The 115,343-nt window shown below is 43.4% G+C and carries 105 protein-coding genes, 2 tRNA genes and 2 rRNA genes (1 of these 109 running past the window's edge); 59 read left to right on the forward strand and 50 right to left on the reverse strand.

Features of this window, described 5'->3' with window-relative positions; all coding sequences use genetic code 11:
• From ACHZBG_RS15405 to ACHZBG_RS15425, 5 genes are all read left to right on the forward strand, one after another.
• A partial coding sequence (locus ACHZBG_RS15405; RefSeq protein WP_320130355.1) for an ATP-binding protein occupies nucleotides 1-1,077 on the forward strand: 1,077 nt, incomplete at its 5' end.
• Nucleotides 1,078-1,147: 70 nt separating this feature from the next.
• A tRNA-Lys gene (locus tag ACHZBG_RS15410) sits at nucleotides 1,148-1,220 on the forward strand.
• Between the two features lie 31 nt (nucleotides 1,221-1,251).
• Nucleotides 1,252-1,323: transfer RNA gene (locus ACHZBG_RS15415), tRNA-Glu, on the forward strand.
• A 430-nt stretch (nucleotides 1,324-1,753) separates the two neighbouring features.
• Nucleotides 1,754-2,821, forward strand: coding sequence for a M42 family peptidase (locus tag ACHZBG_RS15420; RefSeq protein ID WP_320130356.1), 1,068 nt, complete (start codon nucleotides 1,754-1,756; stop codon nucleotides 2,819-2,821).
• A gap of 61 nt (nucleotides 2,822-2,882) precedes the next feature.
• Nucleotides 2,883-4,253: an aldehyde dehydrogenase gene (locus ACHZBG_RS15425; protein ID WP_320130357.1), complete on the forward strand. Its 1,371-nt coding sequence runs from the start codon at nucleotides 2,883-2,885 to the stop codon at nucleotides 4,251-4,253.
• A gap of 115 nt (nucleotides 4,254-4,368) precedes the next feature.
• Here the strand turns inward: ACHZBG_RS15425 and araD are convergent, their stop codons facing one another.
• The gene (gene araD / locus ACHZBG_RS15430; RefSeq protein ID WP_320130515.1) at nucleotides 4,369-5,079 is read right to left on the reverse strand and encodes an L-ribulose-5-phosphate 4-epimerase; all 711 of its coding nucleotides are present in this window, start codon (nucleotides 5,077-5,079) and stop codon (nucleotides 4,369-4,371) included.
• Nucleotides 5,080-5,208: 129 nt separating this feature from the next.
• Nucleotides 5,209-6,213: a LacI family DNA-binding transcriptional regulator gene (locus ACHZBG_RS15435; RefSeq protein WP_320130358.1), complete on the reverse strand. Its 1,005-nt coding sequence runs from the start codon at nucleotides 6,211-6,213 to the stop codon at nucleotides 5,209-5,211.
• Between the two features lie 135 nt (nucleotides 6,214-6,348).
• On the opposite strand from ACHZBG_RS15435, the gene ACHZBG_RS15440 reads away from it, so the two are divergent.
• The 5 genes from ACHZBG_RS15440 (at nucleotide 6,349) to ACHZBG_RS15460 (ending at nucleotide 11,940) form a co-directional block, all read left to right on the forward strand.
• On the forward strand, nucleotides 6,349-7,446 hold the full coding sequence (locus ACHZBG_RS15440) for a BMP family ABC transporter substrate-binding protein (protein ID WP_320130359.1): 1,098 nt from the start codon (nucleotides 6,349-6,351) through the stop codon (nucleotides 7,444-7,446).
• A 67-nt stretch (nucleotides 7,447-7,513) separates the two neighbouring features.
• Nucleotides 7,514-9,055 (forward strand): ABC transporter ATP-binding protein, encoded by a 1,542-nt coding sequence (locus ACHZBG_RS15445; RefSeq protein ID WP_320130360.1) that lies wholly within the window; start codon nucleotides 7,514-7,516, stop codon nucleotides 9,053-9,055.
• Entirely contained in the window at nucleotides 9,045-10,088 is a 1,044-nt protein-coding gene (locus tag ACHZBG_RS15450) for an ABC transporter permease (RefSeq protein WP_320130361.1), read from the forward strand. Before ACHZBG_RS15445 ends, ACHZBG_RS15450 begins: the two co-directional genes overlap by 11 nt.
• Nucleotides 10,089-10,091: 3 nt before the next feature.
• Nucleotides 10,092-10,997: an ABC transporter permease gene (locus tag ACHZBG_RS15455; protein WP_320130362.1), complete on the forward strand. Its 906-nt coding sequence runs from the start codon at nucleotides 10,092-10,094 to the stop codon at nucleotides 10,995-10,997.
• A 1-nt stretch (nucleotide 10,998) separates the two neighbouring features.
• Nucleotides 10,999-11,940 (forward strand): nucleoside hydrolase, encoded by a 942-nt coding sequence (locus ACHZBG_RS15460; RefSeq protein ID WP_320130363.1) that lies wholly within the window; start codon nucleotides 10,999-11,001, stop codon nucleotides 11,938-11,940.
• A 140-nt stretch (nucleotides 11,941-12,080) separates the two neighbouring features.
• Here the strand turns inward: ACHZBG_RS15460 and ACHZBG_RS15465 are convergent, their stop codons facing one another.
• Nucleotides 12,081-13,856: a chloride channel protein gene (locus ACHZBG_RS15465; RefSeq protein ID WP_320130364.1), complete on the reverse strand. Its 1,776-nt coding sequence runs from the start codon at nucleotides 13,854-13,856 to the stop codon at nucleotides 12,081-12,083.
• 367 nt (nucleotides 13,857-14,223) lie between these two features.
• On the opposite strand from ACHZBG_RS15465, the gene ACHZBG_RS15470 reads away from it, so the two are divergent.
• From ACHZBG_RS15470 to ACHZBG_RS15490, 5 genes are all read left to right on the forward strand, one after another.
• Nucleotides 14,224-16,593 (forward strand): heavy metal translocating P-type ATPase, encoded by a 2,370-nt coding sequence (locus ACHZBG_RS15470; protein ID WP_320130365.1) that lies wholly within the window; start codon nucleotides 14,224-14,226, stop codon nucleotides 16,591-16,593.
• A 50-nt stretch (nucleotides 16,594-16,643) separates the two neighbouring features.
• Nucleotides 16,644-18,674 carry an elongation factor G gene (gene fusA, locus ACHZBG_RS15475; protein ID WP_320130366.1) on the forward strand — a complete coding sequence of 677 codons (2,031 nt, stop codon included), beginning with the start codon at nucleotides 16,644-16,646 and terminating at the stop codon, nucleotides 18,672-18,674.
• 180 nt (nucleotides 18,675-18,854) lie between these two features.
• Nucleotides 18,855-19,178: a helix-turn-helix transcriptional regulator gene (locus ACHZBG_RS15480; protein ID WP_320130367.1), complete on the forward strand. Its 324-nt coding sequence runs from the start codon at nucleotides 18,855-18,857 to the stop codon at nucleotides 19,176-19,178.
• A gap of 152 nt (nucleotides 19,179-19,330) precedes the next feature.
• On the forward strand, nucleotides 19,331-19,717 hold the full coding sequence (locus ACHZBG_RS15485; RefSeq protein ID WP_320130368.1) for a VOC family protein: 387 nt from the start codon (nucleotides 19,331-19,333) through the stop codon (nucleotides 19,715-19,717).
• Nucleotides 19,718-19,945: 228 nt separating this feature from the next.
• Nucleotides 19,946-22,030 (forward strand): elongation factor G, encoded by a 2,085-nt coding sequence (locus ACHZBG_RS15490; protein ID WP_320130369.1) that lies wholly within the window; start codon nucleotides 19,946-19,948, stop codon nucleotides 22,028-22,030.
• Nucleotides 22,031-22,136: 106 nt separating this feature from the next.
• On the opposite strand, the gene trmB is transcribed toward ACHZBG_RS15490, so the two are convergent.
• On the reverse strand, nucleotides 22,137-22,886 hold the full coding sequence (gene trmB, locus ACHZBG_RS15495; protein ID WP_320130370.1) for a tRNA (guanosine(46)-N7)-methyltransferase TrmB: 750 nt from the start codon (nucleotides 22,884-22,886) through the stop codon (nucleotides 22,137-22,139).
• A gap of 8 nt (nucleotides 22,887-22,894) precedes the next feature.
• Entirely contained in the window at nucleotides 22,895-26,248 is a 3,354-nt protein-coding gene (gene mfd, locus ACHZBG_RS15500; protein WP_320130371.1) for a transcription-repair coupling factor, read from the reverse strand.
• On the opposite strand from mfd, the gene ACHZBG_RS15505 reads away from it, so the two are divergent.
• On the forward strand, nucleotides 26,229-27,038 hold the full coding sequence (locus ACHZBG_RS15505; protein WP_320130372.1) for an inositol monophosphatase family protein: 810 nt from the start codon (nucleotides 26,229-26,231) through the stop codon (nucleotides 27,036-27,038). The genes mfd and ACHZBG_RS15505 overlap by 20 nt on opposite strands.
• Here the strand turns inward: ACHZBG_RS15505 and ACHZBG_RS15510 are convergent.
• From ACHZBG_RS15510 to ACHZBG_RS15520, 3 genes are read right to left on the reverse strand one after another with little or no spacing between them, the layout of a single operon-like run.
• Nucleotides 27,028-27,723 (reverse strand): queuosine precursor transporter, encoded by a 696-nt coding sequence (locus ACHZBG_RS15510; RefSeq protein ID WP_320130373.1) that lies wholly within the window; start codon nucleotides 27,721-27,723, stop codon nucleotides 27,028-27,030. The two genes, ACHZBG_RS15505 and ACHZBG_RS15510, sit on opposite strands and share 11 nt — an antisense overlap.
• Entirely contained in the window at nucleotides 27,720-28,247 is a 528-nt protein-coding gene (locus ACHZBG_RS15515; protein WP_320130374.1) for a nucleoside-triphosphatase, read from the reverse strand. Before ACHZBG_RS15515 ends, ACHZBG_RS15510 begins: the two co-directional genes overlap by 4 nt.
• Nucleotides 28,237-28,896 carry a hypothetical protein gene (locus tag ACHZBG_RS15520; RefSeq protein WP_320130375.1) on the reverse strand — a complete coding sequence of 220 codons (660 nt, stop codon included), beginning with the start codon at nucleotides 28,894-28,896 and terminating at the stop codon, nucleotides 28,237-28,239. Before ACHZBG_RS15520 ends, ACHZBG_RS15515 begins: the two co-directional genes overlap by 11 nt.
• Before the next feature lie 260 nt (nucleotides 28,897-29,156).
• Here ACHZBG_RS15520 and nrdR point away from each other — a divergent pair, with 260 nt between their 5' ends.
• A complete protein-coding gene (gene nrdR / locus ACHZBG_RS15525; RefSeq protein WP_320130376.1) occupies nucleotides 29,157-29,621 on the forward strand; it encodes a transcriptional regulator NrdR in 465 nt (154 codons plus the stop codon).
• Here the strand turns inward: nrdR and ACHZBG_RS15530 are convergent.
• The gene (locus ACHZBG_RS15530; RefSeq protein ID WP_320130377.1) at nucleotides 29,618-30,769 is read right to left on the reverse strand and encodes an HD domain-containing protein; all 1,152 of its coding nucleotides are present in this window, start codon (nucleotides 30,767-30,769) and stop codon (nucleotides 29,618-29,620) included. The two genes, nrdR and ACHZBG_RS15530, sit on opposite strands and share 4 nt — an antisense overlap.
• Nucleotides 30,770-30,834: 65 nt before the next feature.
• Here ACHZBG_RS15530 and ACHZBG_RS15535 point away from each other — a divergent pair, with 65 nt between their 5' ends.
• The 5 genes from ACHZBG_RS15535 to ACHZBG_RS15555 are packed head-to-tail and all read left to right on the forward strand — an operon-like array spanning nucleotide 30,835 to nucleotide 36,454.
• Entirely contained in the window at nucleotides 30,835-31,308 is a 474-nt protein-coding gene (locus ACHZBG_RS15535) for a hypothetical protein (protein WP_320130378.1), read from the forward strand.
• Between the two features lie 2 nt (nucleotides 31,309-31,310).
• Nucleotides 31,311-31,829, forward strand: coding sequence for a shikimate kinase (locus tag ACHZBG_RS15540; RefSeq protein ID WP_320130379.1), 519 nt, complete (start codon nucleotides 31,311-31,313; stop codon nucleotides 31,827-31,829).
• Between the two features lie 13 nt (nucleotides 31,830-31,842).
• Nucleotides 31,843-32,895, forward strand: a complete 1,053-nt coding sequence (aroC, locus tag ACHZBG_RS15545) for a chorismate synthase (protein ID WP_320130380.1) — start codon at nucleotides 31,843-31,845, stop codon at nucleotides 32,893-32,895.
• Nucleotides 32,892-34,553 (forward strand): DNA repair helicase XPB, encoded by a 1,662-nt coding sequence (locus ACHZBG_RS15550; RefSeq protein ID WP_320130381.1) that lies wholly within the window; start codon nucleotides 32,892-32,894, stop codon nucleotides 34,551-34,553. Before aroC ends, ACHZBG_RS15550 begins: the two co-directional genes overlap by 4 nt.
• Nucleotides 34,541-36,454, forward strand: a complete 1,914-nt coding sequence (locus tag ACHZBG_RS15555; RefSeq protein WP_320130382.1) for a hypothetical protein — start codon at nucleotides 34,541-34,543, stop codon at nucleotides 36,452-36,454. The genes ACHZBG_RS15550 and ACHZBG_RS15555 overlap by 13 nt, the downstream gene beginning before the upstream one ends.
• Nucleotides 36,455-36,456: 2 nt before the next feature.
• Here ACHZBG_RS15555 and aroE read toward each other — a convergent pair whose 3' ends face one another.
• Nucleotides 36,457-37,950, reverse strand: a complete 1,494-nt coding sequence (gene aroE / locus ACHZBG_RS15560) for a shikimate dehydrogenase (protein WP_320130383.1) — start codon at nucleotides 37,948-37,950, stop codon at nucleotides 36,457-36,459.
• A gap of 113 nt (nucleotides 37,951-38,063) precedes the next feature.
• On the opposite strand from aroE, the gene ACHZBG_RS15565 reads away from it, so the two are divergent.
• The 9 genes from ACHZBG_RS15565 (at nucleotide 38,064) to rseP (ending at nucleotide 47,109) form a co-directional block, all read left to right on the forward strand.
• Nucleotides 38,064-40,001 (forward strand): ABC-F family ATP-binding cassette domain-containing protein, encoded by a 1,938-nt coding sequence (locus ACHZBG_RS15565; RefSeq protein WP_320130384.1) that lies wholly within the window; start codon nucleotides 38,064-38,066, stop codon nucleotides 39,999-40,001.
• The gene (locus ACHZBG_RS15570) at nucleotides 39,994-40,584 is read left to right on the forward strand and encodes a Maf family protein (RefSeq protein ID WP_394699413.1); all 591 of its coding nucleotides are present in this window, start codon (nucleotides 39,994-39,996) and stop codon (nucleotides 40,582-40,584) included. The genes ACHZBG_RS15565 and ACHZBG_RS15570 overlap by 8 nt, the downstream gene beginning before the upstream one ends.
• 104 nt (nucleotides 40,585-40,688) lie before the next feature.
• Nucleotides 40,689-41,591 (forward strand): 30S ribosomal protein S2, encoded by a 903-nt coding sequence (gene rpsB / locus ACHZBG_RS15575; protein ID WP_320130386.1) that lies wholly within the window; start codon nucleotides 40,689-40,691, stop codon nucleotides 41,589-41,591.
• An 11-nt stretch (nucleotides 41,592-41,602) separates the two neighbouring features.
• Nucleotides 41,603-42,454, forward strand: coding sequence for a translation elongation factor Ts (gene tsf / locus ACHZBG_RS15580; RefSeq protein WP_320130387.1), 852 nt, complete (start codon nucleotides 41,603-41,605; stop codon nucleotides 42,452-42,454).
• Nucleotides 42,455-42,515: 61 nt separating this feature from the next.
• Nucleotides 42,516-43,070 (forward strand): ribosome recycling factor, encoded by a 555-nt coding sequence (gene frr / locus ACHZBG_RS15585; protein ID WP_320130388.1) that lies wholly within the window; start codon nucleotides 42,516-42,518, stop codon nucleotides 43,068-43,070.
• Between the two features lies 1 nt (nucleotide 43,071).
• Nucleotides 43,072-43,770, forward strand: a complete 699-nt coding sequence (uppS, locus tag ACHZBG_RS15590; protein WP_320130389.1) for a polyprenyl diphosphate synthase — start codon at nucleotides 43,072-43,074, stop codon at nucleotides 43,768-43,770.
• Complete coding sequence (locus ACHZBG_RS15595) at nucleotides 43,767-44,612, forward strand: phosphatidate cytidylyltransferase (protein ID WP_320130390.1); 846 nt, start codon at nucleotides 43,767-43,769, stop codon at nucleotides 44,610-44,612. Before uppS ends, ACHZBG_RS15595 begins: the two co-directional genes overlap by 4 nt.
• A complete protein-coding gene (dxr, locus tag ACHZBG_RS15600) occupies nucleotides 44,609-45,724 on the forward strand; it encodes a 1-deoxy-D-xylulose-5-phosphate reductoisomerase (protein WP_320130391.1) in 1,116 nt (371 codons plus the stop codon). Before ACHZBG_RS15595 ends, dxr begins: the two co-directional genes overlap by 4 nt.
• A complete protein-coding gene (rseP, locus tag ACHZBG_RS15605) occupies nucleotides 45,721-47,109 on the forward strand; it encodes an RIP metalloprotease RseP (protein WP_320130392.1) in 1,389 nt (462 codons plus the stop codon). Before dxr ends, rseP begins: the two co-directional genes overlap by 4 nt.
• Here the strand turns inward: rseP and dnaB are convergent.
• From dnaB to rpsF, 6 genes are all read right to left on the reverse strand, one after another.
• A complete protein-coding gene (gene dnaB / locus ACHZBG_RS15610; RefSeq protein ID WP_320130393.1) occupies nucleotides 47,099-48,484 on the reverse strand; it encodes a replicative DNA helicase in 1,386 nt (461 codons plus the stop codon). The genes rseP and dnaB overlap by 11 nt on opposite strands.
• A gap of 5 nt (nucleotides 48,485-48,489) precedes the next feature.
• On the reverse strand, nucleotides 48,490-49,092 hold the full coding sequence (gene rplI / locus ACHZBG_RS15615) for a 50S ribosomal protein L9 (RefSeq protein ID WP_320130394.1): 603 nt from the start codon (nucleotides 49,090-49,092) through the stop codon (nucleotides 48,490-48,492).
• Nucleotides 49,093-49,104: 12 nt separating this feature from the next.
• The gene (locus ACHZBG_RS15620) at nucleotides 49,105-50,085 is read right to left on the reverse strand and encodes a DUF2232 domain-containing protein (protein WP_320130395.1); all 981 of its coding nucleotides are present in this window, start codon (nucleotides 50,083-50,085) and stop codon (nucleotides 49,105-49,107) included.
• Nucleotides 50,086-50,100: 15 nt separating this feature from the next.
• Nucleotides 50,101-50,355 carry a 30S ribosomal protein S18 gene (rpsR, locus tag ACHZBG_RS15625; RefSeq protein ID WP_394699417.1) on the reverse strand — a complete coding sequence of 85 codons (255 nt, stop codon included), beginning with the start codon at nucleotides 50,353-50,355 and terminating at the stop codon, nucleotides 50,101-50,103.
• Between the two features lie 76 nt (nucleotides 50,356-50,431).
• Nucleotides 50,432-50,917 carry a single-stranded DNA-binding protein gene (locus ACHZBG_RS15630; protein WP_320130397.1) on the reverse strand — a complete coding sequence of 162 codons (486 nt, stop codon included), beginning with the start codon at nucleotides 50,915-50,917 and terminating at the stop codon, nucleotides 50,432-50,434.
• Nucleotides 50,918-50,951: 34 nt separating this feature from the next.
• Nucleotides 50,952-51,233 carry a 30S ribosomal protein S6 gene (rpsF, locus tag ACHZBG_RS15635; RefSeq protein ID WP_320130398.1) on the reverse strand — a complete coding sequence of 94 codons (282 nt, stop codon included), beginning with the start codon at nucleotides 51,231-51,233 and terminating at the stop codon, nucleotides 50,952-50,954.
• A 569-nt stretch (nucleotides 51,234-51,802) separates the two neighbouring features.
• Between rpsF and murD the strand changes: the two genes are divergently transcribed.
• On the forward strand, nucleotides 51,803-53,140 hold the full coding sequence (gene murD, locus ACHZBG_RS15640; protein WP_320130399.1) for a UDP-N-acetylmuramoyl-L-alanine--D-glutamate ligase: 1,338 nt from the start codon (nucleotides 51,803-51,805) through the stop codon (nucleotides 53,138-53,140).
• Here the strand turns inward: murD and ACHZBG_RS15645 are convergent.
• The gene (locus ACHZBG_RS15645; protein WP_320130400.1) at nucleotides 53,094-54,143 is read right to left on the reverse strand and encodes a peptidoglycan bridge formation glycyltransferase FemA/FemB family protein; all 1,050 of its coding nucleotides are present in this window, start codon (nucleotides 54,141-54,143) and stop codon (nucleotides 53,094-53,096) included. The two genes, murD and ACHZBG_RS15645, sit on opposite strands and share 47 nt — an antisense overlap.
• An 80-nt stretch (nucleotides 54,144-54,223) precedes the next feature.
• Nucleotides 54,224-56,467 (reverse strand): methionine--tRNA ligase, encoded by a 2,244-nt coding sequence (gene metG / locus ACHZBG_RS15650; RefSeq protein WP_320130401.1) that lies wholly within the window; start codon nucleotides 56,465-56,467, stop codon nucleotides 54,224-54,226.
• A gap of 146 nt (nucleotides 56,468-56,613) precedes the next feature.
• Between metG and hflK the strand changes: the two genes are divergently transcribed.
• The 3 genes from hflK (at nucleotide 56,614) to ACHZBG_RS15665 (ending at nucleotide 59,356) form a co-directional block, all read left to right on the forward strand.
• A complete protein-coding gene (gene hflK, locus ACHZBG_RS15655; protein ID WP_320130402.1) occupies nucleotides 56,614-57,600 on the forward strand; it encodes an FtsH protease activity modulator HflK in 987 nt (328 codons plus the stop codon).
• On the forward strand, nucleotides 57,597-58,604 hold the full coding sequence (gene hflC, locus ACHZBG_RS15660) for a protease modulator HflC (RefSeq protein ID WP_320130403.1): 1,008 nt from the start codon (nucleotides 57,597-57,599) through the stop codon (nucleotides 58,602-58,604). Before hflK ends, hflC begins: the two co-directional genes overlap by 4 nt.
• 77 nt (nucleotides 58,605-58,681) lie before the next feature.
• The gene (locus ACHZBG_RS15665) at nucleotides 58,682-59,356 is read left to right on the forward strand and encodes an HAD family hydrolase (protein ID WP_320130404.1); all 675 of its coding nucleotides are present in this window, start codon (nucleotides 58,682-58,684) and stop codon (nucleotides 59,354-59,356) included.
• Here ACHZBG_RS15665 and ACHZBG_RS15670 read toward each other — a convergent pair.
• Both ACHZBG_RS15670 and ACHZBG_RS15675 read right to left on the reverse strand, forming a co-directional pair.
• Nucleotides 59,343-61,001 (reverse strand): hypothetical protein, encoded by a 1,659-nt coding sequence (locus tag ACHZBG_RS15670; RefSeq protein ID WP_320130405.1) that lies wholly within the window; start codon nucleotides 60,999-61,001, stop codon nucleotides 59,343-59,345. The two genes, ACHZBG_RS15665 and ACHZBG_RS15670, sit on opposite strands and share 14 nt — an antisense overlap.
• Complete coding sequence (locus ACHZBG_RS15675) at nucleotides 60,998-61,738, reverse strand: ABC transporter ATP-binding protein (RefSeq protein WP_320130406.1); 741 nt, start codon at nucleotides 61,736-61,738, stop codon at nucleotides 60,998-61,000. Before ACHZBG_RS15675 ends, ACHZBG_RS15670 begins: the two co-directional genes overlap by 4 nt.
• A 231-nt stretch (nucleotides 61,739-61,969) precedes the next feature.
• On the opposite strand from ACHZBG_RS15675, the gene ACHZBG_RS15680 reads away from it, so the two are divergent.
• A complete protein-coding gene (locus ACHZBG_RS15680) occupies nucleotides 61,970-63,190 on the forward strand; it encodes an argininosuccinate synthase (RefSeq protein WP_320130407.1) in 1,221 nt (406 codons plus the stop codon).
• A gap of 77 nt (nucleotides 63,191-63,267) precedes the next feature.
• Here ACHZBG_RS15680 and ltrA read toward each other — a convergent pair whose 3' ends face one another.
• The gene (gene ltrA / locus ACHZBG_RS15685; protein ID WP_320128961.1) at nucleotides 63,268-64,770 is read right to left on the reverse strand and encodes a group II intron reverse transcriptase/maturase; all 1,503 of its coding nucleotides are present in this window, start codon (nucleotides 64,768-64,770) and stop codon (nucleotides 63,268-63,270) included.
• Nucleotides 64,771-65,186: 416 nt separating this feature from the next.
• On the opposite strand from ltrA, the gene ACHZBG_RS15690 reads away from it, so the two are divergent.
• The 6 genes from ACHZBG_RS15690 to ACHZBG_RS15715 all read left to right on the forward strand — a co-directional run bounded on the left by ACHZBG_RS15690 (nucleotide 65,187) and on the right by ACHZBG_RS15715 (nucleotide 71,671).
• The gene (locus tag ACHZBG_RS15690) at nucleotides 65,187-65,657 is read left to right on the forward strand and encodes a nucleoside deaminase (RefSeq protein WP_320130408.1); all 471 of its coding nucleotides are present in this window, start codon (nucleotides 65,187-65,189) and stop codon (nucleotides 65,655-65,657) included.
• 223 nt (nucleotides 65,658-65,880) lie between these two features.
• Nucleotides 65,881-67,002: a hypothetical protein gene (locus ACHZBG_RS15695; protein ID WP_320130409.1), complete on the forward strand. Its 1,122-nt coding sequence runs from the start codon at nucleotides 65,881-65,883 to the stop codon at nucleotides 67,000-67,002.
• Nucleotides 67,003-67,029: 27 nt separating this feature from the next.
• Nucleotides 67,030-68,133, forward strand: a complete 1,104-nt coding sequence (locus tag ACHZBG_RS15700; RefSeq protein ID WP_320130410.1) for an ROK family protein — start codon at nucleotides 67,030-67,032, stop codon at nucleotides 68,131-68,133.
• Between the two features lie 76 nt (nucleotides 68,134-68,209).
• On the forward strand, nucleotides 68,210-69,571 hold the full coding sequence (locus ACHZBG_RS15705) for an extracellular solute-binding protein (protein ID WP_320130411.1): 1,362 nt from the start codon (nucleotides 68,210-68,212) through the stop codon (nucleotides 69,569-69,571).
• Nucleotides 69,572-69,711: 140 nt separating this feature from the next.
• A complete protein-coding gene (locus tag ACHZBG_RS15710; protein WP_320130412.1) occupies nucleotides 69,712-70,761 on the forward strand; it encodes a sugar ABC transporter permease in 1,050 nt (349 codons plus the stop codon).
• Nucleotides 70,754-71,671, forward strand: a complete 918-nt coding sequence (locus ACHZBG_RS15715) for a carbohydrate ABC transporter permease (protein ID WP_320130413.1) — start codon at nucleotides 70,754-70,756, stop codon at nucleotides 71,669-71,671. Before ACHZBG_RS15710 ends, ACHZBG_RS15715 begins: the two co-directional genes overlap by 8 nt.
• A 157-nt stretch (nucleotides 71,672-71,828) precedes the next feature.
• Here the strand turns inward: ACHZBG_RS15715 and ACHZBG_RS15720 are convergent, their stop codons facing one another.
• Complete coding sequence (locus ACHZBG_RS15720; RefSeq protein ID WP_320130414.1) at nucleotides 71,829-72,572, reverse strand: 4Fe-4S binding protein; 744 nt, start codon at nucleotides 72,570-72,572, stop codon at nucleotides 71,829-71,831.
• Nucleotides 72,569-72,874 (reverse strand): metalloregulator ArsR/SmtB family transcription factor, encoded by a 306-nt coding sequence (locus ACHZBG_RS15725; protein WP_320130415.1) that lies wholly within the window; start codon nucleotides 72,872-72,874, stop codon nucleotides 72,569-72,571. The genes ACHZBG_RS15720 and ACHZBG_RS15725 overlap by 4 nt, the downstream gene beginning before the upstream one ends.
• 149 nt (nucleotides 72,875-73,023) lie before the next feature.
• Between ACHZBG_RS15725 and ACHZBG_RS15730 the strand changes: the two genes are divergently transcribed.
• The 4 genes from ACHZBG_RS15730 to ACHZBG_RS15745 all read left to right on the forward strand — a co-directional run bounded on the left by ACHZBG_RS15730 (nucleotide 73,024) and on the right by ACHZBG_RS15745 (nucleotide 75,578).
• The gene (locus ACHZBG_RS15730; protein WP_320130416.1) at nucleotides 73,024-73,290 is read left to right on the forward strand and encodes a hypothetical protein; all 267 of its coding nucleotides are present in this window, start codon (nucleotides 73,024-73,026) and stop codon (nucleotides 73,288-73,290) included.
• 101 nt (nucleotides 73,291-73,391) lie between these two features.
• A complete protein-coding gene (locus tag ACHZBG_RS15735) occupies nucleotides 73,392-73,637 on the forward strand; it encodes a hypothetical protein (RefSeq protein ID WP_320130417.1) in 246 nt (81 codons plus the stop codon).
• Nucleotides 73,634-74,929, forward strand: a complete 1,296-nt coding sequence (locus ACHZBG_RS15740; protein ID WP_320130418.1) for a citrate synthase — start codon at nucleotides 73,634-73,636, stop codon at nucleotides 74,927-74,929. The genes ACHZBG_RS15735 and ACHZBG_RS15740 overlap by 4 nt, the downstream gene beginning before the upstream one ends.
• The gene (locus tag ACHZBG_RS15745; RefSeq protein ID WP_320130419.1) at nucleotides 74,916-75,578 is read left to right on the forward strand and encodes an HAD family phosphatase; all 663 of its coding nucleotides are present in this window, start codon (nucleotides 74,916-74,918) and stop codon (nucleotides 75,576-75,578) included. Before ACHZBG_RS15740 ends, ACHZBG_RS15745 begins: the two co-directional genes overlap by 14 nt.
• On the opposite strand, the gene icd is transcribed toward ACHZBG_RS15745, so the two are convergent.
• From icd to ACHZBG_RS15760, 3 genes are all read right to left on the reverse strand, one after another.
• Nucleotides 75,573-76,802 (reverse strand): NADP-dependent isocitrate dehydrogenase, encoded by a 1,230-nt coding sequence (gene icd, locus ACHZBG_RS15750; RefSeq protein ID WP_320130420.1) that lies wholly within the window; start codon nucleotides 76,800-76,802, stop codon nucleotides 75,573-75,575. The two genes, ACHZBG_RS15745 and icd, sit on opposite strands and share 6 nt — an antisense overlap.
• The gene (locus tag ACHZBG_RS15755; RefSeq protein ID WP_320130421.1) at nucleotides 76,802-78,739 is read right to left on the reverse strand and encodes an aconitate hydratase; all 1,938 of its coding nucleotides are present in this window, start codon (nucleotides 78,737-78,739) and stop codon (nucleotides 76,802-76,804) included. Before ACHZBG_RS15755 ends, icd begins: the two co-directional genes overlap by 1 nt.
• A 70-nt stretch (nucleotides 78,740-78,809) precedes the next feature.
• Complete coding sequence (locus ACHZBG_RS15760) at nucleotides 78,810-80,009, reverse strand: MFS transporter (RefSeq protein WP_320130422.1); 1,200 nt, start codon at nucleotides 80,007-80,009, stop codon at nucleotides 78,810-78,812.
• Between the two features lie 95 nt (nucleotides 80,010-80,104).
• Here ACHZBG_RS15760 and ACHZBG_RS15765 point away from each other — a divergent pair, with 95 nt between their 5' ends.
• The 3 genes from ACHZBG_RS15765 to ACHZBG_RS15775 all read left to right on the forward strand — a co-directional run bounded on the left by ACHZBG_RS15765 (nucleotide 80,105) and on the right by ACHZBG_RS15775 (nucleotide 82,349).
• Nucleotides 80,105-80,584 (forward strand): divergent PAP2 family protein, encoded by a 480-nt coding sequence (locus ACHZBG_RS15765; RefSeq protein WP_320130423.1) that lies wholly within the window; start codon nucleotides 80,105-80,107, stop codon nucleotides 80,582-80,584.
• A 77-nt stretch (nucleotides 80,585-80,661) separates the two neighbouring features.
• Nucleotides 80,662-81,411: a basic amino acid ABC transporter substrate-binding protein gene (locus ACHZBG_RS15770; protein WP_320130424.1), complete on the forward strand. Its 750-nt coding sequence runs from the start codon at nucleotides 80,662-80,664 to the stop codon at nucleotides 81,409-81,411.
• Nucleotides 81,412-81,566: 155 nt separating this feature from the next.
• Entirely contained in the window at nucleotides 81,567-82,349 is a 783-nt protein-coding gene (locus ACHZBG_RS15775; RefSeq protein WP_320130425.1) for a transporter substrate-binding domain-containing protein, read from the forward strand.
• Nucleotides 82,350-82,428: 79 nt separating this feature from the next.
• Here the strand turns inward: ACHZBG_RS15775 and ACHZBG_RS15780 are convergent, their stop codons facing one another.
• On the reverse strand, nucleotides 82,429-82,803 hold the full coding sequence (locus tag ACHZBG_RS15780; RefSeq protein ID WP_320130426.1) for an HsmA family protein: 375 nt from the start codon (nucleotides 82,801-82,803) through the stop codon (nucleotides 82,429-82,431).
• A gap of 225 nt (nucleotides 82,804-83,028) precedes the next feature.
• On the opposite strand from ACHZBG_RS15780, the gene ACHZBG_RS15785 reads away from it, so the two are divergent.
• The 3 genes from ACHZBG_RS15785 to ACHZBG_RS15795 all read left to right on the forward strand — a co-directional run bounded on the left by ACHZBG_RS15785 (nucleotide 83,029) and on the right by ACHZBG_RS15795 (nucleotide 85,598).
• Nucleotides 83,029-83,889, forward strand: a complete 861-nt coding sequence (locus ACHZBG_RS15785; RefSeq protein WP_320130427.1) for an amino acid ABC transporter permease — start codon at nucleotides 83,029-83,031, stop codon at nucleotides 83,887-83,889.
• Nucleotides 83,882-84,622 (forward strand): amino acid ABC transporter ATP-binding protein, encoded by a 741-nt coding sequence (locus tag ACHZBG_RS15790; RefSeq protein ID WP_320130428.1) that lies wholly within the window; start codon nucleotides 83,882-83,884, stop codon nucleotides 84,620-84,622. The genes ACHZBG_RS15785 and ACHZBG_RS15790 overlap by 8 nt, the downstream gene beginning before the upstream one ends.
• A 304-nt stretch (nucleotides 84,623-84,926) precedes the next feature.
• Nucleotides 84,927-85,598: a hemolysin III family protein gene (locus ACHZBG_RS15795; protein WP_320130429.1), complete on the forward strand. Its 672-nt coding sequence runs from the start codon at nucleotides 84,927-84,929 to the stop codon at nucleotides 85,596-85,598.
• On the opposite strand, the gene ACHZBG_RS15800 is transcribed toward ACHZBG_RS15795, so the two are convergent.
• Together ACHZBG_RS15800 and ACHZBG_RS15805 are read right to left on the reverse strand one after the other, a co-directional pair.
• The gene (locus ACHZBG_RS15800) at nucleotides 85,595-86,341 is read right to left on the reverse strand and encodes a TlpA disulfide reductase family protein (RefSeq protein ID WP_320130430.1); all 747 of its coding nucleotides are present in this window, start codon (nucleotides 86,339-86,341) and stop codon (nucleotides 85,595-85,597) included. The two genes, ACHZBG_RS15795 and ACHZBG_RS15800, sit on opposite strands and share 4 nt — an antisense overlap.
• A 13-nt stretch (nucleotides 86,342-86,354) precedes the next feature.
• Nucleotides 86,355-87,023, reverse strand: coding sequence for a cytochrome c biogenesis protein CcdA (locus tag ACHZBG_RS15805; RefSeq protein WP_320130431.1), 669 nt, complete (start codon nucleotides 87,021-87,023; stop codon nucleotides 86,355-86,357).
• A 63-nt stretch (nucleotides 87,024-87,086) separates the two neighbouring features.
• Here ACHZBG_RS15805 and ACHZBG_RS15810 point away from each other — a divergent pair, with 63 nt between their 5' ends.
• The 5 genes from ACHZBG_RS15810 (at nucleotide 87,087) to ACHZBG_RS15830 (ending at nucleotide 92,822) form a co-directional block, all read left to right on the forward strand.
• Nucleotides 87,087-87,875: an RsmB/NOP family class I SAM-dependent RNA methyltransferase gene (locus ACHZBG_RS15810; protein ID WP_320130432.1), complete on the forward strand. Its 789-nt coding sequence runs from the start codon at nucleotides 87,087-87,089 to the stop codon at nucleotides 87,873-87,875.
• Nucleotides 87,872-89,017 (forward strand): DUF362 domain-containing protein, encoded by a 1,146-nt coding sequence (locus tag ACHZBG_RS15815; protein ID WP_320130433.1) that lies wholly within the window; start codon nucleotides 87,872-87,874, stop codon nucleotides 89,015-89,017. Before ACHZBG_RS15810 ends, ACHZBG_RS15815 begins: the two co-directional genes overlap by 4 nt.
• A complete protein-coding gene (locus ACHZBG_RS15820; protein WP_320130434.1) occupies nucleotides 89,017-89,499 on the forward strand; it encodes a small multi-drug export protein in 483 nt (160 codons plus the stop codon). Before ACHZBG_RS15815 ends, ACHZBG_RS15820 begins: the two co-directional genes overlap by 1 nt.
• A gap of 6 nt (nucleotides 89,500-89,505) precedes the next feature.
• On the forward strand, nucleotides 89,506-91,518 hold the full coding sequence (locus ACHZBG_RS15825; protein WP_320130435.1) for a UvrD-helicase domain-containing protein: 2,013 nt from the start codon (nucleotides 89,506-89,508) through the stop codon (nucleotides 91,516-91,518).
• Between the two features lie 188 nt (nucleotides 91,519-91,706).
• Nucleotides 91,707-92,822, forward strand: a complete 1,116-nt coding sequence (locus ACHZBG_RS15830) for a hypothetical protein (RefSeq protein WP_320130436.1) — start codon at nucleotides 91,707-91,709, stop codon at nucleotides 92,820-92,822.
• Between the two features lie 54 nt (nucleotides 92,823-92,876).
• Here the strand turns inward: ACHZBG_RS15830 and ACHZBG_RS15835 are convergent, their stop codons facing one another.
• The 6 genes from ACHZBG_RS15835 to ACHZBG_RS15860 all read right to left on the reverse strand — a co-directional run bounded on the left by ACHZBG_RS15835 (nucleotide 92,877) and on the right by ACHZBG_RS15860 (nucleotide 100,654).
• A complete protein-coding gene (locus ACHZBG_RS15835) occupies nucleotides 92,877-93,917 on the reverse strand; it encodes a PTS sugar transporter subunit IIC (RefSeq protein WP_320130437.1) in 1,041 nt (346 codons plus the stop codon).
• A 134-nt stretch (nucleotides 93,918-94,051) separates the two neighbouring features.
• Nucleotides 94,052-95,659 (reverse strand): alpha-amylase family glycosyl hydrolase, encoded by a 1,608-nt coding sequence (locus tag ACHZBG_RS15840; RefSeq protein WP_320130438.1) that lies wholly within the window; start codon nucleotides 95,657-95,659, stop codon nucleotides 94,052-94,054.
• A 358-nt stretch (nucleotides 95,660-96,017) separates the two neighbouring features.
• Complete coding sequence (locus tag ACHZBG_RS15845; protein WP_320130439.1) at nucleotides 96,018-96,269, reverse strand: hypothetical protein; 252 nt, start codon at nucleotides 96,267-96,269, stop codon at nucleotides 96,018-96,020.
• A 3-nt stretch (nucleotides 96,270-96,272) separates the two neighbouring features.
• On the reverse strand, nucleotides 96,273-97,034 hold the full coding sequence (locus ACHZBG_RS15850; RefSeq protein ID WP_320130440.1) for a ParA family protein: 762 nt from the start codon (nucleotides 97,032-97,034) through the stop codon (nucleotides 96,273-96,275).
• Between the two features lie 1,369 nt (nucleotides 97,035-98,403).
• The gene (locus tag ACHZBG_RS15855) at nucleotides 98,404-99,732 is read right to left on the reverse strand and encodes a GH1 family beta-glucosidase (protein WP_320130441.1); all 1,329 of its coding nucleotides are present in this window, start codon (nucleotides 99,730-99,732) and stop codon (nucleotides 98,404-98,406) included.
• 304 nt (nucleotides 99,733-100,036) lie between these two features.
• Nucleotides 100,037-100,654, reverse strand: a complete 618-nt coding sequence (locus ACHZBG_RS15860; protein WP_320130442.1) for an HAD family phosphatase — start codon at nucleotides 100,652-100,654, stop codon at nucleotides 100,037-100,039.
• 223 nt (nucleotides 100,655-100,877) lie between these two features.
• Here ACHZBG_RS15860 and ACHZBG_RS15865 point away from each other — a divergent pair, with 223 nt between their 5' ends.
• Nucleotides 100,878-101,627 carry an exodeoxyribonuclease III gene (locus ACHZBG_RS15865; protein WP_320130443.1) on the forward strand — a complete coding sequence of 250 codons (750 nt, stop codon included), beginning with the start codon at nucleotides 100,878-100,880 and terminating at the stop codon, nucleotides 101,625-101,627.
• Nucleotides 101,628-101,708: 81 nt separating this feature from the next.
• On the opposite strand, the gene typA is transcribed toward ACHZBG_RS15865, so the two are convergent.
• From typA to ACHZBG_RS15925, 12 genes are all read right to left on the reverse strand, one after another.
• Entirely contained in the window at nucleotides 101,709-103,553 is a 1,845-nt protein-coding gene (gene typA, locus ACHZBG_RS15870; protein ID WP_320130444.1) for a translational GTPase TypA, read from the reverse strand.
• Between the two features lie 44 nt (nucleotides 103,554-103,597).
• Nucleotides 103,598-104,794, reverse strand: coding sequence for an MFS transporter (locus ACHZBG_RS15875; RefSeq protein ID WP_320130445.1), 1,197 nt, complete (start codon nucleotides 104,792-104,794; stop codon nucleotides 103,598-103,600).
• A 137-nt stretch (nucleotides 104,795-104,931) separates the two neighbouring features.
• The gene (locus tag ACHZBG_RS15880) at nucleotides 104,932-105,447 is read right to left on the reverse strand and encodes an N-acetyltransferase family protein (RefSeq protein ID WP_320130446.1); all 516 of its coding nucleotides are present in this window, start codon (nucleotides 105,445-105,447) and stop codon (nucleotides 104,932-104,934) included.
• Complete coding sequence (locus ACHZBG_RS15885; protein ID WP_320130447.1) at nucleotides 105,444-105,872, reverse strand: arsenate reductase ArsC; 429 nt, start codon at nucleotides 105,870-105,872, stop codon at nucleotides 105,444-105,446. The genes ACHZBG_RS15880 and ACHZBG_RS15885 overlap by 4 nt, the downstream gene beginning before the upstream one ends.
• A 21-nt stretch (nucleotides 105,873-105,893) precedes the next feature.
• A complete protein-coding gene (locus tag ACHZBG_RS15890) occupies nucleotides 105,894-106,238 on the reverse strand; it encodes a thioredoxin family protein (RefSeq protein WP_320130448.1) in 345 nt (114 codons plus the stop codon).
• Between the two features lie 47 nt (nucleotides 106,239-106,285).
• Nucleotides 106,286-107,293, reverse strand: a complete 1,008-nt coding sequence (locus ACHZBG_RS15895) for a permease (RefSeq protein WP_320130449.1) — start codon at nucleotides 107,291-107,293, stop codon at nucleotides 106,286-106,288.
• Entirely contained in the window at nucleotides 107,284-107,583 is a 300-nt protein-coding gene (locus ACHZBG_RS15900; RefSeq protein WP_320130450.1) for a metalloregulator ArsR/SmtB family transcription factor, read from the reverse strand. Before ACHZBG_RS15900 ends, ACHZBG_RS15895 begins: the two co-directional genes overlap by 10 nt.
• Before the next feature lie 173 nt (nucleotides 107,584-107,756).
• Entirely contained in the window at nucleotides 107,757-109,334 is a 1,578-nt protein-coding gene (locus ACHZBG_RS15905) for an ATP-binding cassette domain-containing protein (protein WP_320130451.1), read from the reverse strand.
• 236 nt (nucleotides 109,335-109,570) lie between these two features.
• A complete protein-coding gene (locus ACHZBG_RS15910) occupies nucleotides 109,571-110,236 on the reverse strand; it encodes an amino acid ABC transporter permease (RefSeq protein WP_320130452.1) in 666 nt (221 codons plus the stop codon).
• 3 nt (nucleotides 110,237-110,239) lie between these two features.
• A complete protein-coding gene (locus ACHZBG_RS15915; RefSeq protein ID WP_320130453.1) occupies nucleotides 110,240-110,893 on the reverse strand; it encodes an amino acid ABC transporter permease in 654 nt (217 codons plus the stop codon).
• 71 nt (nucleotides 110,894-110,964) lie between these two features.
• Nucleotides 110,965-111,768: a transporter substrate-binding domain-containing protein gene (locus ACHZBG_RS15920; RefSeq protein WP_320130454.1), complete on the reverse strand. Its 804-nt coding sequence runs from the start codon at nucleotides 111,766-111,768 to the stop codon at nucleotides 110,965-110,967.
• A gap of 76 nt (nucleotides 111,769-111,844) precedes the next feature.
• Nucleotides 111,845-112,594: an amino acid ABC transporter ATP-binding protein gene (locus tag ACHZBG_RS15925; protein WP_320130455.1), complete on the reverse strand. Its 750-nt coding sequence runs from the start codon at nucleotides 112,592-112,594 to the stop codon at nucleotides 111,845-111,847.
• 355 nt (nucleotides 112,595-112,949) lie between these two features.
• Here ACHZBG_RS15925 and ACHZBG_RS15930 point away from each other — a divergent pair, with 355 nt between their 5' ends.
• Nucleotides 112,950-113,435: a carboxymuconolactone decarboxylase family protein gene (locus ACHZBG_RS15930; RefSeq protein WP_324292085.1), complete on the forward strand. Its 486-nt coding sequence runs from the start codon at nucleotides 112,950-112,952 to the stop codon at nucleotides 113,433-113,435.
• Nucleotides 113,436-113,457: 22 nt separating this feature from the next.
• Here ACHZBG_RS15930 and ACHZBG_RS15935 read toward each other — a convergent pair whose 3' ends face one another.
• The 3 genes from ACHZBG_RS15935 to ACHZBG_RS15945 form a co-directional block, all read right to left on the reverse strand.
• Nucleotides 113,458-114,192: a sulfite exporter TauE/SafE family protein gene (locus ACHZBG_RS15935; protein ID WP_320130457.1), complete on the reverse strand. Its 735-nt coding sequence runs from the start codon at nucleotides 114,190-114,192 to the stop codon at nucleotides 113,458-113,460.
• A gap of 126 nt (nucleotides 114,193-114,318) precedes the next feature.
• Nucleotides 114,319-114,432 (reverse strand): 5S ribosomal RNA (gene rrf, locus ACHZBG_RS15940).
• A gap of 83 nt (nucleotides 114,433-114,515) precedes the next feature.
• Nucleotides 114,516-115,343 (reverse strand): 23S ribosomal RNA (locus ACHZBG_RS15945); it runs 2,113 nt beyond the window's last position.

Consider the following 115,343-nt stretch of genomic DNA (forward strand, 5'->3'; position numbering starts at 1 on the left):
ACTCTATCCACAAGACAGGGTCCTTTGGATAGTTCCAAGGTAGCCAGGGAAGCTGATTGTCACTTATTGATCACTCCTTTCTGCATTGAAACTGAACAAGAGGCTTCCTCTCCCAAGATAGAATATGCCAATACCCTGGAAGCAGCTTTTTCCCTAGCCAGTAAATTTGCCATCTTGAACCAAGGACTAAGACCTAAACCAATTCTTGAAAAGCCACTGGCATCTTTTTTAACTGATCCTTTTTTCGGAGTAATCGGGTTACAAAACGTGCGGAGCGCATTAGCCTTGGCCGCTGCAGGGCGACTCAATATCTTGCTTTTTGGACCACCAGGAGCAGGAAAAACCATGATGCTCCAACGCCTCCACTTGCTTCTGCCCCCTCTGTCGCGCAAAGAGAGGATGGAAACCATGCAGATTCCAGGTTGCAAGGCGCAACAAATTCCACAATTCGAACTCAGATCGGAGATGAAGGAAAAGGACCTGGTAGGAGGAAAACCTCCTCAAATCTGTCAGGCCCATAACGGTATATTGGTTATAGATGAAATTCCTGGTTTCAAACCTAATACGCTCAGGACTATTCAATCCTTGCTGGACCAAAAGAAATGCAAAGGCTTCCCCTGCAATTTCTTTGTTGCAGCAGCCATGAATGCATGTCCCTGTGGAAATCTTGGAGTACCTGAAGGTATTTGCACTTGTAGCGAAATGCAAATTTCTGCCTATTGGAGAAAGGTGGGCTCTCCCCTTCTCGACCGTTTTGATTTATTGGTACCGGTAAAAAATGAAAATCTTTTGGTAAGCAATCTTATCCCTACCAAAGCAAACCTGACAGAAAAAATACAAGAAGTACGGCTTTTGTGCCTGGACAGACAAGAAGAAGACTACCGTAGATTACTGCCTCTCTTCAATCGATGCAATCCGAGAAAAGATATCAGCCTCCGTTCGGCACTTTCTGTTTGCAGGACAGCTTTTCTCATTGCTAATTTCAAGGGCAAAGACTTTGTAGCACAACAAGATATGCGAGAGGCTCTTTTATATAAAGCATATGGAAGTGCCAAACCATATTGGCAGCCTCTTTGAAGCGCCAATTTTTTTACCGCAACTAGTTGACAGTCTTTATTCCTTCCTGCTATAGTCCATTACGTTGCACGGGCCGCTAGCTCAGTTGGTAGAGCAACGCCCTTTTAAGGCGTGGGTCACAGGTCCGAATCCTGTGCGGCTCATAGCGCCTGTTAGGTTCTAGCAAGCGTTTATGTCTCCTTCGTCTAGTGGTTAGGACAACGGGTTTTCATCCCGTCAACAGGGGTTCAATTCCCCTAGGAGATGTATATATTGAGAGGTTGTCATACAAAAATGGCAACCTCTTTTTGTTTGTAGCCCTTTTTCCATATCAGTATCTTGACTTCTGGTAATTTGCATTATACAAATAAAATACAGGATGGTTTTCTGATAGCGTCATATCTCCCAAAAGCTATTGGCCATCCTCGTGATTTACCCTTCTTCCGGGCTGCAATCCTTTTGTCTTGTACCCACACCCACAAGCTTTTGGATTGCAGCTCCTATACAATTAAATAAAACTTACAAACTATCAGAAACTCCGGTAATCGACACAGGGCTTCCTTAGGCCTAGAATTTTCAGCGTGTTTATTGGCGTGAATGCTCTATTCTGAAGCCCATCTAAGCTTTCTTCCCAAAATCAAGTGATTGTATAAAAACTGCGTAGTGTGAATAATAGATGGTCGAGAAGGAGCATGATATGAATAGAATTTCCAGGATACAGGCAATTTGTGATGCCAATGGAGTCTCAGGCTTTGAGGATGAAGTAGTTTCGGTCATACGCAAGGAAGCTGCAGGTTTGGGATCGTTTACAGAAGATTCGATGAGAAATCTCTATCTTGCACGTAAGCTCAATCATCAAAACCGACCAATCATTCAACTTGATGCACACACCGATGAAGTCGGGTTCATGGTAAAGTGCATCAGGGAAGACGGCATGCTTGAATTCATCACCATCGGTGGATGGGTCAATAGCAATATCCCAGCCCATATGGTACGCATCCGTAACAATGACGGAATCTACATCCCAGGTCTGGTGGGTAGCAAACCCCCTCACTACATGACCGCCACTGAGAAAAATGCAGTTCCCGACGTCAGTTCAATGATCATTGATATCGGGGCTTCAAGTGCCGCAGAAGTCATCAATGATTTCAAAATTGGCATAGCAGCCCCCATTGTCCCAGAAGCAACTTGTCGATTCGATGAAAAAAGCGAATTGCTCTTCGGAAAAGCCTTTGACTGTCGTCTTGGTTGTGTCTCCATCATCGAAACCTTCGAGGCCTTGAAAAACGAACTTCTTGATGTCGATGTCATAGCTGGTTTTGCAAGCCAGGAAGAAGTTGGCTGCAGAGGAGCAATTGTTACTTCCGAGACGATCAATGCCGATCTGGCAATCTGTTTTGAAGGCTGTCCGGCGGATGATACCTTTGTACCTGCCTATCAAGCACAAACTGTCTTGAAAAAGGGACCGATGCTCCGGCATTTTGATTCAAAGATGATAACCAACCCCCGATTCCAACGATTTGCCCTTGACCTTGCCAAGGAATGCAATATTCCTGTACAGGAAGCGGTAAGAAGTGGTGGTGCCACCAATGGATCCCAGATTCATATTGCCCATAAAAGCATTCCCACCATCGTCATTGGAATCCCTGTTCGGTATGCACATACCCATTGGTGTATCAGCAGCCTCAAGGACGTAGACAGTTCCATACGACTTGCCACAGAGTTGCTGAAACGGCTCAACAAAGGAATTATTGCCTCATTTTAGTTTCTTTTGACAAACCTGCTCAGAGAATGCAATAATTTCAGGTATCCTTGGGGGAAAAATAATGAATGAAATCGAACTTTGCCTTAGTGAACAACGTGCTTTTTTTCAATCAGGCATCACGCATGACGTCGGTTGGAGAAAAAAACAATTGCTTGCACTTAGGCAGGCCTTGGAAAAAAACGAAGAATTGCTTCTCAATGCCCTGACACTCGATCTGGGCAAAACAGAATTTGAGGGTTTTGCTACGGAATTGGGTGTCGTGTATGGAGAGATCAAACATCTTTTGAAACATCTGGATTCCTGGTGCCGCCCCCATAGGGTACCGACCTCCTTGCTCAACTTCCCTTCCCGTTCCTTCACCCTTGCCCAACCGCTCGGAGTGGTACTGATCATGAGCCCTTGGAACTACCCGTTGCAATTGACCCTTGCTCCCTTGGTAGCTGCAATGGCGGCAGGAAATTGTGCAATCGTAAAACCTTCCCGATACAGCGAGAATACCTCTCGCGCAATAGAAAAAGTTTTATCACAATGTTTTCCTTCCAACTATATTGCCACCTTCCAGGGAGGAAGTGCCATCAATACTGAACTGTTGAAACATCACTTCGATCATATCTTCTTCACAGGTGGAACTACCGTTGGAAAAATAGTGATGCAAGCAGCTTCCAACTATCTTACCCCGATAAGTCTGGAATTAGGGGGTAAAAGTCCTGCAATAGTGGACGAGACTGCCAATATCAAGTTAGCTGCAAGACGTATAGCTTGGGGAAAATGCTTGAATTCAGGACAAACTTGCGTTGCTCCTGATTATGTCTTGGTAAAACGGGAGATACTTCCCGTTTTTGTAGATGAATTAAAGAAAGCCATCCAAGAAATGTTTGGTACGGAACCTTTGTACAATAAGGATTTTCCCAAAATCATCAACCAAAAACATTTCACCAGGCTCATTTCCCTGTTGTCATGCGGAACCTTGGCCTATGGCGGACAAATTGATCCTGAGTCGTTGAAAATCGCCCCGACCATCCTTACGAACCCGGATATGGATTCGCCTTTGATGACCGATGAAATCTTTGGCCCGATACTTCCCATAATCGGTTTCGATTCCTTTGAACAGGCAACCGACTACATCAGGGACAGGGAACACCCTCTTGCCCTGTATTTATTCAGCAATGACAAGAAACGACAAAAATGGGTAGTCAGCAACCTTATTTATGGAGGCGGATGCATCAATGATACAGTTGCCCATCTTGCCAATCCCTCAATGGCTTTCGGGGGAGTGGGAGGCAGTGGCATGGGAAGCTACCATGCCAAGGAGAGTTTCACGACCTTCAGCCATACCAAGAGTATTCTCAACAAACGAACCTGGCTGGATATAAAGATACGGTATGCCCCCTACAAAGGAAAGCTATCGCTTGTAAAACGGCTTATGCATTGATACTTATCGGTTCTTTTTCCGCTATTTTTTGTAAAAAAAAGTCTCTCCAGATGTTTTGTTGCCGGAGAGATTTTTTTACTTTTTTCAGGAAAAAATTCAGATAAGACCCGAACCATTACAAGGCATCGACACCACCTTGCCCATAATAAGCATCAGAGCCATGTTTTCGAAGGTAATGCTTGTCCAGAAGCTCTTGTTGCATGGGAAGGAGCGTCCCCCTGGTAAGAACCAAGTCATGCCAGGCCATCATGGCAATTTCTTCAAGCACAACTGCGTGATGTACTGCTTGCAAGGGATCTTTCCCCCAGCAAAAGGGACCATGGCTGTGGACCAATACTGCCGGGATTTCTTTTGCATCCAAGTATTCAAAGGTTTCAATAATGACATTTCCCGTTTCCAACTCATATTCCCCGGCAATCTCTTCTTTGGTCATTTTTCTTGTACAGGGGATTTCCCCATAGAAATAATCCCCATGAGTTGTTCCCAATGCAGGAATAGGTCTACCCGCCTGGGCAAAGATGGTAGCCCAACGGCTGTGCGTATGGACTATTCCACCCAACGTCGGAAACTTTCTGTATAAGGCGAGATGGGTGGGTGTATCGGAAGAAGGATTCAACTTCCCCTCCACTACTTTTCCCGAATGCAGATCGACCACGACCATATCCTCGGCCTGCATCTCATCATATGATACACCAGAGGGTTTGATCACCATGAGATTTGCATCACGATCGATACCGGAAACATTTCCCCACGTAAAAGTTACAAGGTTATATTTCGGAAGTTCGAGATTTGCTTCAAGTACTTTTTTCTTCAAGGCTTCCAGCATGGCAAGCAACTCCTTATCTTTTGCGTTAACGTACACATTTAGGATAGCTCATTCTTTCATTCTCATCCTAAGTTGTCAAGCAAAACCTTCTGCAGGCAACATTCCCCGGAGCGAAAATATGATAGCGTATCAACAACTTCTACGCACAACAAGAGAACCGTCGATTAGAATCGTGGAAGTAATGCCCTGATTGGTCGGGTCTGTTTTATCCAATAGCTTCCTCAAGGCAATCCGTACAATTTCCTTCTTGGATATATTGATGGTTGTCAACTCGGGTTGCAGGATACTGCTTGTAGGCAAATCATCAAATCCAACAATTCCCAGGGAAGACGGCATAACAATTCCCATATCATAGCAAGCCTGGATGCACTGATAGGCAATCATGTCATTTGTGCAGAAGATTGCCTGTGGTTTTTCTTGACTCTTCGAATATTGTTCAATGAATTGCTTCACTCCCGTGGAATCCGGTGCTATTGCATATCGGCAGGAAGGAGGACATTCAAGGGAAGACTCTTTCAAGGCTTCGAAAAAAGCATTTTCCCGATAATGAAAATTTGGGGTTCTCTCAAGTGCCTGGACAAATCCTACTCGCTGATAATTCTTTGATTCAAGATAGGAGACTATTTGATATACACAATCGGCATTATCCATATCAATGAAATCAGCATGTATGCCTGCATAATGGACATCGATGAATACAGAAGGAATGCAACAGCGATTCAATATCGTAATATCTTCAGGATACAGACCGGCACCAAGAAACACGATGCCAAAGACATCCAGAGAGTCGAGATCTTCCAGTATTTCTTCCATTGTATTCTTCGTATAGATCTTTGATTCAATTCTCAAATAATAATATGAAGCAATCGAGGATAACCCCTCCATGTAATCCGCAATGAAAATTCTATAGTTCTGATCCATGATCTGATGATCTTTCACTATTTGTACAAACAAGATCGTCTTGTCGACATAACTATTTCTATTCGCCTTGAAATAGCCCATTTCATATGCCAGTTGCTTAATCTCGGCAGCTTTTGCCACACTGACACCCTTTTTATTGTTCAGGGCCAAGGACACGGTAGCAATGGAAACCTTGGCTGCCTGAGCTATTTCTTTGATTGTTGAATTTGTCATATTTTTATTATAATCATACAATTTACAAAAACACAACTTAAATATTTTAGTTAAATTTTTTATATTCTAGTAAAACTTTTCATTGACAATATAAAATACGATACTGTATCGTTAGTCTTATCAAGGAGATATGAAATGAAAAACCGCATTGTTGTACTAGTTATGTTGCTCGGTATATTGACGTCCCCAATATGGGCCAATGGTAACTCCGAGAAAGTATCCGTTACTGATGATTCACTCAAGGTTATCCTTCTCATTCCCGGAAATTTGGGAGATAAATCTTTCTTTGATTCCGCAAACGCAGGCATGGAGCTCATCAAGCAGCAATATGGGGCAACAGTGAAGGTAATCGAGGCTGGTACCGATTCGACAAAATGGGAACCTGCAATGCTTGATGCAATCGACGGTAATTGGGATATCATCATATCCGGCAACTCCATGACAGAAACCATGAATGAACTGGCCGAACAATATCCGGACAAAAAGTTCATCAATTTCGATGCGGCACTCACCGATACCCCTAAAAATGTATATTCCATGTTCTATGCAACCAATGACATTGGATACCTGGCTGGGGTAACCGCGGCTCTAGTGACCACCTCAGACCTTCCCCTTGCCAACAGTGACGAAACCATCGGTTTCCTTGGTGGCTTGGATATTCCGGGAATCAATGATTTTCTCGTGGGATATATAAAAGGGGCAACTGACATCAATCCAGCAATAAAGGTTTTGGTTTCGTATGCGGGGGATTTTGGTGATCCTGCCAAGGGCAAGGAACTCTCCATCATCCAATACAATGCAGGGGCTGACATTATTTACAACGTAGCTGGAGGCACAGGGCTAGGCCTGATGGATGCTGCTAAATTGAAAAACGAGTATGCCATCGGAGTTGACAGTGACCAGGCAATGCTCTTTGCAGATACCGATCCAGAAAAGGCTGCGCATATCGTTACTTCTACGGTAAAGAGAATTGACTTAGCCCTTGCCAATGCAATTGGCATGGAATTGAAGGGAACATTGCCCTACGGAACCTATAATGTCCAGGGATTGAAGGAAGGTGCAGTTGGTCTTGCAAAGAATTCCTTCTATGAATCAATACTGACCGACTCCATCAAGAATAAAATTGCCGTCATTGAGCAACAATGCATGAATGGAGAGATCGAAATCCCGAGCGCATTCGGGATGACCAGTGAAGAAGTGAATGCCATGAGAGAATCCGTCTCACTAAAATAGCAAAATAAGTCAAAACTCTATCAGGGAGCTTTTTGCTCCCTGATGATTATATGTTAACAGGAATACTATGGAACCAATACTTCAGTTGAAAAATATCACAAAAGTCTATCCTGGCGTCGTAGCAAATAACAACATCTCTTTTTCCCTGTATCCTGGAGAAATTCATGCTATTTGCGGAGAAAATGGAGCAGGAAAGACAACTTTGATGCGAATATTGTTTGGTATAGAGCAACCATCCAGCGGAGAAATTTATTATAAGGGAAATCTACGGAAAATCAATTCGCCCCAAGAAGCAATTTCCCTCGGAATCGGGATGGTTCATCAACATTTTATGTTGGTTCCCTCTTTTACTGTAGCCCAAAACCTGGTTCTTGGAATGGAACCTACGAACAAGACAAAAATCGATGCGGCAAAAGCCATCGAAGAGACAAACAAGATTTCCAGACAATACAATTTAAAAGTGGAACCTTCTGCAAAAGTGTCAGAGATTTCCGTTGCGATGATGCAAAAACTGGAAATTTTGAAAGCCTTGTACCGTGGAGCAAAAATACTGATTCTCGATGAGCCTACAGCTGTCCTTACACCTCAGGAAACTGATGAACTTTTCAAGGAATTGCTGGATTTCAAGGCCAAGGGCCATACCATTATATTCATATCCCATAAACTGAAGGAAGTTAAGGCAATAAGCGATCGCATCACTATCATACGGAAGGGCGAACTTATTGCATCCAGAAAAACCGAAGAGCTTACCGAACAGGAAATCTCGACCTTGATGATCGGCAAATTATTTGTCAACATGACACAACACCCTTCAAGAAACATCAGCGGAAATACTGTTCTTGAAGTCAACGATGTTACACTCAAAGCCACAGGGAGCACCCGCCTGATCCTGGATTCAATAAATTTCAACATCAGGGAGGGCGAGATTCTTGGTGTTGCCGGTGTTGAGGGAAACGGGCAGGAAGAACTTGTAGAAATACTCACGGGACGTAAAGGCCCTGACTCAGGATTCATTCACTTCAACGGAAAATCCACAAAGGGCAAGGGAATCCATATACTGAGAAACGAGGGACTTTCCTTTATACCTGAGGACAGAATGAAAGATGGTTGCGTAAAAAGTGCCACTGTCGAGGAAAATCTGGTTACCAACCGTTTGGAGTCAAGATCCTACGTCAGCCGTTTGGGATTCATGAACCTCAAGAAGTTGCATTCCCTTACAAACCGGCTGATAAAGGAGTATACGGTCAAATGCTCTACCAAGGATGAAAAAATCGTCTCGCTTTCCGGTGGAAACATTCAAAAGGTTGTTGTCGCCCGGGAATGCTCCAATGATCCCAAGTTGCTTATTGCCAACCAACCTACCAGGGGGGTTGATATCGGTGCAGCCAAAATGATTCACGAGAAAATCTTCAGTCTCAGCCAAGAGGGAAAGGGCATCTTGCTCATATCCGCGGACCTTGGAGAGCTTTTCAGTGTATGCAGCAGTCTCATCGTCATCTTTGATGGCAAGATAACCGCATGGTTCAAGGATTTAAAAAACCTGGATGAAAAGGAATTGGGGCTATATATGCTGGGAATCAAACACATGGGGAAAAGAGATGCCGAATAAACTATTCAATACAATAAGACCGACCATTGCCATACTGCTTGGATTATTATTGGCCTTCATCCTCATCCTCTTTGTAAGTGATACTCCAATCACGGCAATGAACTATTTCCTCTTCGGCCCTTTGACAAATACCCGATATCTCGGCAACGTGCTTGAACTTACCATTCCCTTGATATTTTCTGGTTTGGGAACCGCCATTCTCTTCAGGGCGAATCAGTTCAACCTAGGGGCAGAGGGAATCTTCTATTTCAGCGGTCTTATGTCAGCCATTGTCGCAATCAAGGCTCCCATAACTTCACCTATATTACTACCTCTCCTCTGCATAATCGTGGGAATGCTTGTCGGTATGGCAATTTCCTTTATCCCTGGCATACTCAAAGCCAAGTTGGGAGCCAACGAGCTTGTATCATCCTTGATGCTCAACAGTATCCTCATTGGTGTCGGCTCCTATATCATGAACAATACCATACGAGACAAGAATCTCACGGATGTTGCGTCAGTCAAGTTTCCCCAAGCTGCCAGGCTTGCGACCATCGTTCCCCATACAAGGATTCATACGGGCCTCATCCTCGCCCTGGCCATCTCGTTGGCGCTCTATCTTTTTTTCAAGCATCATAAATGGGGATATCTCATACGAATGTTCGGAATGAACAAGTCCTACCTTTCCTTGGCAGGCTATTCAGCTCCGGCAGTCATCATACTCGTACATATCATCGGAGGTGCAATCTCGGGCATCGGAGGCAGTGTTGAAGTTCTGGGAATGTATTCCCGTTTCAGGTGGGCAACCTTGCCAGGACTGGGCTTTGATGGTGCCATGGTCGCGATGCTGGCAAAAAACAAACCTATCCCGGTTATTTTCTCTGCACTGTTCATTGCCTACATTCGTACTGGTGCCGATATTATGGCACGACAAAGTGACGTAACGGCAGAGATGGTATATATCGTTCAGGCTGTCATGATCCTTTTGATTTCGGCAGACAAATTCCTCTACCACCTGGAACAAAAACAACTCATGAAAAAGGCAGGGGTGTAATATATGCTTTTCAATTTATTATTCTCTACGGATTTCGTATTTTCCGTTATCCGAATGAGCACACCGCTTGTCTTCGCTGCCTTGGGGGCCCTGGTCTCTGACAAAGGCGGCATCGTAAATATAGGATTGGAAGGAATTATGCTGACCGCTGCCCTGGGAGGGGTCCTGGGAAGTGCCTATTCAAATAGTGCAACCATTGGATTATTGGTAGCCCTATTATCGGGACTTGCCTTTGTCCTCATTCTTGGCTGGTTCACCCTTTATATGAAAACAGATATCATCCTGGGGGGCATCGCCTTGAATCTCTTCGCTTCGGGAGGAACAATCTTCGTTCTCTATGCCTTTACGGGGGACAAAGGAACCTCGGCTTCATTGGCAAGCAAGACACTACCTGATATAACACTGCCCCTGATACAGAAGATCCCGGTCTTGGGTGATATCCTCTCGGGACATAACTTGCTTACGTATGTATGCATCCTTTCAGTTTTCTGGGTTTGGTATGCAATGAAACATACAAAACTGGGAACTTGGATTCGTGCAGTAGGGGAAAATCCCCTGGCAGCGGAATCAGTAGGAATCAATGTCAAAAAAGTGCAAATGAAAGCGTTGTTGCTAAGCGGTGTTTTTGCCTCTCTTGGCGGAGCCTTCCTTTCTATGGGCTATGTATCCTGGTTTTCCAGGGACATGTCCGCAGGAAGAGGCTGGATTGCTTTGGCTGCAGAGGCAATGGGAGGAGGACAAGTGCTCGGAACTGTTCTCTCATCTCTGCTTTTCGGACTTACGGAAGCTTTGGCAAATACCTTGCAAACCATCAATCTCCCGGCGGAACTTGTCGGTACCCTACCCTATATCGGGACCATCCTTGGATTGATAATCTATTCGATCAAGGACAGAAGGAAAAAGAAATAACATGAGCAAAAGAAACATCATAGTAGATACAGATCCAGGACATGACGATGCAATAGCCATCATGCTCTTGCTTGCACATCAAGAACAATTCAATATTCTGGGATTCGTTACCGTAGCGGGTAACCAGACAAGCGACAAGGTTACAACCAATATGCTCAAGATTTCAGAATTGACCAGATGTGCGGCTCCTGTAGTACGAGGAAGCCTAAAACCACTGACTCGAGAATTGGAAACCGGAGCGGAAGCTCATGGAATCTCAGGCATGGATGGCCCCGACCTTCCTTTTCCGACTAGACTTCCCTTGGATATGGACTCTATTGAATTTCTCTATTCAACCATAATGGAGGCAAGGGAAAAAGTGACTATCGTCGCTTTGGGGCCACTGACAAATATTGCAAAACTACTACTTGCCCATCCAGAGATAAAGGGGAATATCGAGGAAATATCCTTGATGGGAGGGGGGATCAACAAAGGGAATAAGACAGCAACTGCAGAGTTCAATATCTACGTCGATCCCGAGGCAGCCGAAATTGTCTATTCAAGTGGAATACCCATCATAATGAGCGGGCTTGATGTAACGGAAAAGGCAAATATCTACCCTTCCGATTGGGAAGACCTGCATACCAAGGGCATTGCCTCAAGGTTTACGGCAAGTTTACTGGATTTCTATGCAAAGTATGCAAAGGAACATGGCTTCGAAGGCTCTTCCCTTCACGATCCTTGCGCAACGGCTTACCTTATCGATCCAACATTGTTCGAAGGTACCTTCTATTCTGTGCATATCGAGACAAAAGGGGAATTGACCAGGGGGATGACCGTTGCTGATAAACGGAGCTTCGCCCAGGCTCCCCTGAATGTCAAAGTATTGACAGACATCGACAGGCAACGTTTTATACAATTGGTACGGGACAGTATACTGACCTTGGATTCCCAGTTGAAATAGCATTGGAGTTTTCTTGGATTCCCCAAATAAAAAAACCACTGAGACCTCCAGACACATACCATCCTTTGCCTACGAGGGATTTGTTTTCCCTGTAGGCAAGGTGAATTGGTAATTATTGAATCAGAGGCCTTTGCTTTTTTCTAGAAATGGCGTTGTTTTGCAAGGAAACTATACATAATTCGCTTGATGGTCACGACCCCGAGGTTCTTTGTTCCATCCTGTACCACCAGGACATCAATCTTGCCTTTTTGCATTACTTGAAGGGCATCATAGAGGTTTGAATCCTGGGGAATCGTAATTGAGTGTTCATAGACAAGATGGCCGATTCTTGCAGAATCCTCAGGTTTTGATTTATACAGCTCCTTGTAACTAACCGTACCAAGGACCCTTCCATCAGATTCTATGACAGGGAGCAATCCCAATTGGTGTTCGTGCATGATTTTCAGGACCTTTGCGACCGAGTCTTCCGGATTGCAAGACACTATCTCGGTCTTCATTATTTCCCCGATAGAGATCCCCTTGAACGAAGAAATTCTCTTATCCAACTGAATTGGGATGCCTCTTCTTGTCAGCTTTCGTGTATAGATGGTATCAGGATAGAGAAGTTTTGCCACCAAGTGTGAAATAACGGCCCCAAGCATCAAGGGCATCATGATCTCATAGTTCCTGGTCATTTCAAAAAGCATGATTATCGAGGTAAGGACTCCTCCTGTAACACCCGAAACCATTGCACCCATGCCTACCAAGGCATAAGCTGCCACAGGACCTGTCCCTCCTGGAAATATTGCATTTACAACAACCCCCACAGCCCCTCCAAGGGCAGCTCCCAGAAATAGGGAAGGCGCAAAGATACCCCCTGATCCTCCGGATCCCAAAGTCAAGGTATTCGCCAGTATCTTCAACACGATAAGGACTAGCAACATAATCAAGGAAAATCCCTTGTTGGATAACACCAAATCCATGAATTCATACCCTACACCATAGATATAATATGCTCCAAAAAATTTGAGGGAAATCAAGCCTATCAGCCCGATCAAGAGACCTCCGCTCACTGCCTTGGCCCAGGAAGGTATTTTTATTTTCTCAATAAAATCCTCCATTCCATATACGGACTTGATGAACACCACGGAAAGCAATCCGGCAAGAAGTCCAAGAATTACATGGAAAACAAGTTCATAAGCCGAGACCATCGCATATTGGGGAATGATGAAAGCAGGACTGGTACCAAGGAAAATGGAGGAAAGGGAGGTAGCCACAACCGAAGATATTACCAAGGGCATGATCGTCATGATGCTATATTCAGGCAGAATAAGTTCCAAGGCAAACATGACACCTCCGATAGGCGCATTGAAAGTGGCACTGATACCTCCTGCGGCGCCAGCACCTACAAGAATAATGGTTTCCCTTGAGGAAAGCTTGAGCATTTGCCCAAGGGTAGACCCAAAACCAGATCCGATCTGGACAATGGGACCTTCTCGCCCGACAGATCCACCGGAACCGATGGTAAGCGCGGAAGCAAAGACTTTCACAAGTGCCACAATCGGCCGGATACGTCCTTTGTTCTCCGTAACGGCTGCCATGACTTCAGGAACTCCGTGCCCTTTTGCCTCAGGTGCCCATTTTTCCGTAATGAAATTTGCAAGGGCAATTCCGACGGCGGGAACCAGAAAAACGAGGTTTCCCCAACGTGAAATAGTCGAACTTGCCATTTTTCCCTGGAAAGAAAGGGTTCCCTGGAAAAACAGATTATAAAAAAAATCAATGAGATAACGAAACCCGACTGCCCCCAAGCCTGCGATGATTCCTACCAACACACAGAGCAGACTGATATATATTGTTCGCTGTACCTGATTTTCTTGATTGAGCCTTACTTGTTCATACGAACTGGCCTCTTGCTTGTTCGTCGCCTTTTGCATCGTCCTTTGTCTCCTCGATTCCCACAACGCAACCGCACCCTATCAAGGAAAGAAATTGTGATAGCTGATGGCAACGACATTCTTGGGATAATGTAAAGTATGTGTGAGTCTAGAGGAATTTCATGTAAATGTCCATGAGCATTTTACCAGCCGTCTAAATTTATTTACCAATAAGAATTATCAATGCCTTTCAATATCTGGTTCCTTTGGGCAGATAATCATTTTTCCGTATCGTTTTTTTCCTTCTGGATCATGGTGTAAAATCAGGACAATTCCCTCTTCAAGGCTCTTGACGTAAATATGACAAGCTACTATTATATGAATACATGCTCATATAATGATACTTTACAACAAGGGGAAACTTCGAATGTCACAGACACGAATATGGAATCTGGAAAATCTTGATTGTGCCGCATGTGGTGCAAAAGTCGAGGATAAACTGGCAAAGACTGAAGGCGTACAGCAGGCCAATCTTAATTTCATGGCTCAAAAACTGACTGTTACGGCTACAGACGAACAAACAGAACAATTCTGGCAAGAAATAGTCAAGACAGCCTGTTCACAGGAGACAGATCTCATTCTTCATCCTGTTTCCATGGCAACAGAAACCAGGACCTGGAAACTAAAGGGCCTTGACTGTGCAGATTGTGCTGCAAAAATTGAACGGATGCTTGCAAAAAAAGCCTCAGTCCAGAAAGCAACCCTTGATTTTATGAATGCCAAGCTATCTGTAACGGCGGAGGGACCCATAACTGAAGGTTTTTGGAACGATATTGAACAGACAGCACAACAGATGGAGGAGGGACTTTCCCTGAAAGTCATCCAAGACGAAGGACCTTGCCCGTATTGCGGCAAGGAACATTGCATATGCAATGAAATTGAAGGAAAAGGAAATCTTTGGCTAAACAAGGACCTATTCTACCTAGGACTGTCCCTTGCCTTCTTCCTTGCAGGTTCTTTTTTCTCTTCAGGATGGTTTTCCCTGGCCTTTATTCTGGTAAGCTATCTGGTTTCTGGCCATGAAGTCCTTGCAAAAGCGATCAAAAATCTTATCAGGGGAAAAATATTCGACGAAAATTTTCTGATGGCCGTAGCCTCGCTTGGGGCAATGGCAATCGGGCAATATTCAGAAGGTGCGGCAGTCATGCTTTTCTACCAGGTCGGTGAATATTTTCAGAACGCTGCGGTTCGTGGTAGCAGAAGATCCATCGCTCGTGCCATGGATCTGAAAAGCGACTATGCAACGGTAGTGATGGATAATCAGACAACCCAAGTCCAGGATACGGAAAAAGTCGCCGTAGGTTCCCTGATCCGTGTACGGAACGGGGAAAAGATTCCCCTTGATGGAGTGGTTGTCTCAGGAACCTCTTCTTTGGATACAAAGGCCTTGACAGGAGAATCCATGCCCACCTTCGTACAACCGGGAGTGACGGTAAACAGCGGTTCGCTTAATTTGTCATCAGTTTTGGATATCAGGGTAACCAAAGCCTATGCCGACAGTACGGTAAAGAAAATAATGGTTTTGGTCGAGGATGCATCATCCCATAAGGCACCAAGCGAGCAATTCATTACCCGATTTGCTCGCCTTTACACTCCCTTTGTCGTAACCTTTGCCTTCTTGCTTGCTTGCATTCCCTCCCTTTTGTACGGCAATTTTACGACCTGGCTCTATCGTTCCCTGATATTCTTGGTCATCAGTTGTCCATGTGCCTTGGTAATATCCGTTCCTCTCTCCTATTTTGCCGGCATAGGACGAAGTGCACGACTAGGAATTCTGGTAAAAGGTGGAAATTACCTGCAAACCCTCAGCGAGGTTGATACGATGGTCTTTGACAAGACAGGAACCTTGACCAAGGGAACCTTTACACTCAAAGACATTCAGGTTGCACCGCAATCGCTATATGATGCACAGCAAATCGCTACCTTTGCCTCAACACTGGAGACATACAGTGCGCACCCGATAGCCAGGGCTTTAACCGACCAGGCTGATAATACTCTTTCGGTAGTAGACGTCACGGAGATACCTGGAAAAGGCATACAAGGCATTGTCAGCGGCCTCCGGACCTTGGTCGGAAACAGAAGCTTTTTCCTGGAAAAGGGTATTCTGCTGAAAGAAGAAAACGCCAAGGACCTGACTGAAGTTCATGTGGCCCTGGATGGAAACTATGTAGGAACCCTAAGAATTGGGGATGAGACAAGAATCGGGGTCAAGGGTGCTTTGGAAAAACTCAGGAAATTGGGAATCAAGCACATGATAATGCTCAGTGGGGACAACAGGAATGTCGCGCAGGCATTAGGAAAACAACTGTGCCTTGAAGAAGTACATGCCGGCTTACTGCCTCAGCAAAAGGTAGAAGAATTCGAAAAGGCAAAGCAATCGGCAAAAGGAAAGATCTCCTTTATTGGAGATGGAATCAACGATGCCCCGGTGCTCTCCCGTTCGGATGTAGGTATTGCCATGGGAGGACTGGGCAGCGATGCCGCCATAGAAGCTTCCGATATCGTAATTCTCGATGATGATTTTACAAAGATTCCCGTGGTATTCTCCATTGCAAAAAAAACCAACAGGATAGTACGGGAGAATATAACATTTGCCTTGGCAGTAAAATTGATAACCTTATTGCTCGGAGCTTTTGGATTGGCAACAATGTGGTGGGCAATATTCGCTGATGTCGGAGTCGCAATACTGGCAATTCTCAACGCGTTGAGATTGCTGGTTTACACACCTTCTCGTTGATTAACCCTTCTGTTGTGTGATACATTTATGCAGATAGTAAGGAATTGAATATGAATGAGAAACTGACACGCAATATCGGGATAATGGCGCATATCGATGCTGGAAAGACAACCACGACGGAACGCATTTTATTCTATACAGGAGAAAATCATAGAATAGGTGAAGTCGACAACGGCGAAGCCACCATGGATTTCATGGAACAAGAACAGAATCGAGGTATAACGATTGCCAGTGCAGCTACCACGTGCACCTGGAAAAATCATCAGATAAATATCATCGATACTCCGGGACATGTTGACTTCACCGCTGAGGTGGAACGTTCATTGCGTGTCCTTGATGGAGCTGTCGTCGTCGTTTGTGCAGTCGGGGGCGTTGAACCCCAGACAGAAACCGTTTGGCATCAGGCAGACACCTACAAGGTCCCACGCATTGCCTTTGTCAATAAAATGGACAGACTTGGTGCAAACTTTGAAGAAGCAATCGAAGAGATCAGGACCAAGCTGAACACCAATCCCATACCTGTCTTCTATCCTGTCGGTGCCGAGAATGATTTTTCGGGAATCATAAATCTTCTTTCGATGAAGTATTATACCTATGACAGTTCAGACCAAGGCAAGACCATAGTCGAGAATGACATCCCTGAAAATTTGCTGGAACGTGCCGAGACCTGGCATGAAAAACTTATTGATAGCGTCGCCTCCTTCAGTGATGAAATAACCGAGCTATACTATGAAGGGAAGGAAATACCTTCGGAATTGATCATATCCACGCTCAAGAAAGCCACCATCGAACGTATTGCCCTTCCTGTTTTCGTGGGTTCCTCACTCAAGGATATCGGGGTCCAGGCCTTGCTCGATGGCATTGTGGATTATTTGCCCTCTCCCTCGGAAGTTCCTCCCCTTTTTGGAATGAATCTGAAATCCGGCAAGGAAGTCTCTGTATCCTATGACGAGAATAAGCCACCCCTTGCCTTGATATTCAAGATCCAAGTCGATAGGGAAGCAGGTCCCATGTGTTTTGTGCGGGTTTATCAGGGGAAATTGAAGAAAGGGTCCACGGTCATGAATATCTCCAAGAAAAAAAGGGAGCGTATCAACAGGATTATGCGCATGCATGCCGATCGTCCTGAGGATTTGACGGAACTTGAAGCCGGGGATATCGGGGTCATCGTTGGTTTCAAAGAAGCCAGGACAGGGGATACCATAGGTAGCGAAGGCGTACAAATACTTCTGGAAAAAATGGTTTTCCCAATTCCTGTAATCTCGGTAGCCATTGAGCCAAACACACTCAGCGACCAGGACAAACTCAAGGCGGCACTTGCAATTCTGGCCCAGGAAGATCCGACGTTTACCTACCGTGATGACGAAGAGACCGGACAGCTCGTCATTAGCGGAATGGGAGAACTTCATCTGGATGTCCTGGTAACGCGATTGACCCAGGAAATGAAAATCCAGGCAAGGGTGGGCAAACCACAGGTTACCTATAGGGAATCAATCACCAAGGAAGCCAATGGAATCGACACCTTTTCAAAGGTCTTGGCAGGGAAAGAGAACGCAGCGACCATCGGCCTTACCGTCAAGCCGCTTCCTTCAGGAAGTGGGACAAAATACATCTGTTCCGCCAAGACAAAAGGGATACCCGAGGATATTCTGGAAGCCGTTAAGCGAGGAATCACCAATGCCTTCAAAGGCGGTATAAAATTTGGCTACGACATCTGTGATATGGAAGCTGAAGTTACCTCCCTCACCTACAATGAACTCACCGCCTCTACCTTTGCCTTCGAGGCTTGTGCTTCGATGTGCTTTGATAAAGTGGCCCAACAAGCGTCACCGGTTTTGATGGAACCCATCATGAAAGTTACCGTGGTAGTACCTGTTGCATTTGTCGGTGAAGCCATTTCAAGTCTTACAAGTCGCGGTGGATTGGTCAACAGCATCGACAGTAGACCAAGTGCAGAACATATCCATGCACAGGCTCCCCTGTCCCAATTGTTTGGGTATTCCACGATTCTTCGTTCGGCTACGCAAGGAAGAGGAACCTTTTCCATGGAATTTGACCATTATGCACAAAAACAACGATAACTCCATATAACTATACAAAAAACGTTTAGCAAACCCTTGCATAATATCTGTTTCCATGCCTAAGATAAGGAAGGATTGGAGTGTATTTGTGATACTAATGGTAGACATGTAAACAAGTTTACATGTCTATCGGAGAAAATGATTTCGAGAAACTACGGTTTCGTTATAGAGGAGTACAACATGGCTAGAACTTACAACTTGCAAGACATTTTTGCGCGGAACTTGAAGGAAAGAAGAAGGAAACTCGGACTTACACAGGCACAGCTTGCTGAAAAAATTGGCGTTTCCACTTCTTTTGTCACAGAGATAGAAACCTCCAGGAAAGCTCCGTCCTTTGCAACCATTGAAAAAATCAGTGCTGCACTGGATGTACCTTGTTGGACGTTTTTCTGTGAAGATGGAGACAAACTGCCCAATGACGTATCTGCAATGGATCAATTTGCTTACAAGCTAAAACAGGATATAAATCATCTTATCGATGTGAATGTGAGCATGGCAAAATAATCCATTCCCGGCAATTTGAATGAAACGCAACAGGTCTTGTCCGTTATGGCAGGGCCTGTTGCATTTTTTTCCTTTTTTTAATATGCCTATGTTTTACATGAATGTCAAAAATTGATATGTAATAGTAAAGAAAAGGATGGGGATAATATTTAATGAAAGCACAAATCAGTCTTATTACGATCTGGACAAATGATATAGATAAAATGAAAAATTTCTATACTCAAGTTCTCGACTTTAGAATTGAAAATGACCTAGGCAATTATGTTGAATTTGAAAACAATGGAGTACGATTTGCTATTAGTATGAGAAATGTCATGTATGGGTATAGTAGCGAATATAGGAAAGAGTCTTTTGGACAGGGCTTTGAACTTGCTTTCCCCTGTGAAAATCCCAAAGATGTTGATGAATCATTTGAAAAGTTAATCTCTAAGGGAGCAACTTCTATTCAGGAACCACAAAATATGCCTTGGAATCAAAGAACAGCACTATTTGCAGACCCAGATGGAAATATACATGAGATTTTTGCAGAAATTAAATAATACGTAGTTTTTTAAATTGGGCATTATAGGTGGACAATTCCACCTATACAGGCAATATTTCAACACTATAGTAAAAGATAGCCTTTACAGCAAAAAGCACTTTCCATACAAGTGTCTACCTATTGCATAGAGAATAATTCTTTTGACATATGGGGTTATGAGGCTTACCATTGACACATGCGTTCTAGGACGGCAGGGATTACCACCTGACGATCAAAGGAGGAACATATGAGCGTTGTAAGCACAGACCTGAGGAATGTCGCAATCGTTGGCCACAACGATACCGGGAAAACCACATTGCTTGAACAAATGTTATTCTATGCAAACGTGATTTCCCGGGCAGAAACTGTTGAAAGTGGAAAGACTACCAGTGACTTTACCGAAGAAGAAATCGCACATAAGATTTCCATTCATGCCTCCCTCGCAAGCATTCCATGGGAAGGAAAGACCCTGAACATCCTCGATACTCCGGGAACAGCCGGATTCATAGGAGAAACCATCTGCGGATTCCGCTCTTGCGAATCAGCAATCATGGTCGTAGACGCCCGTGATGGTGCCCAGATAGAGACCATCAAGCTTTGGCGTCACCTTGACGCACGAAATAAACCACGCGCGGTTTTTCTCAATAAAATGGACCGTGACCGTGCAGATTATATCAAGACCCTCGAAAACCTGAAAGAAACTTTCAAGGCTACTTTTGTACCGGTAGCCATCCCTATCGGGGAAGGCAAGGACTACAAAGGAATCATCAACCTTATTGAAAACAAGGCTTATCTACTCTCAGACAATGGAAAGGAAGTAATAGCTGATATTCCTGAGGAACTGAAGGCTTATGAAGACAAATTCCGTCTGGAACTTATCGAAAACGCCGCAGAAGGGGCTGATGAACTGATAGAGAAATATTTTGAGGCAGGAACCCTTGACAGTGACGAAATTCGAAGGGGCCTGAGGGAAGGACTTGACCAAAATCGGGTAATACCAGTGTTCTGCGGTTCTGCAAGTCTTGGTTCCGGAATCATCACACTCTTGAATTTTATCAGGTATAATTTCCCCAAACCCCTTGGAAAACTGGAATCTGTTGTTGATGAAAAAGGAAATGGCATTCCCTACTGCATCAAGGAAGAAGGTCCAGTCAGTGCCGTCGTTTTCAAGACGACTCTTGACCAGTTCAGTGGGAAACTGAGTTTCCTCAAGGTTGTAACAGGGACCCTTACGCCTGACTGCGACCTATACAACCCGGAAATCGGGAAAAAGGAAAGGCCCGGTAAATTGTTTCGGGTTATCGGTAAAAAACTCATTGAAACTGATAGCTTGGCCGCAGGCGATATAGGAGTCATGGCAAAGAGCAATATTGCACAGACCAATTCAACGCTACTTGGTAACGCTGATATGAAAATCAGGTTCAAGCATCTTGCCTTCCCAAATCCAATTTATATGCTTGCAATCAACGCCGAAGACAAGAAAAGCGAAGTAAAGATGAATGAAGCCCTGCATAAAATCGCTGAAGAAGATCTGACATTCAGGACAAAATTCAACGAAGAGACAAAAGAAAGCACTGTCTCGGGAATGGGAGAACTCCATATCAATATGATCCTGGATAAAATCCGGGATAAACAGAAAATTGTCATACACACCAAGCTCCCTCGGGTAGCTTATCGGGAAACAATCACAAAAAAGAGTGGACTGTCCGAATATTCCCATAAAAAACAAAGCGGTGGTCATGGTCAATATGCAAAGGTCCTGATTGAAATAGCACCGATTCAACGTGGTGAGTATTACTTGTTTACCAACGCTATCAAAGGCGGATCGGTAAGCAAAGGATATATTCCAGGTATTGAAAAAGGATTGCATGAGCAAATGGAAGAAGGATTTCTTGCAGGCTATCCTATGGTGGATATCGGCATAACCCTCATTGATGGAAAGGAACACCCCGTAGATTCAAGTGAAATGGCATTCAAGCTTGCTGCAAAAGGAGCATTGAAGGCTGCACTGGAGAAATCAGGGGTCGTCTTGCTTGAACCAATAGAAAAACTTGGTGTCTATATTGAAAATGAATTCCTGGGAGATATTCTTTCCGATCTTTCCACCAAACGAGGCAAAGTCCTTGGCCAGGAAGATATGGGACATCTTCAATTGGTCAAAGCCTTGGTTCCCCAATCAGAGCTGCTGAACTATGCCATTGACCTGAAATCAATGACAAGCGGAACGGGAAGCTTTGATATGGAATTTGATCATTATGAGCCATTGAACGGCAAGCTTGCCGATGAGGTCATTAAACACTACCATGAAACAATGAAGGAAGTGGAAGAATAGACCTTGGAAAACAATCATTGAAGAAGCATCTTCAAAATGATTGCTTGAGAGAAAGTTTGTATTTGATCTTGGAAGGGGATTTGCGGCGGCAGTCCCCTTCCCTTTTTTATTTCTTGAAAGACCTCTTTTCCACCCAGACTTCATTGATCGGGTTATTCTGGGCCAAGCCTTTTTGTTCAAACTTGGTGGTAGGTCTCCAAGATAGAGGGGGACAAAACCCTCCGTAGGGATTCTCCAAACCCTCCGTTTCAGAAAAAACTGAGAGCATTTGACTGGCATATTCCTCCCAGTCGGTAACACAATAGATATATCCACCCTCTTTAAGTTTTTCCATCAGGAGACGAGCAAGAGGAGCTTGGATCAAACGACGTTTCTGTTGTTTTTTCTTTGGCCAGGGATCAGGGAAAAACACATGGAAGCCTGCAACCGAACCGTCTACGATCATACTGTCGAGCACTTGGACTGCATCAAAACGCATGAGGCGCACATTAGCAAGTCCTTGTTTCCCTACCTGGTCCATCAATTTCGAGAATCCCGAAAGAAATACCTCAATACCCAGATAATTGTATTCGCTCCGTTCCTTGGCAATACGTTCGGTGGAAGTTCCCATTCCAAATCCGATTTCAATGATTACAGGTTTGTCGTTACCAAAAATATCCTTGAAGGAAATTTTCTCTTCCTGGAAGGTAAGACCATAGATAGGATAATACTTTTTTATTGCCTCAAGCTGAAAAGTCCTGAGGTAGGAAGTACGGAGCACATAACTCTTTATACCTCTTGGAGAACCTTCCTCCCTTGACTCAACCCACTTCAGTTCCGGGATATCTGCAAAAATAGTATCTTGGGTTTCCTGCATGGAGACTCCTATAATAGTCGTTGCAACTTTTCCATCAGGAACAGTGCTTTGTCCTTCAGGGAAACGGCATCGGTTCTTAAATACATGACATTCATACGTTTCATATCAAGCCAAACAGTCTTTCCGCTCTGCCCTATCAGGGCCATGACCTTGTTTACGTTCAATGCGGCAACCTTGCCAAATTCCAGGGAAACCGTTCCTTTATGCTCCGATAAATGAATGATTGACAACTTCCTGCAAATAATCTTGATCTCTGCGATATAGAGTAAATTGGCGACTTCCTCAGGCAAAGGACCAAACCGATCAGCCATTTCAGAGGAAAGGGATTGCAATTGTTCTTCATTTGAAATGGAAGAGATCTTTCGATAGATATCAAATTTCACGGAAGGAGCGGTAATATAATTATCCGGTATGAAACCAGTATAATCCAGTTCAAGGAATACCTCTTTCTCCTGCTCCGCCTCTCCGCTCTTCTGCAAGGCAGATATTGCCTCGTCAAGGATACGGATATACATATCAAGACCGACAGAAGCCAATTGCCCGCTTTGTTCCCGCCCCAGTAAATTCCCGGTTCCCCTAATCTCCATATCCTTCATCGCCACCTTGAAACCGGAACCAAGTTCTGTATGTTCACTGATTATCTTCAATCGCTTTACTGCGATTTCACTCAAGGCACTTCCTTGGGGATAGAAAAGATAGGCATAGGCCTGGCGATCATTTCTTCCGACACGACCCCTCAGCTGATACAACTGGCTCAAGCCATATCGGTCTGCTCGATCTATGATGATCGTATTTACATTGGGAATATCAATACCGTTTTCAATGATGGTTGTGGAAACCAATACCTGGATCCCTTCATGCACGAACCTGCGCATGGTATCCTCAAGAGCTGCGCTGTCCATCTGACCATGGGCACTTTCAATGATCAAATCAGGAAGCCGGACGGAAAGTTGGCGAACAACATCATCAAGGGATTCTATACGATTATGTAAAAAGAAAATCTGGCCACCCCGTTCCACTTCGTCACGGATTGCCTTGACTATGAGATCTTCATCGTATTCGCCTATCACTGTCTCGATAGGCCGTCTGGCAATAGGCGGGGTGGTAAGCAAGGACATGTCCCTGATTTTGAGAAGCGACATGTATAGAGTCCTGGGTATCGGGGTGGCGCTGAGGGAAAGGGAGTCGATGCTTGTCCGTACGGTCTTGATCTTTTCCTTGTCCTTGACCCCAAAACGTTGTTCTTCGTCGACTACCAGCAATCCAAGATCCCGGTAAAGCAGATCTTTTTGCAAGATGCGATGTGTACCAAAGAGAACGTCAATCCGCCCCTCAGCCAAAGCTAACAATACTTGTTTTTGATCCTTCTTGGAAACAACCCGGGAAAGTTGTGCACAGCGCACAGGGAAATCAGCAACTCTCTTGATGAAATTCTGGTAATGCTGTTCTGCCAAGATGGTCGTAGGAGCAAGAAAAGCTACTTGCTTCCCTCCCATGACGGCCTTGAAGGCTGCCCTGAAGGCAATCTCGGTCTTCCCGTACCCGACATCACCGCAGACAAGGCGATCCATGACTATCGGTTGCTCCATGTCATTCTTGATGTCTTCTACGCAGGTAAGCTGATCCACAGTCTCGTCAAAGGGAAAGGAAGCTTCAAACTGCAACTGCCAGTCTGTATCCTTTGCAAAGGCAAACCCAACACTATTTTGACGCTTGGCATACAGGGTAATAAGATGCTTTGCCAAATTCTCTGCATTCTTTCTTGCCTTGGCCTTCTTGTTTTCCCAGCCTTGCCCGCCGAGTTTATCTTTTCTGGGAACTCCTTGTTCACTACCGATATACCGTTGGACAAGGTTGGCTTGTTCAATGGGAACATAGAGCATTTCTCCATCGGCATAGGCAATCTTGATATAATCACGTTCCCTGTCGAAGCTCTTTACCCGATCGATCTTGACAAACTGCCCCACCCCATAATTGACATGTACGACATAATCTCCCTCATTCAAGTCAACAAAGGAATCAAGGGGAGAAGATTGGGTGTGTTGCAAGGTCTTCACAACTTGCCGACGTCTGCCAAAAATCTCGTGCTCGCATAAGGCAATTGTCTTGCAAGAAGGGATGGAGAAACCTCCGGATATTTCCTGATTTTCCCATTGAAGTTTATTGAAAGCGCTGAGCATCTGCATAAGTCGTTGTTTCTGCAAGGGATTATCCGTAAAAATAGTCACCTGCCAGCCATCTTTCTCCAAGACCTTCAGCTCATCCCTAAGCAACGTAAAATTCCCGAAATAGGACCGGGGTCCCTCGATATCGAACGAAAAGACTCCTTCTTTCTGATTGGAAATATCCAAGACAGTAAGACTTCTCTTACAGCTTTGTTGGAAAGCAGGAAAGTCAAAAAGAATTTTATCAGGTTTCAGAGCTTCCCTATCAAGCAGAAAAGCCTCACGATAGAGAGCCTTGGCCTCCAACTGCAGGCTATGAAAACTTGTAGCCAATCGTTGATCCCCAAGAAAACAGAAAAAGTCATCTTTTCCAAAATACTCGTCAATCGTGGTAGTTCCCAATTGTTTGGTATTGGTATCTACAAGGGATATAGTCAACTTGTTGACTTCCTTGGAAGACTCCTGGGTTATGGGGTTGTATTCCCGTATTTTCCCGATTGAATCCCAATCTGCATAAATTCTGTAGGGAATTTCACTTTCATAGGGAAAAATATCCATTACTTCGCCACGAACCGTATATTCGCCTGGGGTCGAAGTAGAGACTGTCCGATCATATCCAGCACCTGACAATCTTTCGGCAAGGGCCGAAGAATCGAAAGGACCTCCCACTGCAAGAGTTGCATTTGCCTCATCCAGGGTGCGCGGAGATATCACTTGACTTACAAAAGGCCGTAAGTGAGTTACAATAATCCCATGCTTGCGTTCACGTATGGAACTAAGCCGTTCAAGTTGGCTATATTCGATACCATCACCACTAAAGGGAGTATATAATTTCCTTCCATGACTAGGGATATAGGTAATGGACACCTCGTCCTTTGACAAAGGCGTTTGCATCACTGATTTAGCATCGACGAGAAACCCGCAGTCCTTGAGCAACTGCAAGGCACTGTCCTCGGTAGGACAGACGACCCAAAGTCGTCCTTTTTCCCGTCTGGAAAACAATCGCAATAAAACAGAAAGCGGGTACCCTTCGAGTCCTTGGACATTCAGGGGGAATTCCCCATTCACATACGCCTTGTATGCGAAACTGCTTTTGATATACGATTGAACGGAAGTGGCGATTGGCATCTGCATAAGCGCCATTACCCTATCACGAGCAAGAAGGTTATGCAAGAGAATGATTTTGCAACTTGACAAAGAAAAGCTGGATATTCTGGCCAAGGAAGTGAGGGATGCCGGGCAATATGCAAAAGAACAACAAGCCCTTATCCACAGAAGCTACAAGAAAGACGGTACTGTCATCACCGAAACAGATATAACCATATCAAACCGAATCATTGAATGCATAGGAAAACTTTTTCCCGATGCCAATATCATCAGTGAAGAAACCTTGACACCGTACAAACAAGAAGCTCCTTGTACCTTTGTCCTTGACCCAATTGACGGTACGGATGTCTACTCCCAGGGATTCCCTTCCTGGGCAGTTGCCCTTGGCATCCTGGACAGCAACAGGAAACCGGTTGGTGCATATATCTGTGCTCCTCGTTGGGGAATAGGTACAGAAGAACTATTTGTCAGGCTGGATCCGAACGGTCCCCTTTTGGTCAATGACATTCCTTTCTCCGTAAAAGAAGGAAAAGATTTCCCCCACCAGATAACCATGGGCTCCAGCGGACAGCGTCTGATGGATTTTTCCCACTTCGAAGGAAAGATACGTATTTTTGGAAGCAGCATCATACATATGCTCTGCCCCGTGCTCTTTGATCATATTCAGGGATGCGTCAATCAAAGTTGCTATATCTGGGATGTAACGGCAAGCCATGCGGTCCTGCTCCATGAAGGCATGGATATTGAATACATCGACGGACAACCATTTGTCTATGATGATGATTTCACGCTCAAAAGGAAACCCTTTCCAATTTCCCTGTATGGAGGAACCAAGGTTTGCAGGGACAACCTGAAAAAGGTACTGCCCCCTAAGAAGTAATCTCTTCTATCTTGCCACTCTCGACCCAATGACGTGCAAGGTAGATAAAGGGAGTATCGCAAAGGGCAACTGCCCACTTCAAGACATAGGTGCTGATCATGATCTGTATCAGCACCTCCTTGGGATATACTCCCCAAAAGGCAATGAGAGTAAAGACCAAGGTGTCGATTGCCTGACTTACGAAAGTACTCAGATTATTCCTGAGCCAGAGGGTGTTACGCCCCGGCTTCCTTTTCTTCCAAAAGGAAAATGCCAAAATGTCATGGTAATTGCTCAGGACATAGGCTATCAAGGAGCCTGCGGCGATACGTGGCATCAACCCAAATACCGTGGAAAGGGCTCCTTGCGCAATATCCGAGGAAGAAGGCTCGAACAACAAGGCTACCTGCATCAACACAGTCATGGAAAGCAGGGAAAAAAATCCGATGGCAACAGCTTTCTTGGATGCTTTCTCCCCAAAGAATTCGCTGAGGATATCTGTTGCCAAAAAACTGGTGGCATACACGATATTCCCCAAGGTAGCTTCAAGACCAAAGAGCGAAATTGTCTTGGTCACCTGGATATTCGCAACAATGATACTGATGGGAACCCATATATACAGACCTAACTTTCCCCAAAGGCGGAAAGCAACCATAATGGCGATAAAATCCAAAATCAATAGGACAATCCAATACAATTCATTCATTCCAAACAATTTATTATTCCTTCTGTCATTGGTTTCAGTTCTTCGCACCTAATCAGTTCCACTTCTGACTCATCAAGTCCATATCGTTGGAGGATTGAGCAAAGAAACGAGGTTCTCACCGTTGCCAGCACCAAAAGACCTGGTTGCCCAAGAGCCCTGTGAAAGGATTGGTCAAAACCAAGACCCTCAAGTTCAAACCTACCAAGTTCGTCAAAAACGACAAGCCGATAGTCATTCAAGTGTTCAATTATGGTTTGGTTGGCCCAAGCAAAAACCGTACTATCAATAAAAAAACGTCCCCAACGAATTGCATTGGGAAGGGCAGTTTCACATATAGCTACCCTTTCCTCGCCAGTTGAGAGGTTTTTCAGTCTATAACAGTTTTTTTCTTTGTTTGCAATAGCTACAAATCCACCTATCTCAGAGAAATGGAATTTTTGTTCATTTCTTTCGAGATAGGAGAGCAAAGTTGTGGTTTTTCCACCATTTCTGGGTCCTGATATAAAAATTATATTAGCGTGCACCTAGGAAGCTCTGCAGGACATCAAAGGATTTCATGGAATCCTCGCGTTTGATTACAAAAGTCAGTTCATTCATTGTCGACACAAGTTCGATGACATTTATTTGCTCCCAGGCAAGACGCCTGACTGCCTCATAGACAATACCGGGAGTTTGCAAGAAGTCTCCGGTAAATACCAAGGAAAGGGCAACCAAATCGTCCATCCGGTTTAGCACTTCCTCGTCTTTTGCCAAAAAGCTCACCAGATCACGATATTTCTCGCTTACCGAGAGGGATACCTCATGACTTCCGAGCGTGATATTAAGGAAATCACCTTTTACCGTAGATATCTGATCATAGAGAGCCCCAAGTTTGGCAATGAAACTATCTCGCCTTACGAGGTTCAAATCAAAAATATTGGTTTTCATCACAATGCCATACTCGACATTGTTCACCTTGCACCTGACATCACGGTTTTTCAGCTCTTCCCCATAGCGTCTGAGGGCCATCACAATTGCGGACGGCTTGACTTCCTTACCATATGCCTTCTGTACGTCTGCCTGGATGGATTCGGCATAATTGCTGAAAGATAAGATCCCGTTGATCAACATCTCGTGAATAAATGGTGACTTGTCCACTACCCGTTTCACACAACTACTCACAGAATCTGCCATATGATAACTCCTTGCGTATATCTGTTATCATAAACACATTTACAGTTTTTTTGCAACATTTTCACTACATAAATGCAAAATTAACTACAAATTGCATAATTTCTGCACAACTTCTTGATTCGTTGAATAAAGACCTATCACCTGTTCCATATATGGTGTTATTTATAGCAATATCACTGTTTTATCTCATATATGAAACACTAGAAGCCTTGAATTGCACTCATTTCTCCAGTACAATTCAAGAAAAAGGAGGCGTACAAATGCATTGTCCACATTGTGGTTCCATGGACGACAAAGTTCTTGAATCGAGACAAAACACCAGCGGATCATCAATTCGACGAAGACGTGAATGTCTCAATTGCGGATACCGATTTACCAGCTATGAACGCATTGAAGACAAACCTCTCATGGTTATCAAACGCGACGGAAGACGAGAACCCTTTGACCTCAATAAATTGGGAAGAGGCATACGTAGTTGTACCGAGAAATTGAAGATCAGCGAAACAACCATAGATACGCTCTTGCAAAACATTGAGGATGAAATCGTGATCAAGGCTGGTTCAAAGCGTGAAATAGAATCGTCGGATATCGGCGATACAGCCCTGCAACAACTCAGACATGTGGATCTGGTTGCCTATGTACGGTTTGCCGCCGTCTACAAGGCGTTCAATGACCTTGGCCAATTTATTCAGGAAATCGAGAAACTTGGGAAGGAGCTCGGTTAACGGGCATCAAACCATTTTCCGGTCAGGGAATGCTCGATACTATCGTTCAGATGTTCCGGCTTGAGAATTTCATTTGCGCAATCCAGGCAAAAATTATCACTCATTCCTGCAACGTAGTCATAGACAAGCAGGTCGAGGGATCCATCGTGTTCAAGATACGGATCCTTCATTTCCACCAGATGGTGGAAAAAGCCCATTGCAAGCATGTTTTTCTCGGAAGCGTACCGTTGTTCATCAAATCCATAGGTATCAAGAAGCATCTTCAGATAATCTACGATGAGTCTCAAAAGACGGGAAAAATATCGTTCATAGCCTTCAAGCAAGGGACTCTTGTAAATATGCTCGTAATTAAACTGGATCATCGCTTGAATGGCGGGGAACAGTTCATCACTGAAGCTTATTCCCTTATCCCCATTTGAATTTTCAATTACATCAGAGACCAAGGTATCAATGATAGCTCCATTGGTGCATCCAAGCCTTTTGGTGACAATCAGGGGAAGCTGTTCCTTTCGTACGATGTTCAATCGGGAGGCATCCTCAAAATCACGTCCAAGATAGGCAATGGAATCGCTGAATCTTACCACTACCCCTTCATAGGTTGAGGGGACCAGATTCTTGCGAGAACGAATTTTCGAAAAATCCTTGATGGTAAAATCCGGTTTCAGGGTTTGCATAAGCCTTTCGCCATTATGACTGACAATTCCATCACGCACGGCATAGGTCAGATTCAATCCTTTCCCATGTTCGGAAAGGAAATCAACCACCCTGAGACTATTCACCTCATGCTCAAAAGGAGCAAAGCCTTCTTGGACCAAGAAACCGGACAGTATCTTTTCTCCGGTGTGGCCAAAAGGCGTATGGCCAAGATCATGGCCCATGCCAATTGCCCACGCCAGTTCCGTGTCAAGGGAAAGCCCCCTGCAAATAGAGGAAGCAATGGACGCAACATGAAGACAATGCTCCATCCTGGTGCATATATGGTCATTGCTTGGTGCAAAAAACACCTGGGTCTTGTGCTTGAGTCTTCGAAAGGGCGAGGAATGGATAATCGCCGTAGTATCACGGTAAAAAGAACCACGAACGTCATTGGCCCGTTCATGCAACCGACTTGTCATTTCCGACTCAGAGAGTAAATTTTGCAATTCCATGGTTATTCCCCAAACAGTATCCCTATGGTATCATAGGAACAGTTACTTTGGAAAGCGGAGGCATCATGATAGAAAAATACGGAGTTGCACTTCTTTGCCTTCTCCTCAATTTCCTTGCTTTTACGGCCTGCCTGAGGTTTTTGTTTTCTCGCCAAGGACTATATTGGATCGTGCCCTTGCTGGTGACAGTATTCCTTATAGGGCCAAATGCGCAAAAACTTTATCTGATAGCCTCGCAACCCGGAATACAGAGCCTGGCCTTCACCCTTGATGAATTACAGCCAATCCTGCTCTCCTTTTTCTGGTACTTCATGATCGTTACGTTTCATTATGCGTTGAAAAAGACAATAAAGAGCAATTATCATCGTGAACAGATAAAAAAGAACCTTCATGAGGCAAGATACCAGCAGCAGGTAGAAACATTGACCTATGAGCGAAAAATGGCCAGGCAAAAGAATTATTTCGGCAAGGCTCCATCCAGACTCCCTTCCCTTCAGTCCTATAATGAGGATTGGATCGATTTGTTTGACAAATACTGACCATGAAAGAATACCTCTTTTTCTGCGGGATAAAACACTGTGGCAAGACAACCTTGGGTAACCTTGTAGCCAAGATGATGGGAACTTTTTGCGTAGATAATGACGATCTCATCCTCAAGAGCCTCGATGAAGGTTCCTCTGTCAGGACTTTTTTCAAGACTCAGGGCAAGCAAGCTTTTATGGATCTGGAACTGAGGACTTTGCATTCATTTCTTGAAACAAACAAGACTCCCTGCATCGTCAGCCTTGGCGGCGGAGCCTGCGACAACGAATCGTTGATGGAATTGATTTGTTCCTATGGAAAAAGCGTATATCTGAAAGTTGAGGAGCCGGTTTTACTCAAACGCATCCTATTTGATGGAATACCTCCTTTTCTCGATGGTTCCGACCCGCAGGGATCATTCGCACGTTTATATGCCATAAGAAACGAGCGCTATGGCAAAAGGTGTGATATTGTGGTAAACTTGCCTGATTATCCCGATGTTAGGGAGACGGCAAAATACCTTTTTGCCAGACTATAGGAAGGAGTCTTCAATGGGCCACAATAGTTTTGGTTCTGCTTTTACCATCACCACGTTTGGTGAATCACATGGGGAAGGCCTAGGGGTAGTCATCGATGGCATTGAGTCTGGAATCAAACTTGATCTTTCCATGATTCAATCGGAGATGGATCGTAGACGCCCGGGAGCAAACCCTCTTGGGACATTTCGAAGCGAACAAGATGCTGTCACCATACTCTCAGGCTTGTATCAAGGTGTTACGACGGGAACTCCCCTCACCTTGGTGCTTTTCAACAAGGACCAACATTCCGCTGATTATTCGGCACTTGAAAAAGTTTTCCGTCCCGGTCATGCAGACTGGGGATTCCAACAAAAATTTGGCATACGTGATGTCAGAGGTGGTGGCAGATCCTCGGGAAGAGAGACTAGCGCCCGGGTTGCCGCGGGAGCAATTGCAAAACAAGTATTGGCACAAAAAGGCATGAAGATATTTGCAGGAACTGTTCAAATAGGAACCCTTTCCACCCAGAAACGCAATTGGGAGGAAGCCAATAATTTTCTTTGCTGTCCGGATCGTGAAACAGCAAGGGAAATGGAAAAGCTTATTGAACAGGTCAGATCCGAAGATGATAGTATCGGGGGTATCATAGAATGTCATGTCCAGGGAGTCCCCGCGGGCCTTGGCGAACCTGTTTTCAACAAGCTGGATGCGCTTCTTGCCCATGCGGTCATGAGCATCGGTGCCGTAAAAGGTGTGCAGATCGGCGATGGTTTTGCCTGTGCAACCATGAGAGGAAGCCAATGTAATGATCAGCGTGATTCTACTGGTTTCCTTTCGAATCATGCAGGCGGAATTCTGGGAGGCATTTCCAGCGGTCAGGAGATAGTTCTTCAGGCTGCAATCAAACCAACTCCCTCGATTGCTCGTCCCCAGAAAACCGTGGACGTGGACAATCATGAACAATTATTGGAAATCAAGGGCAGACATGACCCTTGCATCTGCCCCAGGGCAGTGGTTGTCGTTGAATCGATGGTAGCCATCACCTTGTTGGATCTTTTTTACTGTGCACATGGAAGACAAAAATGAATGACAAACCTCTCATAGTCCAAAGCGACAAGACGATGCTTTTGGACGTACATCATAGCGAGGCAGAAGCCTGTCGCGCCGACTTGGTCCGATTCTGTGAACTCATCAAGAGTCCTGAGCATGTACATACCTATGCCCTGAGCTCCATTTCACTTTGGAATGCGACTTCCACCGGAATAACAAGCGATTATATATGTGAAAGACTTTCCTTTTGGTCACGGTTTCCTATCAGTGATAGCGTCTTGTTCTATATAAAGGATATTGCCTCTCGTTTTGGGAAGATTGTCCTTTCGGAAAGTGAGGATCCTCAATATTACCAACTTGAGGTCAAGACTGAAAGGATCCGAAGTGAAATCATGGCTCGAAAACTCATTGCGAAGCTTATGATCATCAAGGGTAATCGATCTTTTCTCATCGAGAAATATAACCGTGGTGAAGTAAAACTACAGTTGATCAAAATGGGGTATCCCGTTGACGACAGGATTGTCCTTGAAAAGGGAATACCTGTTGAAATGCAAATGAGGGAAGAGACAAAAGGTGGCAAGCCTCTCGTTGTTCGAACATACCAAAAACAAGCATCACAGGCCTTGCTCGGGGATTTGGGACCCGGTTGCGGCTACGGAACCATTGTCCTTCCTTGCGGCTCAGGTAAAACTGTCGTTGGGATGAATATCATGAGCCAACTGAAAACCAGGACCCTCATCGTAACTACCAATGTTGCGGCCGTACATCAATGGATATCTGAAATTCTTGACAAGATGACTTTGGAACCTGAACAAGTCGGGGAATACACCGGAGAAAAAAAAGATCCCAGGGAAATTACTGTCTGTACCTACCAAGTCCTTACCTACCGTCCTGACAAGGAAGGGCCCTTCCCTCACCTGGAACTTTTGACAGGGGGCCAGTGGGGCTTGATCATTTACGATGAGGTGCACATGCTTCCTGCCCCCGTTTTCAAGATAACTGCTGAATTGCAGGCTATCTATAGAGTGGGCCTTACGGCAACCTTGGTTCGTGAAGATGGAAGGGAAGATGAGGTATTTTCCCTGGTAGGCCCCAAACGCTTTGATGTTCCCTGGAATGAACTGCAGCAACAGGGCTTTATAGCCAAGGCTTATTGCAGTGAAATACGACTAGACCTCCCTACTGACCTGGAAATTCCCTATGCCATTGCCAATAAACGGGAGAAATATCGACTGGCAAGTGAAAACCCCATGAAGCTGGAAGTGGTAAAAGGCCTTGTGGCCAGACATCCCGATGATTATATACTTATCATCGGACAATATATAAAACAACTGGAAAGTATCGCCTTGGCCTTTGACCTTCCCATTATTACGGGAAGCACACCCAATGCAAAGCGAGAGGAACTCTACCGGGCCTTCAAGCAAGGAGAGTCCCATATTCTGGTAGTAAGCAAAGTTGCCAATTTTGCCATTGATTTGCCTGATGCTTCAGTGGCAATCCAAGTATCGGGAACTTTCGGATCTCGCTCGGAAGAAGCCCAGAGATTGGGAAGAATACTCAGACCCAAAAATAGGTCCAGCTTCTTCTATTCTGTGGTCACACGATATTCCTCTGAAGAAGAATTCGCGGCAAACCGCCAAAAATTTCTTGCTGAACAAGGATATTCCTATGAAATCGAGGTATGGGAAAATTGATCAACGATGATACAAAAGAAACTTTCAAGAAACTTCTTAGCAGGTATTCTGAGGAAAACTATTTTTACCTTGCAAAAAACTACCTTGGTTTGATTTCAACGCCCTTTCACAAGCCGGCATTGACTACCAAACTTTGTAATTTTTTCTCCCAGCCAATTATCCAGGATAAAATCATTGACTTGCTTGATGAACTGGACTGTTTCATACTCAGTTATATCAAGCTGGCAGGACCGGTGAAAGCAGAACAGATTACCACTCTGCTGAAAGCCAAGGGAAGCTACGGAACTTTACTAAGAAGAGTTTCCAACCTACAGGAACGCATGATTCTGCTCAATGAAGAGGGAAACCTTATATTCAATCCCCTCTTGAAAACACGTTTGGATGAATTTTCAAGTCTCAAACCACTTTTGGGAACCTCGAAAAGCATCACCAGAAATGGCCCTTACTGCTCAACAGAATTCATACGGGCTTATCTCTCCCTGATCAATAAAGAAGCCAAACACGCATATAAAGATGAATATGTCAGTTTATTCCCGGCTTTTGGCGAAGAACAACTCCAGCAATTATTCCTCAGGCTAGGAGAATTATTCCTCAGCATGGGTATTTTGTATCATGGAAAGGATAAAAAAATCCTTGTTGACTTTCCGAAGGCCAATTGGTTGTTGGAACTCAATGACCGTCAAGTTCTTTGTTGTTTCATTGCCTGGGAACTTCCCCATCCAATAAAACAGGAAGCCATTGGTTTTGCCAATACCTTGCTGGGAATTCTCGCCCTCATTGGTTCTTGCGATACAAATTCGTTGAAACTTCTTGTCAAGACCGTTGCGTTGCGGTATGGAATTACCTATGAATCCTCCTTGCTCGATTGCCTCAATACTTGGGGAATCGTTACCTTGGATGATCTTTGGCATGCCAACACAATTGAAGAAAGGCAGGAAAGGACAACCTTGGTCATAGATAGCGATTATACCGTCAGTTACAATGGAACTTGTCCTAGTCCTGATATTCTCTATCGTTTCTCTGACCTCGAAAGACTTGATCGCCAGACCAGTTACAAGGTTTCCCCGCAAAGCTTTTGCAGAGCACTGGACAATGGACTCACCTATCAACAGATACAGGGATATCTCACAGAAAACAGTTCCCCCGCCATGATCCAATCCTTGTTAAAGATCCTTGAAATCACGTACGACCGTTACAGCCAGGTCACCATCTATGACGGGTTGGTTCTCTGTACCTCCGGAAGAACAGAGCGATTGATCGAGAGTCTCGATAATTTACAGGAGCATTGCTTGAAAAAGCTCTCTGACGGCATCTTCCTCATGAAACGATCCACTGAGAATATATGGAGACAAATCCTTGCATCTACGGGCTCTCTTATCTCCGCTACCATTTCACAGGAACAGGTAGAATTGGTCATCAAGGAAAATCACCCGGAATTCGAGGGACTTGTTCATCTTGCCCATATAGGAAGCTATAACCCAGAAATGACAATCGAAGGGGTGCCTGCAAAGCAAAGAAATCCCGAAACCGAAATCAGGGAAGCCATAGAAAACCAAAATCTGACAGTAACCCAACGACAGGATTTGTTACAGCGCTATGAATCAAGGATGATCCTCAGCAAGGAACAAATCGTAGGTCAGATTGTCAATGGTGTAATTGAGGCCGGTGGATTTGATTATCAGGGAAAAGTAAGCCTATGCAGACAGGCTGCAGGGAAAAAGAATCTTGCATTGCAACTGCAACTCACCGACCAAGAATTGGTCGTTCAAGCCTTGGAAGTTGCCTACACTCCTCAAAAGGAAGCTCTTTTAAAAGCTGCTGTCATGCCAACGATGGAAGTGAAGATTATCCCGGTAAGCAAGATATTCATGGTACGTCAACTCCGATATTATCTCTGCTGATTCTAGATCTTCGGATTTATCCAATGAGGATAGTGATACCCGGTAAAAGCTTCAAATTGCAACTTTCCTTGTTCCATGAGCATATCTCGCCCCTCAATGACCCGACATCCCGCACTCTTTGCGCGTTTGAGAAATACCGTCTCCCTAGGATGGTAAATCAGCTCATATACGATTTCCTTGCCTGAGAACCTAAGTGCAGGCACAGGATCGCCTTCTTCATTGGGTGTCATTCCTACGCTGGTCGTCTGGACAATCAAGTCGACTTTTCCACTATAATGCGAGCAATTCTCCAAGCTATCAACGGTGCTCATTGTTTCGGAGGCAATTGATTGGGCATGTTCAAGGCTTCTGTTTATAACCGTCACCTTGACCCCTCTGTTGTGCAAGGCCCAGATTATTGCCCTGCTTGCACCACCGGCACCGATTACAAGAGCGGTGTGAATTGTCCCTTGGGCTAACTGGTTGGCAATAGGAGCAAGAAAACCATAATAATCGGTATTCGTTCCTTTCCACATATTCTGGATTCTGGTTACGGTATTGCAAGCCCCTATTTGTTTGACTTCACGGGTAATTCGACCTAAATAAGGCTGAACATTCCTTTTATGCGGAACCGTTACGGAAAAACCATGTATCTGAATCATCTCCGCAAGTTTGAAAAACGCCCTGACAGAATCGACCAGGAACGGAACATACACTGCGTTATAATGAATGGCCTCAAAACCCGGATTATGGATAAGGGGAGAAGAAGTATGGTGCACGGGGTTTCCGATAATTCCATAAATGTGAGTATGCTCATCAAGTTTGTCGCTTCTATATAACTCGCTCATAACTTGGGCACATAATTGGCCTGGGGCAGGAAGTTGCTGGGTTCCATCAGTACAAAAAGAAAGCAGCGAACCACATTTCTTATAAAGGATACGGGTACAAACACCAAAATCCCCCATTCCGATGATTATTTTGTCTTTAATGGATTTTAGTTCTTGTTGGACCTTGAAAAGAGAAATGACATCAATCATGCTTTTCGGGGTAACCGCAATCTTGGCAATATCGCCTTTTGCGGCTAGTTTCGATATATGTCCATAAATATCGGCAGGAACTTTTTCAAAATCATGATAGGACCGAATTATTCTTATATTCCGCATCCTCAAGAGATTTTCAAAATCAATTTTTGTCTCAGTCCCCGCTTCCTTGAATTTTAGCTCTGCCTTCTTGACATCTTCCTCGATATCGACATAGGAGAAATCACCCTTGGCAATATCGTAGAGCATCTGCAATCTTTGCTTTTCACCCATGGTGCATCTTCCCCCATCGCAAACCCTGCGCAGGGTCAGAATTACAGGGAGATCAACCATGGAGGGAAATAGAGAGGCCTTGCGTTGTTCCTCAGGCAAAAGGAAGTCTACCCGCAACTCGACAAGGGATATCCACTTCCGGTTTCTTATGACCAAGGAACGGTCTTCTTCAAGGGTAGAACCGGTAAGTGTCAGACAAAGCATCAAGGACCTCCTGGACATGGGGTGGATTGTCACCGAACACATGCATGTGTTACTGTTATAATAACGTCAAAGTACGGGCATATCAACACCCGTTTACATAAAGGGGTCGCACAATGGCAACGTTGCAGGTACAAAACGTGCACCTGGCATTCGCAGACAGAGATATCCTTGATGATATTTCGTTTACGCTTACAGAAAAAAGCAGAAGTGCCTTGGCAGGAGGAAACGGGAGTGGGAAAAGCACACTCTTGAAAGTCATCTCCGGCATCATGCAGGCCGATAGCATCTCAATGAGTACGACAAAGGACTTGAGGGTAGCTTACCTACCCCAGAGCGATATCGTCTTTGATGCCGGGACAGTATATTCAGAGGTCGAAAAAGGATTTTCACGATTTTCTCAATTATTGGAAGAGAAAAAACAGGTGGGAAATCGTCTTGCTCTCTGTACAGAAGATGAAAATCCGCAGGGACTTTTGCTTCGGCACCATGAAATAGAGGAAACCTTGCTGCAAGGGGGATATTACGGGAGAAAGGAACAGATAGAACAAATACTTGCAGGTCTTGGTTTTTCAGTCCCTGACTTCTCCCGTCAATGCCTGGAATTCTCCGGTGGCTGGCAAATGCGCATAGCCCTTGCCAAGGTCCTGGTCGAACATCCTACCGTCCTGTTTCTTGATGAACCTACGAACTATCTTGATATTGAAGCCCGTTTCTGGCTGAAAAATTACCTGAAGGTTTATGATGGCGGTGTCATGATTGTCTCGCATGACCAAAACTTCCTGGACGAAACCATCAATGAGGTATTTGAGCTTTTCAACGGGAAACTAACACACTATAGCGGAAACTATAGCCAATATCTGGTTCAGCGGGAACAAGAAATAGCTCAATTGGAAGCACTGTTCAAACAACAACAGGAACAAATGGGGAAAACTGAGCAATTCATCGAACGTTTTCGGTATAAGGCAACCAAGAGCAAACAAGTCCAGAGCAGGATCAAACAACTTGAAAAGGTCCAGCTTGTCGAAGTACCTTCCCATCTCAAGCAACTTTCCTTCACGTTCCCCCCTTCTCCTCATAGTGGCAACGATGTAGTCATTGTAGAGAATCTTGAAAAGCATTACGGCGAACAAAAAATCTTTGATGACTTCTCGATGATTGTTCAAAAGGGGGAAAGGCTTGCAGTCACAGGACGTAACGGAGCTGGCAAAAGCACCCTTTTGAGAATGCTTTGCAACAACGATACGCAATACAATGGAGTCATACGCTTGGGCAGCGGAGTTTCCATTGGCTATTTTGCCCAGGATACAGAAAAAACCCTCAATCCGGAACTTTCGGTACTTGAAGAAGTCTCGGCCCAGGCTGCAACCGCTGATCTTCCAAAGATGCGAAACTATCTTGGTTCCTTCCTCTTCTCCGGTGATGATGTCTTCAAGAGCGTCTCGGTGCTCAGCGGAGGGGAACGCAGCAGACTGGCTCTGCTGAAAATCCTGTTGCACCCTGCAAACCTCTTGATCCTCGATGAACCTACCAACCATCTGGATATCAATGCAAAACAAATGTTGCTCGAAGCCTTGAAACAATATGACGGGACAATGGTTTTTGTAAGCCATGACGCCTACTTCATTGAACATATAGCAACCAGGATCCTCTATCTTACCAATGATAGTCCCCCTGAATTCTTCGATGGAGATTATTCTTATTTTTCCTATAAACTTGAACAAAAGGAAGCCATACAATCAAAAGGACAAGCTTTTCAGGAAGTGCAGGAAGAGAGCAACGCCCTTTCTTACAAGGAAGCCAACAGAAAACGGAATCGTCTTTCTTCCCTTAAGCGACAGAGTGACCAATTGCTTTCCCAAAATGAAAACATCCAAGCTTCCATCGACAGGATTTCTGCAGACATGGGCTTGATTGAGAATTATAGTGATTCCGTAAAAATCACGGATTTGCTCACAAAAAAACAAGGCCTGGAGAAAGAATTGGAGAAAAGTGAGGAACAGTGGTTTCTTCTTTCGGAAGAAATTGAAAATCTGGAGGCTGAACTTGCCTGATTTGCAATCCCTCATGCCCAAACTTATTTTGGCTTCACAATCCCCTGCACGGAAAAAACTTCTTGAGGATTTGGGAATCATTGTTTCTGTCAGCCCTACCGATTGCGATGAAAGTCATGGACAGGAAGCTCCGTCTGATATCGTGAACCTACTTGCACGAAGGAAACTTGATGCATTCAAGGCAATGCATCCTCTCTATACCCTGCCAGTACTTACGTGCGACACCTTGGTTTTTTGCGATGGCAACTTGATAGGAAAGGCAGCTACAAGGAAAGAGGCCTTTAGTCAGTTAGCTTCTTTTTGCGGAAAAACCCAGGCCGTATTTTCTGGCTGGGCATTGTGGTATAGGGACAAGCTTTATTCAGATACCGATATTGCATATGTTACCTTCAAGCAACTCAACTGCAAAATCATCGACGACTATCTTGATACCAAGGAATGGATAGGTGCAGCCGGTTCCTATCGGATCCAAGGCAGGGGAAAAGAACTTGTAAGTGAAATCGTTGGTGATTTTACAACCGTTATAGGCTTGCCACTTTCCCAGATTTCTGAAATACTAGGGACTAACTGTGCCCGTTTGTGATAGCGCAGAATTTCCGCCCCCGCGGGGGTGAGTAACAGATGAAGGGTGACGTCAATGTTTTATGTACGATAGGTGTACATATATTGATGTCAGACAGGAGGATTATGTCCGTAGTAACCATGAAGAGCCTGCTTGAATCAGGCGTGCATTTCGGCCATCAGACAAAAAGATGGAATCCAAAGATGGCTCGTTTTATTTTCAGCCAGAGAAATGGAATCCATATCATTGATTTGCAGAAGACCTCTGCATGTATCGTAGAAGCTTATGACGCAGTTCGTGCCGTTGTCAAACAGGGTAAATCCATTCTCTTTGTCGGCACCAAGAAACAGGCACAGCAAGCTATCGAGAATGAAGCAAAACGTTGCGGTATGCCCTATGTCAACAATCGTTGGCTCGGTGGTATGTTGACCAACTTCTCAACCATCAAGAAGTCCGTATCCACCCTCAAGAAAATTGAGAAGATGGAAATCGACGGTACTTTTGAATCCCTTACCAAGAAAGAAGTTTCCTTGCTTACCAAGCAGAAGATCAAACTTGAGAAGAACCTTGGCGGTATCAAGGATATGAAGGATCTCCCTGGAGCATTGTTCATTATCGATACCAAGAAAGAAGCAATTGCCGTTGAAGAGGCCAAGCGTCTCGGAATCCCCGTAATTGCAGTTGTTGATACAAACTGTGACCCTACTGACATCACCTACCCTATCCCTGGAAATGATGACGCCATCCGCGCAATCAGCTTGTTTGTCGAGATTATCGCCAATGCAGTTGTTGATGCTGATAGTGAAGCAGGCATCCAGATTATCGAAACCCTCGGTAACGAAGAGGAACCGGTAGAAGAAGCCGTTTCAGAACCGGTCGAGGTAAAAGAAGAGATTGTATTCTCTACCGATGATTCTGCCGATTTTTCCAAGTTTGAAGCACCTTCCGTAGACGAAACTACTTCTGAAGAGGTAGTTGCCGAAAAGAAAGGTATTGTCGTAGACGAAGAGACTTTGTACAAGGACTAAGGAGTGTGAGCATGGCTATTACTGCTGAAGATGTAAAAAAGCTGCGTGAGGTAACCGGCGCAGGAATGATGGACTGCAAGAAAGCGCTGATCAAGGCAAATGGTGATTTCGATGCAGCAGATAAGATTCTCAAGGAAATGGGTTTGGCTGCCATTGCGAAGCGTGTTGATCGCGCTACCAACAATGGTCGTATTTTCGCCAAGGTAACTTCCGAAAAAGCTGTGTTGGTCGAACTTTCCTGTGAAACCGACTTTGTTGCCGGCAATGCGGAATTCGTAAAACTTGGCAATGCAATTTGCGATGTAATCATTGAAAAGGGTTATACCGAAATCAATGACGAACTCGTAGGCATGGTAAACGAGCTGATTACTATCATCAAGGAAAATATGTCCGTCAAAAGGATTCTTGTTCTTCCCCTTGATGCGGCCAGCTTTGCATCCTGCTATGTGCATGGAGAAGGGTCTTTAGGCGTCCTGGTTGAATTCAAGGCTGACAAGGCGGAACTTTTCGCCAATCCTGCAGTCGTGGAATTCGCCAATGACTGCGCTTTGCATGTTGCCGCCTTCACTCCTACATATCTTACTGCCTCCAGTGTTGACAAAGCCTATATCGACGAGCAATCGGAGATTTTCAAGGCACAGGCGGAGAACCTCGACAAGCCAGCAAAGGTTATTGAGGGAATCATAAAGGGAAAGCTCTCCAAGCATCTTTCCGAGATTTGTTTCTTGCAACAGCCGTTTGTCAAGGATGACTCGATGAGTGTCGAGAAAAAACTTGCGCAAATTGGCAAGGAAGCCGGTGGTAAACTTGAAATTGTAAGTTACACATTCTTCCGTGCAGGTGCAGCTTCCTGCGCTAATTAAGGTAAATCGATTCTTACACACCGCTCACGATCTCGTGAGCGGTGGTCTTATTGGAGATTTTATGCAACAGGTACTTGATAATTGTGAAAACAAGATGACAAAAAGTCTTGAAAGCCTTTCTAAGGATTTCTCGGCATTACGTACAGGGCGTGCTTCTGCTTCCCTGCTCGATAAAATCCGGGTAGATTACTATGGTAATGAAACACCGATCAATCAGGTAGCCACTGTCAGTGTTCCTGAAGCTAGGATGATTGTCATCCAGCCATGGGATAAGAGCTTGCTTTCTGCCATTGAGAAGGCAATCCTCAAAAGTGATCTGGGCTTACCTCCAAATAATGATGGAAAACTTCTCCGCTTGAATTTCCCGCCCTTGAACGAAGAGAGACGCAAGCAACTGGTAAAAACTGCGAAGGCCAATGCTGAACAAGTTCGTATTGCCATTCGTAACATTCGCCGTGAAGCAATGGATGAACTGAAAAAAATGCAGAAAAGCAGTGATATCAGTGAAGATGAACAAAAAGAAGGCGAAGCAAAGATCCAGAAGATGACAGATTCCTATATCGTAATGGTTGGAAGCCTTGCTGACGAAAAGGAAAAAGAAATCATGGAGATTTGACATGGAAGAGAGACCCGTTGTTCCTACTCACCTTGGTATCATTATGGATGGAAACGGAAGGTGGGCACAAAAACGTTCGCTTCCCAGAACCGCTGGTCATCTGGAAGGACTGAAAGCTTTGAAAAAGGTTATCAAGGAAGCTTCCAACCAAGGCATCGGGTTTGTCACTTTCTATGTTTTTTCGACCGAAAATTGGAAACGTAGCAAGCAAGAAGTTTCTTACTTGATGGGCCTGCTCGTTTCCAAGTTGCATGGGGAACTGGCTTTCTATAATAAATACAATATTCGAATTTTATTTCGTGGAGACATCGCTACACTCCCCAAGGAAGTCGCCACAGTCATCAATAATACCATTTCAGCTACTGCGGCCAATACAGGGATTACTTGTATCCTGGCAATAAACTATGGCGGACAAGATGAAATCTGTCGTGCGGTAAACCGTTTCCTTGAAGAAAAACCTGAAAGAAATATTACCTGTAAGGATATCTGCTCTCATTTGGACTTGCCCGAGGTCCCCCCTGTCGATATGATAGTACGCAGTGCAAATGAAAGACGGTTAAGCAATTTCCTTCTCTGGGACAGTGCCTATGCCGAATTGGAATTTTACGAAAAACTGTGGCCTGACTGGAATTTTGAAGATGTGCAAAGGATTTGCACGGATTTCGCAAAAAGAGTCAGGAAATTCGGGGGTGTTCAATGAGCTCATTTGGAAAGCGAGTCTTAACAACAGTAATTACGGTTCCTTCAATTTTTTGTATCATTTTTTTTCTACCCAAGAATTTCTATTTGGCTTTTACCATTTTGGTTATGGCGGCCACTACCATAGGCGCCATGGAATTGAAACAACTCTATAAAAAAGCTGAAGGAACAGACCTGAATATAGAACCTTGGATGGTTGCGCTCCTGCCTCTGGCAAAATGGTTGGAAACGGCTTATTTTCCTGAATTTCCCCTTCTTAACCTTATTTTGGTTCTCTTGGCTATCATGATATATTCCCGTGAGTTGTTTGTCGGGGTGAAGGATGGCTTTTCAAAGACCTTTTCCAGACTTGGCGGTTCAAGCCTCTTGATAATTTATCCAGGACTTCTGATGACCTTTCTTATCCGAATAACTGAATTTCCTCATGCTTCGGCATTGTTGATTCTATTTTTTCTCCTTGTCTTTTCGAATGATTCCTTTGCCTTTCTTTTTGGCATGGGATTCGGAAGAAACAACAAGGGATTGTTCGCGGTAAGCCCAAACAAAAGCATTGCCGGTTTTCTTGGAGGATTGTTCATGACAATTCTTCTTTCTGCCCTCTATTGCAGCTTTGTCCCCGAAATACAAAGTGAAATTTCCCTGTTGCAAGCGATACTGCTCGGAATTGTAACCAGTACGGGGGCCAACATCGGAGATCTTATTGAAAGTGCTTTCAAACGTTCCGCAAAGGTCAAGGATAGCGGGACCATTGTGCCCGGTCGCGGTGGTCTTCTTGACTCCCTCGATTCAATCATGGCAAGCGCACCGTTATTCTATTTAATGTTGGCATTCTTTCTTATATGAGACGTGCAATATTGCTAGGATGCACGGGAAGCATCGGAACTACAGCCATTCAGGCAATACAGGAAAAGCATCTTGATATCCAGGTTGTTGCACTCTCGGCCCATAAGGATTATCCCAAGCTCTTTGCGCTTGCGACTAGGCTTTCTGTCGAGGCCGTGTGTCTTACTGGTGGCAGTTGCCCTTCCTGTGGAGAATTTTCCACCTTCAGTTCTGTCTCTGGCTTAAAACAGATGCTTGATTCTGTCGATGCGGACATAGTCCTCAATGCCATTGCAGGTTTTGATGGACTGGAGGCTACCTTGGCCTGTATTGAACGAGGTTTCGACGTTGCGCTGGCAAATAAGGAAAGTGTCGTATGTGGCGGATCCTATCTCTTCGATGTGGCTCAAGAACATAATGTACGAATTATTCCCGTAGATAGCGAACATAGTGCAATCCATGAATTATTGCGCCATCGTTCAAAAGTCGACGTAGATAGCCTTGTCATTACTGCCAGTGGAGGTCCCTTCAGGGATCTTCCCCTTGATGCATTTCCCTCGATAACAGTAGAACAAGCATTACGTCATCCCACCTGGCAAATGGGGAAAAAAATTACCATTGACAGTGCAACGCTGGCAAATAAAGCCTTGGAAGTAATAGAGGCTTCCTATCTTTTTGGATTTTCCCCAGACAAGATTGAAGTGGTCATACATCCTCAAAGCATTGTTCATTCGATGATCAGACTCAAGGATGGGGCCCTATATGCTCAATTAGGCAAACCAGATATGACCTTGCCTATTGTCAATGCATTGATAGAAGGTTCGGAATGTTTGGTATCCCCTCTCTCCTTCGACCATTTGCAGCTTACTTTTGACAAACCAGATACCTCACGATTTCCCTTGCTTGGCCTTGCTTTTTCTATTTTGCGAAGAAAGGGGGGGACTCCAATTGCATTCAATGCAGCTGATGAAGTCGCAGTACATGCTTTTTTGGAAAAGCAATGCAGCTATTCCCAGATGATCTCGGCAATACAAAAGACCTTGGACAAGGATTGGGGTCCTAAGGTCCTTGATTTTGAACAGACATTCGAAGTTGATAGAAAAGCGAGGGCACTCGCAAGAAGTTTCCTATGAATACAGTCATAAGCCTTGCAGGAAAATACCTGATAGGATTGATTGGAATCGGATTGGTAGTAATCATCCATGAGCTAGGTCATCTCTTCGTGGCAAGGCTCTGTGGCATCTCTGTGGAAGTCTTTTCCTTTGGCATGGGACCCCGGATCTGGGGAAAACAATTCCATGCCACTGAATTCAGGATCAGCCTCTTTCCATTCGGCGGCTATTGCCGGATGAAAGGTTCTGATGACCTGACGCGAGCTCTGGATCGCAACTCCAAGACCTTTGAACATGCTGAAAATGGATCTCTTTTCTCCGTGCATCCGATAAAACGGTTTTTCACCTATTTTGCCGGTCCTCTTGCCAATATTCTTTTTGCAATCATCCTTTATACTTGCCTGGCAGCAATTCCTTATTCCGTACTTTCAACAAAACCCGTAATTGCTACAGTCAATTCCTATCCTGCTCTCTTTGGGGCCAACACAACAAGCCCCGCCTATTTTGGTGGTCTGAGAACAGGAGATACAGTATTGACCTTCGATAATAAAGAAATACGGGATTGGGAGGAATTGGAAGAACTCCTTGAAAGTTCCACCCAAGATTCCCATAGCTTTCTTATAGAGCGGGATCATACCAATCTTACTTTTTCAATAGTGCCGGAACAGACTGAGAACGGATCTCGCTATGGGCTTTCTCGATGCCAAATTCCAATCGTAGGAAGTGTAAGACCTCACACTCCTGAAAAGAAAGCTGGACTAAAGGCAGGAGATGTTATCATTGGATGCAATGGCCATCAAATCGCCAATGACCTTGACTTGCTGACTGCGCTTTCGCTTGAAAATACTTCTACACAATTGAAAGTACTTAGAAGCGGGCAGGTATATGAGCTCTCTTTTGAACCTAACAAAGATGAGACAGGAAAGGGTGATTGGTCATTTGCCCTTGCTGCCGATACCAGAAAGATTACAGATGCTTCCTTTGATCTTCGAATTGGAATTGCTACAACATTTTCCATGACCTGGAATACCATTCATTCACTGTATTTGATTTTGACAGGAAAAAGTGCTGATGTACGTCAGCAATTTACGGGAATGGCAAGGGCTGCCTTGATGATCGGGGATATAACTTCACTGGGACTGGAAGCCAACACCTTCAGTGGAATACGCGCACTTCTTTATCTATTGGGAGTAGTCAGCATCTCTCTTGCCATTGGCAATATGCTACCGCTTCCTGCCTTTGATGGAGGCCAGATGCTAATCGGGCTCTATGAGACAATCAGCAAAAAGAGGGTGCAACCTCGACATTACTGGGTATTGCAGTTGATTGGTTTCTTAGCGGTTATCCTGATCTTTGGATTCATGACGTATGTTGATTTGCACCATCTATACCTAATCAGGCATTAGGATTATTTCCGGAAATAAACTTTTTACTCATTTCCATTTCCTCAAATCGAACAACATTACTTACGAATGCCAGAGAGAATACACCAGTCTCACCGTTTCGGTTTTTAGCCATGATAATCTTTGTTTCCTGGATATTGTTCTTTTCGCGTTCACCCTCGTCATCGGTCCTGTTCTTACCTACTTCCCTATGCAACAAGAGAACCACGTCAGCGTCCTGTTCAATGGATCCACTATCCCGTAGGTCGGATAGCTTGGGTTCTACCCCATCCGCTTGCCGACCTACCTGGCAAAGGCAAACGACCGGTAAATCAAGTTCACGCGCAAGTTGTTTCAAGGATCGTGAAATCATGGAAATCTGTTCATGTCGGGGAATTCTTGCATCAGCCTCGGCATCGATGAGACCGATATAATCGATAAAAATAATCTGGATATCATGTTCCAGCTTCATTCTCCTTGCCTGTGCACGTAACTCCATGAGCTTCATATTCGGGGTATCCTGAATATAAAGTTCCGCATCATACAAAGCCCCGGAGGCATCGATGATTGAATTCATTTCACTATTCTTGAGTGTAGCTTTTCGTATATGAGAAAAATCTACATGGCTTTGTCCGGTAATAAGACGTTCCATCAAGGAAGAAGCACTCATTTCCAGGGAAAAGAATCCAACCCGGTATTTTTTCTTCACAATCATATTTAAAGTGACAGAGAGTGCAAAAGCTGTTTTACCAATTGATGGTCGTGCTCCGACTATAATAAGTTCCTGTTTCTTGAATCCACCGGTCATGGAGTCAAGAGGTGCATAACAAGAATCAAATCCACTCTTGATTCCGGAAGTACTTCTTTCCTCGATCTCTGAAATAGTGGTGGTAACCAAATCCTTTATAGAATAGTAATTATCACTTCCAGCAGTTTCATTGTTTAGTTTGGAAAGACTTTGCTCCCCATCATCAATCACCTTCTGGATATCCTGTGCTTCATCATAGGCACTATCCTTGAGCTTGGAAGAAAAAGTCAGCAACTTCCTTCGTTGCGCCAAAGCCTTGAGTATCTTGGCATAATAGGAAGCATTTGTTGTCGTTGGAACATCACTGGTAAGCGTGGAAATATAAGAAAGTCCACCACAGCGATCAAGCAAATCCTTTTTTTTGAGAAAAGAACTCAACGTAATGAGATCCAGGGTTTCTGAACTATCCTGACGAAATTGAATAATGGCATCGAACAGTTCTTGGTGACCTGACTTATAAAAGTCATCCTTGCCTAAATAATCGGTTACTTCAGCAAGTACCTTATCATTGAGGAGAATTGCACCTAGGACAGCCCGTTCCGCCTCTTCATTATGGGGCGGAACTCGACCTAACATACTATTCGATGCCATTGTCACTACTCAGTCTTCGCTTCAGCTGCAGGTGCTTCAGCTTTTGCAGCTTCCGCAGCGGCTTTTACAGCTTCTGCCTTTGCAATTGCTTCAGCTTTTGAGGCTGCCTTAGCAGCTTCCGCAGCTGCTTTTGCAGCTTCAACCTGACGAGCCTTGACCTGGGATTCACTTTCAACTACGAGTTTAACCTCGGAGTTTTCATCTTCATACAGACGAATCCTGACACTATAGGTGCCGACCATCTTTATTGTATGGGTGGAAACCTCAATTCTCTTACGTTCAACTTCGATCCCCTGGAGGGAGAGCGATTCTTGAATCATGGAGGAGGTCACAGAACCAAACAATTTCCCGCTTTCTCCAGCTGAGACAACCAAGGTAATTACAGTGTTGTCCAGTTTTTCCTTGAGAGTAGCAGCCAAGGCACGTTTTTCTATCTTGCGCTTTTCAATAGTAGCAATACGAGATGCAAACAAGGCCTGATTAGTCCTGTTGAACAATACTGCAGTACCGGTAGGCAACAAGTAGTTACGGGCGTACCCGTCCTTTACAATTACAACGTCTCCCTCTTCTCCGAGGTTGGCGACATCCTGATTGAGAATGATTTTCATATGGAAAACTCCTTACTCGTTCTTTCTATACACTATCCAAGTCTCCGTGACCCCCAAAAGAGGCAACACGAAAACAACCAATACGTTCAATCCCGGAATAAATATCGCTAACAACAACAAGCTCGACAGCAATCTACCAAGATTGACAGCCGGACTCTTGCGGTGTATAAAATGCACCACAATTGCAATTCCCTGAATAGCATAGAGCACAGAACTTCCCAAAGCAATGTTCAAGGACAAAGCCCTGAGTACATAACTGGCCTTCAGCATTACCAAAAACAGAACCAGTGTCCAAGAACCAAGGAAAACCCAAAGGGTATTCTCAGGCAATCTCCACTGGGAAATACGGATACTAAACGTACCTTCCCGTTTCAGGATAAAACCTAGGGAAATAAAGGAAGCGAACCCGCATAAGCCCATACACATGGGAACCAAAACGGCTCCGGCCAACTTTACCACCATTCGATATAACCACTCGGTATCTGTTGAGGATACGGATGCTTGGTTAAGCGAACTCTCTAAACCACTCTTCTCAAGTTGCCCAAAAAGTACCTTGAAGGCCTTCAATATAGAAGCGTCAACAGCAAGGACGGTCTTGGAACCCCTCGAAAACCAAATTACAAGAAGCAAAGAGACAACCACTCCAAATGAAGCAGAAGCCAAATAGCGAACCAACAGTCGTTTCTTCTCCAAAAGTATCCAAATGGAGCAAGAGACCAACAAAACTACCGGGATGAACAATCCAATGAGAAGAAGTACTCTTCCGACAGGATCTGCAAGCGCTTCACGCGACTTGTACAACTCGGAAGCCAATACCAGTAAAGCAACTATCCCTACAGGGATCAATGCTTTTTCTCCCTTGGCAAACCGTGGCGCAAGAACCAAAAGGGGAATAGTAAACAAGAAATTGCTGAACACCAATTGAGAGAGCAAAAAACTTACCCCGACTACAATGGCTGAATCTCTTATACTGACCGTTTCACTCTGATTCATAACGCTCCCGAAAGCTTATTTCTTTTCGAAAGGCAAATATGCCAATACACGAGCTCTCTTGATTTCTGCAGTTACCGCCCTCTGGTGCTTTGCACAACAGCCGGTAATACGTGCAGGAAGGATTTTACCACGCTCAGTAATATATCGGCGAAGCAATTCGGGGTTTTTATAATCGGGCGTAGCATTCTGTGTACAGAATTTGCAAACCTTTTTTCTGAAGCTAGGCTTACGACCGCCCATTCTTCTTTCGCGGCCACCCTTGCTATCCATATCATTGTTGGAATCATTATCGTCATCGCGCATGAATTTTTCTCCTTACATCATCTACTGCAAAAGCAGGATTTTTTTAGAACGGGATCTGATCGTCATCAAATTGCTCAGGACCACCCATATCCATAACAGGGGGAGTGTTCACAGGAGCATTCGAAGCCGGTCTAGGTGCATATGAGCCCTGTGGTTTCGCTCCTCCGTCGGTTCGACGGCCCTCGGAACGATCCCCATTGGGGCTAGAAAGAAGCTGTAATGAATTGACAGCAATCTCGACGCGGGTGCGGGCTTGTCCATCCTGTTCCCATCGGTTCTGCCTCAATTCGCCCAAGATCGATACTTGCCTACCCTTTTCCAGATACTGGTTGAGGGACTCTGCACTTTTACCGAACATTGTGCAATCGAAGAAGTTGGCTTCATCTTCCCATTTATTGTCTGCCGTCCTCTTTCTACGGTTAACAGCTATGGAAAAACGACAGATAGCCATACCGCCACTCGAATAGCGAAGTTCGCTTTCCCGAGTTAAACGGCCCACCAACGCGACCACATTCAAGTCATTTGCCATTCTTATGCTCCAATTCTCTTAAATTATTCTTGAGTTATTTTTCCGTGTTGACAAACAGGAACTTCAAAATCGGTGTAGAAAGCAAGAATGTTTTCTCAAATCCCATAATTGAAGTAGGATCTGCTTTCAGTTCGAAATAGACATAATGTCCTTTTTCCTGTTTCTTGATATCATAGGCGAGGTACTTTACGCCCATATCGTCCTGCTTGGTAATCTCTACACCGGCAGCAGCGAATGCGCTGGTTACTATTTCAAGACCAGCTTGTGTCTTTTCTTCATTTGCATCGAAGATGATGGTGAACTCATAATTTCTCATGGTTCCTCCTTATGGACTGTATGATCCGCCAAAAAAGCGGATAAAGAGGTTCTAATTACATTATCATAACATAGGTAAGACAGTCAACAAAGCAAATCAATATATCACCAATTGATAGAAATACTTTAATTACTTGCATGGTTCTTTGAAGATATAGAAAACCGCCGGAGCGACCGGCGGTTTTTGCATTTGTGAACTGCATGTAGCAGTAAGCAATAATTGCAGTAAAGAAGATTATTTCTTCTTATGTCTATTCATTCTGAGTTTTTTCTTCCTCTTATGAGTAGCAATCTTATGCTTTTTTCTTTTTCTTCCACAAGGCACTATAGAGCTCCTTATCAATCGGCTAAGTTATCGACCGCTGCCGATTCCGATTGATTTTGTAATTACCGTACTATTATGCAAAGTTGCTTCCCGAGCGTCAAGAGGTAATCAAATAAATATGGGTCTTACCAAAAGGTACTACATATTATGCTATTCGCTATAATATTTCTATCAATTTTGTAACACATTATTGCCCAGCGTGTCTAATCTCTACTACTATATAAGTATATCAAGGGGGGAATCTCATGAAGGTTTTGGTCTTCGGGTTAGGAATGCACGGAGGAGGTTTTGCAGCCGCCTCGTATTTTCTTGACCATGGAGATGAAGTTCGGGTAACTGATTTGAAAGGCAATTCCCAGCTTGGTACGGAAGTACAGACACTCGAACAACGAGGAGCAAAATGCATCACGGGCAATCATAGGGCCCAGGATTTCAGATGGGCTGATATAGTAGTTAAGAACCCAGCGATTCCTCCTGATCATCCCCTATTGGAATCAACCAAGATGGTAGTCAACGATTTTGCTTGGCTTTTTTCTTCACCATGGTGTGAACAGACTAAAATAATTGCCATTACGGGAACCAAAGGAAAAACAACCACCTCTGCGGCTGTTGCCCATGCCTTGGAAAAGCTTGGATATGAGGCAATGCAATGCGGGAATATGGGTATCAGTGCCTTCACGGTCCTCAGTGATTGGGAAAAAAGAAATGCAGAAGGTCGAAAAATGCCTGATTACCTTGTCTGTGAGTTCTCTTCCTGGCTTATCAGGGATACCTATGCAGCTATGCGCGGACAATTTCCTCCCATGGAAATCTGTGCCATCACAAATTTTTACCCTGACCATCTGAATTCCTATCAGACGATTGACCTGTACCTTGCTGATAAGCTGGAATTGTTTGGAAAGCATACGAAACTTGCAGTCATTCCCGATGTTTTCATGAAACAAGTCCAAAAACTTACAGGCCTCGATAAAAAACAAGTAAGAGGAATCGATAGGTCCTGCGCAAAAGTCCTTCAAGAAATGCCACATCTTAAAAGTGCCTATGCAATATTGCTAGCTTTGGGATTCAAATGGAAAACCATACTCAAGGCATTGTCGAGTTTCAGCGGGGTTCCTCATAGAATTGAACAAATTGGAACTATCGGAAATATAATGCTTGTCAACGATAGTGCGGCAACCATTCCCGAGGCTGTTCATTTTACCTGCGCAAAATTTCATATGATGCCCATTCATCTCATCTGCGGAGGTACAGACAAGAACCTTGTTGCCGAATCAATGCTCAATGAACTCAAGGAAGCTTCTAGCATTTCCCTGCTTGGCGGATCATATACAAAAGACAAGTTGATTCCTCTCATGGAAAAAGAAAAAATTCACTTTGACGGTCCTTTTCAGACCATGGATGAGGCTTTCGCCAATGCCTATGCAAAGGCTGAGGAGAAAGCAAAAAGCTTACCTGAACTGCCCCAAGTCGTCTTGCTTTCTCCAGGAGCTACTTCCTTCGAGCTGTTTGTCAATGAATTCGATCGAGGAGATCAGTTCAGGAACTTGGCAAACACCCTTCTTGACTCCACGCATGCCGTTTGAGTCTATACCGCGCATTTTCAGAGATTGAATAGATTTTCCATACAAGGAAATTGGTGACGTAGTCAGTTGTCGGTGTCCTATAATAAGGTTGGCCACCAAAAGAAAGCTTAAACAATTCAAGCCCTTTCAGATGCATTCCCCTTCCCATTGGGCCCGGAATACCAAAGAAATCATAATAAGTACAACCATTCTCACAGGCAAGCCTGATTGCAAAGTCTTGCATCGCATGCGAACAGGTAAAGTTATCTTGCCGCAGGGAAGCCCCAAAAAGATAGACAGCTTCGAAAGAACTCATCAGGACAATACAACCCCCAATGATGACACCTTCGTGCTTTGCCAAAATGAGTTTACATTTCACATCCCCTGCTACTTTACTGTCCAAAGCAAGCAAGGCTTTGAGGTACTTACTTGTCCGAGCTGAGAATCCGTCACGTCTTGCAGTTTCCAGATATACATTGTACCAACGCTTGAATTCCTTTACGTCCCCATCCCATAAGCAGACATCAACAAACTGGGAACTTTTCCGGATTGCACGCTTCGCACGATCCCTATAGCCACAGGTCACTGCTTCATATCCCCAATGCAAGTCTACACGGACAGTACCATCAGGTTGCACACTTTCTTTTGAAGTGTGGAATCGTTTGCCCTCCAATTTCATTACATTTGGATCATTGACTTCATCCCAAGGAAGATCATATCGGATGGAAAATACTGTCCAGGGTAATTGTTTCTTAAGTTGTTTTGATAACTCCTTTATCAATTGGGAAACGCCAAGGGTAGGACAATTGAACACATCAGGTCCAAAGGGGATGTAGGCAAGAGAACAAAAAGGGGCCAATTGCCTGACTAATACAAGAACCTGAGAATGCCAGGAGCCGACATCCAGCAAAAAAGCATGGGCGTTCCACCCTGAAGCATGCTTGACAGCTCCCCAAAAGCTACTTTGAAAAGGAGAAAACGTGCAAGGAAATTTCTTATAATCAATTCTTTTGAGTTCAACCACCTCTTTCCATCCTATAACAATACGGCAAAGGGGACCTTGAAGGCCCCCTTCCTTAAGAATAATTTGCTCTTGAAAGGTTATCAGCCAACGGGACCGTCAAGATATTTTTTAGAACTCAAGACCTTGGAATTTGCGCCAAGAGCCTTTCCATCAACCTTGACTATCCCCTTCTCTGCATAAATTGGCATTGCAAAGAAATGATCTGCCTTAACATAGGATATAGGGCCTTCTGGTTGTTCAAGCCCTTCTGGCTCCAATACGGTTCCTGCTTCAAATTGAGGAGCAAACAATACCTCACAAGTAGTATGTTCCTCGGCATTGGGATCGCTGGCAGCCAACAACATACCACTGCTTTTGACTCCCCTGAAATTTGCAGGCTTAAGATTACTTACCAGCACGATATTCTGACCCTGCAACTCTTCTGCTGTATAATAAGGTACTATGGAACTGACTATCGTGCGGGAATTCTCTTCCTTGCAATCAAGCGTAAGAATATAGAGTTTATCTCCTGCAGGATGTTTTTCGACATTGATTATGGTAGCAACCTTGAGGATTACCCTCCGATTGAATTGCTCTGCTATGGTTTCCTGGGTCTCAGGTTCTTTCTGTTCCATTTTTTTCTCCATCTTATTGGTTGACTCTTCTTTCGAAGCATTCAGTAATTCCTTTGCTGCTCGCTCGTCCTGGGAGCCTGCAAATCGTTCACGAAGACTTGCAATCAGGTCATCATCAAGTTTCGCAAACAAAAGTTCGGTCTCTCCCAGTTCTGAAAGCCCTGTATAGTTGCCCAAGGAAGTCCAACGGGCATCAGTATCATGCAAGAAAGTGAGTAATCGCACACTGGTAGTAGGCATGAAAGGTTCTATCATCACGCCAAGGTCCCTGATAAGATACACAAGGGTTTTCAGCAAGGAAGCAGCTTTTTGAGGATTATCCTTGCGCATCTTCCAAGGTTCTCCATCCTGGAAGGCCTTGTTGCCAATGGAAGAAAGAGCGAGGATTTGTCTGAGACTTTCTCGTTCCTCAGCTCGTTCCATCAAAGAATCGATCTCTTTTTCCTTATCCGTGATAGCCTTGAAAAGCTCCAGGTCCAACTCACCCTCAGGAACTTTTCCATCATAGAATCGACTGACAAACGTCAAAGTTCGGTTTACAAGGTTGGATAAATTCCCGATAAGTTCCCCATTTACCTTTTCCTGGAAATCAGCCCAGGTAAAAGTGACATCGCTCTTCTCAGGACGATTATAATACATATAGAAACGCCATACATCGGCAGGTATTCCGGTTTCCTGGACATCATTGCCAAAAATACCGATTCCCAGACTCTTGCTGAACTTGCCACCTTCATAATTAAGATATTCGGTACTGCTCATATGGTGAAGCATCGTCCAGTTTTCTCCTGTTGCCAGTTGGCAAGACGGAAAGATTACCGTATGGAAAGGAATATTGTCTTTTCCGATGAATTGAAACAACTCAGTATTGGTCGGGTCAAACCACCATTTCTTCCATTCCGAGGTAGCATTTGCGCTGATGGAAACATATCCGATGGGAGCATCGAACCACACATAAAAAACTTTTCCCTCATACCCTTCTTTCGGAACGGGAATGCCCCATTTCAAATCACGGGTAATGCAACGTTCCTTCAGCCCATCACGAATCCAGGATTTTGTGACCTGAACTGCATTATTTGCCCAAAAGCCATCCACACTAGCCTGTTTCATCCAAGTTTCCAGTAAAGGCAAGGCTTTGGGAAGATCTATATATAGATGCTTGGTTTTTCTTGGAATGGGCTTGGTTCCACAGACTCCGCATTTTGGATCTATCAATTCAGTTGGATCAAGAAGTGTCTGGCAATTGTCACATTGATCACCTCTGGCTCCGGTGGAACCGCAATGGGGACAAGTTCCTTCAACGAAGCGGTCAGCCAGGAACCGCTCACATTTAGGACAATACAATTGTTCAAGTTCATGTTCAGTGATATACCCTGCGGCATCTACTTCCCTAAATATTTTCTGTACGATTTCCGTTTGCAAAGGAGTGCTGGTCCGTCCAAAATAATCAAAGGAAATATTGAACCACGCATATATATCCCGGTGGATGGTATGATAATGGTCACAGAGTTCCCGTGGGGAGACTCCTTCTTTCAGGGCCCTGGTCTCAGTTGCAGTACCATATTCGTCTGTACCGCAGACATACAGGGTTTCATATCCCTTCGACCGACAAAAGCGGGCAAAAACATCGGCGGAAAGAACCTGGGTAAGGTTACCAAGATGGGGAATATTATTTACATAGGGCAATGCAGAGGTAACAAGTCTTTTTTTCATAGCAGTTATAATAGACCGCCTCCTTGTTAATTTCAATGGCAAACCAGGTTTTACAAGAGACTTTTCTTTCAGCGACGAGCTTGACGATACGTCAGTGAGAAAGTACATTGAAAGAGTGCCATTCTAGACACATTTAAGGAGAGACCATGGATACCATGCAACAACCACCACGGCCTGCACGCAAAACGAACAATATCAGTCCAAAACTGGTAATCTGGATTATCGTTGCAGTAGTGCTCGTCATGTTGGTTCTCAGCAGTTTCTTTGTGGTAGACCAGACCGAACAAGCCGTTGTACTGCGATTGGGCAAATACAACCGTACTGTTGGTCCTGGCCTTCAGACAAAAATCCCGTTGGGCATCGAATCAAGTTACAACGTTCCGACCCAAGTCGTACAAACAATGACCTTCGGCTATCGATCAAGTTCAAACAATACACCCTTGGCAGGAGTCAGTTCAGACTACCCCAACGAGTCCTTGATGCTTACCGGGGACTTGAATATCATTGATGTCGAATGGATCGTACAATACAAGATCGAAGATCCTGTAAAATGGATGTTCAGAGTCGAGTCGAGGGAAAAAACCATCAGGGATATCAGCCAGAGCGTGATGAATCAACTCGTGGGAGATCTTCCGATTCTATCTGTCATGACCAGTGAGAGAACCAGCATTGAAGTACTTGCCCAGGAAAACACCCAAAAGATTTTCGATTCCTATAATCTGGGCGTTCGAGTAGTTACCGTCAAATTGCAAAATATCGTCCCGCCGGTCGGAGAGGTTCAGGATGCTTTCGAAGATGTCAACAAGGCAATTCAGGACATGAATCGGTTGATCAATGAAGGCAAGCAGAACTATAACAAGATTATCCCATCCGCTACAGGTGAGGCCAATAAGATTATTCAGATAGCCCAGGGATATTCGGCAGAACGTGTAAACCAAGCCACTGGTGATGTTGCTCGTTTCAACAGCGTTCGTGAAGTCTATGAGAATAGCAAGGATATTACGAGAACTCGACTCTATATCGAAACGATGGAATCAATCATCAATTCTACTGATGGTGGTACCCTCACTTTGATAGACAAGAATCTCAAGAACTACTTGCCAATGCAGATGCTGGGAGGTAGCGCCAAATGAAAAATTCAACGAATACCAAAAAACTAGTAACTACATTGGTCATAATCGGCGTGATTCTGGTTGTCTTCTTGTTGCTCGGCCCTTTCTATATCCTATATGAAGGCCAACAGGCAGTTATTACCAGATTTGGAAAGATCGTGAGTACGGAATCAGAAGCAGGATTGAAAATCAAGATGCCCTTGGTAGATAATGTAGTCGTATATCCAAAGAAAATCATTTCCTGGGACGGCGACGCACAACGTATTCCTACCAAGGAAAACCAATTCATCTGGGTTGATACTACGGCCCGTTGGATTATCGAAGATCCTGCAAAGTTCTATGAAACCGTCAATACGGTCAATAACGGGCTTTCCAGGCTTGATGACGTACTTGACTCTTCAATCAGGACAATCATAAGTGAGAACTACCTGAATGAAGCCGTCAGGAATACCAATCAGATCAATGACATCAAGGTGACCGAACAAGTACAGAACGTCGAAAACAACGAAGATGCAGAAACCTTGAGGAATCTGACAAAGACCCAGTCACGACAGGAAACGATTTCCATTGGACGTGACGGTTTGAGCCAGATGATGTTTACCCAGGCAAAGAAATTTACCGATGCCTATGGTATAAAAATGATTGATATTGTCGTAAGACAGATTCGCTATAGCGATGACCTTACAGAAAGTGTCTATCAAAGAATGATCAAGGAACGTAACCAGATTGCCGAAGCTTACCGCTCTTATGGACGTGGACAAGCGGCCCAATGGCAAGGCAAAACGGAAAACGAACAAAAGGTAATTCTCTCGGATGCTTATGCAAAGAGTGAGACCATCAAGGGTGTCGCAGATGCCAAGGCCGCCCAGATTTATAACAAGGCGTATGAGGCTGATCCTGATTTCTTTGAATTCTGGCGTACCTTGGAGTCGTACAAAAAGACGATTCCTTCACTGAACAAGGTTCTGAGTACTGACATGCAGTATTTCGACATGCTTTACAACAGTCAGACAAATACAAAATAAATCATTTTCAAGTTTCTCAAGGAAGGGATTATTCGTAATCCCTTCCTTTTTTATCCCCTACTGGTTACAATGCCTCCATGCCAAAAAGTACACTTATAGCCTTCGACTTCGATGGAACTTTTTACCCTATTGCCCCTTATGACAGTGAACAGTTGCTTATGCTAAAATGTGCTGCCTCTAAAGGGTTATTGAACAGAACACGTGCAAAACGTGCTGTCATAAAGGATATGAAAGGATGCAGTGATTGGCAAACCTTCACTGATGACTATCGATTGCATACCAGATCGTTTCATCAGGAATTGATTGATTCTGTTGTGGATGAATTGATAAAAGCCGTCAAGGACGAACAATTTGAACTTCTTGAGGAACTGCATGGTGTTGCAGACCTTGCAATAATAAGCTGCGGGACAGAAAACCTCATTCATGCTTTTCTGGAAAGAAAAAATATTGCTGATTTATTTATGGGAGTATGGGGAAAACAATTTCACTTCATTGAAGGAAGTTCAAGTTCCATGGAAATCCATGTACATGGCGCCCAAGACAAAAAAAGGCTTCTTCAAGAGCTCAGACAAGGCTATGGACAAACCATAGCCATCGGCGATGGCCCGACTGACATTCCGATGCTCAAGTCGGCAAATCTAGGACTTCTGGTGGATTGGACTGGCAAAAAAGAGTCCCCCTATCCTTTCAAGTCATTTTCCTCGTTCAAGGAGGCCTGTAAGGAAGCTCTTCTATCAATCAAGAAGGCTTGAGTGCTTCTGTCGCTTTCCTTATGCTTCGTCTGAAAGAGAAAAAACCAATCGAAATTATGCATACCAATGCAAGCAACTTTCCCCAAAGCGGAGAAAATCCAAACAGAAGAGGCAAGAGCAACAAGGCTGTCTCAAACAGCACCAAGAGAAACGAGCCTAGCATTCCAAACACTCCATTCAGATTGCTTTTAATTGCTTGTTTGGCAAGAGTCCAATCAAGCATAGGATGTCCATAATCAATGGAAAGGGCAAAAACTGCACTGGATAGGATAATACCAAAGGAAAGAGGAATCATCCAAACGAGATTTCCCGGACCCAGCTTAAAATAGAGCAAGGCAAGGACCAGATAGATAATTGTCGTCGGAAACACCAAAACCAAATGGAAATACAATTTGGCACGGATGAATATCTCTGGTTCCAGAGGATACGTCTTGTCCATTTCAAACAAGGCACCCTGCCTGCTTACACTGGTGGCAGAGAGCATGCTTATACCGGACAATAGATTCACAAGGCCAAAAACCCCATAAAGGAAATAGGGTGAAGAAGTAGCAAGTTGTATTATTCCCTCCATTTCGCCGAGGACTCCCGTCAAAGCGTATACGCCTATCAATATGATAGGAACAAACAATTCTCCAACCAATTCAAAAATAAATGCAGAAGAATGTAGGATGACTTCCTTTTCTCGCTTCATCAAGGAAAACTCTGCAGGAAGTCTTCTCCTTGAAGATTGTTTTATCGAATGCCTATGCACTCCATTTCCTTCCTGGGCATAAGAAAAACAAGTATTGAAGCCATGGGCTACAAAAGAAATAAAGAGACCTGCAAGAACGAGACTCGTACTGATATTCAGAAGAAGATAACGCAAAGAGAAGACTCCACGTCCTTGCCAAGCAAAAATCGGAAGACTTTTATACAAGCCAGAGATTTTATCTGCCATCGTGGCAAGCATGGCCTGATAATCTATTGCAAAAGTATCACCAGGTGCCAAATTTCTGGTAAAACTACTGGTCATCACCAGCGTCAGCCCTACCAGAAAGACCATGGAGATCAATTCTTCAAAGAGTCGGTATCGCCTCCCTTTTGTCAATCGGAGAATGAGACTCGATATCAACATTCCCAAGGCAAGGGGAACAAAAGGCCCAATTATCAATAACAAGACCCCACCGATTACCAACAACAAGGTTACCCCGTTAACGAACGCTGAGGCTACCAAGGCAGGGAAAACAACTATGGCATAAAAGAGGATATTCCCCAGATATGATACTATCAGACGACTTGCAACCAATTCTTTTTCTGTAACAGGAAGAGAAATGACAAACATCTCGTCTGAGCCCCAATACAAGACTGAGGAGGTACTGGCAGAACTGAAAATAAAAATAAAAAGAAACCCAGCCAAACAAGCTAGGAACATACCGAGATCAGGAATATCAATCATCATCCCCAACGTCTGATAACTATAATAATTTATACCAAACATTACTTCCAACATAAGAAACGTCAAAAAAAGGATGATGACCAGAAAGGATTGCAGGATTTTCCCTTTCAGTGTATTTCTCTTGCCTCCGAATTGTTTCCAATAGGTAGCCAAGGGTTTTGTTCCCTGCATAAAGGCTTTTACCAATAACCAGACAAAGGACCATCTCATTTGAAAACCTCTTTGTCAGTCAATTCCAGGAAAAGCCGTTCCAAGCTATCGGATCCCTCACCTTTTGCATTTTGAAGTTCTTGCACAGTACCAAAAAAAAGAAGGGAACCTTTATTGATGATCCCGATCAAATCACAGAGTTCCTGGGCAACTTCCATGATGTGAGTGGAGAAAAAGACAGTATTGCCTTCCTTGCAATATTCTTTCATGGTTTCTTTCAATAAGAAGGAAGCCTTGGGATCAAGGCCCACCATCGGTTCATCAAGAATCAAAATTTTTGGCTTATGGATGAGGGCCGCAATGACCGCAAGCTTCTGTTTCATACCATGGGAATAGCTTGATATCTCTTCATCCAGGGCTTTCTCAAGTTCAAAACGCTGAACCAAAGGAATCATTCTCTCTTTCCGCTGTTCATCTGTCACCTTGAAAATATCACAAATGAATTCAAGATGCCTACGCCCTGTCATTTTTTCATAGAAGCGTGGTTCATCCGGCACATATCCTATCATGGCCTTGGTCTGCAAACTTTGAGTAACGGTATTGCTACTATTTAGGGAAATGGTACCTAAATCAGGCGAAAGAATACCTATCAACATTTTGATTGTCGTACTTTTGCCTGCCCCATTGGGCCCGAGAAACCCGAATATTTTTCCGTCGGGAATTTTTATATTCAAATCCTTCACGGCTGGATCGCTATGTTTGGCATACGTCTTGGTTACATGCTCTATTTCTATCATATGGATTCTCCGCTTGTAGTATAGAATGGTAGATACAATTTTTGCAACAACAATTTCGAATTTTTTCAAATTAGATATATTTAGTTTTTATGCATAAAAATTACCTAATATCCTATATTTTAGGATTATTTGGCTTTTTAAGAATATTTATGCATAAATACTTGAATATTTTTTAATCTTTATCTACACTCTGTCCATAAAACAAATAGAAAATCCTGGAGGATTGTAGATATGGAAAAGGAAAAGGTCATTCTTGCATATAGTGGTGGTTTGGATACCTCCGTCATTCTCAAATGGCTCAGTAACAAGGGCTTTGACGTAATTGCCTATGTAGCAAATGTTGGACAGAATGAAGATTTCGAAGCAGTCGAGAAAAAAGCTTTTGCAACGGGCGCTTCCAAGGTATATATCGAGGACTTGAGAAGTGAACTTGTCACCGATTATGTCATTCCGGCAATGAAAGCCAATACGATTTATGAAGGGACCTATATGCTGGGTACTTCCCTTGCACGTCCAATCATTGCCAAGAGGCAGATTGAGATTGCCAAGAAAGAAGGGACTGTCTATGTAGCGCATGGAGCCACAGGAAAAGGAAATGACCAGGTTAGATTTGAATTCGGCTACTATATGAATATGCCTGAAGTCAAGATTATTTCTCCGTGGAAAGATCCTGAATGGTTGAGCCAGTTTGAAGGCCGTTCAGATATGATTGCGTATGCCAAGAAGTACGACATCCCCATAAAAGCTTCTACCAAGAAGCCCTATAGCGAGGATGAGAATCTGATTCATATCAGTCATGAGGCCGGAATCCTTGAAAATCCTGCCAACAGATGCCCTGAAGATGTTTACAGCCTGACAGTAAGTCCCAAGGATGCCCCCGATGAGGAAACCTTGCTTACCTTTGAATTCAAGGATGGCGTACCGCTTTCCGTAAAGAATGAAAATGACGGGACCTTCGTAACTGATCCGTTGGAAATGATTTTGTATCTGAACAAGGTAGGACACGACAATGCCATAGGCAGGGTCGATATGGTCGAGAATCGTTTTATCGGTATCAAGAGTCGAGGTGTTTACGAGACTCCTGGTTGCGAGATTCTTTGGAAAGCCCATCATAACCTAGAAGGCATTACCATGGACAAGGAAGTCATGCATCTCCGTGATTGCCTGACTCCCAAATATGCTGAGTTGATTTACAATGGCTATTGGTTTGCCCCTGAGTTCAACATGCTCACGGCTGCTTTTGAGCAGAGTCAGAAGCAAGTAACGGGATCTTCCAAGGTCGTTCTTTATAAGGGGAACGTAACATTTGCAGGAGTTACCAGTCCCTCCTCTCTTTACAATGAGGAACTTGGATCAATGGACAAGGCCGGGGGATACCAGCCTGTCGATTGCAAGGGTTTCATCAACATCAATGCAATTCGCCTCATGGCAAGTTCCAACAGGAACCAATAGAAAGATAATCGAGTAGGCGGGGGCCACTAAGCCCCAACCTCTCACACCACCGTACGTGCCGTTCGGCATACGGCGGTTCAACCAAACAGACTATTGTACCGGAAATCCAGCACAATCCCATCTTGCTCCATACGCACAGTATGGAGCTTCTTGTAATAACCCAGAATATCCACCAGTCGGTAATGCTCATGAAGGCTCTCATTGCTGATGAGATAGTTCATGGATTTTGCCATCTTCCAGTACGACCTGCTGGCAAGTGTCCATTTCTTCAGCTTCCACTCTTCCGCTCCCAGTTGCCTGATGCGGTGTTTCCGGTTATTCCCGGACTTCCACTGTTTCCATAGATACTGGCGTATGCGCCTCCGAATCCACTCCATCAGGCCCTTGAGGTATTCCTTGATGGCACTTCTTGCAAAGTACCCAACCCAACCCCTCAGGATGCTGTTGAGCTCCCCAATGACCGTCCAGATGCTCACTCCGCGGTTGCGCTTCGTGACCAGCCGTATCCGGTCCTCAAGTTTCTTCAGCTTTTTCTCGTGGGGAACGGTCCTCCCAAGTTTTCCTCTCTCGCCGTATGTCCGGAATGTGAATCCGAGGAAGGTCGAACCTACGGCCCTCCTTGCCTCCGTCTTCTCCATGTTCACTTTCAGTTTCAGCTTCCGCTCCAGATAGCTTTTCGCGCTGTCCCTCACCCGGTAGGATGACATCTTGCTCTTGGTGAATATGTTGCAGTCATCGGCGTACCTCACAAACCGCAGTCCCCGCTTCTCCAGTTCCCTGTCGTAGGGGGTGAGATAGACGTTCGACAGCAGGGGCGACAACGGGCCCCCCTGCGGGGTACCCAGTGCTGTTGCCATCATGCTCCCGTTGGTCATCACTCCGCTTTTCAGATATACGTAGATGAGCCTCCTCACGTCCTTGTCGTCCATGTGCTTGTCGATTAGTCCCATGAGGATGTCATGGTCGACCGTGTCAAAGAACTTGGACAGGTCCAAGTCAACCACGTGCTTGTACCCTTCGGACATGTAGGTCTGGGCGAGTCGGACCGCATCCTCGGCGCTCCTGCCGGGCCTGAACCCGAAGCTGAAGTCGCTGAATGTCGGTTCGAACACCGGGGTCAGAACCTGCACCAGGGCCTGCTGGATTACCCGGTCCACTGCCGTCGGTATCCCCAGCAGACGCACGCCCCCGTTGTCCTTGGGTATTTCCCGTCGGAGCACCGGTTTGGGTTTGTACGTCCGAGTGACAATCCGCTCGCGAATCAAGGCCCAGTTGGCTTCAAGGTAGGATGGAAGTTCAGTCACTTCCATCCCGTCGATTCCCGCAGAACCCTTGTTCTGCATCACCTTCCTCATCGCTTGCTGGATGTTCGCAAGGGAAATCAGTTGCTCGCACAGTCTCGTGTTCGGTCTTGACCTGTCTTCCTCTCTCATTCGTTCCTTTCTCACCCGCATCATCACTGGTAGGCTCTCGCCGTTCGGATTTGCGGATGGACCTTTCCCTTTCGAAAGGCGTTTGATTGTTCGGCCCTTTGCGTCCGTTTCCCCGGTCGCTACTACGGCCTCTGCTGACTTCTCCACATTCGTTGTTACTACGTCGTCATAAGCGATGTTGCAGCCTCGTACGCTGTGGAGACCTCGCGGGATAAGTCATCACTCTTTCCTCGTTTACCCGCCTGATTTACAGATGAAGGTCACATTGCCTTTGGGATTCACTGATAGTAGCCAGCTTGTCCCCTCCACCTGCCTACTATCAGGTTTCTGTCCGTCGGGCCACGATTTCGCTATTGCTTCTTCCCTCCCACACCTCGCGGCGTGAAACTTGCAAGTCGCTATCGGGTTCGTCGGCAACTACGCCCCTTGGGAATTTCACCCAAGAATGATGACATGCCCGTCATACTACACAGAAAAACAGCCTTGGAAACAAGGCTGTTTTTCTATATCCATTCACAATTGTACAAAATTATGGTACTTTCAAGGTCTGGGAGACAGCGAATATGAATGCCAAGGAACTATTGATGCAAGCAGTGGAAACTGCACTGAAAACTATGAAAGAAAATATCGGAGGACCTTTCGGTGCAGCTCTTGTCGACAGTGAAGGCAAGGTATACCTCGCTTCGAACAGTGTTCTTGGTGGACATGACCCTACTGCCCATGCCGAGATAAATGTCATCAGAAAAGCTTGCCAGGATAAAAAAACACATGATTTGACAGGATGTATTGTCTATACTACTTGCTATCCCTGCCCCATGTGTCTTTCTGCGTGCATTTGGGCAAATATCAAGGAAGTCTACTATGGTTGCACGCCAAAGGATGCTGAAGCCATCGGCTTCAGGGATGAATATATCTACCGCTATATTAATGGAAATTGCACAGATACGTCCGTTTTGTCCATCAGTCAGGAACATCGGGAAGTATGTCTTCCTCTCTTTGAAAAATATGAGGCAATGCATAAGGAAATTTACTAAATTCATTATTGACCACTGTCAATAGGAAAAATTGTGGACTAATTAGGTTTTCAAGACTTTCAGCCATGCTTTACAAAAAGCATGGTTTTTTGTCGTTAAAAGCAATTATATCGTCCGTAAGTCAATATTCTTATTGAATATGGTCGAAAATTCATTTGACAAAACAGTGTTTCAATGGGACAATTAGTTTGTTGGAAAAATCAACTAATTGAGGAGCACCTGCATGTCCACCCTATTGTTCATCCCTACTTATTGGAGTACCGAGAGTATTCCAAGCTGGAAAATCTTTGACCATCCGTTTCCCATCACCGAAAAGGGAACGTTGGGCAGGACGTTGGAAAATCTCCAGGATATCGGTTATACCGAACCTGTAATGCTTCTTCCAATCCCCTGCGACCCTACCATTGTCCAGCATGTCTCAAAGTTGTGTAAGGATAGTTGCCTCAACCTCACCCTCTTCTCCGATACTGATTATACGGCCATGCTCGATACTTTTCGAAAGATGGATATGGCTCAAGAAGATATGGTCTTATTTGATTGCAATAGCTATGGTGGTGTGAGAAATATAGGACTGGCCTATGCAGCCATGCACGGATTTGACCAGATATTGATGATTGATGACGATGAATGCATCGACAAGGATTATCTTGCATGTGCCCTTTCCCAGTTGGGTGAAGAGCATGCGGGTAAACGTATTCTGGGAAAGACGGGATGCGTAAAAGATGAAAACGGATGCAAGGTCTATGATGGGCAGAAAGGCCCCTGGGGCATTGAATGGCCCAAGGATGAACTCTTCAACAAAGAAGTCCAACATTCACTTGATACCCCGGGAAGGATTGTGGATTGTACTGTTGCCTTCGGCGGGAACATGATCCTCAGTCGGGATTTGTTTACCCTTGTTCCCTTCGACCCCTTGGGGACCAGGGGAGAAGATGATGACTATGTGATGAATGCACGATATTGCGGCGAGGACATCTTCTTTGACAAGGAATTACTCCTGCTGCATCTTCCTCCGACACGGTCGAAAGCCTTCTGGAGCCGACAACGACAAGACATTATCCGCTTCCTCTATATCCGGGAAAAGATTCAGGCACTTGGCATCGATCGAAACAAGATAGGAGATTTCCTACAGTATTTCACTGGCGAGAATCTGGAGAAAAAGGCTGTGGATTCCAGCATCGCGGCTGCGTTGTATTTCGAACATGCAGACAGTCAGGAATTTCAGGAATTTCTCAATAATGCAAAGATTTCAGTAGCTCAGGACAGGAAGGTATGGACAGGCAAAGCTGAACATTTCAAGCGCATGGTACCAGTTTGGCAACATCTGATGAAAACTTTTTCCTAAGCCATAATAAAGGAGATGCTGAAAGACATGCAGAAGAAAATAGGTAATGCAACGAAAATTTGCAAGACGCTCTGGCAAACTCCCGGAATAAGTCGGGCGGATTTGGCAAAACACCTCAGAATTGACAAATCCACCATCACTGCGGAAATTACAAATCTGATTCAAAATGGTGTCATCTCTGAATTACCGAAGCTGGAAGAGCAGAATTCTTTGGGTGGTACAGGACGAAAGCCCATTCCCTTAACCCTAAATAAGGACTATGGGGTCGTTTTGGGAATATCCATCCAAGCCGGTAACTACACTATGGTAGCAATCAACATGGTGGGGGAAATCATCCTATCCAAGGAAGTGGAGCAATCCATCACCGCGAGTAACATCATCGATGCGCTCACCATGATTTACAAAGAATTTCTGAAAACCCTGATGCACCAGGAAAAGCTATTGGGTATCGGTATTGGTGTCGGAGGTCTGATCAATCAGAAGGATTTTTCCATTGGCTATTCCGTTACTTTGGATATAGATCATCCATTCTCCTTCCTTGAAGAGGCAAAGAAACAAATTCCTGTTCCTATCGTCTTGGAAAACAATGCCAATTGCTGTGCCTGGACTGAATTGGCTTTCTCTCGTAGCTTTGCCGTACAGAATTTTCTGTTCTTGCTTCTTGAGTTCAAGCAGGCAACAGTTCCCCATAAGCGATACGGAGGCGTCGGTATAGGACTGGGAATAGTCCTGGGAGGTAGGGTCTACTATGGGGCCAACTCCTTTGCAGGCGAGTTCAGAAGTGCTTTTTGCAATGTAGATGATGAAGAACAAACCTCCCTCTCCGCAGAGCAAATGAAAAATATCATGAAGGATAAAGAGATTCAGCAAAAATTTATTAGTGAGCTTGCCGCCAATATTGCCATGCTCGTAAATACATTGGATCTCGGACATGTCCAAGTTGTAGGCGATATCGAAGAACCAGGACTTGCCTTCTGTACAGAATTGAACAAAGCCATTGTCCATAACTGGCTCTTTCCCGTGGAAAAGGAGGTGAAGATCGAGTATTCATCCCTAGGGGCAAACACCGTAGCTTACGGAGCTGCGGGAAAGCTTGTCCAAACGCTTTTTGACTCGGCGGACATCCCTTGATGCCCAGTGTTATTTTGGATATATGCAACAGCAATGCTTCATATAAATCTTATTGCAAGAAGAGGAGAAAAAAACGATGAGTATCAGAAAAAAGCAATTTCTCATTGCCGTGTCTATCATCATCCTACCGTTCATGCTATTTGCCAATGGCAGTAGCGAACAAGCACCAAAGGAAGCGACCAAGACAAGCGACAATACCATTATGCTCAATGTTCTGGATTACAGTGATGCTACGGCCCCTGGGTATGAAGAGTTTCAGAATGTCTGGAACAATTTTACCGTTGAGAATCCAAACATCTCACTAAAGAAGGAAGATCTTACCAATGAAGCCTTCCACCAGAAAATGGCTGCTTATGTGGCTGCAGGAACCATTCCTGATGTAATGTACATGTATCCCTCGGGAAGATCCGCAATCCTGCATAAGGAGCATTTGGTAAAGGATCTCAAACCCCTGCTGGGAGAAGAGTTCCTATCCGAGTTCCTTCCTACCGCTACCAATCCGGAGGGCCAGAGTGCACAATACCTTGCAGAACTCCCTCAATCCATCTGCTACTCCAGTGTCATGTACACCAATACCAAACTCTTGCAGCAATATGGACTCTCAGTTCCAAAGACCTATGCTGATCTAAAGGCAATGGTACCAAAGCTCAAGGCAAAGGGAATTCAGACAGTACTTATGGCAAACAAGGACGATTGGGTCATGCAATCCTGTCTGTTCTCTACCATTGCAGGACGTTTTGTAGGAAAAGAATGGTTTGACAAGGTGTCGGCAGGAACTGTCAAGTTCACCGATCCTGAATTTGTAGCCGCCCTGCAGTTCGTTGATCAAATGTACACAGACGGCGTCCTTTCCCGTGATACCATCCAATTGTCCTATGGAGAAGTTCCTGGACTCTTTGCCGCAGGCAAGGCAGCATTCCTTATCGATGGCGATTGGAGACAGAATGCCTTCATTACCGACAAAGCTTCAGGCTTGGCCTTGATCAGTCCTGAAGACCAACAGAACAATTTCAGCATGATGGCATTTCCTTCCATTCCCGGTGAAAAATTCCCTGGAGTAATTTCATCTACCTTGGGATGTGGATATGGAATATCCGCTTCCATTCCCGCTGGCTCTGCAAAGGAAGCTGCGGCGGTCAAACTCATAAAGTATCTCTATTCCAAGGATGTCCAGCAGAAATATCTGGAAGCAGGAAGATACATCACCTCGAGAATGGATGTAAAGAGTGATAAACTCGAGCCATTCACGACCAAGATGATGCAGTATTACTCTTCGGTCAATGATACCTGTTATGTTCTTGATTCCGCACTCGATCCAAGCGTCTACACGGTCCTGAATAAGGTCTTGCAGGAAATCGGTCTTGGGTCAAAGACACCTGAACAAGCTGCAAGCGAAGTACAAGCAGCAATGGATACCTATTTGGCCTCGCAAAAATAACTGATGTGCATTTCGTCCCAAGTCCTCTTTGGGCTTGGGGTATTTAAAAAAGGATTCTTCAGTATGAATGAGAATAACAAAGTAAAAAAAAAGCCTATTGCTGGATGGTCATACCGACTTTCGTAATATATCTTTTTGTGATGGCATTCCCCATTATTCTGTCGCTTGTCTTATCCCTGAGTAACTTTTCAGGTGGTAAGATATTCGCCGGTGGGCATTGGAAGATTACCGGCTTCCAGCAATATGGACAACTTTTCGTCGACAACTATTTCTGGCATGCACTCAAGAATAATATTCTTATCGTGTTGATTTCCGTATTTGGACAACTTCCGCTGGGCTTGTTTCTTGCCTATCTTATCTATCGAAAAAGTGTAAAGTTCGGAGAATTCTGGCAAGGCATTCTCTATGTTCCTTCCATTATCTCTGTCATTGTCATCGGCATCATGTGGAACTTGATATTTTCACCTTATGGCCCCTTGGCAGAAATCATCAACAAAGGATATGCACTTTCCTACTCATCCAACCTCTCGAATGTCATGGCCTCCTATATTGGAACAAATGGAAAACTACAAGTCACAGATGATCTGGTACACAAGATACTTGCCATCAATCCTGGTACAGCAAATAGTTTCTTTACCAATCCGCCAGTAGAGTTGAAGGCAATGCTTTTGGACATGACCAATGAAAGTATTCCAATGATACAAAGCGACCTGACGCATCTGATGGCTCCTGTCTGGTCTACAAACTTCCTGAACAAGGAAGGTACGGCAATGATTCCCATCATGTTCGTTACCCTTTGGTGTTGGACGGGCATGTACCTTATTATATTTCTTGCCAATATGCAGAAAATCGACTCACAGGTATTGGAATCGGCACAGATTGATGGAGCAAAGGAACGAAGCATACTGGCGCACATCATTCTTCCTGAACTTTCAGGGGTAATCATGAATACAGCAATCCTCTGCATTGCCGGCTCATTGAGCTCCTTTGCCTTGATCTATGCCATGACAGGAGGAGGGCCAGCAAGAATTACCCAAGTGCTTTCCATCTATATGTACGAGAAAGCTTTCATGGGGACACCTGATTACCCGTTGGCCAATGCCATCTCCATAATGATGGTCGTATTCAGTCTGATTCTGATTATGATTACGAAAGTCGTACAGAAAAAAGTCGGAGGTAATGATGACTAAAAATACTGTAAAATCAGAAACCGGTCTGGGCATCTTCCTCTGGAAATTCTTTGCCTATCTCATCATGGCCGTGTTTGCGTTTCTGGCAATCGGACCCATCATCTGGCTGTTCATCAATTCATTCAAGGCGACTGTAGAATTCCAGTCGAATATGGTGGGGCTACCACAGCATTTCTATCCTCAGAACTACTCAGGAGCCTGGAAAATAGGAAACTTCAGTATCTTATTCGGCAATTCCATCCTCTACACAGTACTTTCGGTAGGAATTGCGCTATTTCTCTCACTTCTGACGGGATTCGCCTTTGCCAAATTGCCATTCAAGGCAACAAAGCCAATCTTTTCCACTTTCTTGTTGGGAATTCTGATTACTACGCAGACCCTGATGGTCCCGATATTCCTGCAAGTCACCCAAGTGGATTCTCTGTTGGGTGGTTTTTTCCAAAAGCTGGGACTTTGCAATGCAGAAAAATTCCATCTTTTCTACAACACCAAATTCGGTGTAATATTGATTTATGTAGGATCGTTACTTCCTATAGGAGTATACCTTTGCACAGAATACATCAAGAGTATTCCTACAGCTTTGGTGGAAGCAGCCAGAATTGATGGTGCTGGCTATTTCAGGATATTCATCGCCATCATAGTCCCGATGACTGTACCTATCATCATTACGCTTTGCCTTTTGAATATTCCAACCATCTGGAATGAATTCGCCTTGATAAACATCCTTGTTTCCAGGCTCGAATTACAATCGCTGCCTCTTGGTATCTACAAATTCTCGGGAACGCTTTCTTCCGATTATGGAAAGCAATTCGCTGCACTGGTCATCGGATTGCTCCCCATGCTTGTATTCTATATTATCTTCAGAAAACAGATTACGAGAAGCGTAGGAAGTGGTGCAGTCAAAGGCTAATAACCCTCCACTACAGAAATATCCTTTCCTGCCAGTTGCAAACAGCTGGCAGGTTTTGTATACACTTCATTGCCTTGCTACGATTAGAATATAGAATAACCAGGGCACCCTATATTAGGCCATCCCAGCTTATTACACAAAATTATTAGGGTTATGTTCAAGAAATGAACAATTCGCTCTTTTTCCTATCTTTGCATTGGTTTTCAAGCCAAGCAACAGAGGCAAGGAATCGTTCGTCCACAAAAGCTCTTGCATGATGGGAACATATTCGTATACAAGCACAACAATGGATGCAAAGAGAAGGATCATCCTGAAAAATTGCCTCGGTTGGACAATGGTTCTGGCACATCCCACAGTGTATACAATTATCAGTTGCAATGCTCATATAGGGCAAATTGTCCGGTTGTATTCCTTCCCGGAAAGGATGATTTCCATTTACCTGAACTGATTCCCTATGGGTAGGCGCTGAAACAGCCAAACGATCAAGAATGAAAAAATCCTCGGCATCAGGTCTTCCGAGACCAACTTCATTGGAAAAACTATGTTGTGCTACAATTGCCGCGGCGCCTGTCAGCAGGATTCCCTTACTTTCCAGGAGATCCTTGATTTCAACCAAGGCATCATCATAATCCCTGTTACCATAGGTAGCGATTGCGATGGCATGGCAATCCTTGCCAAAAAGACAATGCTCCAAATAGTTTGAAAAGAGGGTTGGAACCCTCCCGGCATATACAGGAAAGGAGATAATAAGTAAAGTTTCTTCAAAAAACAGGGATTCTTTGCGATTTTTAGCTAATGTTACATCAACTATCTCATAGGGTTTTTTCATTGCTTCGGCTACGGCAAGAGAACAAGCCTTGCTTTGCCCCGTCGGACTAAAACAGATAATTGCAATTCTCAAAACAACTCCTCATAATGTTCCATACCTAGAGCCAAAATTCTATGAATATGCTCATCATTAAGCCTATAAAGTACATTTCTACCCTCTTTCCTAAAACGGACCAGACGCCTGGCGCGAAGCAATTTCAACTGCTGGCTAATAGTACTCTGCTGCATATTCAAGGTTTCGGAAATCGTATTGACTCCTAGCTCGCCTTGTTCAAGGAGAAACAGGATTTTCAATCTGGTTGGATCGCCAAATACTTTGAAAAATTCAGCAATATCTACAACTTCTTCATCCAATGGTATGGAAAATCCTTGCATCTCTATTCTCCTGAAATCTATTATACTGCTACAAACAGCTAATGACCAGTTGGCATTTGCTACACTTTTGCTAAATATTCATGGATATATTCTCATTCAAAACAAAATACGATAAAATAGGAATTGCTAATCGTGGAGACTATAACTAGATGGATATATCTGCAACGGGATCGGTTGGTACCCAAGATAGAGGAAGCAAACGATATTTCCGCTTGCTCAACACAGAAATTCAGGCTATTGTAAGCAATAAAATTGCTTCAAAGGGTCAATTCTTGCCTGCAAAGGAAGGTAAAGGAATTTCGGTTCCTCTCGATATTGCAAAAGATTTCAATATCATCCAAGCAATATTCGCCTGCCTTCATGATATCAGATTGGTTCACCCGACAGAGGCAAGCCAGCTTTCTAATATAACATGAGCTTCTCTTTCCACAGGGACAGGTCATCAAGTAAATAAACACAAGGGAACTTTTTAACCATTGCTTTCCCCTAGAGAACAGTATAGTCGGTATAGTGGACCATGAGGACAAAAGAGATCATTGCTTTGGATACCTGGATGCTTGTCGGAACTCATGAATTTGGAAACCCCATTGATTGTTTGAAAAGGAAAATGAAATTAGATAGTACTACCACCCTAGCCTTTGGTACTCGAGATATCTTGGGACGTAAAGCAGGAATGGGGAAACTCAACGAAATAGATACAGAGGCCAGCACTGGACAGTTTGTCCCAGTTATATTGCTTTTCCAACCAGGAGGTTTGATATGAACATTCAAAAAGAAGCAGCAAAACTTGTCTTAGGGGACAAGGAAGTTGAACTTCCCGTAATTACTGACAATATGGGGGGGAAATCAATTGATATCACCACTCTGCGCAAGGATACAGGGTTCATTACCTATGACCCTGGTTTTGTAAACACAGGATCTTGCATGAGCTCCATTTGCTATGTTGATGGGGAAAATGGAATCCTACGTTACAGAGGGTATGATATCGCGGATCTTGTCGAACATTGTGATTTTGTGGAAGTGGCATACCTTTTGATCAAAGGCGAGCTTCCTGATCTTGCCCAAAGACATACCTATGCGGAGTTGCTCAACAATCATTCCCTCTTGCATGTCGATATGAGAAATTTTTTCCGCGACTATCCTCAGGAAGCCCATCCAATGTCAATCCTTTCTGCCATGGTAGCCTCCCTGTCAGCTTTTTATCCCGAGTTGGAAGATGTCGACCCTGAAGAAAATGTTGACTTGACCGTCACTCGCCTGTTATCAAAGATGAGAACCATCGCGGCATTCAGTTATCGGCAAATGAATGGACTTGATTTCGTCGAGCCCACCTATAAATACTCATATTGCGAAAACTTCCTGAATATGATGTTCAAGACTCCGGTCAATGCTTATATTCCAGATCCTGTACATGTCAAGGCTCTCAATGAACTTTTGATCCTCCATGCTGATCATGAGCAAAACTGCTCCACCAGTGCAGTTCGTCTGGTAGCTAGCAGCGAGGCTAATCTCTATGCCTCAGTGGCGGCAGGATGCTGTGCCCTTTGGGGAAGCAAACATGGAGGAGCCAACCAAGCCGTTCTCGAAATGTTGACGAAAATCCATAATGATGGAATGAGCATCGAGGAAGTGGTAAAAAGGGCCAAGGACAAAGAGGACCCTTTCAAGCTTTCCGGTTTTGGACATAGAGTCTACAAAACCTATGACCCCCGAGCCCAAATTGCAAAATCAATCTGCAATGAAGTACTTGGCGTGGAAAGCCAGAACGATCCATTGCTTAAAATTGCCCTGGAACTTGAGGACGTTGCCCTGCACGACAGCTATTTCATTGAACGTCACCTCTATCCAAATGTTGACTTCTATACGGGAATTATCTTCCATTCCATGGGAATTCCTGAATCGATGTTTACGGTTTTGTTTGCCCTGGGAAGACTTCCTGGTTGGATTTCTCACTGGTTGGAGTGGAGACATGATCCATACCAGAAGATTGGACGTCCTCGACAGGTATATTCAGGTCCTCAAGTTCGAGAGGTACTACCGCTTGAAGACCGATAAAGCTCTTATATTTGATTTCAATGGCACGTTATTCTGGGATACCTCCTATAACAGGGAGGCCTGGGATTTCATTGCCTTGAAATACAGGGGCAAGATATTTTCTGATGCTGAAATGCACATGCTCAACGGAAGAACCAATATAGAAACAATTCCCTATCTATTTGGGGGTTTTTGCGATCAAGAGATTGTAAATAGGATTTCCAGGGAAAAGGAAGACGTGTATCGGGCGATTTGTGAAAAACAAGCGCCACTTTCCTTGGCTCCTGGAGCAGAGACCTTGTTCAAAGAAGCTATGCAACAAGGTATTCCCCTGGCCATTGCAACCAGTGCGTGCCCTGATAATATGGACGCCTACAAAAAATGGTTTGCACTTTCCCGTTACTTTGATGATGAATATATAATAACTGACAATGGGATACGAAAAGGAAAGCCAGAACCTGACATCTATCTCGATACCTGCAAGGCCTTGAACAGGGAACCTTCCACATGCATCGTCTTTGAAGATACAAGAAGTGGCATTCTTAGTGCAACAAAGGCAGGTATCCGGGAAATCTACGCAATAGCTAGCAACGGGGCAGATATCCAGACAACAAAGGCCATGGAACATGTCCATGGCCTTCTCAGTGATTTCAGGCAGTTCAGTTTATAAATTCTCTATCAAAGTTTCGCCAAACTCCCTCGTCCCCAACAAGACAGAGGGGATTTTTTCATCTTGGAGAAGATGATAAAAATCCTGGGTTACCTTTCCACTGGAAATACTCCTGGATACAGAATCGCGAACTAAATCAGCTGCTTCATTCCAATGAAGATAACGCAACATCATTTCAGCAGAAAGAACCAAGGACAGAGGATTTACAAGGTTTTTTCCGGCGATATCAGGCGCTGTTCCATGAGTTGCCTCAAAAATGGCGAACCCACTCTCATAATTGATATTTGCTCCGGGAGCAATACCAATACCGCCAATTTCGGCAGCCAGGGCATCAGAAATATAGTCTCCATTGAGATTCAAGGTCGCAATCACATCGTAGACCTCTGGCTTCAACAATATATTCTGGAGAAAGGCATCACAGATACAATCCTTGATTTCAAGATCTTCCTGTCCTTGTCTTTTGATAAAATATCGGCCTTGCGCATTCTTGACTGCCCCAAATTCCCTTTCTGCAAGGGCATACCCCCATGTAAGAAATCCCCCTTCGGTGAACTTCATGATATTTCCTTTATGGACAAGGGTAACGTTCCTGCGGTCATTCTCCAGCGCATAGGAAATAGCGGAGCGAATCAAGCGCTCCGAACCTTCCCTGGAAACAGGCTTGATCCCGAGTGCACTACTTTTGGGAAACCGTATTTTATCCACTCCCATTTCATCAGCAAGAAAGGCTAGCACCTTCCCTACTTCCGAAGACCCTGCTTCCCATTCAATGCCTGCATAGATATCCTCTGTGTTTTCGCGAAAAACTACCATATCGACTTTTTCAGGATGTTTGACCGGAGAAGGTACCCCACAAAGATATTCAACAGGACGAAGACATACATACAGGTCCAGCTTCTGGCGAAGCGTTACATTCAAGGAGCGCATTCCCTTGCCAACAGGAGTGGTGAGAGGACCTTTGATAGCGACTTTATAATGAGAAATTGCATCCAAGGTTTCATCAGGAAGAAAGGATCCCACTTCATCCATGGCTTTCTGACCGGCAAGAATCTCTTTCCATTCTATTGTACGGTTGCCAGCATAGGCCTTGGCAACAGCGGTATCAACAACTTGTTTCATGACAGCGGTAATTTCCTTACCAACCCCGTCCCCCTCGATGAAGGGAACGATAGGATGGGAAGGTACAAAAAGTTTTCCGTTTTTCAATGTAATAAGACTATCCATTATTTTCTCTCCTTAAGTACATTGAGCAACCCACCGGCATACAACATTGTCTTCTGGTCTTCCGTACAGTCACAGTTGAGGGAAATTTTGATGTTTGCTGTTTTATCTTCCATGATGACCGTTCCTTTCTCAATTTGGCCAGGCATATCGCCAATGAACAGTTCGTCACCTTCCTGAATTCTCAGGTAATCGGCTTCATGTACAAAGGTCAAGGGAACAATTCCAAAATTGCAAAGGTTATTTTGATGGATACGTTCAATGGAAAGGGCAATGACCGCCTTCACACCAAGATACATCGGGCAAATAGCTGCATGTTCACGGCTTGATCCCTGCCCATAAGAGAAACCTGCAACAATGACATTGCCAATCCCAGCATCCCTATTTTCAGCAGCACGCGCAGGGAAAAGAGGGTCGACCGGCTCAAATACATATTTTGAGTACTGGGGAATATTGGAGCGGTATTTCAATCGGGCCCCAGCGGGCATGATATGATCGGTGGTAATCTTATCCCCGACCTTGATGGCAACAACTCCTGAAAGATCTTGATCCAAAGGAGTATTGGAAGGAGGATTACCGATATTCGGTCCCCTGAGAATCTCAACTTTTGTTCCCTTGATTGGAGGGAAAATAAACATGGTGTCATCCAAAATAAATTTCTTTGGCATCGAGACTACAGGATACGAAATCCCATGATCAGAAAGGGGATCTACAAACACCCCTGCAATGGCGCTGAGCGCTGCACTCTCAGGACTGACCAAATACATTTGTGCACTTTTCGTTCCACTTCGTCCCTCAAAGTTTCTGTTGCTCGTTCGCAAGGAAATACCATTGGTATTTGGGCTTTGATGATTTCCGATGCAAAAACCACAGGCACTTTCCAATATTCTTGCACCACTTGCAATCATTTTTCCGAGCGAACCATCAGAAGCGAGCATAAGCAACACTTCCCTGCTTCCAGGGGCAATTCCCAAACTTACATTCTCGGCAATCGTATGCCCCTCAAGAATATCAGCAACTTTCTTCATATCGGTATAACTGCTGTTCGTGCAGGAGCCAATGAGAACCTGGTCAATTTTCTTGCCAGCAAAGTCTTTCATCCTGGCTATATTGCCCGGAGAATGAGGACAAGCACAAAGAGGTTCCAATTGGGAAAGGTCAAGCTGGAAAAATCCATCATAGACAGCATCTTCATCAGCTGTCAATTTCTGGTAATCCTGTGCTCTTCCCTGGGCTTCAAGGAAAGCAAGGGTATTTTCATCAGAAGGGAAAATACTGGTAGTTACTCCACATTCGGCACCCATGTTGCAAATGGTTGCGCGATCAGGTACTTGCAAGGTAGCAATCCCTTCACCGGTATATTCAAACACACAGTTTACATTACCCTTGACCGTAAAATGCTGCAGAACTGCCAAAATCACATCCTTGGCAGAAACCCAGGGCCTGAGTTTCCCGGTAAGTCGAATTTCAATGACTTTTGGGCTTATGATATGAAAGGGACCTCCAGCCATGGCAACTGCCACATCAAGACCTCCTGCACCAATGGAGATCATGGCAATGCCACCTCCGGTGGGAGTATGGCTATCACTGCCCAGCAAAGTCTTTCCAGGAATACCGAATCGTTCAAGATGTACTTGATGACAAATTCCGTTACCGGCTCGGGAAAAAACTATTCCCTTGCTTGCAGCTACACTCTGTAGATATTGATGATCATCGGCGTTCTCGAATCCTACCTGAACGGTGTTATGGTCAACATAACTTACGGCCAATTCATTCTTGACATGGTCCAGTTGCATCGATTCAAACTGAAGGTAAGCCATTGTCCCCGTTGCATCCTGGGTCAATGTCTGGTCAATGTGAATCCCGATTGGTTTACCTGATTCAATATTGCCTTCCTCAAGGTGTGATAAGAGAATTTTTTCGGTGAGTGTCTTACCCATAGGTACTCCTGCTTTCTTGTAAATTTATTGTATTGTATATGGTTTTGGTCCTTTTTGCAAAACCTTTGCCCTATGCTGTTTTATTGCTTTTCATGTTGTCCAACAAAAAAGAAACACCAAGCTCAAGGATGATGACAATTCCTGAAATGATCGCAAACAACTGAAGCACCATCTGAAAAGAAAATTGCTCATAGATAAAGCCACCGAAGACTGCGCCAAAAATACTTCCTACGGTAAGAAGTACTTCATGAATGATCATTCGCTGGGATCTATTGAGACAACCACTTGCACCATGGAACATACTCAAATCATAGCCAGAGGCAAATACAAGACCAAATACGAAGAAAAAAATCGCATATCCTGCAATTGACCGAATATGAACAGCAGCCAGACAAAGAATTGAAAAAAGTATCTGAGTCAAGAAAATATAGCTCTTCTTGAACTGCCAGAACCCTGTCAATCCCAGAGCCAAGAATCCGAAACAAGTGGTAACTCCCCGAATAAGCAATAACAAACCCGTAGTACTTTCACTTATTTTCAAAACATCCTGCGCATAGAGCGGGAAAATGGTAAGGATCAAGCTCATACCGGAATAGACAAGCATCAAACCAATCCAACTATAATATCTGAGCGAAGTACTATTGTCCTTTTGCTGGCTTTGCTGAATTTCTGTATGTTCGCTTGCAACCGCACGAATTCCGGGTACAATGACACTGCTCAGATAAATGAGTAGAAAAACAATAAAAAACAACACTACAGCGATATAAAAAGGGAGCGTGGTTGAATGTTCAACCAATATACCCGCTACATACGAAGAAACACCGACTCCAAACGACCAGGAGAAATTGAAGGCATTGGTGACATGATTCAGCTGGGCTCCTTCCTTCCCGCGAGAAAACCAACCCTCGATCTGAGGCCATAGCAAACTCATGAAGGCACCATAAAAAGCAAGGCTGCAATAGGCAACGATCAGATTACTGGTTGAGGCAAAGAATGCAACGGAGACAGCCATTCCCGCAAGAGAAACCTCTACAAGATTCCGAGGCCTGAAATGCGTGCATATGGAGGCTCCTGCAATACAGAAAACTAGATACATGGCAGTTGTTATCGATGTTGCAATGCCTATTTTTTCGGCTGTCAATCCAAAATAATCTTTTAAATGATATACGATGACTAAGTTCACCATTGCTATTGTCAACTGGGCAATGAATGAAGAGACATTGAGTACCCAGAATTGAATCGAGGCAGTTTTTTCTTGTGCGAATTCCATGAAATTCTCCCTAGTAGTGAAGGTATAACAACTTTATACCTACAAGAGCAAGGAGCATCCTTGCGTAAGGCCCAAAAAGTATGTAGTGTGGGAACATGAATAATGATATTCTGCATAACGCACCTTTTCTTTCTGCTGCCTTGGCAATATTTTTGGCACAGTTGATGAAGCCCTTCATCAACGCAATTTTTGATCATCAATTCGATTGGTCGTTGCTTCATAGTACGGGGAGCATGCCTTCCAGCCATACTGCCGGAGTAATTGCACTTTTGACCAGCATAGGCATGACAGAAGGGGTTGGTACCGTGGATTTTGCCATTGCAATTACTTTTGCCGCAATTGTAATCCACGATGCAATGGGCGTACGCAGAGAAGCAGGGAAACAGGCCGAGGTTATCAATGAATGGAGTAGAATTCTTTCTGATTTACATAGAGAAGGACAATTCACGCCGGAAAACCTCAAGACTATGCTGGGTCATTCATTCAGCCAGGTTGTAGGAGGGGTTATCGTAGGTTTGATCATTGGCGTTGGAATGACAAGCTACGTATTGACGCATCCAGTAATGCATTTCTAAGATTAGCCTTGATTTATTGCCCTGTTGGGGCAATACCTTTTATTTTGTCTCATTTTTTTTGGAGGATTGAAAATATCATGAAGAAAACAGGAATGTTATTGGCTATTGTGTTAGTCAGTATAGGATGTTTGTTTGCAAATGGTTCCAAGGAAACCCAGAAGGGATATGTTTTTGCTGCTGATGCAACTTGGCCCCCTCTCGAGTTTGTTGACAATGGTGTCTTGACCGGCTTTGAGGTAGAGCTCATGCCTCTTATCGGACAAAAAGTCGGGGTTTCCATGACTGTAAAGAATATTCCCTGGGATACAATTTTTGCAGGACTTTCCAATGGTGCCTATGATGGAGTTTCTTCCGGCGTAACGGTAACTGAGGAACGCAAGAATTCCATGGATTTCTCTGAACCGATTCTCCAGGCAGGACAAGTAGTCATTATCCGTTCTTCCGACAAGGATTCCGTCAAGGGAATCGAGAACCTTACAGGAAAGAAAATTGGTGTCCAGATTGGGACTACCGGGGATTTTGCCTTGGAAAACTACAAAGTTACCAAGAAAGTATATGATGATATTGGTTTAGCCATCGAAGATATGATCAATGGCAATCTTGATGCCGTAGTATGCGATTCTCTTATTGCAAGTGACTTTGTACTGGCAAATGCAAATTATAGCAGTAAACTGATGGTTGCAGGAACTCCTTTCACCCATGAGGATATCGCAATTGCCGTCAAGAAGGGCAATACTGAGTTGCTCAATTTAGTTAACAAAGGACTGGATACGATGAAGAAAGACGGTTCCTTTGATGCCTTGAAGAAAAAGTGGAATCTTTTGTAGACCTAGTTGAACAAGAGACTGAAGGGGAGCTTAAGCTCCTCTTTTTTTTGGGATATTCATGCATAATATTCTTTTTTATTGCATATTTATTCCAATATACTTGACAAACAGTGCATGATTATTCATTATTTCGCATATCTTAAGGAGATACCACCATGAAAAAAATTGCAATCGTAATCCTTGCTTTAATGCTTTGTTGTACTTCTACCCTGTTCGCGCAAGGGCAGAAAGAAACAAAGGAAAAGAATTCCTATGTATTTGCTGCAAACTGTGCATGGCCCCCTCTTGAATTCGTAGACGAAAAAGGAGATGTCGTAGGATTTGAAATTGATCTGGTCAATGAAATAGCCACTCTTTCGGGAAAGACCATTACCATCAGGAATGTTGCCTGGGATGGTATTTTCGCCGGATTGGCCAATGGATCCTATGATGCGGTTGCCTCAGGTGTTTCCGTAACCGACGAAAGAAAGCCTTCCATGGATTTCTCCACTCCAATCATGACTATAACCCAGGCTATCATTGCTCCAAAGGCAGTTTCTGATTTAACCGATGTCACTGCCTTGAAAAACAAGACCGTGGGAGTCCAACTCGGCACAACCGGCCATATCTATCTTGAAGACTACCTGAAGGCAAATCCAGGTGCAAACATCAATATCAAGGCATATGATGAAATTGGATTCGGCATAGAAGACTTACTTAACGGAAATCTTGACTGTGTCGTTACAGATTCAGTTATTGCAAGTGACTATGTCTTGGCAAATGCAAATTATGCAGGAAAACTTCATGTAACAGGAACTGCAAGCACTACTGGCGAACCTATTGCAATAGCAATCAAGAAAGGCGACGCTACCCTCTTGAAACTGGTAAATGACAGTCTTGCTACCTTGGAGAAAAATGGGACCATGGACAAACTCAGGACCAAGTGGAATATTCTCTAGGATTTTTTTCCAGAATAAGGACCTCCAAAAGTTGAAAAACCTTCTTGGAGGTCCTTATTTATCAAATCTCAGGCTTTGTTTAAATCATATGCAAAAACATTCCTGTTCCATAGGGAATAAGCCAAATAAGCCAAACAAACAAACTTAGTCGATGGAAAGAAGCCTTCTTGGTTTCATTCCCTTTGAAAAATACCAAAGTAGCCCATATTGCATGGAAAATCATCAAGACGATTGCTGTGGCACCAATTACGGCATGAAAATTCAGACTCAATTTTCCGCCATTGATGAAAGACATGAGTGTCGTTCCCGTTGTGTCAAAAATAAGTCCGATCCAAAAACAGGTCAGGTTCCAAAAGGAAAGGGTTCCCGAGATCTTTTCGCCCCAGACCCCGACAGTGTAGAATACTAGGGCCAGTGTAATAAAAATAATCGCAAATACTAATAAGATGGACATAATTGGCTCCTTTATACATACACATGGATGTATATACTACCTAGCAGGTAAAGTATATGACAACTAGTGGTATTCAAGAAAGAAGCTTATTTTTTTCAATTTTCATAAACCTCTTTCTCATTAGGTAAACACCATAGGTTGAATAAATATACATGCCAGCTTGACAAAATTTGTATAATTATGTAGTAATTAGGTTTGATTCAATCCTTTCTACAGTGAGATATAATGGACAAGCAATCAGATGATTTTGACGAAATGAAACAAGAAAATGCAAAGAAGAAAATTGTTTCCATAGACTCTATGTCAACCAAGAAAAAAAACATGACCATCCAAATGACAGATGGGGTCCTTATTCCCAGAAAAGATGATGGACATGTTCTCAACTCGTGGAGAATAACATTCTTCAGTGCCTTGGGCTTGTTGGCAGGTCTGGTTATTTTCAAGCCACATCCCTTTCGCGACATATTTTTAGTCACTATACAAGGAACTCCCGTCACTTTTGAAGCAACTATTTTTGCAATACTGGGAGCAATTGTCATCGGAACGCTTACAGGTCTTGGATCAGTAAGCAAGCATCGCTGGATAAATATGGTCAGCGGAGTATATGTAGAACTCATCAGGGGAATCCCGCTTCTGGTCCAATTGATCTTCATCTATTATGCAATGGGAAGATTCTTCCATATCGAAGGGATGATTGCAGCGGTAGTAGCCCTTTCCATTTGTTTTGGCGCCTATATGGGAGAGATTGTCAGAGCTGGAATTCAGGCAATTCCAAGAGGACAGATGGAAGCAGCCATTGCGCTGGGACTTACCAGGGGACAGGCCTTTCGCTATGTCATTCTTCCCCAGACGGTAAAAATAGTGCTTCCCGCCATTGGAAATGAGTTCATATCGATGTTAAAGGATTCTTCATTGGTTTCAACCATTGCATTAAGCGATATTCTCAGAAAAGGAAGGGAATATATTTCCAGAACCTTCCTATCCTTGGAAACCATGTTGATCGTTGCCTTGATTTACCTGGTGATAACCCTTCTACTTTCCCGCCTCGTCGGTTTGCTCGAGGAAAGGTTGCATAAGAATGGCTAGAATACGAATCGAAAACCTCACCAAGGATTATATTACTGACAATGCACCGGTACATGCAGTCAAAAATGCATCCCTATTGGTAGAAAATGGAGAAGTAGTCGTAATTATCGGTCCCTCAGGTAGTGGAAAAAGTACACTCCTCAGGACGGTGAACAAGCTGGAAATTCCTACCAGTGGCCATATTTTCATTGATGAGGATGATGTCACGGATCCTGCTGTCGATTTGAGAAAAATCAGGGAAGAAGTTGGCATGGTATTTCAATCCTTCAATCTCTTCCCCCACCTCACAGCTTTGGAGAATATAACCCTGGCACCCCTCAAAGTAAAAAAACTTCAAAAAGCAAAAGCAGAAAAACAAGGCAGGGAATTATTGCAACTCGTGGGCCTCGAGGAAAAAGCCGAGGTATACCCAAATCAACTTTCAGGGGGCCAACAGCAAAGAGTGGCAATCGCTCGAGCACTGGCGATGAACCCAAAAGTCATGCTCTTTGATGAACCTACCAGTGCACTTGATCCAGAAATGATAAAGGAAGTCCTGGATGTCATGCTCAAGTTAGCGAAGACAGGAATGACAATGCTCCTCGTAACCCATGAAATGGGCTTTGCAAGGGCTGCTGCAGACAAGGTAATCTTTATGGATGGTGGAGAAATCATCGAAATAGGGAAACCTGAGCAAATGTTTTCCAATCCAACAAGTGAACGAACAAAACTTTTCCTTGATCACATTCTCTAGCTTTACCAAGGACAGGGCTTCGGCCCTGTTTTTTTATCCGTGGAAATAGTGACAGCAATACAAAACATCAGGATTTTCGGAATCGATATAGAGTATCATTTGATTTTATGCAGGTAGAGTTTGACTGAAAAACAAAACTTTCGTTTTGCAAAAAAAATACGCAAGAATTGTTTTATTTTCAGTATTTCTTGTAATGTATAAACTTGATTGCTTAGTATAAGTATACTAGTTGAATTTTTTTTTCACTACAGGTTGTCTCAGACCCTTCTGCACGATACAGTTTTCTCCAAGGAGAATCTTTACAATGGAAACACTCAAACCCTCATGGCTGGAAAAACATATTACCCTGCATTCCTACGATGATGAAAAAGCAGAAAAAGAAAATGCCATGACTCACGTTATTGGAGCAATTCTTGCAGTAATTGCCTTGATTATCATCTTTGCAAGGACCTCGCAACTACCCTCTTTCGGTTTGAAGGCAGGAATGATCGTTTGGGGCTTCACCATGTTGTTGCTCTATAGTGCATCGGCAATGTATCATCATCTTCCCCACAATGACGCAAAGAGATTCTGCCGTATCCTGGATCATAGCAACATCTATTTTCTGATTGCCGGCACCTATACTCCGATGTTGATGTACGTAGGAACTCCCTTGGCCCATACGTTGCTCTTGGCCGTTTGGTTGATAGCTGCGTTGGGAATTGCATTTACCTTGATATTCTGGGGAAAGCTAGGTCCCCTGCATGTTATTCTCTATCTGGCGATGGGCTGGCTTATCGTATTCTTTTGGGGCAGTATCATACCCTATTTTCCCAAAGGATTGACTACCTGGGTTTTCGCCGCTGGCATAACCTATTCGGTAGGGGTTATTTTTTACGCAAATAAAAAACTTCCCCACTACCATGCTATCTGGCATCTATTCTGTATTGCCGGAAGCGCTCTTTTCTTTATCGGCTATATGCTTCTGCTGTACTAAGGCAATAAGGTTTCAATATCTTTCTGCAGAACTTCTTTGCTTATCATTCCAAGATGCCCACCCAACACTGTTCCGTCACTGGAAAATATTACCGTGGTGGGAAGTGAGGAGGTCTGGAACAAATAGGCAAAAGCACCATCATCAAAATATACAGGTCCAGTAAAGGGAAAGTCCTTTACGAAGGCCTTGATGGTAGATTCCGTTTCTCGGGATCCATCAAGACTATCAATAAAAATAAATTCAATCTGGTCCTTGTATTTCTCATAAGCCTTCAAGAAATCCGGCAATTCCTGTTTGCAGGGGGGACACCATGAGGCAAAATAGTTGATGATCACCGGTTTTCCCTGGCGAACCGTATCAAAGGAAGTTTTCGTTCCATCCAATTTGGTCAATGGAATATCGGGCATTTTCGGAGCTTCTTGATTGTTTGCAGATTGCTCTGCAGTTTCAGTAGTTGCAGTGGCATCAGAAACTGCAGTTTTATCTGCAGTTTGCACGGAATCTGTAGTAGCTGCAGGTGTTGCTGGCACTGTAGCATTATCCATAGAAGCCTTTTCAGCAACGGGCTTCACCTCTGTTGCGGGAGGAACTACAGCAGAGACCGCCGATTCCTTGATAGTTGGGATATATTCAACTGACGAGCCGGCGTTGTCTTTCAAACCATTGTAAGCAACCAATGCGACTACTAAAAGCACTATGAATATTATTACGGTTATAAGTAAATTCCTAACATTCTTTTTCATATATCAAAACTCCTTACAAAAATAATGCTGCAGGATTGAATCCCAGCAAAAGAACAATACCAAAGGCCAATAAGAAAAGTCCACTTATCAGGGATATCAGTTTTGAATGGTTCTTGATAGCCTGAAAGACACCTTCCAATTGTTCAAGCAATACAGCGGCAAACAAAAAAGGTACCGCCAAGCCCAGGGCATAGCATAAGAGAGTAAGCATGCCTTTCCAGAGCAGGGCCGCATTGGCAGCCATCATCAAGGCAGAACCGAGAAAGGGCCCTACACATGGAGTCCAGCCCACTGCAAAAACAATACCAAAGAGAATGGATTTGCCTATCGTCATATTCTTCATGCTCTTGAACTGAAATTTATGGGTACCATTGAAAAAGGGAATGAAGAAAACGCCTAGATTGTTCAAGGCAAAAAGTATTACCAGTACTCCCCCTATTCTATTCAGTAAAACAAGATGCTCACTGAGGAATTGACCAATTGCAGTAGAGGCCGCCCCCAAAGCCATAAAAAGCAGGGTAAAGCCAGCGACAAACGCCAAGCTATTGCGAAGAAGCATCCCTTTATGCTCTTCATCAGAAATTCCTCCGGCCAAATACGAAAAATACAAGGGCAGTATAGGCAGGATGCACGGACTTATAAAACTGATTATTCCTTCCAGGAACGCTGTTACATATGCCATGGGGAGAGCATATCATGTGTGTTGGTAGTTCACAAGAGGTTCAAAATCCAGTACAGTGGGTTCATGGGTAAAAAACAAAAAGGGAAAGGGGGAAAACTCCTCTTTGATGAGTATTACCAACAAATTTTCCTTGAACGCTGGCCAACTTTGCGGGCTTCCTTGCTTGAAGACCGCCAGCCAATTGCTTTCAAACAAGAATTGACCAGCGAGTATTACCTTGATGAGGCCTCGATAATTTGTGCCAGGCTTCTGGATGTACAACCCGGTGACAATGTCCTCGATATGTGTGCCGCACCCGGTGGTAAAACTCTCGTGATTGCCTCGATCTTGAAAGGAACAGGTTTCCTCAGGGCAAATGACCGTTCCTCTGCCAGAAGAGCCAGATTGCGTAACGTAATAGATACGCATATTCGGGACGAATGGAAGGCTTCCATTTCTGTCAGCGGACATGACGCCGCAAAATGGGGACTATACGAACAGAATACCTATGATCGCATCCTCCTTGATGCTCCCTGTTCAAGTGAGCGCCACGTCCTTTGTGATTCCTCTGCCCTTGAAAAATGGACTCCTTCACGGCCAAAGCATCTTGCAATACAACAATTCGCAATGCTTGCCGGAGCTCTTGAAGCTGTAAAGGTCGGTGGCTACATATTGTACAGCACCTGTGCCTTGGCTCCCTTGGAAGACGAAGAAGTCATCTCAAAGCTCTTTACAAAACGAGAAGGTCGATTTGAATTAATACCTATTGATCCACCTTATTGTGAGAAAAGAACCTATGGTTCAATAATTCTACCTGATTCCTCAAGTGGAAAAGGGCCTCTCTATTTTTGTCTGATAAGGAGAACCTCATGAGTACCGTCGCCATTGTTGCATGTGCTACATATGAACAGGATGTATTGGATAAAAAGATCAAGGATGTCTGTATTCTGGGATCCATGCCTGATGTTTCCGGAAAAAAAGTACTACTCAAACCGAACATCCTTTCCGACGCGAAAAAAGAGACTGGAATTACGACAAATCCGGCAATTGTAAAGGCAATGATTCATTTGCTCAAGGAGCAGGGAGCAAAGGAGATTCTTGTCGGGGATTCCCCGGGGTTGCAAGGTCCTGCCTTTTCTCCTCGAAACTGTGGGATAGCACAGGTCTGCATGGACGAAAACGTGCAATGGGTCGATTTCACCAAAAATTCCACTACCCATGCAATTCCTTATACCCATGGAAAGAAAATACAACTGGCATCAATTCTGGAACAGGTAGATATGATTATCAGTCTCCCCAAGTTCAAGACCCATCAACTCATGTATTCCACTGGTGCCACCAAGAACCTGTTTGGTTTGGTTCCAGGGCTTCATAAGAGTCCATCCCATGTAATTTACCCTACACGAGAAGCATTTGCTTCCCTGATAGTCGGTATTCTTACGACAGTAAAACCATCTTTTGCCCTCATGGATGGAATCATAGGCATGGAAGGAGCTGGCCCTGCCAACGGGATTCCTTGTAAAGTCGGATACCTATTGGCTTCCACTGATTGCATCGCACTCGATTACAGCCAGGCAGTCATCATGGGATATGATCCGATGACCATCCCCATTGTCAAGGAAGGATTGAAGAGAAATCTTGGAAGTTGCCCTCCTTCATATCCGGGACTTGATGCCAAGGATTTGGTCATCAAGGATTTTCTCAGGATAGAGCAACAGCAGGTGACAAAATTCTTTGGTTCACTTGTTGCTCCTTTCTTGTCACGAAAATTCAAGAAAAAACTATCCAAGAGAGAAGAAAGACCTGCCCCAAAGTTTCTCCCGGAACCTTGCATCCAATGTAAGCGTTGTGTTGAAATATGTCCCGTAGGAGCTTTAAAACTAGTGAACAAACATATTGAGATTGACACCTCACTGTGTGTTCGTTGCTACTGCTGCCATGAAATCTGCCCTGCAAACGCAATTTCCATTGAGTCAAAAAATGTAACAACAGATGTTTTGAAAGGAAAGAAATGATGGGCGATACGCACCTCTTGATCAGCGTCCTGCTCTCAATCCTTCCTATCAGTGAGTTGAGAGGGGGTATTCCCTATGCTTTTTTCAATGGATATGATCTTGTCTATGCAACCCCACTTTGCATTATTGCCAATGCGATGGTTGCACCTATTTGCTATACCTTCCTGGCAACCTTCCACAAGCTTTTCTACACCCATTGGAATTGGTATATCTCCTTTTTTGACAAATTTATAGCAAAGGCACAACATAGGATTGCCTCCAAGGTAAATCGTTTTGGATATTGGGGGATCTTGCTGTTCGTCGCCATACCTCTTCCTATCACCGGTGCCTGGACAGGAACCCTCGGATCCTGGATTTTAGGACTTGACAAGCGAAAGACCATGATGGCAGTATTCGGCGGTGTCATTGTTTCAGGTCTTATCGTAACTTCACTGGTTACCCTCGGAGTTGGACTGGATTCGGTTTTTATCAAGAAAATCTGAGGTAATATGCATTTCAATCTAGAAAAAGAACTCAACAAAGAGCAGTGCAAAGCTGCCGAGACCCTTGCAGGGCCCTTATTAGTCATCGCTGGGGCAGGAAGCGGAAAAACCCGTATGCTCACCTTTCGTATTGGTCATATGCTGGAAAGTGGAATAGACCAAAGCAATATTCTTGCTTTGACATTTACCAATAAAGCAGCCAAGGAGATGGGAGAACGAATACGAGCCCTGACAGGGATGCCGTTGAAAAAACTTACGACTACAACGTTCCATTCCTTTGGGATGGGTGTTCTCAAACAATATATCCAATACCTGGGATTCAAGAATAACTTTACTGTATATGATACCAATGACCGAATGGCTCTGCTCAGGGAAGTAATTATCAATCTTGATTATGTCCCGGATGCCTTTGACCTCTATGAACTTGCAAATCTATTCTCCAACCTCAAGACCAAACGTTCAGTCTTTGCTGATGCGGCCTCAGATAAGATACGCAACCTCTATAGTGAATATGAAAAACACCTCAAGGCATACAATGCCGTTGATTTTGATGATCTGATCATGAAGCCTCTTGATTTATTTGAAAAAAAGCCTGAAGTCCTTGCAGCTTTGAGAAATCGGTATACTCATATACTTGTGGATGAATTCCAGGATACTTCCCTCGCCCAATATAGGTTGGTGGAACTTCTATCACAGGAAAGCAGGAACCTCTGTGTAGTCGGTGATGATGACCAGAGTATCTATAGCTGGCGTGGGGCAAACTATGAGAATCTGGTAATGTTTGAACGCGATTTCCCTGAACGTCTCGAGATTAAACTGGAGCGCAACTACCGTTCTACAGGCACAATACTTGAAGCGGCCAACAAGCTCATCGTCCATAACCAGCAAAGGAAAGACAAGAAACTTTGGACTGATAGCGGAAAGGGCAGCTCTATCAGCTTGATTCATCCTTCCAACGAAGATGATGAGTCCGCGGTAATCGCAGATCAGATATTGATGACCAACAGAAAAGAAAATCGTTCCTTTTCAGATTTCGGAGTGCTGGTCAGAACCAATTCCCTTATTGCGACTCTTGAAACGCGATTTGTGGAAAAAGGAATTCCAACTCAGGTTTCGGGAGGGCAAAGTTTTTTTGACAGAAAAGAAATTCGCGATATTGTCAGTTATTTGAAGGTCTTGGCCAACCAGGATGATGATATCAACCTTCTTAGAGTAATCAATACCCCACGAAGGGGTATAGGTCGCGTTACCCTGGAGAAGATGCGGAAGGTAGCCGATGACCACGGCTGTTCGCTCTTTTCGGCTCTTTCCTTGATGGCCATCGCCACCGACGGGCAAATCAAGGAAGGCATGCAAAAAGCTCTCAAACGCTTTGTTGTGATGATCGAGGATTATCATGAGCAACTATTTACCTCAAATTCAAATAAAAATATGATTTTGCGTAGTCTGATCAACGAAATTGCCTACAAGGAATACTTGGTCGAACAACATCCCGAAAATGAAAATATTGTCAATTTCAAGATGAAAGGTATCGGGATTTTGTGTGATATGTTTGCCAGATGGGAAAGAAACCCGGATAACCGGAATTCCTCGATTTTTGACTATATCAACAGGATAAGTATCGCAGGCAAGGAGGATAGTGAAGGCGATCGCGATGGAAAAGTTGCCTTGATGACTATGCATGCCTCCAAGGGACTTGAATTCGATACCGTTTTTCTAGCTGGTATCGAGGACCAATACGTACCCCATGCGAAAGCAATAGAGGAAAACCCAGCCAATATAGATGAAGAGAGAAGGCTTTTTTATGTTGCCATCACCAGGGCCAGACGAGTACTGGTAATCTCTTCTTGTGAGAGAAGAAAACGTGGGCATGACGAAGTATTGAGCGTTCCTTCCCGATTCCTGGAAGAAATTCCCAAGGAACTCTTTGATGAAGAAGATCCAAGCAGGGAACTTTCTGCAGAGGAAGTAACTGACAAGCTTAGGCTGTTCAGGGAGAAGCTTGCAGCACGGAAATGAAGCAAACCCTTTGGTTTTCTGAAAATGATGAAGCTCTTACACAAATAACAAGGAAAGTGATTACACTGCGACAATAACTGTTGAATTTATCACAGAAATTTAATTAATCGGCAACTTTAAAAAGAGTTATTTAAAACCCGACTAGACACATCCTTGCTCTTTGTTGAAATTATTTCTATTATTGATACATGAAAAGATTATTCAGGTCCCTATTGATCAGTATCTTACTCATATTTTCAGGAGTATCCTTATGGGCTACGATAACAGCAACCTATGTTGCTGACTCAAACCTATATTTTACGACTGGTGCAGATATAAACTCAACAATAACAGGATCGCCCTTTGCTGCAAATGCTTTTGCCGCCCATCTAGGAACTTTGACTTTCAATATTTCCAATAACCAACTCTTTGATCCTTCACTTGTCAATATGACAGCTACAAATAATTTTTCTTTCGAGGGCCCCATGACTTGGTACAACGATTCTTCAGGGAATCCGGTCTACTCTCAACAGACTTCCACCGGTCGCATATGTGCAGTATCGACAATCAATGGCGTTACTTCCTATAAAGAAATATGGGGTGCCGATGGAGAAGAGCCTTTGACAGATCATAACGGAAATCTTAATGTGTCAGAATTTGTCGTTATCTTGTATCTTATGAGTTATCAAACTGCAGATCATTATAAACCAGGTGGACTTTATACATTGACAAGTGGAACTCTAGGGTCTTTTAATGTTGCAGTTGCAAATAATGGAGGCGGTATTTATAATTCTCAAACCTATGTCTCCGTAAATGGTCAAGCTGTGCCAACAGATGGATCTACACCGCCTACAGTCGATATGGTCCCCGATACAGTGACGCCCCTTCCCTATGTAGATCCTGATCACCCGTTACCTCACGTTGATTATTTCCTTTCAATTATAAACAATAATAGCTTTTCAATATCCAATGCTTTTGGTATTTTAACAACTCCTGTTGCAACGGCACAAGTTGCCGTGGTCCCAAATTCTTCAGCAACCCCTCCCTATGGAGTAAATATTGCTTTTAGTGATGCGAACAACAGCCAATCCTTCAGTCTTAATCTTGAAGGAAATAAAAATTTATATAGTATCCCTTATACTCTCAAGTTTCTTTCTCATGAGGTCGTAGGTGGAGAACAAATTCTTTGGAATGGCATGTCGGAGGGAAACAACCAACAGACAATTTCTGTTACGGGAATCAATAGCGGAACAGCAAACGCTGCTCCGGAAGGTGATTATTCGGACACCATTACAGTTACCATCACCCCTGTTGACACCTATTAACAAAAATTACCTATCAGTATATTTTCAGAATTCCCAGAAATATTGTTTTCCTCTTTAGGAAGTTAGCAACATATCGTTAGGTCGTATCCACCCTTTCTTCCTCATTATCTCACTGATAACAAGGGTTATCAAAGCAGGAAGAATAAAATGCATGAGCAATATTACGGGCCAGGCTGAAGAGCCCATGACAGCAATAGCATTGAACTGCCCAACCAATCCACTCGTTCCCATTCCTGCCCCTGCACTATTATTTTCCATCTTGAAGACCATTGTGCTTATCGGACCCAGAATGGCTGAAGCCAGCGTTGGGGGAATCCATATCTTCCAATTCCTCCAGATATTTGGAATCTGAAGCATGCTTGTCCCCAATCCTATGCTCAAGAGACCACTTACCTTATTCTCTCTATAGGAACTCACTGCAAAACCTACCATCTGACAGCAACAACCAACGGCAGCTGCTCCTGCGGCAAGTCCATTGATCCCCAGGCTTATGCAAATCGCAGCACTACTGATAGGAAGCGTCAAGACCATACCTACGACAGTTGCGACCAAGATACCCATAGGCAGAGGATAGAGCTCCGTAAGGCTATTGATAAAGGCTCCCAACGCATTCATCATGGAACTGATGGCAGGAGCAAGGAAATGCCCCACAAGGCCACCTGCAATAATGGTAAAAATTGGAACCAGAATGATATCGACCTTTGTCTTTCCTGCTATTCTTTTAGAAACCTCAGCTCCTGCAAGCGCTGCAAGCATTGCACCAAGAGGTTCTCCAAAAGCAAGTTTGACCAGAACAGGTCCTGCCCCCAGCACAAAGGTACCTGCACCGATGGCACCGGTAACGGCACTGCAGACAACGCCCAAAGGAGATGCCCCTACTGCAAGAGCAACACCGATACCTATGGCAGGACCAGTCAGATACTGGGCGATAAGCCCGAACTGCTGCAACAGGAGAACATGCGTATACAACCCGATTTGTTTAAGAATAAGACCGATGATGAGAGACGAGAACAAGCCTTGGGCCATACCGTTAAGAACACGTATGATGTATTCACCCACCTGCTTGCCACGTGTTGAAGTGTTTACTTCAGACATAGTAGCTCCTATAAAAATGGATTTGGGTGGATGACATCGCTGATACAAGATCCATCGCCTTGCATCAGGCCTCCGCTATTCTTGAATATATCAAGAATATAAATGTCTGTATAGTTGCCAGTAGAATTGTTTTTTCAAGAAGCCGAATAGGAAAGAATGACTCCTTGCATAGGTTTCAGCTTAAACAGGTTTCCCTCAAAATTTGGAATTGATTCATATGGCAAGGTCGAAAAACAAGGTTTGCACGATTTCCAGTCAATTGATTCATCAAATACATGTACAGTCTGTTCTCTTCTGGAAAAGTTCAAAAGAATAAGCCTTGTATCTTTTTCAAAAGTCCTTTTATACACAAGTACCTTGGAATTATCTTTTTTACAAAACGAACAGGCTCCTGCAGTAAACACTTCATCGTCAGAACGCAACTTAAGCAGACTTTGATAGAAAACCAAGGTAGAAGTAGGATTAGTTTCCTGACTTTCCACGGAAAATTTTTCACTATTATTGGCAAACGGTAACCAAGATTTTCCTGTAGTGAAACCATGTTGCGCGCTTCTATCCCAAATCATAGGACCACGCTCCCCATCACGACCAACGGGATATGGCCAGTATCGTTTCCCCAAAGGATCCATCATGTTCTTTCTCGAAACCTTTGAATTGGGTAAGCCTAGCTCTTCTCCATAATACAGAAAAATCGTTCCCCTTTGGGTAAGCAAGAAAAGAGTGGCAATTCTATTTTTGCGTTCATCATTTCCAAAACGACTTACAGAACGAATCACATCATGATTGTTCAATACCCAAGTTGGGCATCTTTGCTGACTAACTGCTTCATACCAACGTTTAGCAGTCTTCTCCCATTTTATGGCGTCAAAAGGAATATTGATCAGGGAAAAATCAAAGGTCAAATTCAATTCATCACGGCGTTTTCCCAGGTAACTAGCAGCCATTTCCGGCTCTCCTGGATTTTCGACCATTATTTCACCAACAAGCATCCTTTCATCATAGGTATCGAGAAATTTTCTGAATCTTCTTAGCTTTTCATGAGCCTCAGGTCTATTTCTATCGAAAATATGTCTGTGCATATCGTAGGGTCTGGGACTTGATCCCATTACTGGTGGATTATTACGAAACCCAGCATCTTTTATAATGCAATTAATCACATCCAAACGAAAACCATCAACACCCTTTTCAAGCCAGAAGCCAATTTCTGAAAAAATTGATTTTACGGTTTCCTCGTTTCTCCAGTTTAAATCTGGTTGGGTTGGCAGAAATGAATGGAAATAGTATTGACCTCTCTTCGAATCAAAGGTCCACCCCTTTCCGCCAAATGCAGCGTACCAATTATTGGGGATGCTATCGCTCCAGATATAATAATCCTTCTTTTGGGATTCTTTTGAAGATCTGCTATCTAAAAACCAAGGATGCTGATCTGAAGTATGGTTAAGCACCAAGTCAAAGATTACTTTCAATCCAAGATAATGCGCTGATTCCAATAAATCCTCGACATCTTCCATTGTTCCAAAAACTGGATCTATTCCACGATAATCAGAAATGTCATATCCAAAATCTGTCATTGGGGAAGTGAATATTGGACTGAGCCATATAGCTCTTACTCCAAGTTCCTTGATGTATCCAAGACGATTGATTATTCCTCTTATATCCCCTATTCCATCACCATTGCTGTCCTGGAAACTTCTGGGATAAATCTGATACACAACCGTATTTTCCCACCAAGGCGTATTCATTCGTATTTTCCCCCTAGCTCTTCGAAATGCTTCATGACCTAATAGTAAAAATAAAATAAATTTTGAATAGATCATTATCATACTTTTTCTATATCATATTGATATAGATATAAACACTTTTATATATAATATTTATACTTCTATTATATATACATTATAGCTTTTTAATAACTTTCTTTTTATAAAACAATTTCTCTAATATTCATTTCATTTATTATAATATTGTTTCTATTTATTTCTATATTTCTCTCATATAGTTATTATATTTTTAATATCTATAATTGATATTATTTTCTATAAGAACTATTTTATATTTGTATAGATATAATTTTGTTTCTTTATAAAAGAAATGATTATTCTATTCCTGAGCATGCTTTTTTGAAAACTCTTTTAATGAAAACCGTATGCCGGCTGCCCAACCAAGACCCATACTGGAAAACAGTTCTTCCAATTCTCTCTTGAATGAAGGCTCTATAGAAAAAGTCGTCAAAATTTTGTTTTCTTTTTTTGAAGTAGAATTCTCTTTTGAAAACAACTGTTTAGCCTTTCGGCCACTTATACTCTCATTTACAACTTCATTCTCTTTCTCTGAACTTCTTTTCAATGCCATAATCTATCTCCAAATTGCCTTATTCAAAGCCAAAAAAGCTTCAACTGTGGTACTTTTCAAACCTTTTCCATTTTTTTTGAAAAGTTGCGGAGCCATCCCTGCTTCTTGTGCTTTTCTAAATAAAGGGTCAACAGGAATTTTATAAACTGTAAAGGCACCCTCACAAGCTGCAGAATAAATATTTCTATGTTGTTTTATTCTATTATCAAAAGAATTGATGATTATTTTAGAATGCTTTACATTCGACCTGAGATTTTTTTTCATTTTATTGAGTTCATCAATAAATATTTCCAATCCATCAAGACTAAAAACTTCCGGTGTCATAGGGGTTATGACCTCATCACTTGCTATAAGTGCGGCACGTTCCAGACGTCCCAAACCAGGCGAAAGATCGAGTATTATTCTCTCATATGAATTTGACAATTCTTTTATTAAATCTTGCAAAACAAATGGCTCTTCAGCAAGTTTTGTTTCAGAATATCCCTTAAGAGAACCTCCAATACCAAAAGTGGGCAATATAGATAGATTATCGACAGTTGGAATTTTCACGATAGCATCTTGGCAAAAACATTTTCCCTGAATAACATCAGCTAGCTCATATTTTGGAGCTTGTTTCAAAAACCATGAAGAAGCATTCCCTTGGGGATCGACATCAACAAGCAATGTAGGAAATCCATCCAATGCCGACTGACAAGCGAGAGTCCCAGAAATAGTAGTTTTACCTACGCCTCCTTTCTGGAGGTGGAATGCTATTGTTTTCGTCATCTACTTCAACCTTTGCAATAATTATATACCCACTTTTATCATAGTACAAGTATCATTGCAAACCTTATTGATTGACATCTTAAATGATACTTTTCTTGTATGTAATATAAGTAGTACATATACTACTTCATATTCTTTCTATATTCTATCCATTTCTTTATAAATTGTTATTACATTATTTAAATATATTATTTATATCATAGTTATATAGTATTTTTAGACTTTCTTAAATTGATTATGATAATATAGCTTGAATAATTTCCAATCTTCACCAGTATTCTTTTTTATTTTCCTAAAACTATTTTGCTTTTTTTATTTATATTGTCATTGATTTAAAACTTAAATTCTTCCATTTGCAATGATATTATATAAATGTATTAAAATCATAACCAACTTATTACATTCCGTACTAGGTATGTTGTATTACATTTTTGCTAATGAAAAATTGCATATACATTACTGCGTTGATTTTCTGGAATGTACTTTTTCTTTTATGTTTTGTCTAATAATGGAGAAATATTCTCTGATTTATTATTCATGGATTACAAATTCGATACTGTTTTTAATGTTTACCATCTTTGTTCATTGCATTCAATACTGTATCTTTTTTCACTTGACTCACTTAATTATATTTATCCATTTTTTTATTTTTTAATTAGCTTTTTGCATTCAAATTATATCTACAAATATTCCAGGAAGATCGTGCCAAGATACAGAAGCCAATACTATTTAAGTGATATAGTTTTATTATGATAATAGTTTTTTTTCATATGCTATTGATATTGTTTTATGCTGAATCTATATAATACTAATATGTTTATCAGATCTTTCAGTTGGAAGATCATCTGGATACTATCTTATAACCTGCTGATACCCAATACGGGTATTTCTCACTAAATTTTTAGACAAGTTACTTCTTTTAAAGTCATAAAAACAGCACGCTTTATATTTCATTCTTCTAATTCTGTATTGTATTACTAAATTTTTATATTGCTATATTACTGTTATTTACTTATATCAATATTCTTATTCTAATTTCTAATATTATAACCAATAAATATTTTATATTATTTATGCTTTTTTACTGATTATTTTTTACAATTCCAATTTTTCTTCTATATCGTTTCTATTTCTTTTCTGTATAGTTTCATAGCTAATATTCCATCTTTTTTATGATCTTTTATATCATTAATAACTAAAATACTATTATTTTTATATATTCCTGATCATTCATCGAAAGCATTCAAAACTAAACGATTCTCGATAATCTAGAATAATCTTCTCAACTGAACCTATATCAGTTTTTATCTATCATAATATTACAAGTACCTGCGAAAATTTATTACTCTTTCCCGCAGGTACCCATTTCTTAGAACTCACAATATCCTGTTATTACATCTCTCATCATATAAGCACTATCCTTTGGAATTCTCTCTTGTGTCTCGAAATTATCATAAATTATACCAAATCGTTTTGAATATCCCCAGGACCATTCAAAATTATCGATAAACGACCAAACAAAATATCCTTTCAAATTGATCTTTTCTTGGATTGCTTGCTTACAAATCTCAAAATGCTTGTTTAGATAATCACATCTGAAATAATCATGAATCCTGCCATCTTCAACAACATCATCCGTTGAGCAGCCATTTTCGGTGATATAAAGGGCCATACCAGACGTTTCCTTATCAAAATAACGTAGTAATCTTAGTAAACCATATGGAGTTACAGGCCAACCTTGGCCTGTGGTTCTTTGCCATACTGGTTCAAATGTATATTTCAAAGGAAGGGTCGCATCATAAGAAACAGCGTTTTCCTGATAATAATTTATACCCAAGAAATCTATCTTCTGTCCGATTATTTCCATATCATCAGCTTCAATTGGATAGGTAATACCTAACCCATTTGTTACCAAGGTAGGATACCCCTTCCCAAGGACAGGAAGAAGAAAGACATCCGTTTCAAAGGCCCTTGCATAATTGCTTGCCAAAATATCTTCTTTTCTTTGGGTTGCAGGCCTTGGCATCGTAGGATTGAGCGTCAAACCGATTGGCTTAGTAAGATTCGTCTTTCTATACTCAGCAACAGCCAACCCATGAGCCAAATTCAGATAATGTACTGCTTTGTTCGCCTTATCAGGATCTTTGATTCCTGGCGCATGTTCACCTGTAAGATATCCAAGGTAAGCACTGCAATAAGGTTCATTCAGGGTTATCCATTGGTCAACGTATTCTCCTAAATAATCAAAACAAATCTTTGCATATGAGGCAAAGGCATAGGCTGTTTCCCTATTTGCCCATCCTCCCCTATCTTGAAGGACTTGTGGCAAATCCCAATGAAACATTGTTACTGCAACCTGGATATTATTTTGTTTGAGTTCCTTACAAAGTCTTTTGTAGTAATCAAGTCCAGCAAAATTTACAGGACCGACACCATCAGGAATTATTCGAGGCCAGGCAATGGAAAATCGATATGCCTGAAAGCCCAGTTTTGCCATCAAAGCTATATCCTGCTTGTATAAATGATATTGATCAGCTGCTACTGAACCATCATCACCATTCAGTACAGCACCTTTCTTTTTACAAAAAGTATCCCAGATACTGGCCTTCCTACCGTCTTCGCCTGTAGCACCTTCTACCTGATAACTTGCCGTTGCACAGCCCCAGAGAAAATCTTTCCCAAACGTAACCTGCTGCATAGAATGTATCCTTTTATTTTATTAAATCTTACAAAAGCCTATCACTATCTATTTTACAAGGAATCCTAACAAAATGTTTTTCAAGTAAACCTACAAAACTTGGATACTTCACAAGTTTTCCTTTGAAAGAAAAATCTTATATGAATTTCAAACATGTAAAGCGACCAACAATCATAAAAATAATACCATACTCTTTTTCGCTCATACAAGGTTATGTTTTAATTTTAACAAAGTAATTTTCATATGTTAAACTAACTATACTTATATCATTACTATTTTGTTTATATTCGTTTTTTTATAAATATTATAGTATTTCAATATCACTTAGATGAGTTCGTAAATTACTGGAATTAGTAAACAGATAGGCCTTCATTCCACAAGATCTGGCACTTTCACAATTCTCTTTGGAATCATCGGTAAAAAAGATCTGTGAGGCTCCTAGGTTTTCTCTTGCAAGAATTTCTTCAAAAAAACGTATATCAGGTTTTGCCATATGCAAATCCACAGAAGCATATACTTTATCGAACAAGGAATAATCTCCTCTTGCCATATGGAATGCATAATGAGCTGGTTCCGTATTGGTCGCACAAATTATCCGCATTCCTTTCTCTCTCAACTCTTGGACAAGGGTAACCATGGTACTATCAAGAGTTGGATTGAAATATTTTCCCCAAAGCGAATTTTCCATTGCTGGCATTTTTTGTCCTGTCACAAGCGAGAAGGCTTCCCATACCTCTGTTTCTGAAATATTACCCTTTGTATGCTCAAGCATAATGGTATCCAACTTTTCATTCAAATCGCTGAATCTATCATATTCTTCGACCCCAAGTTCCCTGAGAACTTTTTTCTCAATAAGAGCATCTGAATGTCTTGCTATCACACCACCCATGTCGAACATGCAAATCGAAATATCTTTTTTCATACATTGCGAGTTTATCACAATCCTATGATTTAAAACCAGTATAGCAAACAGCTAGATGTTGACCCGCAACGACTCAATTCAATTTTTTCTAGTTGTACAAGATTGGCCCTTCTGTAAAATAGAGGGATGTTTAACTTTGCATGATTCAGTCTTCAAAACCCCTTAATAAGAGCTTGACTCAGCAAAGGAAGAAACCATATACCTTAATAGAGGAGAAATTGCCGTGAAGTTGATAAGCTGGAATGTAAATGGATTGCGAGCGTGCCAGAAAAAGGGATTCGAAGAATACCTTTCCCATAGTGATGCAGATATTTTCTGTCTGCAAGAAACGAAATTGCAAGAAGACCAAATCACTCTGGATACACTGATTTATCATACCTTCTGGAGTTTTGCTGAAAAAAAAGGTTATTCTGGCACCGCCCTTTTTTCTAAGGTTCCTCCCCTTTCCGTCAAACATACCATCGGGCATCCTCTCGACTCTGAAGGACGTACGGTCACTGCTGAATTTGAAGAATTTTTCGTTGTATGTTGCTACACACCCAATAGCCAAGAAAAACTTGCAAGAATCGATCTTCGCATGGATTGGGATACTGCTTTTGTCTCTTATGTATCCGACCTGGACAAAATCAAGCCTGTACTCATCTGTGGTGACCTCAACGTCGCACACAAACCTATCGACCTAAAAAACCCCAAGGCAAACGAAAAGAACGCAGGATACTCGATCCAGGAACGCGATGATTTCTCAAACCTGCTACAGGTCGGCTTCACTGATTCCTTCCGGTACCTTTATCCTGAAAAGGCTGAAGCCTATTCCTGGTGGTCTTACCGCTTTCAAGCCAGGGAAAAGAATATCGGATGGAGAATTGACTACTGGCTCGTCAGCGATAGATATCGTGAGAATATCATGGAAAGCGCCATAGAATCCGAGGTGCCTGGTAGCGACCATGTACCAGTCGTTCTCATTCTCAAATAAGAACCTTTGTCCCAAAAAAAAGCTATCAAATATAATTTGACAGCTTTTTTTGGGTCTTTTTATTTGTATCTATCCAATTATTTACTTCTTGAGTAAATAATCAGGGATTTGTCCTCGGCTTTCAAAGATCTTCCGTTGTTGTCCGATAAGAATCTTCTTGCACATTCTTACAGACTTCGGCGTTACCTCGACTAATTCATCGTCTTTTATGAACTGAATCGCCTGTTCCAGAGATAATTTGGTAATAGGAGTCAGTGTCACTGCTTCATCATGTCCGGAAGACCTTAGGTTAGTAAGTTTCTTGGTCCTGGTAGGATTGAGACATAAATCAATTTCACGATTCCTTTCTCCCACTATTTCCCCTTCATAGACAGGATCGTTAGGAACTACAAACAGCCGTCCACGATCTTCAAGTTGCCACAGAGCAAAAGATACAGCCTCACCATCACGATCACAAATCAAGGAACCGCTGAAACGATCAGGAAAATCGCCCTTATAGGGTTCATACCCCTTGATAAAGCTATTCATTATTCCAAGGCCTCGGGTATCAGTCAGGAATTCATCGTGATATCCGATCAGACCACGGGAAGGAATTTCGAATTTCATCTTCACTCTTCCTGTGCCAGTATAGGTAATATCACTCATCAGAGCCTTACGACGTGCGAGTTTATCCATGACAGAGCCGCTTGTTTCTTCAGGACAGTCAATTTGGAGAAACTCAACAGGTTCAGTTTTTCTTCCTTTTTCATCAGTATGGAAAATAATTCTGGGTCTTCCGACACAAAGCTCAAAACCTTCACGTCGCATTTGCTCAACGATAATGGCCATTTGGAATTCACCACGACCCTTTACCGTAAAGGTATCATCGTCAATATTCTTTTCCACCCTGATGGAAACATTGCGCAAGGTTTCCTTCTGTAGTCGCTCCCAAATCTTTGTGGCGGCTACGATCTTGCCTTCTTTTCCTGCCAAAGGACTGATATTCTTGCTGAAAAGCATAGAAACAGTCGGTTCATCCACTGAAATACGAGGAAGAGCCTTTGGATTGGCACTGGTACAGATTGTATCCCCGATTGAAACATTGTCGACACCTGCAAGGACAAGGATATCACCGCTCTCAACTGTTTCCGCATCGTGAAAGGTTGGACCATCGTATGCCTGGAGCTTGGTAACACGCAAAGGTCGACGAACATCGCCTTCCTCGATACATACCAAGGAATCATACATATTTGCCTTTCCATTGATAATACGACCAATTGCAAGACGACCCATAAAATCACTGTAGGAAAGATCACTTACCAACATTTGAAAAGGTTCTTCGTCATCATATTTTGGAGCTGGGATGGAAGTGATAATGCAATCCATCAACTGATGCAAATTGTCATCAAGTTTATCGGGGGCTATACCACACATTCCTGTCTTTCCAATAGCATAGAAAACAGGTACTTCAAGCATTTTCTCGTCATTGCTCAACTCAAGCAACAAGTCATATACTTCATCAAGGACTTCTTCGCTACGAGCATCCTGACGATCAACCTTGTTTATTACAATAATGGGGGGCAGGTTCAGCTTCAAGGCCTTCTCAAGAACAAAACGTGTCTGGGGAAGAGGGCCCTCGGCTGCATCAACTAAAAGAACGACGCCATCTACCATGGAGAGACCTCTTTCGACCTCACCACCGAAATCAGCATGTCCCGGAGTATCGATGATATTTACCTTGACTCCTTTCCAATGTATTGCGCAGTTTTTTGCACTGATCGTAATCCCACGTTCCCTCTCAAGGGTACCGCTATCCATGATTCGTTCCTGGGTATCTCTGGAAACCAAACCACTTTGCTTGAAAAGAGCATCAACAAGAGTAGTCTTACCGTGGTCAACATGTGCTATTATTGCTATGTTTCTGATATGTTCGTTTTTTTTAATCATCAATTATTCCTTATAGGTTACTGTATCATAGATAGGAAAAGTACTTAAGCGTTCTGTAATAACTTGTTCTTTCCGCGCGAGAAAATCCATTTGAGGATTATCAAGGCAAGCATACAGAAAATTGAAATGCTGATAGTGGCAATGCCTCCGGCAATACCGGATTTTTGGGCAACAATGCCAACAAGCACGGGCATGGCGATCGCGCCAAGGGTTGCAACAGCAATACAGGTGCCTGTAGCGAGAGTTGAACTATTAAACCGTTTATCCATCGTAGAAAGAGTCGTCGGATAGGTTCCACTCATTGCCAGACCAAAACCAAATATACTTAGATAAATCAGCCAGGCAGAATGTACGCTGATCATCATAAGAAAAAACACTACTTGAAAAACACCAAGAATTACCAGAAGTATATTCTTGTCCATTTTCGAAGAAAGGAATGCACAAAGAAGCCGGCCTGTCAAAATACATAGCCAAAGAGCAGAAGAAGTTGTTTGCGCCATTACTGTATTGAAGATCCCGGAATCCTTGAAATAGGTCACCAGCCAACCGATTACCGAGGCTTCAGTGCAAAGATAAAAAAACAAGATAAAGGTATTCAACCAAAAACGCCCACTTTTGACAAAATCATTTCCCTCGTCATTTTTTCGATGCATCGGTTTATTTGAAAGAGAAGATCGTCCAATTGCAAATAATGCAATAATTTCAAATACAACCAGAATCCAGGCGCTTATTCGCCAATGGATTCCAAACACTGTCGTGCACAGAATCGCTAAAAAGGGAGCCAAAAAAGCTCCTACGGAAAACGAAGCATGCAAGAAATTCAAAGCTGCTGTCTTATTGCCTGAAATTTCGCTGATGACCACATTGGTGATATTACTGAGAGAACCTCTTCCAACACCGGTAAATATAAAAGCCAGTACCAAGAGAATAGGATTGGCAGTAAGGGTCATAAGCAGGAAACCAATGACAATTCCCAAGGACAGAGTAAGGGTAGTCCGCTTTCTTCCAATAAGATACGGAAGCACTCCGGCGATAAATAAAGCAAAAAAATTACCAACCTGATGAGCAGAAATAACGGCACCGCTCAAGACATAGCTCATATTGTATTCAGTCTTCATAAAAGGAAGGATAGCCCCAATAAGGGTACTCATCATACCACTGGTAAAAAAAGCATAATACATGGTATCCATCAAGGGTATGTTTTCTTTCTTGACTTGTACTATATTGTGAATCGATGGCATGAAGAAGCTCCTGTATGATGTTGGCAAAGGAGTACCGGCCTGTTATACCAGGCCGGTACTCCTATGTAATACAGTTATTTGCAAAGAATGTCCACTAGGTATGGACAAGAGGTGGTACTCCGAAAACCTTAGTGTAACTACTGTTCAGAACAGGATTCCCTTTCAACTTTTCGTTTTTCCATCAAAGTGGTATCCAGCCAATTGCCCTCATGATCTTTCGCAATTTTCTCACGATAGCCAACCACTCGAAAACCGCAATGTTCATGCAAAACAACACTCGCCTTATTATTTGAAATAATTGACGATTGCAAGGTCCAAAGCCCCTGCTTGAAAGCTTCATCTGCAACAATGGTCAGCAAGGATTTTCCAATCCCTTGGCTACGGACTTTGGAGGCAATATAGACACTCACTTCGGCAACTCCTTTATAAGCTGCACGGGAAGAGATGGGAGAGAGTGCAACCCAGCCAACAACATCTTGATTGACCACTGCAACAAGCCGACATAGTCCAAGATGTCCGCTATCAAACTCTTCATAGGCTGGAACCGTTTGCTGGAAGGTAGCGACATGGGTGTCGATACCTTCTTTATAAATTGCAGAGACCGCACTCCAGTCGCTCGATTCCATCTTCCTGATTGAATATTCCATCTTCATGGTTTTGCACCTGAATCCAGTGTTCCCTGCTCTATACGACTTGCAAGAGAAAGGATGTTTGTTTCAATGACTCGTATAATTTTGAGAAATTCTTCATCACTTTTCCCGCTTGGATCGTCCAGTCCCCAATCCTCGCGAAAACGACAGGGAAGCGTTGGGCACTGAACGTTACACCCCATGGTTATGACAATATCAACGGGAGGGATATCCGAAAGGACCTTGGATTTTTGCGTTGCCTCCATATCAATGGCATACAATTGCTTTATCAACCGAACCGCATCCTTGTTTATCTGGGGTTTCGTTTCAGTCCCTGCCGAAAAGCTTTCAAATACATCAAATGCAAAATGCTTCCCCAAGGCCTCAGCGATTTGGCTGCGGCAAGAGTTATGGACACAAACAAAGGCTACTTTGGGTTTTTTAGGCATACCACCCTCCTGAATAAAAAATTATTGCCTTGCTACTTTCAGCATTTCGACAACTTCGTTCTTTGTCAGGACCTTACCCATGGAGAGCACCTTTCCATCGACCACCAAGGCAGGGGTAGTCATGACACCGAAAGCTGCAATCTTGGTAAAATCCGTAACATGTTCGATGGTAGTATCCATTGAGAGTTCTTGCAAGGCTTCAATGGTATTCCTCTCCAAAGCATTGCATTTTGCACATCCAGATCCCAATACCTTTACTGAAGCTTCCACTTCACTTACCAAAGATTCTTTTTGTTCCCCGCAATTTCCACCGCAAGTGCAGGTCTCCAACTCTTTCTTTTTCTTTCCCAATCCAAAAATTGCCATGGCAAACTCTCCTAATTATATATTCTATATAAGATTATAGATCTATTTCATACAAACAAATATCCAAAAGCATTGAACAAATACCCAATTATTATTATGCCTACAGTCACAATACTGGCAAATACAACAAGCAACCTAGGTTTTACGGCCTTCCTCAGCATTACCATTGAGGGAAGCGACAAGGCAGTAACGCCCATCATGAAGGAGAGGATTGTTCCAACCCCCACACCTTTGGCAAACAAAGCTTCCGCAATGGGGATGGTACCAAAAATATCAGCGTACATCGGAACCCCTACAAACGTTGCAATCAGGACTGAAAACGGATTATCCTTTCCCAAAACCGAGAGAATTACATGGGTAGGAATCCAGTTATGGATAAGTGCACCAATGCCTACCCCAATAATAACATACCAGAAAACCTTCTTGACCGTTGCAGAAACTTGTTCCTGGGCATATGCCACACGGTCCTTTTTGGTCATTGCCATTTCTTCCTGACTCTGTATTGGTTTGATTTTTTTGATAAAATCTTCCACATATTTTTCCATTCCCAATTTTTCGATCAAGGAACCTCCCAGTACGGCAAGAATCAGCCCAACAAAAACATAAGCCAATGCTATTTTTCCTCCGAAGATGCTGGTGAGCAAAACCAATGAACCAAGATCGACCAAGGGAGAAGAAATTAAAAATGAAAAGGTTACGCCTACAGGGAGACCTGCACTCGAAAACCCAATGAACAAGGGAATCGAAGAACAGGAACAGAAAGGAGTTATGGTACCAAGCAGGGCAGCAAGAGTATTGGCAAGCAAGCCATCGAATCGCCCCAGTATCCTCTTCGTCCTTTCTGGAGGAAAGTAACTTTGTATATATGAAATAATAAAGATCAATACAGATAAAAGAATAAAAATCTTTATGACATCATACATGAAAAATTGTAAACTACCCCCGAGACGACCTGCAAGGTCAATTCCCATACTTTGCAAAAGAATTCCGATAAGATTATTGAGCCATTTCATCGAGAGGACTTGATTTTGTATAAATGCGGTAATTACTGACATGCTTTGGTTCCTTCCTGTTCCTGACAAACAATAGCTCCAACAAATTGCTGGAATTCTTCAAACAATTCACAATTAAGGGAATAATGTGACCACTTCCCTTCTTTTCTTATTTTTACGAGATTTGATTCACAAAGGATTTTCATATGGTGAGACAAAGTCGGTTGCGAAATAGAGAAATATTCCAACACTTTACAGGCACAAGCCTCTCCAGAGGAGAGTAAATTGACTATTTCCAAGCGATGGGAATCACCAAGTGCTTTGCAAACCAGAACGAACGATTCAGTATTCATACAATATCCTCATATAGAAAGTTATCTATGTAATACCATAACATATAGACGAACGTCAATATGTAATCGTAAAAAATTCCATCTTCCGTCACTTTCTTTGAAAGAGAATCATTTTCCAGGCATTTCACAATCAAGGAATAATGAAAAATAAACACCATTATTCCTAATTCATTTTACCTCTCTTTATTGCACTCTTTTCTATTCTGGTAAAACAGGGGGCTATCAAGAATCTTCAAGGATGACTGGACCTGATCTATTTTTTCAAGATTCCATTCCCTACTACAAATCTGTTGCAAGAAGGCAGCATCATGACTGACACATATATAGGCTCCTTGATATCCTTTCAAGGCCTGTTCCAAGGCAAGTCTTGATGGTAAATCAAGATGATTGGTCGGCTCATCCATTACCAGAAGATTTGTCTCACTTTCCATAGCCATTGCAAGCATGAGTTTTTTCATCTCCCCAGGACTGGAAATTCCTGAAGAGAGAAAGAGCCTGGAATCACTACCCAGCTGAACTATTCGGGAAATTACTCTTCCCTTTACGGTTTCATTCAGGTAAAACATTCTTTCCATTACGTCTTTGGATTCTTCCATTGATATTTCCTGAGGAAGATAGGCAAACTGGACTGGAGATCCTCCAAGAAGACGGACTATGGATTTCAGCAAAGTTGTTTTGCCTAATCCATTGTCCCCTGTAATACCTATGTGATCTTTCGATTGTATTTCCAAGGGAGGAAAGCTCAAATACCGCTGGGGACCGAGTGAAAGGGCATCAGAAGCACAACGGAACACTGTTGCAGAATGATAACAAGAACCTGAAAGAGTAATTCCGGCTACCGGAGAATTCAAGTCCAGAAGCCGCGTCTGATGCAACGCATCATATTCCTTAACACCACACGATTGAGAACGCTCATATCTTTTTTCGAGTTGCTTCTTAAGTTTGCCAGCTTTTCCATCTGATCCTGAAATTCGAACTCCATCAATCTTGGCCTTTCCATCATGATCTTTAGGATCCAAGTTCCTTTTGGAGCATAGCGAATCCTGTCGAGAAGCTTTTCTGCTTCGTTGCATGAGTTCACTTTTGAGTTTTTTAAGTTTGTCAGAACTGTCTTGGTAATTTTTACTTGCTGCAGAATATTGCACATTCGACTGCTTGATTGCCTCTTCATAAGAACAATCAAAGGATTGTGTATACGGTGCATGCACCAACACTGTTCGTCTTACAAGTGCTTGCAAAAACGATCTGTCATGGCTGACCAATATCCCAACACCTTTATATTCTGATAAGGAGTGAAGAATAAAAGCCATTGCTTGTCCATCCAGATGGTTTGTCGGTTCATCGATGGCAAGCATTTCGCTTTCCTGCCATAATGAACAAGCAATCTGGGCGCGTTTTCGCTCGCCTTGACTCAAAGCTTCCCATCGATACAACCAATCTCTTTTTAAAGCCAGTTTTCCAATAAGTTGACAGGCTTTACGGTCATAGGAGGCAATGAACTCCTCAAATCCTGCAGGAATGACTTCAGTTTGTTGGGGAACATACAGGCAACGCCCTGAATGGAGTATGGTTCCTGAATCGGGAACCAGTAACCCGGAGGCAAGTTTCAACAAGGTAGTCTTGCCTCCCCCATTCGGACCGACACAAGCAGTCCAGCCAGGCCCAAAGGAAAGGTTTACTCCTTCAAACAAGGAAATTGACTGTTCTGGATATTGAAAAGAAACTGAATTGAATTCCACTGATTGCACCATATGGCACCTCCCTGAAGGGATAGCATCAAATCTGGGCAAACATAAGGATAGGAACATATAAAGCTATGACAATATTGGAGCCTACTTCCTGATGACCTGAGGACCTGATGACATATCCGGTATGATAATAGTATTCCGAATAAATTCTCTTGGGTTCTGGTCATCAATTCTTCATCGGCTGGAGGACTCCTTATAGATACCTAACCTCTACCATACAGAGACAAGGTTAGTCAATATCAAAACTTAATTCTTCGCGATACAGCAAGTACCGAAACATTCACGAAGTAATACATCAAAGCTACAATTATATAGAGGACTATCACCTGGCTCGAATACTTGAATTTCCCCATAATGATGGTCGCATTCATCATAAGCTCTGAAATTCCCACCACCTGACAAAAAGAAGTATCCTTGAGACAAGTTACGAACTGGCCCATCAAGGGGACAAGGATTTTTTTGATCGCCTGGGGAAGAATAATATGGATCATAGTATGCCAAAAGCCAAATCCTTGGCTGGTTGCCGCTTCCCATTGGCCTTTCGGTATACTATTGAGACCTCCCCGAAGTATCTCGGCTACCATTGCACTGGTAAAGACAGTCATTGCAATGATTGAAGAAACCAGCGGTTTGTTGGGAATCTTCATTCCCAATATATAGGAGGGAAACATCAGACGGAAACTGAGAATAAATAATAAAAGGGGTATATTGCGAACTGAATCAATATAAATGGCAGCCAGCTTGCCTAAAAGGCCCTTACTTGAAAAACGTGCGATCCCTAGCAATGATCCGAAAACAAAACTCAAGAGAATGGAAACAATTGCAATAAGAAGCGTCATTCCCAAACCTTTAACAAGGAATACGAGTACTTCCATCGTAGAAAACGGTGTAAAAAAATCTTTCATGGTTTACCTCGCTTTCCTTTCCAATCTCTGGACACTTTTACTCAAGGGCAAGCAAATCGAAAGATATAGCAACCCGGTAACTATGAAGGTTGGGCCATAGACAGAAGCATCGCTTGCCCAAGAGTCTGCCCTATACATCAATTCCCCGCCTGCTATCAACGCCATAACCGATGAGTTCTTGATCAGGTTGACTGCTTGGTTTGCCATAGGGGGTAAAGCAATTTTCATTGCTTGGGGCAAGACTATCAAAACCATGGTCTGAAGATATCCAAACCCCTGGCTTTGGGCAGCCTCTGTCTGTTGGGGAGGAACCGCTTTTATTGAGGCTTCAATAATTGCCGCCCCAAAGGCCCCGGTATAGAGAGAGAGCCCAATAAAACCAACTTCAAACGAAGTCAGCATTATGTTCAATCGAGGCAGTACATTATAGAGGAAAAAGATTTGTACGACCAAAGGAGTATTTTGAAAGGCACTCATATACGCCTGGGCAAATTTTTGCAAGGGCTTGTTATGAAAGCACCTGGCTAGCCCCATGGCAAAACTGATAATCACCGTTAAAAACAGGGCAAGGACAGATACCCCTATGGTAACGCCAAATCCCTGTAAAAAAACCGGGAAATCCTCAAATAGTCTTTTCCACATCCATACTTTGAACATCTACTACCCTATCCCTAAACATAAGGCCCTTTTTGAGAATACTCAGAAAGGGCCCGCAGATTCACATCTTCTTATTTCAAACCCCATTTTGAGAGCATTGCATCAAGCTCGCCACTCTTTTTCAAATCGGCGATCGTGCTGTTCACGGCGTCAAGCAATGCAGTATTGCCTTTCTTGACGGCAATACCATAATCCTGCTTGGCAAATCGTTCAGAAAGAAGTTTACAGGAATCTTCAAGATAGCCATTGAGAATTGCAAAATCAACGCTGAAAGCATCAATACGGCCACTATCGAGGGCTACCTTGATTTCAGGATACGTAGCATATTCACTATATTTGAGAGTAATACCTGCGTCCTTGGCTCCGGCTTCAAGACTCTTCTTTGTAGTTGCACTCTGGGCAACACCGATAGTTTTTCCATCCAGGTCCTTGAAAGTAGCAAACGAGGAATCTTTTTTTACCATGATAGCAACGGCATCCACATAATAAATCGTGGAGAAATCCCAACTGTTCTTTCTCTCTTCAGTAACCGTAAAGGTAGCTGCAACCATGTCAAGCTCACCGGTATCCAGCAAAGGACCTCTTGTCTTTGCGGTTACAGGCGTGAATTCGACGGCATTTTCATCACCGAAGATATGCTTTGCAACAGCTTTGGACAAATCAATCTCAAATCCTTCGATAACCCCTGTATTGATATTCTTGTACCCAAATGAAGGAACATCAACCTTACAACCGACAGTAAGCTTCCCCTTGGCTTTCAGCTGAGCCAAAGGATCAGTCGAAGTCTCTTTTGCTCCTGCTGCAAACAAACCTGTTGTCGTACAAACCAGAATCAGAGCCAAACCTACAATTGTCTTGATGGAATGCTTTCTCATACGTATCTCTCCCCTATAAGCCCATTGCTGGGTAGTGTTAGCCAATATACATTGGCTCATGAACACAAATCAGTAATCAAGCGCTCTTCAGAATTTTTGACAGAAACTGCTTGGTTCTCTCATTTTTGGGTGAATTGAAGACTTCATCAGGAGTTCCATCCTCAGTGATATGACCACCATCCAAGAAAAGGACCCTATCAGCTATACTGCTTGCAAATCCCATTTCATGGGTAACGACCACCATGGTTATTCCTTCCTGATGAGCAACTTTCTGCATAATATCCAGAACCTCGCTGATCATTTCAGGGTCCAACGCACTGGTAGGTTCATCGAAAAGCAAAACTTTTGGATTCATGCAAAGAGCACGCGCAATGGCAACCCTCTGTTGTTGACCACCTGAAAGTTGTGCTGGATAACTACCGGCCTTTTCTGTCAAACCTACCTGGGCCAGATGCATCATTGCCAGTTCCTCAACATCTTTTCTTTTATCCTTCTTGAGGATAACAGGTGCCAAACATAAGTTATCAAGTACCGTCATATGCGGATATAAATTGAATTGTTGGAAAACCATCCCAATGCCTTGTCTAATCTTGCATAGTTCCCTACGGCTTTTTCCGGTCAACTTTTTGCCATCAACGAAAACTTCACCTTTTTGGGGTGATTCAAAGAGGTTGATACAACGTAGAAGAGTGCTTTTGCCACCTCCTGAAGGTCCAATAATTACGGTCTTGGATCCCTCAGCGATAGAAAGATCGATATGGTCGAGTACTTGCAAATCCCCAAAGCTCATGCAAACGTCCTGGAGTTCAATCATTTTCTCAGCCATTTCTGTCTACCTCCTAATAAAAAACAACGGAGCCGAGCAACACCCTAGGTGTTACTGACTCCGTTGTCATATTTAATCCTTATACATATAATTGACAATATATGCAATAGCAGTGCATGGTTTCTTGTTATCCCATTGAGAAAGTCCCTCAAGGCCATGCCATGCTTGCCCATGATACTTGTATTTTTTTTCTTGAGAAGAGAGAATGCGATACATGCAAAATACTGAACAACACAAGAAAACACGTAGCCTAAAAGGTCAAAGAAAACGATACTCTTTCTTTGAATCCTATACAATTCTATACCAAGGATTTCGAACTCTCAAATATTTTTCAAAGGCAAAGAAATCGGGCGCAATGAATACTGAATTCATGGAAAGAATCATGCTTGCCGTCACTGAAGTCAATGGCTGTCCACTTTGTTCCTATGCCCATACTAATTTGGCCCTGGAATCAGGTATGTCCAATGAGGAAATCCAAAAACTTCTTTCAGGGGATTTGGAAAAGATTCCGTTGAAAGAACTCCCTGCAATACTGTTTTCACAGCATTATGCTGAGTCCAGAGGCAAACCCAATTTGGAATCATGGAATCGTATTGTTGAGATATATGGTAACCAGTTGGCTCTGGGCATACTCGGTGCCATCAGAATGATTATGATGGGCAATGCCTTTGGTATTGTTCTCAGCTCTTTGCAAGGAAGATTCAAGAGAAATTCCAATGACCAGAACCCTCTTTTTTATGAGTTGGGAATGCTACTTTTATTTCTCCCCTTTCTGCTGATTTCCATCCCTCACCGAGTGATTTCTTTTATTGTAAAAAGACCTATCATCTCTTTTGTATAAAAAATACTGAATAAGCAATATTTTATCTTTTTATCAATTCTCCAATTGCTATCAACAGTCCCGATACACCTACAAAAAGATATACTATTTTTTTCAGCAGATCTTCAGGAATCTTGTTAAAAGATTTCAAACCTAATTTTGTTCCTATAAGGATTCCGCCCCAGCCGATCAAGATCAAGGGAATATCTTTTAGGACAAGAGCCCCGTTGAAAACCCTTATACCTATGCTCTCCAAATTACAAAAGAAAAAGTATGCTTGGATAGTTGCTAGGTATTCTATCTTTTCATGTACTGAAGGAAGCAGGTAGAGAGCTACAGGAGGCCCTCCAATACCAAACAATCCATTGCCGAATCCCGCAAGGGTTCCCATGAGCAACCCGTTTCGGATTCTTGGTTTTATTGTTATTTTTTTTGAAAACACAACAAAAAACAAGGAGAGTGCAAGTAAACAGAAACCAAGGATAAGGGTAAGATTTCCAGGTGCTACAGAAAGGCTGTATACGGTAACAAACGCCGCAATGAGCATGGAGGTCCCCAGCAAAGGAAGCAAGGTCTTCCATTGTATATGTTTCCAATATAATATAGTCAGGAATCCAGTACTTGCCATTGCAATAACCTGACACAAGGTCACTGCTGTAGAAAAAGGAAACAAGGAGGGAAGAACTATCATTACGATGATGGGAAAACCAAACCCAATATTGGATTGCAGAAAAGCCCCTATAAAAACTACGGTAAAAAGAATTACTGAAATATACATATCGCCTCTATAGCATACAGTGTACCATATATTTACTATCCAGAAATGACAAAAGCGCACCATAGGGTGCGCTTCTGCTATATATCAATCACATCCCCTGTTGGGGACGGAAAGGGCAAAGAAAAGGCCCGGCGGCTACCTACTCTCCCACGGACGAACCGTAGTACCATCGGCGTGAGAGTGCTTGACTTCCGTGTTCGGGATGGGAACGGGTATATCCACTCTGCTATGGCCACCGGGCCAGCCAACACCTGGGAGCCCGAACAACTCGTTGTGTTCGGACGACCGGCCTTGGCTCTGGGCCTCGGGACTGGAACGATGATATGGTCAAGCCTCACGGATGATTAGTACCGGTCGGCTGAACGCATTGCTGCGCTTACACCTCCGGCCTATCGAACAGGTCATCTCCCTGTTTCCTTCAGCCCGCATCGAGTGCGGGGGGGATGTCTCATCTTGGGGAGGGCTTCCCGCTTAGATGCTTTCAGCGGTTATCCCTTCCGAACGTGGCTACCCAGCGGATGCCGTTGGCACGACAACTGGTACACCAGAGGTTCGTCCACTTCGGTCCTCTCGTACTAAAAGCAGAACCCCTCAGACATCCAACGCCCATGGCAGATAGGGACCGAACTGTCTCACGACGTTCTGAACCCAGCTCGCGTACCGCTTTAATTGGCGAACAGCCAAACCCTTGGGACCTGCTCCAGCCCCAGGATGCGATGAGCCGACATCGAGGTGCCAAACCTTGCCGTCGATATGAACTCTTGGGCAAGATCAGCCTGTTATCCCCGGAGTACCTTTTATCCGTTAAGTGACGGCGCTTCCACGCGCTACCGCCAGATCACTAAGACCTACTTTCGTACCTGCTCGGCTTGTTTGCCTCGCAGTCAAGCCACCTTGTGCCTTTACACTTGCCAGATGATTCCCAACCATCCTAAGGTGACCGTCGCGCGCCTCCGTTACTCTTTGGGAGGCGACCGCCCCAGTCAAACTTCCCGCCTGGCACTGTCCCCGGCCCGGATAACGGGTCGGGTTAGAAAATTGGAAAGGGAAGGGTGGTATTTCACCAGCGGCTCCGCACAGCCTGACGGCCATGCCTCGCGGCCTCCCACCTATCCTACACATCCCTGTCCAAGTCTCCATGCCAAGTTGAA

The organism is uncultured Sphaerochaeta sp., assembly GCF_963676625.2.
Classification (GTDB): Bacteria; Spirochaetota; Spirochaetia; order Sphaerochaetales; family Sphaerochaetaceae; genus Sphaerochaeta.

What these genes read in the sequence shown, in the direction of transcription:
- ACHZBG_RS15420 (WP_320130356.1), top strand. Translation starts at nt 1,754, where the DNA reads ATGAATAGAATTTCCAGGATACAGGCAATTTGTGATGCCAATGGAGTC.
- ACHZBG_RS15425 (WP_320130357.1), top strand. Translation starts at nt 2,883, where the DNA reads ATGAATGAAATCGAACTTTGCCTTAGTGAACAACGTGCTTTTTTTCAA.
- araD (WP_320130515.1), bottom strand. Translation starts at nt 5,079, where the DNA reads ATGCTGGAAGCCTTGAAGAAAAAAGTACTTGAAGCAAATCTCGAACTT.
- ACHZBG_RS15435 (WP_320130358.1), bottom strand. Translation starts at nt 6,213, where the DNA reads ATGACAAATTCAACAATCAAAGAAATAGCTCAGGCAGCCAAGGTTTCC.
- ACHZBG_RS15440 (WP_320130359.1), top strand. Translation starts at nt 6,349, where the DNA reads ATGAAAAACCGCATTGTTGTACTAGTTATGTTGCTCGGTATATTGACG.
- ACHZBG_RS15445 (WP_320130360.1), top strand. Translation starts at nt 7,514, where the DNA reads ATGGAACCAATACTTCAGTTGAAAAATATCACAAAAGTCTATCCTGGC.
- ACHZBG_RS15450 (WP_320130361.1), top strand. Translation starts at nt 9,045, where the DNA reads ATGCCGAATAAACTATTCAATACAATAAGACCGACCATTGCCATACTG.
- ACHZBG_RS15455 (WP_320130362.1), top strand. Translation starts at nt 10,092, where the DNA reads ATGCTTTTCAATTTATTATTCTCTACGGATTTCGTATTTTCCGTTATC.
- ACHZBG_RS15460 (WP_320130363.1), top strand. Translation starts at nt 10,999, where the DNA reads ATGAGCAAAAGAAACATCATAGTAGATACAGATCCAGGACATGACGAT.
- ACHZBG_RS15465 (WP_320130364.1), bottom strand. Translation starts at nt 13,856, where the DNA reads ATGCAAAAGGCGACGAACAAGCAAGAGGCCAGTTCGTATGAACAAGTA.
- ACHZBG_RS15470 (WP_320130365.1), top strand. Translation starts at nt 14,224, where the DNA reads ATGTCACAGACACGAATATGGAATCTGGAAAATCTTGATTGTGCCGCA.
- fusA (WP_320130366.1), top strand. Translation starts at nt 16,644, where the DNA reads ATGAATGAGAAACTGACACGCAATATCGGGATAATGGCGCATATCGAT.
- ACHZBG_RS15480 (WP_320130367.1), top strand. Translation starts at nt 18,855, where the DNA reads ATGGCTAGAACTTACAACTTGCAAGACATTTTTGCGCGGAACTTGAAG.
- ACHZBG_RS15485 (WP_320130368.1), top strand. Translation starts at nt 19,331, where the DNA reads ATGAAAGCACAAATCAGTCTTATTACGATCTGGACAAATGATATAGAT.
- ACHZBG_RS15490 (WP_320130369.1), top strand. Translation starts at nt 19,946, where the DNA reads ATGAGCGTTGTAAGCACAGACCTGAGGAATGTCGCAATCGTTGGCCAC.
- trmB (WP_320130370.1), bottom strand. Translation starts at nt 22,886, where the DNA reads ATGCAGGAAACCCAAGATACTATTTTTGCAGATATCCCGGAACTGAAG.
- ACHZBG_RS15505 (WP_320130372.1), top strand. Translation starts at nt 26,229, where the DNA reads ATGATTTTGCAACTTGACAAAGAAAAGCTGGATATTCTGGCCAAGGAA.
- ACHZBG_RS15510 (WP_320130373.1), bottom strand. Translation starts at nt 27,723, where the DNA reads ATGAATGAATTGTATTGGATTGTCCTATTGATTTTGGATTTTATCGCC.
- ACHZBG_RS15520 (WP_320130375.1), bottom strand. Translation starts at nt 28,896, where the DNA reads ATGGCAGATTCTGTGAGTAGTTGTGTGAAACGGGTAGTGGACAAGTCA.
- nrdR (WP_320130376.1), top strand. Translation starts at nt 29,157, where the DNA reads ATGCATTGTCCACATTGTGGTTCCATGGACGACAAAGTTCTTGAATCG.
- ACHZBG_RS15530 (WP_320130377.1), bottom strand. Translation starts at nt 30,769, where the DNA reads ATGGAATTGCAAAATTTACTCTCTGAGTCGGAAATGACAAGTCGGTTG.
- ACHZBG_RS15535 (WP_320130378.1), top strand. Translation starts at nt 30,835, where the DNA reads ATGATAGAAAAATACGGAGTTGCACTTCTTTGCCTTCTCCTCAATTTC.
- ACHZBG_RS15540 (WP_320130379.1), top strand. Translation starts at nt 31,311, where the DNA reads ATGAAAGAATACCTCTTTTTCTGCGGGATAAAACACTGTGGCAAGACA.
- aroC (WP_320130380.1), top strand. Translation starts at nt 31,843, where the DNA reads ATGGGCCACAATAGTTTTGGTTCTGCTTTTACCATCACCACGTTTGGT.
- ACHZBG_RS15550 (WP_320130381.1), top strand. Translation starts at nt 32,892, where the DNA reads ATGAATGACAAACCTCTCATAGTCCAAAGCGACAAGACGATGCTTTTG.
- ACHZBG_RS15555 (WP_320130382.1), top strand. Translation starts at nt 34,541, where the DNA reads ATGGGAAAATTGATCAACGATGATACAAAAGAAACTTTCAAGAAACTT.
- aroE (WP_320130383.1), bottom strand. Translation starts at nt 37,950, where the DNA reads ATGCTTTGTCTGACACTTACCGGTTCTACCCTTGAAGAAGACCGTTCC.
- ACHZBG_RS15565 (WP_320130384.1), top strand. Translation starts at nt 38,064, where the DNA reads ATGGCAACGTTGCAGGTACAAAACGTGCACCTGGCATTCGCAGACAGA.
- rpsB (WP_320130386.1), top strand. Translation starts at nt 40,689, where the DNA reads ATGTCCGTAGTAACCATGAAGAGCCTGCTTGAATCAGGCGTGCATTTC.
- tsf (WP_320130387.1), top strand. Translation starts at nt 41,603, where the DNA reads ATGGCTATTACTGCTGAAGATGTAAAAAAGCTGCGTGAGGTAACCGGC.
- frr (WP_320130388.1), top strand. Translation starts at nt 42,516, where the DNA reads ATGCAACAGGTACTTGATAATTGTGAAAACAAGATGACAAAAAGTCTT.
- uppS (WP_320130389.1), top strand. Translation starts at nt 43,072, where the DNA reads ATGGAAGAGAGACCCGTTGTTCCTACTCACCTTGGTATCATTATGGAT.
- ACHZBG_RS15595 (WP_320130390.1), top strand. Translation starts at nt 43,767, where the DNA reads ATGAGCTCATTTGGAAAGCGAGTCTTAACAACAGTAATTACGGTTCCT.
- dxr (WP_320130391.1), top strand. Translation starts at nt 44,609, where the DNA reads ATGAGACGTGCAATATTGCTAGGATGCACGGGAAGCATCGGAACTACA.
- rseP (WP_320130392.1), top strand. Translation starts at nt 45,721, where the DNA reads ATGAATACAGTCATAAGCCTTGCAGGAAAATACCTGATAGGATTGATT.
- dnaB (WP_320130393.1), bottom strand. Translation starts at nt 48,484, where the DNA reads ATGGCATCGAATAGTATGTTAGGTCGAGTTCCGCCCCATAATGAAGAG.
- rplI (WP_320130394.1), bottom strand. Translation starts at nt 49,092, where the DNA reads ATGAAAATCATTCTCAATCAGGATGTCGCCAACCTCGGAGAAGAGGGA.
- ACHZBG_RS15620 (WP_320130395.1), bottom strand. Translation starts at nt 50,085, where the DNA reads ATGAATCAGAGTGAAACGGTCAGTATAAGAGATTCAGCCATTGTAGTC.
- rpsR (WP_394699417.1), bottom strand. Translation starts at nt 50,355, where the DNA reads ATGGATAGCAAGGGTGGCCGCGAAAGAAGAATGGGCGGTCGTAAGCCT.
- ACHZBG_RS15630 (WP_320130397.1), bottom strand. Translation starts at nt 50,917, where the DNA reads ATGGCAAATGACTTGAATGTGGTCGCGTTGGTGGGCCGTTTAACTCGG.
- rpsF (WP_320130398.1), bottom strand. Translation starts at nt 51,233, where the DNA reads ATGAGAAATTATGAGTTCACCATCATCTTCGATGCAAATGAAGAAAAG.
- murD (WP_320130399.1), top strand. Translation starts at nt 51,803, where the DNA reads ATGAAGGTTTTGGTCTTCGGGTTAGGAATGCACGGAGGAGGTTTTGCA.
- metG (WP_320130401.1), bottom strand. Translation starts at nt 56,467, where the DNA reads ATGAAAAAAAGACTTGTTACCTCTGCATTGCCCTATGTAAATAATATT.
- hflK (WP_320130402.1), top strand. Translation starts at nt 56,614, where the DNA reads ATGGATACCATGCAACAACCACCACGGCCTGCACGCAAAACGAACAAT.
- hflC (WP_320130403.1), top strand. Translation starts at nt 57,597, where the DNA reads ATGAAAAATTCAACGAATACCAAAAAACTAGTAACTACATTGGTCATA.
- ACHZBG_RS15665 (WP_320130404.1), top strand. Translation starts at nt 58,682, where the DNA reads ATGCCAAAAAGTACACTTATAGCCTTCGACTTCGATGGAACTTTTTAC.
- ACHZBG_RS15670 (WP_320130405.1), bottom strand. Translation starts at nt 61,001, where the DNA reads ATGAGATGGTCCTTTGTCTGGTTATTGGTAAAAGCCTTTATGCAGGGA.
- ACHZBG_RS15675 (WP_320130406.1), bottom strand. Translation starts at nt 61,738, where the DNA reads ATGATAGAAATAGAGCATGTAACCAAGACGTATGCCAAACATAGCGAT.
- ACHZBG_RS15680 (WP_320130407.1), top strand. Translation starts at nt 61,970, where the DNA reads ATGGAAAAGGAAAAGGTCATTCTTGCATATAGTGGTGGTTTGGATACC.
- ACHZBG_RS15690 (WP_320130408.1), top strand. Translation starts at nt 65,187, where the DNA reads ATGAATGCCAAGGAACTATTGATGCAAGCAGTGGAAACTGCACTGAAA.
- ACHZBG_RS15695 (WP_320130409.1), top strand. Translation starts at nt 65,881, where the DNA reads ATGTCCACCCTATTGTTCATCCCTACTTATTGGAGTACCGAGAGTATT.
- ACHZBG_RS15700 (WP_320130410.1), top strand. Translation starts at nt 67,030, where the DNA reads ATGCAGAAGAAAATAGGTAATGCAACGAAAATTTGCAAGACGCTCTGG.
- ACHZBG_RS15705 (WP_320130411.1), top strand. Translation starts at nt 68,210, where the DNA reads ATGAGTATCAGAAAAAAGCAATTTCTCATTGCCGTGTCTATCATCATC.
- ACHZBG_RS15710 (WP_320130412.1), top strand. Translation starts at nt 69,712, where the DNA reads ATGGCATTCCCCATTATTCTGTCGCTTGTCTTATCCCTGAGTAACTTT.
- ACHZBG_RS15715 (WP_320130413.1), top strand. Translation starts at nt 70,754, where the DNA reads ATGACTAAAAATACTGTAAAATCAGAAACCGGTCTGGGCATCTTCCTC.
- ACHZBG_RS15725 (WP_320130415.1), bottom strand. Translation starts at nt 72,874, where the DNA reads ATGCAAGGATTTTCCATACCATTGGATGAAGAAGTTGTAGATATTGCT.
- ACHZBG_RS15730 (WP_320130416.1), top strand. Translation starts at nt 73,024, where the DNA reads ATGGATATATCTGCAACGGGATCGGTTGGTACCCAAGATAGAGGAAGC.
- ACHZBG_RS15735 (WP_320130417.1), top strand. Translation starts at nt 73,392, where the DNA reads ATGAGGACAAAAGAGATCATTGCTTTGGATACCTGGATGCTTGTCGGA.
- ACHZBG_RS15740 (WP_320130418.1), top strand. Translation starts at nt 73,634, where the DNA reads ATGAACATTCAAAAAGAAGCAGCAAAACTTGTCTTAGGGGACAAGGAA.
- icd (WP_320130420.1), bottom strand. Translation starts at nt 76,802, where the DNA reads ATGGATAGTCTTATTACATTGAAAAACGGAAAACTTTTTGTACCTTCC.
- ACHZBG_RS15755 (WP_320130421.1), bottom strand. Translation starts at nt 78,739, where the DNA reads ATGGGTAAGACACTCACCGAAAAAATTCTCTTATCACACCTTGAGGAA.
- ACHZBG_RS15760 (WP_320130422.1), bottom strand. Translation starts at nt 80,009, where the DNA reads ATGGAATTCGCACAAGAAAAAACTGCCTCGATTCAATTCTGGGTACTC.
- ACHZBG_RS15765 (WP_320130423.1), top strand. Translation starts at nt 80,105, where the DNA reads ATGAATAATGATATTCTGCATAACGCACCTTTTCTTTCTGCTGCCTTG.
- ACHZBG_RS15770 (WP_320130424.1), top strand. Translation starts at nt 80,662, where the DNA reads ATGAAGAAAACAGGAATGTTATTGGCTATTGTGTTAGTCAGTATAGGA.
- ACHZBG_RS15775 (WP_320130425.1), top strand. Translation starts at nt 81,567, where the DNA reads ATGAAAAAAATTGCAATCGTAATCCTTGCTTTAATGCTTTGTTGTACT.
- ACHZBG_RS15780 (WP_320130426.1), bottom strand. Translation starts at nt 82,803, where the DNA reads ATGTCCATCTTATTAGTATTTGCGATTATTTTTATTACACTGGCCCTA.
- ACHZBG_RS15785 (WP_320130427.1), top strand. Translation starts at nt 83,029, where the DNA reads ATGGACAAGCAATCAGATGATTTTGACGAAATGAAACAAGAAAATGCA.
- ACHZBG_RS15790 (WP_320130428.1), top strand. Translation starts at nt 83,882, where the DNA reads ATGGCTAGAATACGAATCGAAAACCTCACCAAGGATTATATTACTGAC.
- ACHZBG_RS15795 (WP_320130429.1), top strand. Translation starts at nt 84,927, where the DNA reads ATGGAAACACTCAAACCCTCATGGCTGGAAAAACATATTACCCTGCAT.
- ACHZBG_RS15800 (WP_320130430.1), bottom strand. Translation starts at nt 86,341, where the DNA reads ATGAAAAAGAATGTTAGGAATTTACTTATAACCGTAATAATATTCATA.
- ACHZBG_RS15805 (WP_320130431.1), bottom strand. Translation starts at nt 87,023, where the DNA reads ATGGCATATGTAACAGCGTTCCTGGAAGGAATAATCAGTTTTATAAGT.
- ACHZBG_RS15810 (WP_320130432.1), top strand. Translation starts at nt 87,087, where the DNA reads ATGGGTAAAAAACAAAAAGGGAAAGGGGGAAAACTCCTCTTTGATGAG.
- ACHZBG_RS15815 (WP_320130433.1), top strand. Translation starts at nt 87,872, where the DNA reads ATGAGTACCGTCGCCATTGTTGCATGTGCTACATATGAACAGGATGTA.
- ACHZBG_RS15820 (WP_320130434.1), top strand. Translation starts at nt 89,017, where the DNA reads ATGGGCGATACGCACCTCTTGATCAGCGTCCTGCTCTCAATCCTTCCT.
- ACHZBG_RS15825 (WP_320130435.1), top strand. Translation starts at nt 89,506, where the DNA reads ATGCATTTCAATCTAGAAAAAGAACTCAACAAAGAGCAGTGCAAAGCT.
- ACHZBG_RS15830 (WP_320130436.1), top strand. Translation starts at nt 91,707, where the DNA reads ATGAAAAGATTATTCAGGTCCCTATTGATCAGTATCTTACTCATATTT.
- ACHZBG_RS15835 (WP_320130437.1), bottom strand. Translation starts at nt 93,917, where the DNA reads ATGTCTGAAGTAAACACTTCAACACGTGGCAAGCAGGTGGGTGAATAC.
- ACHZBG_RS15840 (WP_320130438.1), bottom strand. Translation starts at nt 95,659, where the DNA reads ATGAATACGCCTTGGTGGGAAAATACGGTTGTGTATCAGATTTATCCC.
- ACHZBG_RS15845 (WP_320130439.1), bottom strand. Translation starts at nt 96,269, where the DNA reads ATGGCATTGAAAAGAAGTTCAGAGAAAGAGAATGAAGTTGTAAATGAG.
- ACHZBG_RS15850 (WP_320130440.1), bottom strand. Translation starts at nt 97,034, where the DNA reads ATGACGAAAACAATAGCATTCCACCTCCAGAAAGGAGGCGTAGGTAAA.
- ACHZBG_RS15855 (WP_320130441.1), bottom strand. Translation starts at nt 99,732, where the DNA reads ATGCAGCAGGTTACGTTTGGGAAAGATTTTCTCTGGGGCTGTGCAACG.
- ACHZBG_RS15860 (WP_320130442.1), bottom strand. Translation starts at nt 100,654, where the DNA reads ATGAAAAAAGATATTTCGATTTGCATGTTCGACATGGGTGGTGTGATA.
- typA (WP_320130444.1), bottom strand. Translation starts at nt 103,553, where the DNA reads ATGATTAAAAAAAACGAACATATCAGAAACATAGCAATAATAGCACAT.
- ACHZBG_RS15875 (WP_320130445.1), bottom strand. Translation starts at nt 104,794, where the DNA reads ATGCCATCGATTCACAATATAGTACAAGTCAAGAAAGAAAACATACCC.
- ACHZBG_RS15880 (WP_320130446.1), bottom strand. Translation starts at nt 105,447, where the DNA reads ATGAAGATGGAATATTCAATCAGGAAGATGGAATCGAGCGACTGGAGT.
- ACHZBG_RS15885 (WP_320130447.1), bottom strand. Translation starts at nt 105,872, where the DNA reads ATGCCTAAAAAACCCAAAGTAGCCTTTGTTTGTGTCCATAACTCTTGC.
- ACHZBG_RS15890 (WP_320130448.1), bottom strand. Translation starts at nt 106,238, where the DNA reads ATGGCAATTTTTGGATTGGGAAAGAAAAAGAAAGAGTTGGAGACCTGC.
- ACHZBG_RS15895 (WP_320130449.1), bottom strand. Translation starts at nt 107,293, where the DNA reads ATGTCAGTAATTACCGCATTTATACAAAATCAAGTCCTCTCGATGAAA.
- ACHZBG_RS15900 (WP_320130450.1), bottom strand. Translation starts at nt 107,583, where the DNA reads ATGAATACTGAATCGTTCGTTCTGGTTTGCAAAGCACTTGGTGATTCC.
- ACHZBG_RS15905 (WP_320130451.1), bottom strand. Translation starts at nt 109,334, where the DNA reads ATGGTGCAATCAGTGGAATTCAATTCAGTTTCTTTTCAATATCCAGAA.
- ACHZBG_RS15910 (WP_320130452.1), bottom strand. Translation starts at nt 110,236, where the DNA reads ATGAAAGATTTTTTTACACCGTTTTCTACGATGGAAGTACTCGTATTC.
- ACHZBG_RS15915 (WP_320130453.1), bottom strand. Translation starts at nt 110,893, where the DNA reads ATGTTCAAAGTATGGATGTGGAAAAGACTATTTGAGGATTTCCCGGTT.
- ACHZBG_RS15920 (WP_320130454.1), bottom strand. Translation starts at nt 111,768, where the DNA reads ATGAGAAAGCATTCCATCAAGACAATTGTAGGTTTGGCTCTGATTCTG.
- ACHZBG_RS15925 (WP_320130455.1), bottom strand. Translation starts at nt 112,594, where the DNA reads ATGGCTGAGAAAATGATTGAACTCCAGGACGTTTGCATGAGCTTTGGG.
- ACHZBG_RS15930 (WP_324292085.1), top strand. Translation starts at nt 112,950, where the DNA reads ATGAATACTGAATTCATGGAAAGAATCATGCTTGCCGTCACTGAAGTC.
- ACHZBG_RS15935 (WP_320130457.1), bottom strand. Translation starts at nt 114,192, where the DNA reads ATGTATATTTCAGTAATTCTTTTTACCGTAGTTTTTATAGGGGCTTTT.